This is a genomic window from Actinoallomurus sp. NBC_01490, assembly GCF_036227085.1.
Lineage (GTDB): Bacteria > Actinomycetota > Actinomycetes > Streptosporangiales > Streptosporangiaceae > Actinoallomurus > Actinoallomurus oryzae.
Genome location: NZ_CP109433.1, coordinates 1981138 through 2092841 on the forward strand (window position 1 = coordinate 1981138; position 111704 = coordinate 2092841).

The 111704-nt window shown below is 71.3% G+C and carries 115 protein-coding genes and 1 tRNA gene (2 of these 116 only partly in view); 58 read left to right on the plus strand and 58 right to left on the minus strand.

Translation table 11 applies throughout. The features are described from left to right. A protein-coding gene (locus OG417_RS09810; protein WP_329252933.1) for an ABC transporter ATP-binding protein crosses the window boundary here: on the minus strand, window positions 1-73 show its 5' portion. 773 nt of this gene lie to the left of the window's left edge; only the first 73 of its 846 coding nucleotides appear in the window; its start codon is at window positions 71-73; its stop codon lies off the left edge, out of view. 97 nt (window positions 74-170) lie between these two features. Continuing rightward, complete coding sequence (locus OG417_RS09815; protein ID WP_329252936.1) at window positions 171-965, minus strand: site-2 protease family protein; 795 nt, start codon at window positions 963-965, stop codon at window positions 171-173. Window positions 966-1120: 155 nt separating this feature from the next. Here OG417_RS09815 and OG417_RS09820 point away from each other — a divergent pair, with 155 nt between their 5' ends. After that, on the plus strand, window positions 1121-2323 hold the full coding sequence (locus OG417_RS09820; protein WP_329252939.1) for an RNA-guided endonuclease InsQ/TnpB family protein: 1203 nt from the start codon (window positions 1121-1123) through the stop codon (window positions 2321-2323). Window positions 2324-2336: 13 nt separating this feature from the next. Here the strand turns inward: OG417_RS09820 and OG417_RS09825 are convergent, their stop codons facing one another. The 3 genes from OG417_RS09825 to OG417_RS09835 are packed head-to-tail and all read right to left on the minus strand — an operon-like array spanning window position 2337 to window position 4251. Then, a complete protein-coding gene (locus OG417_RS09825; RefSeq protein ID WP_329252942.1) occupies window positions 2337-2960 on the minus strand; it encodes a TetR/AcrR family transcriptional regulator in 624 nt (207 codons plus the stop codon). 27 nt (window positions 2961-2987) lie between these two features. Next, on the minus strand, window positions 2988-3386 hold the full coding sequence (locus tag OG417_RS09830) for a DUF3224 domain-containing protein (RefSeq protein WP_329252945.1): 399 nt from the start codon (window positions 3384-3386) through the stop codon (window positions 2988-2990). A gap of 55 nt (window positions 3387-3441) precedes the next feature. Further along, a complete protein-coding gene (locus OG417_RS09835; protein WP_329252948.1) occupies window positions 3442-4251 on the minus strand; it encodes a TetR/AcrR family transcriptional regulator in 810 nt (269 codons plus the stop codon). Between the two features lie 70 nt (window positions 4252-4321). On the opposite strand from OG417_RS09835, the gene OG417_RS09840 reads away from it, so the two are divergent. Beyond that, window positions 4322-5191 carry an NAD(P)H-binding protein gene (locus tag OG417_RS09840; RefSeq protein WP_329252950.1) on the plus strand — a complete coding sequence of 290 codons (870 nt, stop codon included), beginning with the start codon at window positions 4322-4324 and terminating at the stop codon, window positions 5189-5191. 9 nt (window positions 5192-5200) lie between these two features. Here the strand turns inward: OG417_RS09840 and nucS are convergent, their stop codons facing one another. After that, window positions 5201-5860: an endonuclease NucS gene (nucS, locus tag OG417_RS09845; RefSeq protein ID WP_329252953.1), complete on the minus strand. Its 660-nt coding sequence runs from the start codon at window positions 5858-5860 to the stop codon at window positions 5201-5203. Between the two features lie 145 nt (window positions 5861-6005). Continuing rightward, a complete protein-coding gene (locus tag OG417_RS09850) occupies window positions 6006-7556 on the minus strand; it encodes a serine hydrolase domain-containing protein (protein ID WP_329252956.1) in 1551 nt (516 codons plus the stop codon). Window positions 7557-7595: 39 nt separating this feature from the next. On the opposite strand from OG417_RS09850, the gene OG417_RS09855 reads away from it, so the two are divergent. From OG417_RS09855 to OG417_RS09885, 7 genes are all read left to right on the plus strand, one after another. Next, complete coding sequence (locus OG417_RS09855; RefSeq protein WP_329252959.1) at window positions 7596-8066, plus strand: TetR family transcriptional regulator C-terminal domain-containing protein; 471 nt, start codon at window positions 7596-7598, stop codon at window positions 8064-8066. A 101-nt stretch (window positions 8067-8167) separates the two neighbouring features. Beyond that, the gene (locus tag OG417_RS09860; protein ID WP_329252962.1) at window positions 8168-9802 is read left to right on the plus strand and encodes a 3-hydroxyacyl-CoA dehydrogenase; all 1635 of its coding nucleotides are present in this window, start codon (window positions 8168-8170) and stop codon (window positions 9800-9802) included. Window positions 9803-9885: 83 nt separating this feature from the next. Then, window positions 9886-10197: an ATP/GTP-binding protein gene (locus OG417_RS09865; protein WP_329252965.1), complete on the plus strand. Its 312-nt coding sequence runs from the start codon at window positions 9886-9888 to the stop codon at window positions 10195-10197. 10 nt (window positions 10198-10207) lie between these two features. Beyond that, the gene (locus OG417_RS09870) at window positions 10208-10918 is read left to right on the plus strand and encodes an alpha/beta hydrolase (RefSeq protein ID WP_329252968.1); all 711 of its coding nucleotides are present in this window, start codon (window positions 10208-10210) and stop codon (window positions 10916-10918) included. A gap of 72 nt (window positions 10919-10990) precedes the next feature. After that, window positions 10991-11785, plus strand: a complete 795-nt coding sequence (locus OG417_RS09875; RefSeq protein ID WP_442875744.1) for an AraC family ligand binding domain-containing protein — start codon at window positions 10991-10993, stop codon at window positions 11783-11785. A 10-nt stretch (window positions 11786-11795) separates the two neighbouring features. Beyond that, window positions 11796-12509, plus strand: coding sequence for a cysteine hydrolase family protein (locus tag OG417_RS09880; protein ID WP_329252974.1), 714 nt, complete (start codon window positions 11796-11798; stop codon window positions 12507-12509). 186 nt (window positions 12510-12695) lie between these two features. Continuing rightward, the gene (locus tag OG417_RS09885) at window positions 12696-13481 is read left to right on the plus strand and encodes an alpha/beta fold hydrolase (protein WP_329252977.1); all 786 of its coding nucleotides are present in this window, start codon (window positions 12696-12698) and stop codon (window positions 13479-13481) included. A gap of 3 nt (window positions 13482-13484) precedes the next feature. Here OG417_RS09885 and OG417_RS09890 read toward each other — a convergent pair whose 3' ends face one another. Further along, window positions 13485-14114 carry a TetR/AcrR family transcriptional regulator gene (locus OG417_RS09890; protein WP_329252981.1) on the minus strand — a complete coding sequence of 210 codons (630 nt, stop codon included), beginning with the start codon at window positions 14112-14114 and terminating at the stop codon, window positions 13485-13487. 113 nt (window positions 14115-14227) lie between these two features. Between OG417_RS09890 and OG417_RS09895 the strand changes: the two genes are divergently transcribed. After that, window positions 14228-14854, plus strand: a complete 627-nt coding sequence (locus tag OG417_RS09895; protein ID WP_329252984.1) for an FMN-dependent NADH-azoreductase — start codon at window positions 14228-14230, stop codon at window positions 14852-14854. A gap of 68 nt (window positions 14855-14922) precedes the next feature. On the opposite strand, the gene OG417_RS09900 is transcribed toward OG417_RS09895, so the two are convergent. The 3 genes from OG417_RS09900 to mce all read right to left on the minus strand — a co-directional run bounded on the left by OG417_RS09900 (window position 14923) and on the right by mce (window position 18693). Then, window positions 14923-16635, minus strand: a complete 1713-nt coding sequence (locus OG417_RS09900) for an AI-2E family transporter (protein WP_329252987.1) — start codon at window positions 16633-16635, stop codon at window positions 14923-14925. A 126-nt stretch (window positions 16636-16761) separates the two neighbouring features. Next, complete coding sequence (locus OG417_RS09905; RefSeq protein ID WP_329252990.1) at window positions 16762-18045, minus strand: DivIVA domain-containing protein; 1284 nt, start codon at window positions 18043-18045, stop codon at window positions 16762-16764. Window positions 18046-18237: 192 nt separating this feature from the next. Continuing rightward, the gene (gene mce, locus OG417_RS09910; protein WP_329252993.1) at window positions 18238-18693 is read right to left on the minus strand and encodes a methylmalonyl-CoA epimerase; all 456 of its coding nucleotides are present in this window, start codon (window positions 18691-18693) and stop codon (window positions 18238-18240) included. An 84-nt stretch (window positions 18694-18777) separates the two neighbouring features. On the opposite strand from mce, the gene OG417_RS09915 reads away from it, so the two are divergent. Continuing rightward, window positions 18778-19956, plus strand: coding sequence for an acetyl-CoA C-acetyltransferase (locus OG417_RS09915; protein WP_329252996.1), 1179 nt, complete (start codon window positions 18778-18780; stop codon window positions 19954-19956). Window positions 19957-19961: 5 nt separating this feature from the next. Next, window positions 19962-20921: a methylmalonyl Co-A mutase-associated GTPase MeaB gene (gene meaB, locus OG417_RS09920; RefSeq protein WP_329252999.1), complete on the plus strand. Its 960-nt coding sequence runs from the start codon at window positions 19962-19964 to the stop codon at window positions 20919-20921. A gap of 21 nt (window positions 20922-20942) precedes the next feature. Here meaB and OG417_RS09925 read toward each other — a convergent pair whose 3' ends face one another. The 5 genes from OG417_RS09925 to OG417_RS09945 form a co-directional block, all read right to left on the minus strand. Next, a complete protein-coding gene (locus OG417_RS09925; protein WP_329253002.1) occupies window positions 20943-22670 on the minus strand; it encodes a bifunctional lysylphosphatidylglycerol flippase/synthetase MprF in 1728 nt (575 codons plus the stop codon). A gap of 72 nt (window positions 22671-22742) precedes the next feature. After that, complete coding sequence (locus OG417_RS09930; protein WP_329253005.1) at window positions 22743-23429, minus strand: DUF4230 domain-containing protein; 687 nt, start codon at window positions 23427-23429, stop codon at window positions 22743-22745. A 56-nt stretch (window positions 23430-23485) separates the two neighbouring features. After that, a complete protein-coding gene (locus tag OG417_RS09935) occupies window positions 23486-24259 on the minus strand; it encodes a DUF2127 domain-containing protein (RefSeq protein ID WP_329253008.1) in 774 nt (257 codons plus the stop codon). 85 nt (window positions 24260-24344) lie between these two features. Beyond that, on the minus strand, window positions 24345-25592 hold the full coding sequence (locus OG417_RS09940; protein WP_329253011.1) for a hypothetical protein: 1248 nt from the start codon (window positions 25590-25592) through the stop codon (window positions 24345-24347). Continuing rightward, window positions 25585-26268, minus strand: a complete 684-nt coding sequence (locus tag OG417_RS09945; protein WP_329253014.1) for an ATP-binding cassette domain-containing protein — start codon at window positions 26266-26268, stop codon at window positions 25585-25587. The genes OG417_RS09940 and OG417_RS09945 overlap by 8 nt, the downstream gene beginning before the upstream one ends. A 276-nt stretch (window positions 26269-26544) precedes the next feature. On the opposite strand from OG417_RS09945, the gene OG417_RS09950 reads away from it, so the two are divergent. The 5 genes from OG417_RS09950 to OG417_RS09970 all read left to right on the plus strand — a co-directional run bounded on the left by OG417_RS09950 (window position 26545) and on the right by OG417_RS09970 (window position 32007). Continuing rightward, window positions 26545-27051 (plus strand): MarR family winged helix-turn-helix transcriptional regulator, encoded by a 507-nt coding sequence (locus OG417_RS09950; RefSeq protein WP_329253019.1) that lies wholly within the window; start codon window positions 26545-26547, stop codon window positions 27049-27051. 137 nt (window positions 27052-27188) lie between these two features. Further along, a complete protein-coding gene (locus tag OG417_RS09955; RefSeq protein ID WP_329253021.1) occupies window positions 27189-28856 on the plus strand; it encodes an acyl-CoA mutase large subunit family protein in 1668 nt (555 codons plus the stop codon). 90 nt (window positions 28857-28946) lie between these two features. Beyond that, the gene (locus OG417_RS09960) at window positions 28947-29864 is read left to right on the plus strand and encodes a tetratricopeptide repeat protein (RefSeq protein WP_329253024.1); all 918 of its coding nucleotides are present in this window, start codon (window positions 28947-28949) and stop codon (window positions 29862-29864) included. A gap of 27 nt (window positions 29865-29891) precedes the next feature. Then, the gene (locus OG417_RS09965; RefSeq protein ID WP_329253027.1) at window positions 29892-30524 is read left to right on the plus strand and encodes a cytidylate kinase-like family protein; all 633 of its coding nucleotides are present in this window, start codon (window positions 29892-29894) and stop codon (window positions 30522-30524) included. Between the two features lie 91 nt (window positions 30525-30615). Continuing rightward, entirely contained in the window at window positions 30616-32007 is a 1392-nt protein-coding gene (locus OG417_RS09970; protein WP_329253030.1) for an NAD-dependent malic enzyme, read from the plus strand. Here the strand turns inward: OG417_RS09970 and OG417_RS09975 are convergent. Then, window positions 32004-32858, minus strand: coding sequence for an SDR family oxidoreductase (locus OG417_RS09975; protein WP_329253032.1), 855 nt, complete (start codon window positions 32856-32858; stop codon window positions 32004-32006). The two genes, OG417_RS09970 and OG417_RS09975, sit on opposite strands and share 4 nt — an antisense overlap. Before the next feature lie 99 nt (window positions 32859-32957). Here OG417_RS09975 and OG417_RS09980 point away from each other — a divergent pair, with 99 nt between their 5' ends. Continuing rightward, the gene (locus OG417_RS09980) at window positions 32958-33377 is read left to right on the plus strand and encodes a MarR family winged helix-turn-helix transcriptional regulator (RefSeq protein WP_329253035.1); all 420 of its coding nucleotides are present in this window, start codon (window positions 32958-32960) and stop codon (window positions 33375-33377) included. A 24-nt stretch (window positions 33378-33401) separates the two neighbouring features. On the opposite strand, the gene OG417_RS09985 is transcribed toward OG417_RS09980, so the two are convergent. The 5 genes from OG417_RS09985 to OG417_RS10005 all read right to left on the minus strand — a co-directional run bounded on the left by OG417_RS09985 (window position 33402) and on the right by OG417_RS10005 (window position 37903). Next, window positions 33402-34787, minus strand: a complete 1386-nt coding sequence (locus OG417_RS09985) for a S53 family peptidase (protein WP_329253038.1) — start codon at window positions 34785-34787, stop codon at window positions 33402-33404. Continuing rightward, on the minus strand, window positions 34787-35761 hold the full coding sequence (locus OG417_RS09990) for an ABC transporter permease subunit (RefSeq protein WP_329253041.1): 975 nt from the start codon (window positions 35759-35761) through the stop codon (window positions 34787-34789). Before OG417_RS09990 ends, OG417_RS09985 begins: the two co-directional genes overlap by 1 nt. Continuing rightward, window positions 35758-36627, minus strand: a complete 870-nt coding sequence (locus tag OG417_RS09995) for an ABC transporter ATP-binding protein (RefSeq protein WP_329253044.1) — start codon at window positions 36625-36627, stop codon at window positions 35758-35760. The genes OG417_RS09990 and OG417_RS09995 overlap by 4 nt, the downstream gene beginning before the upstream one ends. Further along, window positions 36624-37022, minus strand: a complete 399-nt coding sequence (locus tag OG417_RS10000; RefSeq protein WP_329253046.1) for a GntR family transcriptional regulator — start codon at window positions 37020-37022, stop codon at window positions 36624-36626. Before OG417_RS10000 ends, OG417_RS09995 begins: the two co-directional genes overlap by 4 nt. Before the next feature lie 203 nt (window positions 37023-37225). Next, on the minus strand, window positions 37226-37903 hold the full coding sequence (locus OG417_RS10005) for a hypothetical protein (protein WP_329253049.1): 678 nt from the start codon (window positions 37901-37903) through the stop codon (window positions 37226-37228). A gap of 152 nt (window positions 37904-38055) precedes the next feature. On the opposite strand from OG417_RS10005, the gene OG417_RS10010 reads away from it, so the two are divergent. The 6 genes from OG417_RS10010 to OG417_RS10035 all read left to right on the plus strand — a co-directional run bounded on the left by OG417_RS10010 (window position 38056) and on the right by OG417_RS10035 (window position 43929). Continuing rightward, a complete protein-coding gene (locus tag OG417_RS10010) occupies window positions 38056-38631 on the plus strand; it encodes a YqgE/AlgH family protein (RefSeq protein WP_329253052.1) in 576 nt (191 codons plus the stop codon). Window positions 38632-38635: 4 nt separating this feature from the next. Then, on the plus strand, window positions 38636-38878 hold the full coding sequence (locus OG417_RS10015; protein ID WP_329253054.1) for a DUF3039 domain-containing protein: 243 nt from the start codon (window positions 38636-38638) through the stop codon (window positions 38876-38878). Window positions 38879-38960: 82 nt separating this feature from the next. Then, window positions 38961-39941: a zinc metalloprotease gene (locus OG417_RS10020; RefSeq protein ID WP_329253057.1), complete on the plus strand. Its 981-nt coding sequence runs from the start codon at window positions 38961-38963 to the stop codon at window positions 39939-39941. A 131-nt stretch (window positions 39942-40072) separates the two neighbouring features. After that, window positions 40073-41836 (plus strand): DEAD/DEAH box helicase, encoded by a 1764-nt coding sequence (locus tag OG417_RS10025; protein ID WP_329253060.1) that lies wholly within the window; start codon window positions 40073-40075, stop codon window positions 41834-41836. Window positions 41837-41906: 70 nt separating this feature from the next. Continuing rightward, entirely contained in the window at window positions 41907-42377 is a 471-nt protein-coding gene (locus OG417_RS10030) for a GNAT family N-acetyltransferase (RefSeq protein ID WP_329253063.1), read from the plus strand. A gap of 139 nt (window positions 42378-42516) precedes the next feature. Continuing rightward, complete coding sequence (locus tag OG417_RS10035) at window positions 42517-43929, plus strand: dihydrolipoyl dehydrogenase family protein (RefSeq protein WP_329253066.1); 1413 nt, start codon at window positions 42517-42519, stop codon at window positions 43927-43929. A 27-nt stretch (window positions 43930-43956) separates the two neighbouring features. Here the strand turns inward: OG417_RS10035 and OG417_RS10040 are convergent, their stop codons facing one another. The 3 genes from OG417_RS10040 to OG417_RS10050 form a co-directional block, all read right to left on the minus strand. Continuing rightward, window positions 43957-44463 (minus strand): gluconokinase, encoded by a 507-nt coding sequence (locus OG417_RS10040; RefSeq protein WP_329253069.1) that lies wholly within the window; start codon window positions 44461-44463, stop codon window positions 43957-43959. Window positions 44464-44491: 28 nt separating this feature from the next. Then, complete coding sequence (locus OG417_RS10045; protein WP_329253072.1) at window positions 44492-45070, minus strand: isochorismatase family protein; 579 nt, start codon at window positions 45068-45070, stop codon at window positions 44492-44494. A gap of 148 nt (window positions 45071-45218) precedes the next feature. Continuing rightward, a complete protein-coding gene (locus tag OG417_RS10050) occupies window positions 45219-45998 on the minus strand; it encodes a DeoR/GlpR family DNA-binding transcription regulator (protein WP_329253075.1) in 780 nt (259 codons plus the stop codon). 428 nt (window positions 45999-46426) lie between these two features. On the opposite strand from OG417_RS10050, the gene OG417_RS10055 reads away from it, so the two are divergent. From OG417_RS10055 to OG417_RS10085, 7 genes are all read left to right on the plus strand, one after another. Further along, the gene (locus tag OG417_RS10055; RefSeq protein WP_329253078.1) at window positions 46427-48007 is read left to right on the plus strand and encodes a sugar ABC transporter ATP-binding protein; all 1581 of its coding nucleotides are present in this window, start codon (window positions 46427-46429) and stop codon (window positions 48005-48007) included. After that, window positions 48004-49023 (plus strand): ABC transporter permease, encoded by a 1020-nt coding sequence (locus tag OG417_RS10060; protein WP_329253081.1) that lies wholly within the window; start codon window positions 48004-48006, stop codon window positions 49021-49023. Before OG417_RS10055 ends, OG417_RS10060 begins: the two co-directional genes overlap by 4 nt. 112 nt (window positions 49024-49135) lie before the next feature. Then, window positions 49136-50182: a substrate-binding domain-containing protein gene (locus OG417_RS10065; RefSeq protein ID WP_329253083.1), complete on the plus strand. Its 1047-nt coding sequence runs from the start codon at window positions 49136-49138 to the stop codon at window positions 50180-50182. Window positions 50183-50264: 82 nt separating this feature from the next. After that, complete coding sequence (locus OG417_RS10070) at window positions 50265-51287, plus strand: NAD(P)-dependent alcohol dehydrogenase (RefSeq protein WP_329253085.1); 1023 nt, start codon at window positions 50265-50267, stop codon at window positions 51285-51287. A gap of 100 nt (window positions 51288-51387) precedes the next feature. Further along, on the plus strand, window positions 51388-53115 hold the full coding sequence (locus OG417_RS10075; RefSeq protein WP_329253087.1) for a dihydroxyacetone kinase family protein: 1728 nt from the start codon (window positions 51388-51390) through the stop codon (window positions 53113-53115). A gap of 40 nt (window positions 53116-53155) precedes the next feature. Then, complete coding sequence (locus OG417_RS10080) at window positions 53156-53731, plus strand: ribose-5-phosphate isomerase (protein WP_329253090.1); 576 nt, start codon at window positions 53156-53158, stop codon at window positions 53729-53731. A gap of 5 nt (window positions 53732-53736) precedes the next feature. Further along, window positions 53737-54507: an SDR family oxidoreductase gene (locus OG417_RS10085; RefSeq protein WP_329253093.1), complete on the plus strand. Its 771-nt coding sequence runs from the start codon at window positions 53737-53739 to the stop codon at window positions 54505-54507. Between the two features lie 138 nt (window positions 54508-54645). Here the strand turns inward: OG417_RS10085 and OG417_RS10090 are convergent, their stop codons facing one another. Further along, the gene (locus OG417_RS10090) at window positions 54646-55953 is read right to left on the minus strand and encodes a nicotinate phosphoribosyltransferase (protein ID WP_442875745.1); all 1308 of its coding nucleotides are present in this window, start codon (window positions 55951-55953) and stop codon (window positions 54646-54648) included. Window positions 55954-56010: 57 nt separating this feature from the next. Between OG417_RS10090 and clpS the strand changes: the two genes are divergently transcribed. From clpS to OG417_RS10120, 6 genes are all read left to right on the plus strand, one after another. Continuing rightward, on the plus strand, window positions 56011-56301 hold the full coding sequence (gene clpS / locus OG417_RS10095; RefSeq protein WP_329253098.1) for an ATP-dependent Clp protease adapter ClpS: 291 nt from the start codon (window positions 56011-56013) through the stop codon (window positions 56299-56301). Then, window positions 56301-56849: a DUF2017 domain-containing protein gene (locus OG417_RS10100; RefSeq protein WP_329253101.1), complete on the plus strand. Its 549-nt coding sequence runs from the start codon at window positions 56301-56303 to the stop codon at window positions 56847-56849. The genes clpS and OG417_RS10100 overlap by 1 nt, the downstream gene beginning before the upstream one ends. Window positions 56850-56884: 35 nt before the next feature. Beyond that, window positions 56885-57316, plus strand: a complete 432-nt coding sequence (locus OG417_RS10105; protein ID WP_329253104.1) for a M67 family metallopeptidase — start codon at window positions 56885-56887, stop codon at window positions 57314-57316. 204 nt (window positions 57317-57520) lie between these two features. Beyond that, window positions 57521-57793 (plus strand): MoaD/ThiS family protein, encoded by a 273-nt coding sequence (locus tag OG417_RS10110; RefSeq protein WP_329253107.1) that lies wholly within the window; start codon window positions 57521-57523, stop codon window positions 57791-57793. 1 nt (window position 57794) lies between these two features. After that, a complete protein-coding gene (locus OG417_RS10115) occupies window positions 57795-58742 on the plus strand; it encodes a PLP-dependent cysteine synthase family protein (protein ID WP_329262218.1) in 948 nt (315 codons plus the stop codon). Window positions 58743-58818: 76 nt separating this feature from the next. Beyond that, window positions 58819-59547: a Clp protease N-terminal domain-containing protein gene (locus OG417_RS10120; RefSeq protein ID WP_329253110.1), complete on the plus strand. Its 729-nt coding sequence runs from the start codon at window positions 58819-58821 to the stop codon at window positions 59545-59547. 29 nt (window positions 59548-59576) lie between these two features. Here OG417_RS10120 and OG417_RS10125 read toward each other — a convergent pair whose 3' ends face one another. Further along, window positions 59577-60275: a GAF and ANTAR domain-containing protein gene (locus OG417_RS10125; protein WP_329253113.1), complete on the minus strand. Its 699-nt coding sequence runs from the start codon at window positions 60273-60275 to the stop codon at window positions 59577-59579. A 358-nt stretch (window positions 60276-60633) separates the two neighbouring features. On the opposite strand from OG417_RS10125, the gene OG417_RS10130 reads away from it, so the two are divergent. After that, complete coding sequence (locus OG417_RS10130) at window positions 60634-61422, plus strand: thioesterase family protein (protein WP_329253115.1); 789 nt, start codon at window positions 60634-60636, stop codon at window positions 61420-61422. 7 nt (window positions 61423-61429) lie between these two features. Here the strand turns inward: OG417_RS10130 and OG417_RS10135 are convergent, their stop codons facing one another. The 4 genes from OG417_RS10135 to OG417_RS10150 all read right to left on the minus strand — a co-directional run bounded on the left by OG417_RS10135 (window position 61430) and on the right by OG417_RS10150 (window position 66236). Further along, window positions 61430-62146 carry a hypothetical protein gene (locus OG417_RS10135; protein WP_329253118.1) on the minus strand — a complete coding sequence of 239 codons (717 nt, stop codon included), beginning with the start codon at window positions 62144-62146 and terminating at the stop codon, window positions 61430-61432. A 13-nt stretch (window positions 62147-62159) separates the two neighbouring features. Then, window positions 62160-64256: a hypothetical protein gene (locus OG417_RS10140; RefSeq protein WP_329253120.1), complete on the minus strand. Its 2097-nt coding sequence runs from the start codon at window positions 64254-64256 to the stop codon at window positions 62160-62162. After that, window positions 64253-64861, minus strand: coding sequence for a toll/interleukin-1 receptor domain-containing protein (locus OG417_RS10145; protein WP_329253124.1), 609 nt, complete (start codon window positions 64859-64861; stop codon window positions 64253-64255). The genes OG417_RS10140 and OG417_RS10145 overlap by 4 nt, the downstream gene beginning before the upstream one ends. Before the next feature lie 67 nt (window positions 64862-64928). Continuing rightward, a complete protein-coding gene (locus tag OG417_RS10150; RefSeq protein WP_329253128.1) occupies window positions 64929-66236 on the minus strand; it encodes a helix-turn-helix domain-containing protein in 1308 nt (435 codons plus the stop codon). Between the two features lie 753 nt (window positions 66237-66989). Here OG417_RS10150 and murI point away from each other — a divergent pair. From murI to OG417_RS10175, 5 genes are all read left to right on the plus strand, one after another. Next, on the plus strand, window positions 66990-67862 hold the full coding sequence (murI, locus tag OG417_RS10155) for a glutamate racemase (RefSeq protein WP_442875671.1): 873 nt from the start codon (window positions 66990-66992) through the stop codon (window positions 67860-67862). Between the two features lie 111 nt (window positions 67863-67973). Next, a complete protein-coding gene (locus OG417_RS10160) occupies window positions 67974-68723 on the plus strand; it encodes an MBL fold metallo-hydrolase (RefSeq protein WP_329253132.1) in 750 nt (249 codons plus the stop codon). 114 nt (window positions 68724-68837) lie between these two features. Continuing rightward, complete coding sequence (rph, locus tag OG417_RS10165) at window positions 68838-69557, plus strand: ribonuclease PH (protein ID WP_329253135.1); 720 nt, start codon at window positions 68838-68840, stop codon at window positions 69555-69557. Further along, on the plus strand, window positions 69554-70147 hold the full coding sequence (rdgB, locus tag OG417_RS10170; RefSeq protein WP_329253139.1) for an RdgB/HAM1 family non-canonical purine NTP pyrophosphatase: 594 nt from the start codon (window positions 69554-69556) through the stop codon (window positions 70145-70147). Before rph ends, rdgB begins: the two co-directional genes overlap by 4 nt. 90 nt (window positions 70148-70237) lie before the next feature. Beyond that, on the plus strand, window positions 70238-70699 hold the full coding sequence (locus OG417_RS10175) for a hypothetical protein (protein WP_329253142.1): 462 nt from the start codon (window positions 70238-70240) through the stop codon (window positions 70697-70699). Window positions 70700-70736: 37 nt separating this feature from the next. Here the strand turns inward: OG417_RS10175 and OG417_RS10180 are convergent, their stop codons facing one another. The 9 genes from OG417_RS10180 to OG417_RS54255 form a co-directional block, all read right to left on the minus strand. Further along, the gene (locus tag OG417_RS10180; RefSeq protein WP_329253144.1) at window positions 70737-71654 is read right to left on the minus strand and encodes a sensor histidine kinase; all 918 of its coding nucleotides are present in this window, start codon (window positions 71652-71654) and stop codon (window positions 70737-70739) included. Then, window positions 71651-72532 carry an MEDS domain-containing protein gene (locus OG417_RS10185; protein WP_329253147.1) on the minus strand — a complete coding sequence of 294 codons (882 nt, stop codon included), beginning with the start codon at window positions 72530-72532 and terminating at the stop codon, window positions 71651-71653. Before OG417_RS10185 ends, OG417_RS10180 begins: the two co-directional genes overlap by 4 nt. An 81-nt stretch (window positions 72533-72613) precedes the next feature. Beyond that, on the minus strand, window positions 72614-73102 hold the full coding sequence (locus tag OG417_RS10190; RefSeq protein WP_329253150.1) for a flavin reductase family protein: 489 nt from the start codon (window positions 73100-73102) through the stop codon (window positions 72614-72616). Beyond that, window positions 73099-73620: an NADPH-dependent FMN reductase gene (locus tag OG417_RS10195; RefSeq protein WP_329253154.1), complete on the minus strand. Its 522-nt coding sequence runs from the start codon at window positions 73618-73620 to the stop codon at window positions 73099-73101. Before OG417_RS10195 ends, OG417_RS10190 begins: the two co-directional genes overlap by 4 nt. Window positions 73621-73684: 64 nt before the next feature. Then, a complete protein-coding gene (locus tag OG417_RS10200; RefSeq protein WP_329253157.1) occupies window positions 73685-74791 on the minus strand; it encodes an LLM class flavin-dependent oxidoreductase in 1107 nt (368 codons plus the stop codon). Continuing rightward, window positions 74788-75783, minus strand: coding sequence for an ABC transporter substrate-binding protein (locus tag OG417_RS10205; RefSeq protein ID WP_329253160.1), 996 nt, complete (start codon window positions 75781-75783; stop codon window positions 74788-74790). Before OG417_RS10205 ends, OG417_RS10200 begins: the two co-directional genes overlap by 4 nt. After that, entirely contained in the window at window positions 75780-76541 is a 762-nt protein-coding gene (locus OG417_RS10210) for an ABC transporter ATP-binding protein (RefSeq protein ID WP_329253163.1), read from the minus strand. The genes OG417_RS10205 and OG417_RS10210 overlap by 4 nt, the downstream gene beginning before the upstream one ends. Further along, window positions 76514-77338, minus strand: a complete 825-nt coding sequence (locus OG417_RS10215) for an ABC transporter permease (protein ID WP_329253166.1) — start codon at window positions 77336-77338, stop codon at window positions 76514-76516. The genes OG417_RS10210 and OG417_RS10215 overlap by 28 nt, the downstream gene beginning before the upstream one ends. A gap of 77 nt (window positions 77339-77415) precedes the next feature. Further along, window positions 77416-77499: a putative leader peptide gene (locus tag OG417_RS54255; RefSeq protein ID WP_425551000.1), complete on the minus strand. Its 84-nt coding sequence runs from the start codon at window positions 77497-77499 to the stop codon at window positions 77416-77418. A 78-nt stretch (window positions 77500-77577) separates the two neighbouring features. Between OG417_RS54255 and OG417_RS10220 the strand changes: the two genes are divergently transcribed. Together OG417_RS10220 and OG417_RS10225 are read left to right on the plus strand one after the other, a co-directional pair. Next, window positions 77578-78024, plus strand: a complete 447-nt coding sequence (locus OG417_RS10220) for an SDR family NAD(P)-dependent oxidoreductase (RefSeq protein WP_329253168.1) — start codon at window positions 77578-77580, stop codon at window positions 78022-78024. After that, complete coding sequence (locus tag OG417_RS10225; RefSeq protein ID WP_329262225.1) at window positions 77988-78404, plus strand: SDR family NAD(P)-dependent oxidoreductase; 417 nt, start codon at window positions 77988-77990, stop codon at window positions 78402-78404. Before OG417_RS10220 ends, OG417_RS10225 begins: the two co-directional genes overlap by 37 nt. A 50-nt stretch (window positions 78405-78454) precedes the next feature. Here OG417_RS10225 and OG417_RS10230 read toward each other — a convergent pair whose 3' ends face one another. Both OG417_RS10230 and OG417_RS10235 read right to left on the minus strand, forming a co-directional pair. After that, entirely contained in the window at window positions 78455-79573 is a 1119-nt protein-coding gene (locus tag OG417_RS10230) for a CU044_5270 family protein (protein WP_329253171.1), read from the minus strand. Then, window positions 79570-80121: an RNA polymerase sigma factor gene (locus OG417_RS10235; protein ID WP_329253174.1), complete on the minus strand. Its 552-nt coding sequence runs from the start codon at window positions 80119-80121 to the stop codon at window positions 79570-79572. The genes OG417_RS10230 and OG417_RS10235 overlap by 4 nt, the downstream gene beginning before the upstream one ends. A 267-nt stretch (window positions 80122-80388) precedes the next feature. Between OG417_RS10235 and OG417_RS10240 the strand changes: the two genes are divergently transcribed. Both OG417_RS10240 and OG417_RS10245 read left to right on the plus strand, forming a co-directional pair. After that, on the plus strand, window positions 80389-81636 hold the full coding sequence (locus tag OG417_RS10240; RefSeq protein WP_329253177.1) for a S53 family peptidase: 1248 nt from the start codon (window positions 80389-80391) through the stop codon (window positions 81634-81636). A 176-nt stretch (window positions 81637-81812) separates the two neighbouring features. After that, complete coding sequence (locus OG417_RS10245; RefSeq protein WP_329253180.1) at window positions 81813-82985, plus strand: S53 family peptidase; 1173 nt, start codon at window positions 81813-81815, stop codon at window positions 82983-82985. A gap of 46 nt (window positions 82986-83031) precedes the next feature. Here OG417_RS10245 and OG417_RS10250 read toward each other — a convergent pair whose 3' ends face one another. Continuing rightward, complete coding sequence (locus OG417_RS10250; protein ID WP_329253183.1) at window positions 83032-83643, minus strand: TetR/AcrR family transcriptional regulator; 612 nt, start codon at window positions 83641-83643, stop codon at window positions 83032-83034. After that, a complete protein-coding gene (locus OG417_RS10255) occupies window positions 83627-85159 on the minus strand; it encodes an MFS transporter (RefSeq protein ID WP_329253186.1) in 1533 nt (510 codons plus the stop codon). The genes OG417_RS10250 and OG417_RS10255 overlap by 17 nt, the downstream gene beginning before the upstream one ends. Before the next feature lie 517 nt (window positions 85160-85676). Here OG417_RS10255 and OG417_RS10260 point away from each other — a divergent pair. Next, window positions 85677-85916 (plus strand): hypothetical protein, encoded by a 240-nt coding sequence (locus OG417_RS10260; RefSeq protein WP_329253189.1) that lies wholly within the window; start codon window positions 85677-85679, stop codon window positions 85914-85916. Window positions 85917-86187: 271 nt separating this feature from the next. Here the strand turns inward: OG417_RS10260 and OG417_RS10265 are convergent, their stop codons facing one another. Further along, window positions 86188-87432: an RNA polymerase sigma factor gene (locus OG417_RS10265; RefSeq protein ID WP_329253191.1), complete on the minus strand. Its 1245-nt coding sequence runs from the start codon at window positions 87430-87432 to the stop codon at window positions 86188-86190. Between the two features lie 254 nt (window positions 87433-87686). Here OG417_RS10265 and OG417_RS10270 point away from each other — a divergent pair, with 254 nt between their 5' ends. Next, entirely contained in the window at window positions 87687-88157 is a 471-nt protein-coding gene (locus OG417_RS10270; protein WP_329253193.1) for an MSMEG_6728 family protein, read from the plus strand. Window positions 88158-88173: 16 nt separating this feature from the next. Here OG417_RS10270 and OG417_RS10275 read toward each other — a convergent pair whose 3' ends face one another. Continuing rightward, window positions 88174-88728 (minus strand): TetR/AcrR family transcriptional regulator, encoded by a 555-nt coding sequence (locus tag OG417_RS10275; RefSeq protein ID WP_329253196.1) that lies wholly within the window; start codon window positions 88726-88728, stop codon window positions 88174-88176. Window positions 88729-88803: 75 nt separating this feature from the next. Here OG417_RS10275 and OG417_RS10280 point away from each other — a divergent pair, with 75 nt between their 5' ends. Further along, window positions 88804-90015, plus strand: coding sequence for an FAD-dependent monooxygenase (locus OG417_RS10280; RefSeq protein ID WP_329253199.1), 1212 nt, complete (start codon window positions 88804-88806; stop codon window positions 90013-90015). 6 nt (window positions 90016-90021) lie between these two features. Here the strand turns inward: OG417_RS10280 and OG417_RS10285 are convergent, their stop codons facing one another. Beyond that, window positions 90022-91044, minus strand: a complete 1023-nt coding sequence (locus tag OG417_RS10285) for a LacI family DNA-binding transcriptional regulator (protein ID WP_329253202.1) — start codon at window positions 91042-91044, stop codon at window positions 90022-90024. 166 nt (window positions 91045-91210) lie between these two features. Between OG417_RS10285 and OG417_RS10290 the strand changes: the two genes are divergently transcribed. The 5 genes from OG417_RS10290 to OG417_RS10310 are packed head-to-tail and all read left to right on the plus strand — an operon-like array spanning window position 91211 to window position 95628. Beyond that, entirely contained in the window at window positions 91211-92647 is a 1437-nt protein-coding gene (locus OG417_RS10290) for an amidase (protein WP_329253205.1), read from the plus strand. Window positions 92648-92659: 12 nt separating this feature from the next. Continuing rightward, window positions 92660-93565 (plus strand): nitrilase family protein, encoded by a 906-nt coding sequence (locus OG417_RS10295; protein WP_329253208.1) that lies wholly within the window; start codon window positions 92660-92662, stop codon window positions 93563-93565. 14 nt (window positions 93566-93579) lie between these two features. Further along, window positions 93580-94434, plus strand: coding sequence for a hypothetical protein (locus OG417_RS10300; RefSeq protein WP_329253211.1), 855 nt, complete (start codon window positions 93580-93582; stop codon window positions 94432-94434). A 41-nt stretch (window positions 94435-94475) separates the two neighbouring features. Next, window positions 94476-94808, plus strand: a complete 333-nt coding sequence (locus OG417_RS10305; RefSeq protein WP_329253214.1) for a hypothetical protein — start codon at window positions 94476-94478, stop codon at window positions 94806-94808. A gap of 28 nt (window positions 94809-94836) precedes the next feature. Beyond that, window positions 94837-95628, plus strand: a complete 792-nt coding sequence (locus tag OG417_RS10310) for an alpha/beta fold hydrolase (RefSeq protein WP_329253218.1) — start codon at window positions 94837-94839, stop codon at window positions 95626-95628. Between the two features lie 165 nt (window positions 95629-95793). On the opposite strand, the gene OG417_RS10315 is transcribed toward OG417_RS10310, so the two are convergent. Together OG417_RS10315 and bcp are read right to left on the minus strand one after the other, a co-directional pair. Next, window positions 95794-95869: transfer RNA gene (locus OG417_RS10315), tRNA-Leu, on the minus strand. A gap of 15 nt (window positions 95870-95884) precedes the next feature. Then, window positions 95885-96355, minus strand: coding sequence for a thioredoxin-dependent thiol peroxidase (bcp, locus tag OG417_RS10320; protein ID WP_329253221.1), 471 nt, complete (start codon window positions 96353-96355; stop codon window positions 95885-95887). Between the two features lie 214 nt (window positions 96356-96569). On the opposite strand from bcp, the gene OG417_RS10325 reads away from it, so the two are divergent. Then, window positions 96570-96872, plus strand: coding sequence for a DUF3618 domain-containing protein (locus OG417_RS10325; RefSeq protein ID WP_329253224.1), 303 nt, complete (start codon window positions 96570-96572; stop codon window positions 96870-96872). A 46-nt stretch (window positions 96873-96918) separates the two neighbouring features. On the opposite strand, the gene OG417_RS10330 is transcribed toward OG417_RS10325, so the two are convergent. The 8 genes from OG417_RS10330 to OG417_RS10365 all read right to left on the minus strand — a co-directional run bounded on the left by OG417_RS10330 (window position 96919) and on the right by OG417_RS10365 (window position 109050). Beyond that, window positions 96919-98292, minus strand: a complete 1374-nt coding sequence (locus OG417_RS10330; protein WP_329253228.1) for an MFS transporter — start codon at window positions 98290-98292, stop codon at window positions 96919-96921. Window positions 98293-98423: 131 nt separating this feature from the next. Then, a complete protein-coding gene (locus OG417_RS10335) occupies window positions 98424-101213 on the minus strand; it encodes a sugar-binding protein (protein WP_329253231.1) in 2790 nt (929 codons plus the stop codon). 56 nt (window positions 101214-101269) lie between these two features. Beyond that, entirely contained in the window at window positions 101270-102061 is a 792-nt protein-coding gene (locus tag OG417_RS10340) for a carbohydrate ABC transporter permease (RefSeq protein ID WP_329253234.1), read from the minus strand. Continuing rightward, complete coding sequence (locus tag OG417_RS10345) at window positions 102058-103002, minus strand: carbohydrate ABC transporter permease (RefSeq protein WP_329253237.1); 945 nt, start codon at window positions 103000-103002, stop codon at window positions 102058-102060. Before OG417_RS10345 ends, OG417_RS10340 begins: the two co-directional genes overlap by 4 nt. Continuing rightward, complete coding sequence (locus OG417_RS10350) at window positions 102999-104342, minus strand: ABC transporter substrate-binding protein (RefSeq protein WP_329253240.1); 1344 nt, start codon at window positions 104340-104342, stop codon at window positions 102999-103001. The genes OG417_RS10345 and OG417_RS10350 overlap by 4 nt, the downstream gene beginning before the upstream one ends. 98 nt (window positions 104343-104440) lie before the next feature. Continuing rightward, window positions 104441-105562 (minus strand): carbohydrate kinase family protein, encoded by a 1122-nt coding sequence (locus OG417_RS10355; RefSeq protein WP_329253243.1) that lies wholly within the window; start codon window positions 105560-105562, stop codon window positions 104441-104443. A 168-nt stretch (window positions 105563-105730) separates the two neighbouring features. After that, window positions 105731-106927, minus strand: coding sequence for an amino acid deaminase/aldolase (locus tag OG417_RS10360; protein WP_329253246.1), 1197 nt, complete (start codon window positions 106925-106927; stop codon window positions 105731-105733). Further along, complete coding sequence (locus tag OG417_RS10365; RefSeq protein ID WP_329253249.1) at window positions 106924-109050, minus strand: hypothetical protein; 2127 nt, start codon at window positions 109048-109050, stop codon at window positions 106924-106926. Before OG417_RS10365 ends, OG417_RS10360 begins: the two co-directional genes overlap by 4 nt. 306 nt (window positions 109051-109356) lie before the next feature. Between OG417_RS10365 and OG417_RS10370 the strand changes: the two genes are divergently transcribed. After that, on the plus strand, window positions 109357-110127 hold the full coding sequence (locus OG417_RS10370; RefSeq protein WP_329253252.1) for a class I SAM-dependent methyltransferase: 771 nt from the start codon (window positions 109357-109359) through the stop codon (window positions 110125-110127). An 18-nt stretch (window positions 110128-110145) separates the two neighbouring features. Here OG417_RS10370 and OG417_RS10375 read toward each other — a convergent pair whose 3' ends face one another. Beyond that, window positions 110146-110997 (minus strand): helix-turn-helix transcriptional regulator, encoded by an 852-nt coding sequence (locus tag OG417_RS10375; RefSeq protein WP_329253255.1) that lies wholly within the window; start codon window positions 110995-110997, stop codon window positions 110146-110148. A gap of 102 nt (window positions 110998-111099) precedes the next feature. Here OG417_RS10375 and OG417_RS10380 point away from each other — a divergent pair, with 102 nt between their 5' ends. Beyond that, on the plus strand, window positions 111100-111704 hold the 5' portion of the coding sequence (locus tag OG417_RS10380; protein WP_329253258.1) for an SDR family oxidoreductase. The gene runs 139 nt beyond the window's last position; 605 of the gene's 744 nt are visible here — the first part of the coding sequence; its start codon is at window positions 111100-111102; its stop codon lies beyond the right edge, outside the window.

Here is a 111704-nt window from a genome sequence, read left to right on the forward strand (position 1 = left end):
CGACGCCGTTCACCGCGTCGACGTCGCCGTAGCGCTTGCGCAGGCCGCGTACGCGCACCGCCGTTTCGTTCATACCGACAGCGTCGCGGCGGCCGGCGCCTCACGCGATCGGCGATCCGGTCATTCCCGTGTCCACCGAACGACGGACACGCGCGGCCCGGCTCACATGATCAGCCCAGGCCGACCTTCTGCCAGAACTGGAACAGGGCGTGGCCGACCGTGGTGAGGTCGGTGTTGATGCCGAACAGGTCGGTCAGGTGGTAGATGATCGAGAAGAACCCGCGGTTGATCGGGCCGATCCACAGCAGCGCCATCAGGGCGATGAACGCGTAGCCCCCGACCCGGTTGGCCTGGGCCACCCACGAGCGCGGCAGGTACGGCTCGACGATGCCGAAGCCGTCCAGCCCCGGCACCGGCAGGAGGTTGAGCACCGCGGCGGTGACCTGCAAGAAAGCCAGGAACGCCAGGGCGCTCCAGAACAGGGCGTGGTCCAGGCTCGTCGCGAGCTGCGTCAGCACGACGCCCAGGACGATCGCGAAGGCGAGGTTGGCGAGCGGGCCGGCCGCCGAGATCAGGCTGTGCCGCAGCCGGCCGCGGATCGCGCCCCGGTTGATGTAGACCGCGCCGCCGGGCAGGCCGATGCCGCCGAGCAGCAGGAACAGCACCGGCAGCAGGAAGCTCAGCGCCATGTCCGTGTACTTCAGCGGGTTGAGCGTGAGGTACCCCTTGGCGGCCATGCTGCGGTCGCCCGAACGCCAGGCGAAGAACGCGTGCCCGAACTCGTGCAGGCACAGGGACACGATCCAGCCGGAGACCACGAACACGAACAGCAGGATCCGGGCCGACTGCCCCACATCCGTGCCGTAGCGCCACACGGCCAGCCCGGACAGGGCGAACAGGCCGAGGACGAACAGGAAGACGGGGCTGGGCCGCACGGAGGACCGCAGGGCGGTGACGTTGCTCATTTGAATCCTCCGAGGAGACCCCGCCGTTTGGGGCGGGGAGGAATCGGCGCCTTGCGGAGCAGTGCATGGGTAGCCGGATCGCCGTCACGGCGATCCGGCATCCAGTGCCGGAAAACCCACAGACGGTCACACACTGACACGGTAGTTTGCGGACTGTGACCACCCCCCGTGTGAAGCGTGCTTTCAAGTACCGCTTCTATCCCACCGATGCGCAGGCAGCGGAGCTGTCGCGCACGTTCGGGTGCGTGAGGAAGGTCTACAACCTGGCGCTGGCGGCCCGCACCGACGCCTGGAAGTCGCGGCGGGAACACGTCGGCTACAACACCACCTCCGCGATGCTGACGGTGTGGAAGAAGACCGAGGAACTCGCGTTCCTCAATGAGGTGTCCAGCGTTCCGCTTCAGCAGGTGCTGCGGCATCTGCAGACCGCGTTCACGCACTTCTTCGCCGGACGGGCCAGGTACCCACGGTTCAAGGCGAAGAAGAAATCCCGTAAGTCCGCGGAGTACACCGCCAGCGGGTTCCGGTTCGGTGAGGGAAGACTCACCCTCGCCAAGATGACCGAACCGTTGAACATCGTCTGGTCCCGGCCTCTCCCGCACGGCGTGAAGCCGTCGACGGTGACGGTGTCTCAGGATGCGGCGGGGCGCTGGTTCGTGTCCCTGCTGTGCGAAGACCCCGACGTGCAGCCACTCCCGGCCGGTGGTGACGCGGTCGGGGTCGATGCCGGGCTGGTACATCTGCTGACCCTGTCCACCGGCGAGAAGATCACCAACCCCCGGCACGAACGCCGGGACCGCAAGCGCCTGGCCAAGGCACAGCGGGAACTGTCCCGCAAAGCCAAAGGGGATGGTTCCAACCGGGCCAAGGCCCGGCGTAAGGTCGCCCGGATCCACGCACGGATCACCGACCGGCGTCATGACACGCTGCACAAGCTCACCACTCGACTCGTCCGCGATAACCAAGTGGTCGTGATCGAGGATCTGACCGTTGAGAACATGCTGAAGAATCACGCACTGGCCCGCGCCATCGCCGATGCCGCGTGGAGCGAGTTCCGGCAAATGTTGGAGTACAAGGCGACCTGGTATGGCCGCGAGGTGATCGTGGTCGACCGTTGGTTCCCCTCCTCCAAACTGTGCTCGGCCTGCGGAACCGTGGCCGAGGCGATGGCCCTCAACGTCCGTTCCTGGACGTGCGGCTGCGGCACGACCCATGACCGGGACGTGAACGCGGCGAAGAACCTTCTGGCCGCCGGGCTGGCGGTGTCGGCCTGTGGAGCCGGTGTAAGACCTCAACGGGGCTCCTCCCGGTCGGGACTGTCGGCACTGAAACAGGAAACCCTGCGGCGCGAGCCGTAGGAATCCCCCTCGTTCACGAGGGGGAGGAAGTCAACGGTGAACTCTTCAGCTTTGCTGCTCTTGCTTGCTCTCTCTCTGCGAGGGCGGGGACGACGTAGGTGCGGAGGAACTCGCGGGGCTCATCCTCGCGCGGCATGACGATCATCGAGGAGATGATGCGGAAAAGGAACTCCACCGCTCCTTCAACGGTGATGTCCGCCCGGAGGGTTCCCGCCCGCTGAGCGGCGCCGAAGTACGGCCGTACGTAGTCGGAGCACAGGTGTAGCAGGCGCTCGGCGCCGCCGACGACCGCGGCCTGGGTGTGCCCGGCCGCGTCGGGCGCCAGCAGCGCGGCGACGTGCGGCTCACCGCGGACGAACGCGACGGCGTCCACGACCCCTTCGACGATCGCGTCCGGCACCGACCGCTCATGGCGCAGCCGCCCCGACAGCCGGTCGAGGAAACGCCGCAGGTCGCGCAGGACGACGGCCAGGATCACCTCGTCCCGCCCGCCCGCGAAGCTGCGGTAGACGGTGGCGCGCGAGAGCCCGGCGGACGCCGCGATGTCCTCGACCGTGGTCTTGGCGACGCCGTAACGCGCGAAGCACTCTTCGGCGGCGTTCACGATCCTCGTCCGGACCTCGGTAGCCTGCGGCATGCCCCGCAGGCTACCCGCCGGGCCGGGTCAGGCGATCGTGTAGTCGAGAGTGTAGGAGTGGCCGCCGTCGGGGCCGATGATGATCTGGCCCTCGCCGGTGATGCCCGCCAGGTCGCCGGTGCCCGTGCCTTCGGTGATCTTCCAGGAGAGCCAGGGTTCGCCGTTTTCCCCGCCGGCGTTGTGCTGGAGTACGAATCCTCCGCTGCGGCCGTCCAGAGATCCCTCGAACCGCTCGATCGCCACGTACGCGCGGGGCGTCTCGCCGGTGGCCACCGTGAGCAGTTCGGCCGTGCTGGTGCCGGTGAGATCGCCGCTGAAGGTCTTCTCGACGTGCACCCGTGCGATCTTGGTCTCCTGGTGGACGTCGTACGGCTCGTCGGCGTCGAAGACGTCGAGGACGAAGGTCCCGGTTGCGTGCTTTGTCATGGTGGCGATCCTGCCGGGGGTACCTGACACGTCGTGACAGCTTTGCCGCGCGGCGTCAGACGGTGCCCCAAGGCGTGGATCGGGCCCGCTCCACGGCCGTCTGGATGCCGGCCAGCAGCCGCTGGAGGCCGAACTCGTACGCCTCGGCGTTCGCGCCCGAGGTGCCGGCGTCGAAGCCGCCCTCGCGCCAGAGCCTCGCGATGGTCGGATGCCGGGTCATGTCGAAGTAGTCCTCCCAGAACGACCCGCGCGCCGCCCACCAGGCGTCCGCCGACTCTCCGGTCGCCCGCTCCGCCTGCTCGTACTCCGCCTCGGTCGCCGCGGCCGCGTGGACGAAGGTGACGACCGTCCCCGCCGCCGCCGTGATCTGCCGGGGCGACAGGCCGATCCCGGACAGCGCGGACAGCAGGTACTCCTGCTGTGCCATCAGGCCGGGGCCGAGCGGTGGCCGCACGGTGGAGATCTCCCGTAGCCAGGGGTGGCGCCGGTACGCCGCGCGCGTGCGCTCCGCGTACAGCTCGATCTGCTCCCGCCAGCCCCCCGGCCGTGGGTCGTCCGGGCCGGGGAGGTCGCGTTCGGCGAGCACCGCGTCGACCATCAGGTCGATCAGCTCGGCCTTGCCCGGCACGTACGTGTAGAGCGACATGGTGCCGGCGCCGGCCTCTTCCGCGACCCGGACCATCGACATCGCCGCCAGGCCCTCGCGGTCCGCCACCGTCAGGGCGGCGCGGACGATCCGGTCGACGGTGAGCTTGGGGCGGCGTCCGCGGGCCGGCCTGCCGTCCGCCCGCCCGGCGGCATGGTCGCGCCACAGCAGCGCCAGCGTCCGCTCCGGGTCGCCACCGCCGCTGCGCTCCACCGTCATGGCTTGATCCTACTTTCTCGTATGCCGTACGGTTAATATTCCCGTAGGGCATACGAGAATGGAGTGAACCGTGACGATCCTGGTGACAGGGGCGACCGGCAACGTCGGGCGGATCGTGGTCGAGCAACTCGTGGAGGCCGGTGAGCGGGTACGAGTGATCACCCGGCGGCCGGAGACGGCCGGGTTCCCCGCGGGCGTCGAGGCCGGCTACGGAGATCTCGCCGACCCCGCGACACTGGCCGGGCCGCTGACGGACGTCGAGCGCCTGTACCTGTTCCCGCACCCCGAGACCGCCGGGGAGGTGGTCGACCGGGCGAAGCGGGCGGGCGTACGGCGGATCGTGGTGCTGTCCTCGGGCGCGGTGACCGCCGGCCTGGACACGGACTTCCACCTGCCGGTGGAGCGGGCCGTGGAGGACTCCGGATTGGAGTGGACTCACGTGCGGGCCGGTGAGTTCATGCTGAACCGGCTCTGGCTGTGGGGCGAGTCGATCCGCGCGGAGGACGTCGTCCGCGATCCGTATCCCGACCAGGGCGGGATACCGGTGCACGAGCGGGACATCGCCGACGTCGCCGTGCGAGCGCTGCTCCACGACGGCCACGCCGGCGCCGCGTACACGCTCCTCGGGCCGGAGTGGATCACCCGGCGTGAGCAGGTCGCCGCGATCGCCGCCGCCGTCGGCCGGGACGTCCGTTTCGAACGGGTCGGCCGGGAGGAGGCGCGGGAGATCTACCGGAAGATGGGCGGGTTCGCCGCGGCGAACGCCGACTTCCTGCTCGGCTTCCGCGACTACGGAGGCCGGGAGATCGAACCCGAGGCGGCACCGCCGAGCGGCGCGTCCGGCTGGTCTTCGATGCCGACCGCCGAAGCGGTCACCGGACGGCCCGCCCGTACGTTCGCCCAGTGGGCCCGCGACCACGCGGCCGATCTCACGGCATAGGGCCCCGGGTCAGAACAGGGTGTCGTCGCGCTCGATGCCGCGCAGGGCGTCGTAGTCGAGGGTCACGCAGCCGATGCCGCGGTCCTCGGCCAGCACGCGCGCCTGCGGCTTGATCTCCTGGGCGGCGAACACGCCGCGGACCGGGGCCAGGAGCGGGTCGCGGTTGAGCAGTTCGAGGTAGCGGGTCAGCTGCTCGACGCCGTCGATCTCGCCGCGGCGCTTGATCTCGATGGCGACCGTGGCGTTCGCCTCGTCGCGGCACAGGATGTCGACCGGGCCGATCGCGGTGGGGTACTCCCGGCGGATCAGCTTCCATCCGTCGCCCAGCGTCGTGATGTGCTCGGCGAGCAGTTCTTGCAGGTGGGCCTCGACGCCGTCCTTCTGCAGCCCCGGGTCGATGCCCAGCTCGTGGCTGGAGTCGTGCAGGATCTCCTCGATCGTCAGGATGAGCTGCTCACCGGACTTGCCGTGCGTGACCGTCCACTTGCCCTCCTCTTCCTTGAGGGTGCAGGGAGGGTTCATCCAGTTGAGCGGCTTGTACGCCCGGTCGTCGGCGTGGACCGAGACGGACCCGTCGGCCTTGATGAGGACCAGCCGCGGGGCCATGGGCAGGTGGGCGGTGAGCTTGCCGACATAGTCGACGCTGCAACGGGCGATGACGAGACGCACGGTCGCCCACCTTAGTGGTCCGGCGCCCACCCCTCAGGCCCTCGGCCGAATCCGGATCGGACCCGCGGCCCGGCCGAGGGCGTACGCGGTGGCACAGCGGACGAAGCCGCGCAGCGCCGCCATCCGGCCGGCGACCGCGACAGGGTCAGGTCGGCGAGGAGCTGACGTCGTCGTACCGGGTCGTCGTCGATGACCTCCGGTGCGTGTGGGTGGTGCGGCGCGCCAGGATGAGGCGGAGGGTGATGGTGACGGCTCCGGCGGTGGCCGCGACGCACACGGCGATGAAGGCATCGGGTAGCCAGGTCATCAACGGGCGAAGACCGGTGCGGCTGACCAGCAGCGCGAAGGCGATCAGTGGCAAGGCGCCCGCCAGGCTCCAGGCCGTGGCCAGGGTGATCCGGCGACGCCGGGAGGCGAGGACCGCCGGCCGGCGGAGCAGCAGGGCCGAGCGTCCGGCGGCGACCATCAGCGCCAGGGCCGACGCGGTGGCGCCCCAGACGGTCAGGTAGTAGCCGGAGGTGGAGGAGTCACCGGGTGGGTGGCCGCCTGCCAGCAACTGGGCGGCGCCGAAACCGACCTGCATGACCGCTCCGTCGTTGAGAATCCCGTACAGGTTCTGCTGCAAGACCAGCGCGATGTCGCGCTCGGGCAGCAGGAACAGCATGGATGAGTAGCCGGGAGTGGCGCCGGTGTGCCAGATGGCCCTGTCCAGTGGCGCGTCCAGGCCGCCGACGCGCCAGCCCAGCCCGTAGTCCGTTGCCTCGCCGGTGGGTTGCAGCCGACCCTGCTGGCGCATCAGCCGTACGGACTCGGTGGTGAGCAGGGTACGGCCACTGGCGGTCTTGCCGGATCGGAGCTGGAGGGAGGCGAAGGCGGCCAGGTCGCCCAGGTCGCCGCCCAGGTAGCCGTAGGCGGCGCCGTGGTCGTCGACTCCGTCGGCGGTCGCGGACGGTCTGCCCCACAGCAGCTGGTGCCCTGGTGACAGGTGGTGACGGTCGGTCGAGGCCGCATCGGTGATGGCGCCGTCCATGCCCGCCGGGTCGAGCACGGCGGCGCGCAGGTAGTCGGTGAACGGCTGCCGGGTGACCGACTCGACCACCGCGGCCAGGATCAAGTAGTTGGCGCTGGTATAGGCATACCGGGTGCCGGGAGCGCCGAGCGGCTTCACGTCGTTCAAGGCGCGGAGGCGCCCCGCCGGTCGGGGGCAGCCGGAGCCGAAACAGTCGGTGACCTTGGACGTGGCCGACGAGGGCAGGCCGCTGGTGTGGCCGAGCAGATGGCGGATCGTGATCTTGGAGGCGTGCGCGGTACCGCCGAACCGCAAGTCCGGCAGATAGTCGACGACCCGGTCGTCCAGGCGCAGCCGACCGGACTGGACGAGGGTCATCACGGCCGTCGCCGTCACGGGTTTGGCGACCGAGCCCCACAGAAACGGGGTCTGGGCCGTGACGCGATCGCCCCGTCCGTCGGTGCCCCAGGACCGTTGGTGGATCGGGCCGCCGGGACCGACCACGGCGTAGGCGAGACCGGGGGCGTTCGTGGCCTTCATCTGGTGGCGGACGTAGGCGTCGATCGCGGCGTACCGGCTGGGCTGGGCGGCGGCCTCGGCGATCGGGGTGGAGACCAGCAGGCAAAGCAGGGCGAACAGCAGGGCTGTGACGCTCGTGGCGGCACGCCGCAGACGATCGGCGTTCATCGCACGGTCCTCGGCTCTCGGGCGAAGGCGGATAACCATATGGCTGTCAGCGCGCAGATCCGGGTCAGAGTCGACCAGCGGATCCAGACCGGCGTCGAACACCGGCGGCCCATCTCATGGGTCCTGGCCAAGGCGGTGGCCGAGTATCTCCCGCTGGATCGGGCCCGCCGGACCGAGTTCCGGGTCGTCCGGGCATTCGCCGGACGTGCCATCGACGTCCCGGCCCTCGCCGAGGTCGATCTCGCGACCGCGCAGGCGTTGCGTAGCGACATCGCCCAGGCCATCCACAACGGCAAGGAATGCGGGGAGGTCCTGCCGCGCCTGGACCCCGGGCCCGCTGCCGTCCGTATCGCCGCCATGATCGAAGGACTGGCGACGCAGGTCTACCGCGACCCCCATGACGTGAACGGGGTTCCCACGGCCGAACTCGCCGCCTCCGTCATCACCACCGAACTCGCCACCGTGTTCACCGGCGACTGCCGTCAGTACGACGGAAAGGGCGACGACTGAGAGACATCGGCCGGCCCCACCCCTCCGGCGGCCGGGTGCCCGGCCGCGCGCCCGGCGACCACCGCGCCGGGCCGATCGGCGGGCGTGCCAGACTGCGGAGCATGAGCGCATCGGTGAGCAGGGTGGGAGTCGTCGGGCTGGGCACGATGGGCGCGGGCATCGTCGAGGTGCTGGCACGCGGCGGCCACTCCGTCGTCGGGGTCGAGGTGAACGACGACGCGCTCCAGCGTGGCCGCGACCACCTGGAGAGGTCGACCGGCCGTGCCATACGCCGGGGCCGGCTGTCGGAGGAGGACAAGGAGGCGATCCTCGGCCGGATCGAGCTCGGCACCTCCTTCGCCGTACTCGCCGAGTGCGACCTGGTCATCGAGGCGGTGCCCGAGCGGCTGGACCTCAAGCGCCGGGTGTTCGAGGAGCTCGACAAGGTGTGCCGCCCCGACGCGGTGCTCGCCACCAACACCTCCTCGCTGTCGGTCACCGAGATCGCGGCGGCCACCGGCCGGCCCGAGCAGATCGTCGGCGTGCACTTCTTCAACCCCGCGCCGGTCATGAAGCTGGTCGAGGTGATCCACACCGTCCTCACCCGGCCCGAGGCGCTCACGGCCGTACAGGAGCTGGTCGGCGGCCTCGGCAAGGTCGCCGTCACCGTCGGCGACCGGGCCGGGTTCATCGCGAACCGGCTGCTGTTCGGCTATCTCAACCAGGCCGCCGGGATGTACGAGGCCGGGTACGCCACGCGTGAGGACATCGACGCCGCGATGACGAGCACGGGCCTGCCGATGGGACCGCTCACACTCATGGACCTCATCGGCCTCGACGTGTCGCTGGAGGTCTGCGAGGCGATCTACCGCGAGACCCGCGACCGGCGGCACGCGCCCGCGCCGATCCTGCGCCGCCTCGTCACCGCCGGGCTGCTCGGCCGCAAGACCGGCCGCGGCTTCTACACGTACGACGGGGCCGAGCAGGCCGAAGAACGGGAGACGGAGGGCGTGCCCAGCGTCGGCGTCGCCGGGTCCGGGCCGCTCGCCGTCGCCGTGATCCAGGCCGCCGTACGCGCCGGGGCGGACGTCCGCTTCGTCGCGGGCGACGAGGACAAGGCACGCGCCGTACGGGACGCCGTCGGTGAGGAGGTCACCGCCGGCACCGACCTGTCGCTGCTCGCCGACCGCGATCTGATCGTCGAGGCCGTGGCCGAGGACACCGCGGTCAAGCGGTCGCTGCTCGCCGCCGTCGACGACGTGGCGCGCGAGGGCGCGGTGCTGGCCACCACCGGCGCGACCGTACCGGTCATCGAGCTGGCCATGGCCACCGACCGGCCGCAGGACGTCGTGGGTCTGCACCTGCCGGACCCCGAGGGCGGGCTCGCCGAGCTGGTGAGCACCGTCCTGACCGACCCCGGCGTCGCCGAGCGGGCCGCCGCGTACCTCACCCGGCTCGGCAAGCGTCCCGTACGCTCCGCGGACCGGGCCGGCTTCATCGTCGACGCGCTGCGCGTGCCGTACCTCAACGACGCCGTCCGGATGCTGGAGTCCGGGTACGCCGACGCGGACGCGATCGACGCCGCGATGACCCACGGCTGCGGGTACCCGATCGGCCCGATCGCCGACCTCGACCGCATCGGGCTCGACCGGGCCGTCGAGGTGCTGCGCGCGCTGTACACGGAGTACCGCGAGCCCGCCTTCGCGCCCGCTCCGCTGCTGGACCGGCTCCGTACGGCCGGGGCGACCTTCCGCTGAGCGACCCCGGTGCCGCGCGCCGGGCGACGGACTCCGGGCGGCCTCTCACGGGCGTGTCCGGCACAGCCCGTACCCTGATCGGCATGAGTCCGCGCAAAAACCGCCGCACACGCGACATGCCACGGGAAACCGGGCGTGGCGCGTTCGGCGGTCCGCAGCGGATCGAAGAGGGGCCCGACGGCGACTGGATCGTCCGGCCCGCGGCCGGTGCCGCCAAGACCTACCGCTGCCCCGGCTGCGACCAGGAGATCCCGCCGGGCGTCGGGCACGTCGTCGCGTGGCCCGCCGAGGGCGGCGGCCCGGAGGACCGGCGCCACTGGCACCGGCCCTGCTGGGAACACCGGCTGCACCGCACACCCAAGACCCAGCGGTCCGGCCGCGGCCCGCGCTACTGAGAGGACAGTGATGCCGGACATCCGGGCGAGTACGGTGCTGCCCGCGCGCCGTACGGACATCGAACTGCAGACCGCCGACGGGCTGAAACTGGTCGGTGAGCTCGCGGTGCCGGAGGACCGGCCGCCCGTCGCGACGCTCATCTGCCTGCACCCGCTGCCGACCGCCGAGGGCATGATGGACAGCCACGTGCTGCGCAAGGCGTCGTACCGGCTGCCCGCGCTCGCCGGTCTGGCCGTCCTGCGGTTCAACACGCGCGGGACGACCAGCGACCGCGGGACGAGCGAGGGGGAGTTCGGCGAGGGCGAGGCCGAGCGGTACGACGTCGCGGCGGCCCTGGAGTGGGCGGAGTACCACGACCTGCCGCGCACCTGGCTGCTCGGCTGGTCGTTCGGCACCGAGCTGGCGCTGCGGTGGGGCCGCGACCCGCTCGTGGAGGGGGCGATCCTGCTGTCGCCGCCGCTGCACCGCGCCACCGACGCCGACCTGGACGCGTGGGCGGAGTTCGGCCGCCCGCTGGTCGCGCTGGTGCCCGAGCGTGACGACTACCTGCGGCCGCCGGAGGCGCGGGAGAGGTTCAAGCGGGTGCCCCAGGCCGAGGTGGTGGGCGTCGACGGCGCCAAACACCTGTGGGTCGGCGAGCCGTACGTCCGGATCGTGCTGAACGAGATCGTGAAACGCGTGGTGCCCGAGGCGTATCCGCTGCCCACCGAGGTCCCCTAGGCTCCGGCGGTGAGCGGTGAGCGATCCGGGGCGGACCGTGTCCGGCATCGGTACGCGCCCGGGGCCGGCGATGTGCGATTGGTGACGGCGTCCTTCCGGACGCACCATTTCGTGCCGCACGCGCACAGCGAGTACGCCATCGCGGTCATCGACCGCGGCGCGGAGGCAGTGCGCTACCGGGGTGCGGACGAGCGCGCGGGCGCCGGGAGTCTGCTGCTGCTGGACGCCGAGGTCATCCATGCCGGGCGGCCCGCCGCGCCGCAGGGATGGGATTACCGGGTCTTCTATGTGCCTCCTGGTCTGCTGGCCGAGATCGCGGGGCGCAGGCCGACGTTCCCGGCCGCGACCCCGCGGGATCCGGAGTTGGCCGCCCGTCTCGTCCGGGTGCACCGGATGCTGGGCGAGCCGGGCACCTCGCCCTTGATGGCCTGCGAGCGGCTTCATCAGGTACTGACGCTGGTGCTGGCCCGGCACGCGGCGTGCGGGCCGCCCCAGCCGTCCAAGGCCTCCTGGCCGGCCGCGATCGGCAGGATCCGGGCGTATCTGAACGCCGACATCGGGCGCACGCCCAGCCTGGCCGAACTTTCCGAGGTGGCCGGGATGCCGCGCTTCACGCTGCTTCGGGCGTTCCGCGCCGTGACCGGGGTGACCCCGCACGGATACCTGCTGGCGCTGCGGCTGCGGCATGCCCAGCAGCTGCTGACCGCCGGCCACAGCGTCGCCCGGGCCGCCGCCGACAGCGGCTTTTACGACCAGGCTCACCTGCATCGCCATTTCCGACGGACGTTCGCCGCCACCCCCGGGCAGTTCGCCCGTGCCGGACGGGCGCGCAACGACGTACAAGAGGGCCCGGCCGCCGCGCCGTAACGTCCGCAAGGTGATCGAGAAAGCTCCTTCCCACGCACCGGTTCCCGGTGATGAGCACACCCGGCCGCGGTTCGCCCGCGCCGCCCTGCTGACGATCGACATGCAGGCCGACTTCGTCTCCGGCCCGCACGCGGTGCCCGGCACCGAACAGATCGTCCCGGCGGTGGCCAGGCTCGTGCGCGCGTTCCGGGACGCCCGCCGGCCCATCGTGCACATGGTCCGGCTGTACCTGCCCGACGGCGGCAACGCCGACATCTGCCGCCGGTCGCTCATCGCCTCGGGCACCCGCCTGGTCGCCCCGCACTCGCCGGGCTCGCGCCTGGCCGACGGCCTGTCCCCGGCGAGCGCCCCATCCCTGGACCCCGGCCGGTTGCTGTCGGGCGCGGCCCAACCGCTCGCCGACGGGGAGCATGTCATCTACAAGCCGAGGTGGAGCGCCTTCTACCAGACCCCGCTGCGGCGGCATCTCGATGATCTCGGCGTGGACACGCTGGTCGTGGCCGGCTGCAACTACCCCAACTGCCCGCGGGCGACGATCTACGACGCCGGCGCCCGTGACTACCGGCTGGTGATCGCCGAGGACGCGACATCAGGGTTCGGCGAGTCCGCCCGGCCGGAGATGACCGGGATCGCGGTCCGGTGCCTGACCGTCACCGCGATCGAAAGACGCCTGACCGCAGGCACGGACGAATCCCCGACGCCATCGTCACCGGCCGTGGCCTGACCCGCCGAGCCCGGTCCGCGCGGGCGCTAAACGTCGAAGACCGATCACGGCCACGGTTATCGGCAGGACGGGAATCACGGGTGACGATGAGCGGGGTCCGGCGCGTGCCGGGCCGGGGCGGGTCGTGAGCGTCGTCCGCGGGCGGGCTCCCCTGCCCCAGGAAGTCGCCGAACGGGGAGGGGCACCGTGCAGTTGTACACCCGCGACATCGGTGGCGGGACGCCGTTGGTGCTGTTGCACGCGTTTCCGCTGTCGTCGGCCATGTGGCTGGCACAGCGGGAGGGCTTAGCGACGCGTTTCCGGGTGTTGACTCCTGACCTGCGCGGATTCGGTGGTTCGTCCCTCGGCGGCGACGCTCCCTCCATCGACGTCATGGCCGACGACGTCGCGGCCCTGCTCGACGCCAAGAACATCGATCGCGCCATCGTCGGCGGCCTGTCGATGGGCGGGTACGTCACGCTCGCGTTCTGCCGGCGCCATCCGGACCGCGTCCTCGGCGCCATCCTCGCCGACACCAAGGCCACGGAGGACACCCCGGCCGCTCGTGAGGGCCGCATCCGGACCGCCGAGCGCCTTGAGGCCGAGGGGAACGTCAGCGTGCTCCTGGAGGACCTGCTGCCGCGACTGGTCGGCCCGACGACGATGCGCAGCCGCGCCCTGGTCTACGGCCGGGTGCGGGGGCTGGTGCAGTCGACGCCCCCGCAGGCCGCCGCCTGGGCGCAGCGCGCGATGGCCGCGCGCGCGGACTCGGTCGGCGCGCTCGCCGGGTTCCGCGCGCCGACCCTGGTGCTGCACGGGGCCGAGGACGTGATCATGACCGAGGACGACGCCCGGACCATGGCCGAGGCCCTGCCCAACGCCGAACTGATCACGATCCCCGGGGCCGGCCACCTCACCGCGGTCGAGCAGCCACAGCTGTTCAACGACGCGGTCACCGAGTTCGGCGCGGCCCTGACCCGCACGGTGCGCTGAGCGTCACGGAGACGGCGGCACGGCGAGGCGCCGGGCGATCGCGTCGATCGCGTCGATCAGCGCGGGCAGCGGACGGCGCTCGTCGTGGCGCCAGTGGCGGACCTGCTCGGCGGTGAGCGCGGCGAGGAGCGTGTCGGCGCGGAGATCCGGGTCGGGAACGCCGGCGGCGGTGAGCAGCAGCCGGCAGTGCTGCCGCCAGAACCCATGAGAGCCGGTGCGCAGCCGCGCGCCCGGACTGGCGGTCTGTGACAGCGCCACGAGATCGAGGTGGGCGTCGACGTAGGCCAGGTAGGCGGAGACGAACGCGGCGAGCCGGTCCGCCGGGGGCGCTCCCGGGCCGAGTGGCGGTGGGCCGGAAAGGATCGCGGCCTGCAGTTCGGACTCGCGCGCGTCGAGCAGGGCCGCCGCCAAGCCCGACTTGTCGCCGAAGCGGCGGTACAGCGTGCCCTTGCCGACGCCGGCGGCCGCGGCGACATCGTCCATGCTCACGGCGGCCACCCCGTTGCGCCGGAACAGCTCGTCCGCGGCGGCGAGCACCTTGGTGCGGTTGCGCGCCGCGTCGGCTCGCTCCCGCGGTGCGCCGCCCGTCAGCAGTGGCAGGTCTCTGCGGTCGGCCGCGGTGACACGGTGCATGGAACCGGACTCTAGTACAGATGATCGCGGGGGTTTGACGTATCCGGACTAAAGTCCGTATATTCGCGCAACGTAACCGGACTACAGTCCGGAAGGTTGATCGGAGCGAACACATGGGAAAGCTGCTGCACATCTCCGCCTCGCCGCGCGACGATGCCTCGGAGTCACTGCGGATCGCACAGGTGTTCACGGACGCGTACCGGGAGACGCACCCCGGCGACGAGGTGGAGCACTGGGACCTGTGGGACGGGACGCTGCCGGACTTCGCCGTCGGCGCGAAGGCGAAGATGACGGTGTTCGGCGGCGGCGAGCCGCAAGATTCCGAGGCCGCGGCGTGGGCCGCGGCACGACGCACGTTCGAGCGGTTCGACGCCGCCGACCGGCTGCTGTTCAGCGTGCCGATGTGGAACGCGTCAGTGCCGTACGTGCTGAAGCAGTTCGTCGACGTGGTGAGCCAGCCCGGCTGGATCTTCAGTGTCGACCCGGCGACCGGGTACGGCCACCTGCTGGCGGGGCGCGGTAAGCGGGTCGCCGTCGTCTACACCAGCGCCGTGTGGGGCCCGGCGCTCGGCCCGGAATTCGGCAGCGACTTCCAGTCGACGTTCTTCAACGACTGGCTGCGCTGGACAGGGCTGACCGACATCAGCGAGATCCCGTTCCACCCCACGCTCGCCGGCGACTACGAGGAGGCGCGGCGGGCGGCCGACGCCCGGGCACGCGACATCGCGAAGGGCTTCTGACACCCCGGGGGCGATGTCGCTTCCGTCCGCCCACGCCGGCCTGCTGTGCGGGTCGGCGCGGGCGTGCCCTACGACTCCTCCTGGCGTGGCATCACGACCTCGCGCAGGATCAGCGCCACCGCCGCGGCGGCCGGGATCGCGAGGAGCGCGCCGATCACGCCGAGCAGCGCGCCGCCGATCAGCGCGGCGATGATCGTCACCGCGGGCTGTACGTCGACGGACCGCTTCATGACCCTCGGTTGGACGACGTAGTTCTCGACCTGCTGGTAGATCACGAAGAAGATCGCGGTGGCGATGCCGACCCACAGGCCGGAGAAGAACGATATGGCGGTCACGAAGACCGCCCCGATCGTCGCTCCGACCAGCGGGATCAGATCGGTGATCGCCACGAGCAGCGCGAGCGCGAGCGCGTACGGCACCCCGACGATCAACAGGAAGATGTACGTCGTCACGCCGGCGATCAGCGAGATGAGCAGGTTGCCCGCGACGTACCCGCCGATCCGGGCGAGGATCTCGTCGCCGAGCAGCGCCACCCGCGCCCGTCGCGACCGCGGCGCCAGCCGGTACATGAAGCCGGTGATGTTCGGCAGCGAGGTCAGGAAGTAGAGCGTGAGGATCAGCACGGTCAGCGTGCTGAAGACGCCACTGACCACGACCTGGCCGACGCCGACGACGCCGTTCGCGGCCCGGGTGCCCAGGTCCTTGCTCTCCAGGGCCGTCCGCGCCTTGTCCAGGAGATGGTAGCGCTGGTCCAGGTCCCGCAGCTTGGGGTTGTTCTGCAGCTGTTCGAGGTAGCCGTGGCCGCTGGTCAGGTTGTGGATGATCGCGGTCGTCTGCTCCGACAGGGGCGGCACGATGGCGAACCCGAACGCCACGAAGAACCCGACCAGCGCCAGGAACACCAGCAGCACCGACCACCGGCGTGCGACGCCGATGCGTTCGAGCGCCTCCACGCCCGGGTTGAGGCCGACGGCCAGGAACAGCGCGACGACGATCAGGATGATGACCGAACGGGCGTTGGTGAGCGCCTGGACCAGGATGTACGCGGCGAGCACGCCGAGCGCGCCGTAGAAGCCGAAGACGAACGGATGGTTCCGGGTGAGCGGCCGTCCGGGCCGCCCGAACGGGAACCGCTCGTCCACGCCCGCCTCGCGCTGACGGGCCTTCATGTCGGTGATCGGATCCGCCTCGCCGTCCCGGCTACGCCGCCGCGCGAGCCCCCCGTCCTGTTCGGGGATCGCGGCCGTGCCTTCAGCGAGTGTCGCGATGGTCTGGTCCGCCGCCGCGGTCGAGGCCGGGCCGTCAGCGGCCGTGGTGGTCGCGGCGGCCGTGCCGTCGGCGACCGTGGTGGTGCTCGCGGCGCCGGGCGCCGCGGACCGGCCTGTGGCGGCCAGGCCGCCGGGCTGCGCGCCTCCCGTCGTGGCGCCGGTGGTGCCCGTGCCGGTGGTGCCGGAGATCCTCTGGCGCTGGTCCCACATGCGGCGGCCCCACAGCACCAGGCGCTTCACGTGGTCCGTCGCCGCGGTGCCCGGCTTGCTCCGGCCGTCTCCCGTGTCATCGGACGCACCGGAACCGTTTTCGCGCGGCGTGCCGGTGCCGGACGAGGCCTCATGGGCTTCTCCGGCCGCGCCGGTTTCGGGCGCGTCCGTCTCCGGCGTTTCGGCATCAGCCGTATCGGAGCCGGCCCCGTCCTGGCCGGCCGGCCCCTTCGTACGGCGGCGGGCCCGGGCCAGCAGGCCCCGGTCCGCGCGCCGATCGCTCTCCGGGAGTTCCTCAGGCACCCTTCACCTCCCGTGAAGTGCCCCAAATTACGGCAAAAAGCCTAGAGGAAAAACTCCTCTAGGCTTTCCGCCCGTCTCGCGTTCTGTTGCGGGATTCGCCGTGTTATTCGGCGCGACCGCTGCTGGTCACTCCTGCCACCAGTCGTCCTCGTCGTCCTTCTTGCGCGGCTGGGACGACTGCTGCGCCTTCGGCGCCGGGGCCGGCTTGGGCTCGGCAGCGGCGATCGCGGGCTTCTCCGGCGGCGCGGAGATGGCCTCGTCGCCACCCGGGGTGGCGACGCCGCCGATGAGCTGGCGCAGCTGGTTGAGGTGGCTGGTGATGCTGTCGCGCTGGCGGGTGAGCTCGTCGACCTGGCGCTGCGCGGTGCTGCGCATCTTCTCGGCCTCGGCCTTGGTGTCCGACAGGAGCTGTTCGGCCTGGGCCTTCGCCTCGGCGATGACCGAGTCGGAGTTCTTGCGGGCGTTCGCGACGAGCTGCTTGGCGTGGTTGTCGGCCTCGCGGCGGGTCTGCTCGGCCTGCTGGGTCGCCTTGGTGGCGCGCTGCTCGGCGGAGGCGGCGCGCTGCTCGGCCTCGGCGACGAGCTTCTGCGTCGCGCTCTGCGCGGCGGCGTGACGCTCGGCGTCCTGGCGCTCGGCCTCCTCGCGGCGGGCCGCGAGCTGGATCTCGAACTCGCCCTCGGCCTGGGCGCGCTGGGCCTCGCTCTCCTCGAGGATGCGCTGGGCCTGGGCCCGCATCTCATCGGCCTGGCGCTTGGCCGTGGTGAGGATCTCGTCGCGCTCGCGCTTGGTGGACGCCCGCAGCTGGGCGACCTCGCGCTCGGTCGTGGTGCGGAGCTTGGCGATCTCGCGCTCGGCGGCGGCGCGCTTCTCGGCGACCTCGTGGTCGGCGGTGGCGCGCAGCTTGGCCACCTCACGCTCGGTCGTGGAGGTCAGCTCGTCGGCCCCGCGGCGGGCGGACGTGCGCACCTCCTCGGCCTCGCGCTCGGCCATGTTGCGCATGTCCTCGCCCTCGCGCTGGGCGGTGGCGCGGAGCTCGGCGGCCTCGTTCTCGGCGGTGGCGCGGAGCTCGGCCGCGTCGACCTTGGCCGCGGCCTTGATCTCGTTGGCCTCGGACCGTGCCGCCTGCACGAGCTCGGTGGCCTGCTCCTCGGCGAGGCGGAGTAGTTGCTCGATGCGCGCGCCGAGCCCGGAGTAGGTGGGCCGCTCCTGCTCCTGCAGCTGGCGATGCGCGTCGGACAGCTCGCGCTGCATCGCCTGGGCCTGCTCGCGGCTCTGGCGGACCTCGTTGTCAAGCTGCTTGATGTGCTCTTCGACCTGGTGCCGGTCGTAGCCGCGAAGCACCACGTCGAACTCGCGTGGGGGCGTGTCTTCGAAGAAGTTACTGAGCTGGGCGTCGATGTCGGACTGCATGAGGCTCAATCCTGCTGTGACGAGACGGCTACCGGTGGGTGGAGATGTCGGATCATGGCCGCGCGAATACTGCGTGTTACGGGGTATTGCACGCGCTGGACCACTTCCGGCGACAGCAGCGTACTCCGGACACTGCCGTGTTGGGGGCTCAACTTGACGCCCTGGGTGAAATGTCTTGGTTGTTACGAGAAGTCAGGCGTTGTGTCGACCCTTACGGGGATCTTCCGCTGCCTGGACCAGCTCGGTCAGCACCCCTCCGACATCCTTCGGATGCAGGAACGCGATGGAGGCTCCCATCGACCCGTGGCGGGGACGCTCATCGAGCAGGCGCACGTGCTTCGCCCCGATCGCCTCGAGCGCGGCCGCGACGTCGTCCACACCGTAGCCGACATGGTGCACGCCCTCGCCCCGCTTGGCGAGGAACCTGCCCACCGGCGTGTCCGGGCCCAGCGGCTCCAGCAGCTGGACGTAGGAGGAGCCGGACGGGCCGTCGGCGACGTGCAGCATCGCCTCCTTCACCCCCTGCGCCTCGTTGACCTCGCGCGAGGCCACGACCAGGCCGAACGTCGACTCGTAGAAAGCGATCTTCTCCTCGAGGTCGTGACAGGCGATCCCGACGTGATCGATGCGCGTGAGTCCGGTGAACATGGCGTTGGCCTCCCAGGAAGTGCACTGTCCCCGGGTGGGTATGTTGGCAAACGTCGTACCGATCGGGTGCTGGAGGTCTCGTTCATGGCCGGATCCGTCATCGTCGCCGGGGCACGTACGCCCATCGGCCGTCTGCTCGGCTCACTGAAGGGCTTCGCCGCCGTCGATCTCGGCGCGCTCGCGATCAAGGCGGCGCTCGAACGCGCGGGCGTCACCGGCGACCAGGTCGAGTACGTGATCATGGGACACGTGCTCCAGGCCGGAGCCGGCCAGATCCCTTCCCGTCAGGCCGCGGTCAAGGCCGGAATTCCGATGAATGTCCCGTCGCTGACGATCAACAAGGTCTGCCTGTCGGGCCTCGACGCGATCGCCCTCGCCGACCAGCTCATCCGGGCGGGCGAGTTCGACGTCGTCGTGGCGGGCGGCATGGAGTCGATGACCAACGCGCCGCACCTGCTCCCCAAGGCGCGGCACGGCTACAAGTACGGCTCGATCGAGGTGCTCGACGCGACCGCGCACGACGGGCTGACCGACCCCTTCGACGGCGTCTCGATGGGCGAGTCGACCGAGGGCTACAACGCCAAGCTGGGCATCACCCGCGAGGAGCAGGACGAGTTCTCCGCCCGCTCGCACCAGCGCGCCGCCGCGGCGGCCAAGAACGGCCTGTTCGACGACGAGATCGTCCCCGTCGAGATCCCGCAGCGCAAGGGCGAGCCGATCGTCTTCAAGCAGGACGAGGGAGTGCGCGCCGACACGACCGCCGAGTCGCTCGGACGGCTGCGGCCCGCCTTCAGCAAGGACGGCACGATCACCGCCGGGTCCTCCTCGCAGATCTCCGACGGCGCGTGCGCGGTCGTCGTCATGTCCAAGGCCAAGGCCGAGGAGCTCGGCCTCACCTGGCTCGCCGAGATCGGCGCGCACGGCAACGTCGCGGGCCCGGACAACTCCCTGCAGTCCCAGCCGAGCAACGCGATCAAGCACGCGCTCGGCAAGGAGGGCCTCGACGTCGGCGACCTGGACCTCATCGAGATCAACGAGGCGTTCGCCTCGGTCGGCGTCCAGTCGATGCGCGACCTCGGCGTGGACGAGACCAAGGTCAACGTCAACGGCGGCGCGATCGCGCTCGGCCACCCGATCGGCATGTCCGGCGCCCGCATCGTGCTGCACCTGGCGCACGAGCTGCGCCGTCGCGGCGGCGGCGTGGGCGCGGCCGGGCTGTGCGGCGGCGGCGGCCAGGGTGACGCTCTCATCCTGAAGGTCTGACCCCGGTGGCGCGTACGGCCGACGTCGACGATCTGGTCGCGCGGGCGCGTAAGGGCGAGCCTCGCGCGGTCGCGCGGCTCATCACCCTGATCGAGAACGCCTCGCCGCAGCTCCGCGAGGTCATGGCGGCGCTCAACCCGCTCGCGGGCCGGGCACGCGTCATCGGCCTGACCGGTTCACCGGGGGTCGGCAAGTCGACCTCGACCAACGCGCTGGTACGCGCGTTCCGCCGCCAGGACCTGCGGGTCGGCGTGCTCGCCGTCGACCCGTCCTCGCCGTTCACCGGGGGCGCGCTGCTCGGCGACCGCGTGCGCATGCAGGACCACGCCTCCGACGCGGGCGTCTTCATCCGTTCGATGGCCAGCCGTGGCCATCTCGGCGGGCTGGCGTGGGCGGCGCCCCAGGCGATCCGGGTGCTCGACGCGGCCGGCTGCGACGTGGTGCTGGTCGAGACGGTCGGCGTCGGCCAGGCGGAGGTGGAGATCGCCTCGCTCGCCGACTCGACCATCGTGCTGGTCTCGCCCGGAATGGGCGACTCCATCCAGGCGGCCAAGGCCGGCATCCTGGAGATCGCGGACGTCTTCGTGGTCAACAAGGCCGACCGCGACGGTGCGCAGCAGACCGTACGCGACCTGCGCAACATGATCGCGCTGGCCGCGCCGGAGGGCTGGAAGCCGCCGATCGTGCCGACGGTGGCGGTCAAGGACGAGGGCGTCGCCGACGTCGTACGCAAGCTGGACGACCACCTCGCGTGGATGGAGGAGTCCGGTGAGCTGGGCCGGCGGCGCCACGCCCGCGCCCGCGACGAGATCGAGGCGATCGCCGTCACCGCGCTCCGCGAGCGCATGGGCGACCTGCACGGCCACCAGCGCCTCGACGTACTGGCCGAGAAGGTGCTGGACGGCTCCTGCGACCCGTACGCCGCCGCCGACGAGTTGGTCGAAGGCCTCACCGAGTCCGGCTGAGCGGCCGTCGGGGGAGGGCCGTCACCAGCCCGTGGTGATCGGCAGTGCGTAGGAGTCGTCGGGCGCGGTCTCGGCGTGCCGCCGGCCGCCCTCGGCTGCCGTGCGCGAGTGCCCGAACTCCAGCGTGAGCAGCGCGACCGCGATCGGCAGCAGGCTCGCCCACGAGGGGAACACCACCGTGCGCCCGACGTAGCGAGGCTTGAACTTGCGGTTGAACAGGTACAGCGACTCGACCTTCACGAACCGGTCGAGCAGGTGGATCACGTGGTACGTGCCCTGCTCCAGCGCGCCGCGGTCCTCGGTCTCGAACAGCTCGCGGAACGCGGCGAAGTTGAGCGACACCTCTTCCACGCCGTGCTCGGCGGCGTACTCCATGATGTCGGCGATCATGCGTTCGTTGAGGCCGTTCGGCGAGCCCGGCGCGCGGCGCATCACGTCGAGCGACAGGCGGCGGGCCGACGCGCTCGGCAGGTAGCGCTGGAAGCCCACCGGCGTGCCGTCGGCGTCGCGGGCCACCACGAGCACCGGGAAGGCGTGCCGCCCGGTGAGCAGCGCGTCCATGTTCATCGAGAAGCCGCGCTCCTCCACGCCGCCGAGCGCGTCGGTGGCGAGTGCCCGCAGTCGTTCGCGGTCGTCCTCGGCCAGCGCGCCCTCGGGCAGCACCTCGGTGGTCACGCCGGCGTTGTGCGTACGGCGCACCGCCTGGCGCACGTTGCGCATGCTCCGGCCGCTCAGCCCGAACTCGTCGGGCGTGAGCAGCACCTCGTCGCCGATGCCGATCGCGCGCATGCCGTACGGGGTCCACAGGTCCAGCAGGTCCTCGCGGGCGCCGAGCACGGCCATCCGCCAGCCGGACCGGCGGGCCAGCGCGACGAACTCGGCCACGGCGTCAGGGTAGGAGTGCGGGTCGCCCACCGGGTCGGCGCCCGCGGCGGCGACGCCGAACAGGACGCGGTAGCCGATCACCGCGCGGCGGTCGGGGCTGAAGACGTAGGACTTGTCGCCGCGCAGCAGGAACGGCGCCAGGGTGTCGGAGCCGTCGGCGTCGACCAGGCGCGCCGCCTCGGCGCGCTCCTCGTCGGTGCCGGGCGGCGGCGCGGGCGCGGGCGAGAGCAGCGTGAGGAACATCGCGAGCAGGCCGCCGCCGCCCAGAACGCCGAGGCTGGCCAGGAACCAGTGGTCGGCCGAGCCGTCGAAGTGCAGCGGCCCGGAACCGGAGGCGCTCAGCCCGGCGAGGATCTCGCGCCCGGCCTCGCTCGCGGAGGGGCCCGGCGAGATGTGGTGCCGCTGGACGATCAGGATGACCAGCCCGTACGCGACGGCCACCCCGTACGTGACCAGGCCGGCGCGCACCGCGGCGCGGAACCGGCTCGGCGTGGTGTCGAACTCGCCGCGGTAGCGGACGAAGCCCGCCGCCGCCACGCCGAGGATGAGCAGCCGGCCGAAGTCGCGCACGTTGACCGCGTCGAGCATGGACAGGATGGTGAGCGCGAGGACGACGTAGTACGCCACGCGGCGGCGGAGCAGCAGACCGCGGGCGGCGGCCAGCAGGATCAGCGCGAGGAGCAGCTCCTGCCCGCCGGGGAACGGGTCGCCCACGAGAAGCTCCGCGGGCCGCGGGGAGAAGGAGGGGACGAGCGCGGGGAGACCCACTGCGACCGCGGCGGCCGCGACGGGTACGGCGAATGGCCAGGTCGGCCGGCGCACCGGGTCATGCGCGAGCGTTGCCGCTTCTGCTGCGATGGACACAGCGAATCACCCCGACTCGTCACCAACCACGCCTCATGAGGAGGTATTCCCCCGGCAATCCTTCGCCCTCATTCAGGAGGCTGTGGCAAAAGTCACCGTAACGGTTTTGAAGCCCAAAGCCTTCAACATGTTCGTGAGCATCAGCTTCGTGTTCGCGTCGGCACGCTGCGCGAGTCCGCTGGAGTTCGCCGCGTCCTGGATCTTCTGTGCCGCCAGGACGTAAAGCTGCTGCTGCTGGTTGGGGTTGGAGCCGAAGAAGTCGCCGAAACGGTCGAACAGGCCGCGCTGGGTGGCGAAGACGTAGCTGTGCTTGGGGTCGAGGTTGGTCTTCTCCAACTGGGCGTGGGGCATGCGGACGGTCACCGTCTCGCGCGCCTTGTCGACGGTGAGGGCGCCGTTGCCGACGTGGGAGAAGTCGACATAGGCGTCGACGGTGCCGTTCCCGACGAAGAGCGTGCGCTTTCCGCGCAGCGCGCTGGGCAGGAACTTCGCGTCTTTCTCCAGGTCGACGACGACCTGGAAGTTACCGCTCGCGGCCTCGTAACGGGAAAGGTTCTGGATGGAGTTCAGCACGACGGGCGCGCTGCGGTCCTTGGTCGTCTCGCCGAACGGATTGAGCCAGTGCGGCAGCTTGTGCGCCGCCTGCAGGCCCGCGTAGACCAGCGCGACGAGTACGACGACGACGGCGACCGCACGCAGGACCGGCCTGCGGGGACGCTCGGATATCTGGGTGTCCTCGGTGGTGTCCGAGTGCGCCATTTCGCATCACCTCTGGGGTCAGCTCAACCCGGCTATTCCCCAGATAGACGCGAAAGTCACCCAGTCGGCTCCGCATGTGACGTGACGGCGGCCTGTTCGACCTCGATCAGCGACTCACCACGCCGCCGGGCCTCGTACGCCTCCTTGCCACCGCGGATTCCGAACAGTCGCTTGGACACCAGCAGGTACACGACGAGGCCGGCGTTGATCACCAGCGCGCCGGCGCGGACGGCGGTGATCCGTTCGGTCAGCTCGTAGATCTCCAGCGGCAGCCCGCAGGCGGTGGCGACGACGGCGAAGTATTCGCCCCAGCGCTGGAGCAGCCACAGGCCGACCGCCTCGATCAGCTCGATGAGGCCGTAGGCGAGCAGGCCGAGGGCGAACCAGGTCAGCGTGCTGGACTTGAGCACGAAGACGTGGCGGATGCTCTCCACGACGTGGGAGTTGTCCAGGTCCCACCCGACCTGACGGGCGATGGGCTTGAGAAGCGGGATCTCCTTCTCGAAGACCTTCTCGATGGATCCGCGGTGGGCGGAGAACCGCCACACGCCGTACGCCGCCGCGGCGATCACCAGGCCGCGGATCACCCGCTCCAGCGCGAAGAACCGCATGACGAGCGCGTCGCGCAGCTCACGCCCGCGCATGACGAGCGGCGCCCGGTCGGCCGGACCCTTGCCGTGCGGCTCCCCGTGGACGTATGTGCCGCAGCGCAGGCACCGCCACGCCTCGCCGGCCGGCGTCTCGACGTGCAGCCGGTCGCGCAGGGCGGTCTCGTCCGGCGCGTACGTGATGTGGCCCTTGCGGGCGCAGGTCAGCAAACTCCAGTCCACGCCGCAGACGATAGTCAACATCACGGACGAGCGTGGGGTCTTGAGATCACCGGCCGTATCCGGAGGCGTGCGTTCGGCCGCCGGCTCAGAGGACGCGGAAGTCGAGGCCGCGCAGCGTGCAGGAGCGGTAGCGCGCGTAGTGCAGGCGCAGCCAGTGCCGGCGGCGCGACTCGGCCCAGCGGCCGAAGGCGCGGGCGGCCGCCGTGTCGGGCATGCGGGGCGGGGTCTCGTCGAGCAGCCAGGCCGACACCAGCGCGGTGTAGCGCACGCCGGCGGCGTGCGCGGGGTTGGCGCAGGTGCGGGCGTCGAGGAGGCTGATCTGGATCTCCTGCTCCGCGCGGTGTTCGTACCCGGGGGACAGGTCCTTGAGGTGGATGTAGACCACGCCGTGCCCGGGGCGCGGGAAGTCGTTGTCGGGCCGGTGTTCGACCCGGGTGAAGCCGCCCGGCGTGCCGCTCAGGCGTGTGGCCAGGGGGGTCAGGGCGGCCTCCAGCGACGGGAGTGCCGAGCGCAACGCCGGGTGCACGCACACGGTCAGCGGCCACTGGCGGCAGGAGTACTCGAACGCGCGGGGCGCGAGGGGCGCGCGCTGCTGGGCGTGGATCCACAGGGTGGTGACCGTGATCAGGACCGCCGCCGCCACGAGAGGCAGGGCGAGCCGCGCCCGCCGCGTGAGCACCCACAGGTAGCCGCTGACCAGGAGCCCGCCGATGCCGAGCGACCACAGGGCCTGCCCGGCGAGCAGCTCGGTGCGCAGGCCGGCGAACGGATGGATGTGCTCGACCCCCGGGGGCGGCAGCAGGTACGTCCACGTGCCCGGACGGGCGATCCCCCACAGGCAGGTGACGGCCGCCGCGGCGGCGACCGTCGGCAGCCGGGGGACCGCGCGGCCCGCGAGGTAGCCGATCACGGTGTAGTCGAGCAGCGTGAGCGCGCCCGCCAGCAGCCCGACCACCTGGGGATGCCCGCTCTCGACGTGCAGCAGGGTCTTCACCACGACGATCGCGGCCACGACCGCGTACGCGCTCAGCGAGACGACGCCGAGCAGCGTCAGGTCCAGCAGCGGCCCGAGCGCGGGCGACCGGGCGCTCAGCCCCCGCAGGTAGCCGAGCCGGTGTTCGCGCAGCGCCACCCAGGCGGCGAGGGCCGCGGAGGCCGGACCGAGCACGCGCACCGAGGCGAACAGCGCCGCGACGGCGTCGTCCCAGTACGCGACGCCGGGCAGCAGCGCATGCCAGGCCGCGACCCCGCCGAGCAGCGCCAGGGCGGGGACGGCCAGGAACGGGGCGGTGCGGCGGGCGTCGATCCGCAGCACCCGCCCCAGGTCAGACACCGGCCGGCACCCGGGACCACGTTCGGGAGACCTCCAAGGACTCGATGAGGCGCGCGCGGGCGATGGTGAAGACCCGGTCGCACCACCCCGTCAGCTCCGCCGGATCGGGCGCGGTCACGACCACGGCCGGCGCGAGCCCGCGCAGCAGACCGATCAGCTCGTCGCGCTCCGGATCGGTGACCGACCCGAGTGGTTCGTCCAGGAACACCAGATCCGGCCGGTGCACACAGGTCGCCGCGAGGCCCGCCCGCAACCGCAGATCGGCGGGCAGCATGTCCATCTCCAATTCCGCGGCATCGGTCAATTCAAATCGCTCCAAAATCGCCTCGACCGCGTCCTTCGGCGTGGCTTTGAAATAGGCGGCGTAGGCGACGTACTCGCGGGCGGTGACCCCGGCCGCCCAGCCGAACCGGTGCGGCAGCAGGCCGAGGCGCGGGCGCACGGCGCGCTGCCCGGCCGGCCCGGTCACGTCGTGGCCCAGCAGCTCCAGCCCGCCCACGCTGGGTCGGCGCAGCGTGGCCAGCGTCGTCAGCAGGGCGGACCTGCCCGAGCAGGGCGGACCCGCGAGCCCCACCACCCCCGAGGTGATGCCGAACGTGGTGGGACGAAGGATCCACCGCCCCCCGCGGCGGATTCCCATGTCCCGTGCCACGATCGTGGAGAAATCCGCGATCATTTACTACCCCCCGAAATCTCGGTGCGCGCTCGAGGCTTGAGGCGGATCAGCCCGATGAACGGCCGCGTCGACGCCCCCCTTTGCCGTCGCCGCACGCACCGACAACGGAACTATAACTTGCCTTGGTGATGACTGTCAGCGTTGTTGTGTCCGCCGGTGTGGGCGGCAATGATTCGAGGAGTATGCGGGAAACAATTGTTGTCATAGTTCAGTAAATGTCGGATGTCTGCTCCGATCCGCCGGGGGCCGCCGTTCCCCAGGCGCTACCGTGTCCGGGTGCCCAAGCCGCTCAACCTCCCCTTCGACCCCATCGCCCGCGCCGGTGACCTCTGGGAACGCCGCTGGGGGCGCTCGCCCGCCATGCTCGCCGTAACGTCGATCATGCGCGCCCAGGCGATCCTCATCGCCGAACTCGACGCCCTTCTCAAGCCGTACGACCTGACCTTCGCGCGCTACGAGGCCCTGGTGCTGCTGACGTTCAGCGGCAAAGGCGCCCTGCCGCTATCCAAGATCGGCGAACGGCTGATGGTGCACCCGACGAGCGTGACCAACACGATCGACCGGCTGGAGAGACAGGGGTACGTCCTCCGCCGCCCGAATCCGCGTGACGGCCGCGGCGTGCTCGCCGAGATCACCCCGAGCGGCCGCGACACCGTCGAGCGTGCCACTCGCGACCTCATGGCCGCCGACTTCGGCCTCGGCGCGTACGACGAGGAGGAGCAGGGAAGGATCTTCGATGTGCTGCGGTCGCTGCGGGTGACCGCGGGCGACTTCCAGGACTGATCGGGCTCCACCCGCCCCCGGCGAACACACTCGCGCGGGCCCGGGCAAGCCTCCGGACCGGCTCGCACCGAATCCGCGGCCCAAATTACTAGGACGTCCTAGTACCTTGGAGTGAGGAGCAACCCGGAGGAACGCTCATGGACATGCAGGACATCGAGGAGGGCCGCCGGCGCTGGCAGGAGCGGTTCGACGCGTCGCGCAGGCGGGACGCCGACTTCACGACCCTGTCCGGCGTCGAGGTCGAGCCGGTCTACGGCCCGCCGGCCGCCGACCCCAGGTTCGAGCGCATCGGCTGGCCGGGGGAGTTCCCCTACACCCGCGGCCTGTACGCCACCGGCTACCGCGGGCGGGCCTGGACGATCCGGCAGTTCGCCGGCTTCGGCAACGCGCGCCAGACCAACGAGCGCTACAAGATGATCCTCGCCGCCGGCGGCGGCGGGCTGTCGGTCGCCTTCGACATGCCCACCCTCATGGGCCGCGACTCCGACGACGCCCGCTCCCTCGGCGAGGTCGGCCACTGCGGCGTCGCGATCGACTCGGCCGCCGACATGGACGTGCTGTTCGACGGCATACCGCTCGGTGAGACCACGACCTCCATGACGATCTCCGGCCCGGCCGTGCCGATCTTCTGCATGTACCTCGTGGCGGCCGAGCGGCAGGGAGCCGACATCCACGGCCTGGACGGCACACTGCAGACCGACATCTTCAAGGAGTACATCGCGCAGAAGGAGTGGCTGTTCGCGCCCGAGCCGCACCTGCGCCTCATCGGCGACCTGATGGAGTACTGCGCCGCCGAGATCCCGGCGTACAAGCCGTTGAGCGTCTCGGGGTACCACATCCGCGAGGCCGGGGCCACGGCCGCGCAGGAGCTCGCCTTCACGCTCGCCGACGGCTTCGGGTACGTCGAGCTGGGCCTGTCGCGGGGGCTCGACGTCAACGTCTTCGCCCCCGGCCTGTCGTTCTTCTTCGACTCCCACATCGACTTCTTCGAGGAGATCGCCAAGTTCCGCGCCGCACGCCGCATCTGGGCGCGCTGGATGCGCGACGTGTACGGCGCGACGTCGGAGAAGGCCCAGTGGCTGCGGTTCCACACCCAGACCGCCGGAGTGTCGCTGACCGCGCAGCAGCCCGACAACAACGTCGTGCGCACCGCGCTGGAGGCGCTCGCCGCCGTCCTCGGCGGCACCAACTCCCTGCACACCAACGCCCTGGACGAGGTGCTGGCGCTGCCGAGCGAGAAGGCCGCCGAGATCGCCCTGCGCACCCAGCAGGTGATCATGGAGGAGACCGGCGTCGTCAACGTCGTCGACCCGCTGGGCGGCTCCTGGTACGTCGAGGCGCTCACCGACCGGATCGAGGCCGACGCGGAGAAGATCTTCGCCCGCATCAAGGACATGAGCCCGGACGGCTCGATGACCGGCGGCATCCTGCACGGCATCGAGGAGGGCTGGTTCATGGCCGAGATCGCCGACGCCGCCTTCACCTACCAGCGGCAGCTGGAGAAGGGCGAGAAGCACATCGTCGGCGTCAACCGCCACACGCAGAGCATCGAGGAGCCGCTGGAGATATTGCGGGTCAGCCACGAGGTCGAGCGCGAGCAGAACCGCCTCCTCGCCGCCCGGCGGTCCGAGCGGGACCAGGCCGCCGTGGACGCCGCGCTGGCCCGGATGGTCGAGGTCGCCCGTACGAAGGACAACCTCATCCCGGCCATGCTCGACGCCGCCCGCGCCGAGGCCACCCTTGGCGAGATCTGCGGTGCCCTGCGCGACGAGTGGGGGAGCTACTCCGAGCCCGCCCGCTTCTGAGCCGCCGGACGGGCCCCGCGCCCGGCCGGGGGGAGACGACCGGCAGGCCGCTCGTACGCATTCGCCGGTGTATGCGGCAGGATGGATGTCATGACGTCATCGGACTTCTCGTTGCACGGCGCCGTCGACCTGGGCGCCCGGCAGGCCGCGGCGAAGCGGGCGCAGCAGCGTCCGGCCTCCGCGGGTGGCTCCGCCTCCGTCATCGACGTGACCGATGCGACGTTCAACGCCGAGGTCATCGACAGGTCGCGTACGGTTCCGGTGCTCGTCGACTTCTGGGCCGACTGGTGCCAGCCCTGCAAGCAGCTCGGCCCGATCCTGGAGAAGCTCGCGAACGAGGCGGCCGGGAGCTGGGTGCTGGCCAAGGTCGACATCGACGCGAACCCGGGCCTGGCCCAGCAGCTCAGCCGCATGGGCGTGCAGGGCATCCCGTTCGTCGCCGCGGTGGTCGCCGGCCAGATGCTGCCCGTGCTCAACGGCGCGGCGTCCGAGCCGCAGGTGCGTCAGGTCCTCGACCAGCTGTTCGACGCGCTGCGCGAGCAGGGCCTGATGCCCGACGGCGCCGGCGGCGCCCAGGCGCCCCAGGAGCCGGCCGCCGACCCCCTCCAGGCCGAGGCCGAGGCCGCGCTGCAGCGCGGTGACCTCGACGCGGCGGCGAGCGCGTTCGGCAAGATCCTCGAGTCGCAGCCCGCCGACGCGTACGCCAAGAGCGGCCTGGCCCTGGTCGAGCTGCAGCGCCGGGTGTCCGGCCTCGACCCGCAGCAGGCGCGCAAGGACGCCGCCGACCGCCCGGACGACGCCGAGGCCCAGACCCGCGTCGCCGACCTCGAGCTCGTCGAGGGGCGCGTGGACGAGGCGTTCGACCGGCTGATCGGCACCGTGCGCCGCACCTCCGGCGACGACCGTGACCTCGCGCGCAAGCACCTGCTGTCGCTGTTCGAGGTGCTGCCGTCCGACGATCCCCGCGTGGGACAGGCACGGCGCCGGCTCGCGTCGGCGCTGTTCTGACCGCGCGCGGACGGGAATCATCCGGTCATGGCCGGCGTCGTGACGATCTCCGCGGCGTTCGGCGCGGGGGGTAGCGTCATCGGCCCCGCGGTCGCCGAGCGTCTCGGCGCGCCCTTCGTCGACCGTGCCATCCCCTACACCGTCGCCGCGGAGATCGGCTGCTCGCTCGAAGAGGCCCTCGACCACGACGACCGTACCGAGCACGGCCTCGGCCGCCTCCTGTCCAGCGCCGCGCGGCTGCCCAACGTCACCCTCGGCGGGATGGACACCACCCTGCCGGAGCGCGGCTTCGTGCCGGAGGAGGAGTTCCTCGTCCGCACCGAGAACGTGATCAAACAGATCGCCGAGCACGGGGGCGGGGTCATCCTCGGCCGCGCCTCCCAGCTCGTGCTCGCCGGCTTCCCGGGCGCCCTGCACGTACGCCTCGACGGGCCGCGGAGGCGGCGGCTGGCGAGCGTCCAGGAGTCGCTGGAGGTGTCCGAGCGGGAGGCCGAGCGGCTCCTGGACGACAACGACCGGGCGCGGACCGCGTACGTCAAGCACTTCTACCGGGCCGACCCGGCCGACCCGGCGCTCTATGATCTGGTCATCGACAGTACGCGGCTGGCGGCGCCGGCCTGTGCCGACATCATCGTGACGGCCGCGCTCGCCATCCTCTGAACAACAAAGCCGACGCCCGAGGCCCGGACCCCGCCGGACGCGTGTAATCATCGCGAGGCGAAGCCCTGACCAGGCAAAAGGAGCAGTTGACGTGGCGACCGTGCCCAGCGTGTCCTACTCGATCACCGTCCGCCTCGAGGTGGCGGCCGGCGGCAAAGCGGTGAGCCAGCTCACCGGTGCGGTGGAGCAGGCCGGTGGCATCGTCACCGCCCTCGACCTCACCCCGGCCGGCCACGACCGGCTCCGCATCGACGTCACCTGCGCCACCCGGGACACCGAGCACGCCCAGGAGATCGTCGACGCGCTGGAGCAGGTCGACGGCGTCACCATCCACAAGGTCAGCGACCGTACGTTCCTCATGCACCTCGGCGGCAAGATCGAGATGCAGTCGAAGGTCCCGTTGCGCAACCGCGACGAGCTGTCGATGGCCTACACCCCGGGTGTCGCGCGGGTCTCGCTGGCGATCGCCCGCAACCCCGACGACGTGCGGCGCCTGACCGTCAAGCGCAACAGCGTCGCCGTGGTCACCGACGGCTCGGCCGTGCTCGGCCTCGGCAACATCGGCCCGGAGGCCGCCCTCCCGGTCATGGAGGGCAAGGCGGCGCTGTTCAAGCGGTTCGCCGGCATCGACGCCTGGCCGATCTGCCTCGACACCCAGGACACCGACGAGCTGGTCCGTACGGTGCAGATCCTCGCGCCGGCGTTCGGCGGCATCAACCTGGAGGACATCTCCGCGCCGCGCTGCTTCGAGGTGGAGCGCCGGCTGCGCGACCTGCTCGACATCCCGGTCTTCCACGACGACCAGCACGGCACCGCGATCGTCGTGCTGTCCGCGCTCATGAACGCCATGCGCGTGGTGGGCAAGGACCTCGCCGACGTGCGCGTGGCGATGGCGGGCGCGGGCGCCGCCGGCACGGCCGTGCTCAAGCTGCTGATGCACGCGGGAGCCAAGAACATCGTCGTCTGCGACTACCGCGGCGCGGTGCACACCGGCCGCGACGACCTGGACGAGTCGCTGCGCTGGATCGCCGAGAACACCAACCACGACGGCTACTCCGGCGACCTGCGCGGCGCGGTGCGGGGCGCCGACGTGTTCATCGGCGTCTCGGCGCCCGGCATCCTCACCGGTGAGGACATCGCCACGATGAACGAGGGCTCGGTGGTGTTCGCCCTGGCCAACCCCGACCCCGAGGTCGACCCGGCGGAGGCGCGCGAGCACGCGGCCGTGGTCGCCACCGGCCGCAGCGACTACCCGAACCAGATCAACAACGTGCTGGCGTTCCCGGGCGTCTTCCGCGGCCTGCTCGACGCCCAGAGCCGTACGGTCACCCAGGACATGCTGCTCGCCGCGGCCCGCGCTCTCGCCGAGGTCGTCACCGACAAGGAGCTCGGTCCGAACTACATCGTGCCGAGCGTGTTCCACGCGGACGTGGCGCACGCGGTGGCCGCGGCCGTGCAGAAGGCCGCCACCGCCGGGCGTTAGGAGCGCAGCAGGGCGTCTCGGTTCCGCGCGCACCAGTCGGCGAAGGTGCGGGGGCGGCGGCCGAGCAGGCGTTCCACGGTGTCGGTCCGGACTCCGGTGGTGTCGGCGCGCATGACCGCCGCGGCCTCGAGGACGGCGTCGGCGAGCGGCTTCGGAGCGCCGCCGGGATAGCGGGACCGGACGATCTCTTCCGGGGTGGTCGCCGCGCGGACTTCGATGTCGCGGCCGATCGTGCCGGCGATGATCTGAACCTGCTCGGCCGTGGTGAGAGCCTCGTCGCCGGTGAGGACGTAGGTCCGGCCCTCGTGCCCGTCCTGGGTGAGGACGGCGGCGGCCACGGCGGCGATGTCGGCCGGGTCGATGGCCGCGGCCCGGCCGGGGCCGATCGCGTCGACGACGTACCCGTTCTCGTGGATGGAGGGCACCCATTCGAGGGCGTTGGTGGCGAAGCCGCCGGGGCGCAGGATCGTCGCGGGCACGCCGGACGCCTCCAGGAGGCGCTCGCGTTCGCGGTGCCAGCGGCCCATCGCGGGCACCGGGTCTCCGTCGGCCCAGATGGATGACAGCAGCACGATGTGCCGCACGCCCGCGTCGCGGGCCGCGGTGATGGCGTTCGCGGCCTGGTCGACGCCGATGCCCGGGGTGAGCAGGAAGAGCCGGTCGACGCCGTCGAGGGCGGGGGCGAGCGTCGCGGGGTCGTCCAGGTCGCCGACCACGCGCTCGGCGCTCGCGGGCAGGCCGGCCGCGCGGGCCGGCTCGCGGACGAGGATGCGGACGTCGGCCTTCGCCGCGTCGAGCTCTCGCACCAGCTCACGGCCGATTCTGCCGGTGGCTCCTGTGATCAGTATCATCGATGCTCCTAGTCATTTGCCGTCTAACGACTGACCCCACCGAGAACGTTAACCGGCAAATGATTAGCCGTCAATCGATCTGCTCGTACGGAGGCGGCGATGGCCGAGTTCCTCGACCTGCACGGCAAGACGACGAAGGTGCTGCGGGCGCTGGCCGAGACCGCCATGCGCCGGCACGGTCTGCACCAGGGGCAGAATCACCTCCTGGCCGCGCTGTGGGAGCGCGACGGCCGCACGCCCGGCGAGATCGCCGCCGCGCTGCACGTCACCACACCCACGGTCGTCAAGATGGCCACGCGGATGAGCGCCGTCGGCCTGCTCACCCGCCGCCGCGACGAACGCGACAGCAGGCTGGTCAGGCTCTGGCTGACCGACGCGGGCCGGGCGCTTCAGGAGCCGGTGGAGGCCGAGCGCCGCAGCCTGGAGGAGAAGGTCACCGCCGACCTCACCGAGGCAGAGCGCCGCTGTCTGATGACCGCGCTGGCGAAGGTCCACAAGTCGGCGACCGACCTGCTGTGACCGGAGCGCGGAGCGTCGGCTTGCTCAGCCTCCGGCGTAGCGCGTGAGCAGGGGGACCAGCACACGCGCGTCAGGGCCGCCCCAGCCGGTGACGGGGTCGTAACCGGGTCTCGCCCCGTAGCCGCTGATCGTTTCTCCGGAGACCGTCACGGTGTTGTTCCCCGTGGTCACGTCGTGGAAGGCGGTGTACCGGCCGCCGCTGTGGCCGACGCGGTAGATCGCGGGGTTGACGAAGCCCAGGTCGTGTCCGGCGGCCTGGTCGGCCAGGGCGATCAGCGCGGCCCACAGCGGGGCACTGGCGCTGGTGCCGCTCGCTCCGAAGATGGTGTCTTCGCTGCCGCTGCCGCTGCCGCTGCCGCTGCCGCTGCCGCTGCCGCTGAAGACCATCGCCATGCCGGTGCCGGGAGCGGCGTCCGCGGCCACGTCGGGCACGGCCCGTGCGGCGTCGGCGACGCCGTCCTGGTAGCCGGGCCGGGAGAACAGGTGACTGAACCCTCCACCCGTGCCCTGGGAGTGCGAGGGGACGCTCCAGGTGGTCTCGCCGACGTAGGCGCCCGTCCTGCGGTCGCCGGTGAGGATGGTGCCGCCGACTGCGAGGACGAGCGGGTCCGAGGCCGGGGCACTGACCTCCTTGACCGGGGTCCAGGCGTCCTGGGACGTCGATCCCGGGCAGGGCCTGCTCACGGCGCCGGTGTCACCGGAGCCGGCGACGACCGTGACATGACGATCCCGCGCCGACCGCAGCACCGCGTGCTGCCGGGCGACCTGGGCGCGGGTGAGGCAGTGTTCGCCCCAGCCGGCGCTGATCGAGATCACGTCGGCGTGGGAGAGGCCGCGTCGCAGCGCACCGGTCAGGGCGGCCATGGCGTTCGCCGGACTGCTCAGGGCGGTCGGCTCGACCAGGACGACACGGATGGTCGCGGCGGGGGCGACCGCGTGCAGGATCTCGACGTCCTGTACCTCTTCCTGGTTGGCGAGCCAGGGCGAGACCTCCCCGGCCAGTGCCGTGTCGACCTTCAACCGCGCGGCGGGCAGTCCGAACAGGCCGTCGAACCGCTTCAGCTCCTGGCGGATGTCGCCGACCTTCGGCGGCGCCGGCCACTGGGCGGCGAGCGCGGGCACCACGATGGTCTCGCCGCGGCCGTCGATCCCGCGGTCCAGTAGCGGCTGGATGCCGTAGGCCACTCGGATCTGGCGCGGGGTGTAGCAGGTGGTCAGGGAGTCGCAGTCCTTTGCCGCGCTTTCGGGCGGAGTGGCGGATACCGCTCGGACGGTCTGGGCGCCGGTGGGCGCGCATCCGGCCGCCGCGAAGAGTATCCCCGCCGCGCCGAGACCCGTCGCGATCCGTGGCCGAGGGTTCGGCGAGCCGGGACGGGCACTCGTTCGAAACTTGATCAGGCTGCTCCTCATCAGGCGCTCCGGCGGTGTAGGAGCCCGATGCCGACGCCGATGAGGGCTGCGGCGAGGCCGACGAACAGCGACGCCTCGATGATCTGGAACGTCCAGAACCGGTTCGCGGGCTGGTAGACGACCTTGAGGTGGAGTCCGAGTCCGCGGAGGTAGGCGTCGGCGGCCGAGCCTCGCTGGGAGATCTGGGTCTGGAGGACCGCGGAGATGGGGTGGCCGGTCTTGTCGACCAGTCCCTGGTCGAGGATCCAGCTCGGCGTGCCGGGCGTGGTGGGTACGGCCATTGGGCCGATGCCGCCCCAGTGGCCGGCGGGGGAGAGCAGGCGGGTCACCGGCGTCTGGTACCGCTGCCGCAGCCAGTACTCCACCGGAAGACGCACCGCCATGAAGGCGGCGAACGCCGCGACGATCGCCGGCACGGTGCGGCGGATCAGCAGCCCGGCCAGGACGCCCGCCGCGAAGGCGAAGAGCGTGTACCCGGTGAGGGAGAGCCCTTCGAGGTCGAACGCCCCGGGGGAGAACCTGCCGGACACGTGGTCCACCGGGCTGCGGAACCAGCCGAAGACGGCGCTGAGGCTCCCGGTGATCACCACGATCCCGAAACCGACCAGCAGGACCTTGGCCGTCAGCCATCGGGTACGAGGCACGGACTGGGTCCAGGCCAGGCGCCAGGTGCCGTGCTCGTACTCGCGGCCGAGCAGGCTCGCGCCGACGATCGCGCCGATCAGGCCGGGGATCGGAGTGAACCAGGTCAGCAGGTGGTTCGCGACGCCGTTGAACTGTTCCATGAATGTGGTCATGGCCGACTGGCAGCCGTCGCCGCCGGTGCCCCGGACCAGGCACGGTCCGACGCCGTGCTGGGCGTAGGCGTCGCGGATCGCCCGGCCGTAGGGCAGGAAGACCAGGGCGGCGAGGGCGATCAACGCCAGGCCGGCGAACGCCTGACCGCGGTGCTGCCGCCAGGTGACCCAGATCATCGGGCGATCTCCGTCGGTGCTTCGAGGTAGGCGAGGATGAGTTCTTCCAGACCGACCGGGTGAGAGCGCCAGGCCGGATGCAGGTCGGGCCGCTCGGTCCCGGTGTGGACCAGCAGGTCGGTATGACGGTCGCTGTGGGCGGCGCGTACGAGCCCGGGAACCGCTGGTTCGGCGCCGGTGCGCGGTCCGGTCAGCCTCCGGTGACCGGCCAGGACGTCGTCGATCGCGCCGGCGAGCCGAACCCTGCCGCCCCTGAGGAGCACCAGCCGGTCACAGACGTTCTCCAGATCGGCGATCACATGGGAGGACAGCAGGACGGTGATCTCGTCCTCGGCGACGGCGGTCATCACCGTGCGCATGAAGTCGCGGCGAGCGATCGGGTCCAGGTTGGCCAGCGGCTCGTCCAGCACCAGGAGCGCGGGACGTTTGGCCAGGGCCAGCGCCAGGGCGACCTGGGCCTGCTGGCCTCCGGACAGTGCTCCGGCGCGTGCGGTCAGGGGGATGCCGAGGTCGGCCAGCCGCCGTTCGGCCATCGGCTGGTCCCAGCGCGGGTTGAGTGAGCGTCCCATCCGCAGCAGGTCCGCCACCGACATGCCCCGGTAGAGCGGGTGCTCCTGGGCGACGAAGCCGACCCGGGCCAGTGCCTCGGCCGAGCCGGTGTGGGCGTCCCGGCCGAGGACCTCGACCGTTCCCTCCACCGGGCGCAGCAGACCGGTGATCAGCTGCAGCAGCGTGGTCTTCCCGGCGCCGTTCGGGCCGACCAGTGCGATCACCGAGCCGGCGGGCAGCCGCAGGGAGCAGTCCCGCAACGCCCAGGTCCTGCCGTAGCGCATGCCGAGGCCCTTGGTCTCCAGCGCCGTGCTCATGCCACCCCTTCCGCCCGCAGGTCGTTGTGGATGGTGGCGAACATGGCGGTGACCGTCTCGTCGTCCAGCCCGGCGGCGTAGGCGTCGCGGACCCACTGTTCGAGCGAGCGACGCAACCGGGCGTACGGTCCCGGGGCGACCGGCTCGACCGATGCGGTGATGAAGGTGCCCTGTCCCGGCCGGGCGCTCACCATCCCCTCGTGCTCCAACTGGCGATAGGCCTTCACCACGGTGTTCGGATTGATCGCCAGGGAGGCGACCACCTCCTTCACGGTGGGCAGTTGGTCCCCGGAGCGCAGATATCCCAGCAGCAGTGCCTGCCGTACCTGCTGCACGAGCTGGAGATAGGGCGGGACGCCGCTCGAGCCGTCCAATCGGAACTGGAACACGCTCATCCCCTTTCACTATGATGTTAGTAGTAAGGTAATTATCTCCTGGAGGTCGCGTCAAGGCGGGGGAGCTCATCTGCGGCCACCGGTCCGGCGGCAAGGCCGACGGACCGGTGGCGCCGGCAGGCGGAAGACACATGAGGAACCCCCCGGACCCGTACGGCTCCGGGGGGGAGGAGGAATCCCGGCCCACCAGGGCCGGGATGAGGTCACTTGTCGCCGAACATCTTCTCCTTGCGGCCCGGCCACTGGCGGCCGTACCAGAAGACGATCAGGCCGGTCAGCATCGCGGCGATGCCCGTGGCCACCCTGGCGACGATCATCCCGCTGTTCGGGCCCGTGTGCGGCAGCGTGTGGCCCGGCGCCTTGCGGGCGCAGTGCGCCGTACGGTCGAGGCTCTTGACCGGGACGTTGTGCCAGGTCACGGCGATCGTGGTCGCGTGGTCCTCCTTGATGGTCAAGGTGGACTTGCGGGTGGCGCCCGCCGGGATGCGGTCGGCCACCGAGATCGAACCGTCCGTGGTGATGGTGTAGTCCTCGGTCGACCTGCCGCGGTTGGTGACCGACACCAGCACGCTGCGGCCGGGGCACCGCACGGTGCCGATGGCGACCTTCAGCGGCGCGTTCGGCGTCACCGACGGCGCCGGGGGCGTGACCGGGTTCTTGCTCGGGGTCCGGCTCGACCGCGTCGGCGAGGGCCGGTGTGTGGGCGTGTGGGACGGCTTGGCGGACCTGGAGTGAGAGGCCGAAGGCGACGCCGAGACGTTGGGTGAGGGCGTGGCGCTCGTCAGCTGTGAGGGGGAGGAGCCGTTGAACAGCATCGGGATGACGATGAGCGCCCCGACGACAAAGAACACGGCCGCGATGACGACCCGGGAAACCTGCATCGGGGTCCTCCGTAGGTGGGGGGCACACCTTCGTGATCTAGTTCGTGATCTAGGCCCGTATTCTGCCGATTACCCAAGGGCCGAGGGCGCGTAACCGACGTACTCGGCCGTGCACTGTTCGCATGCGGGCCCCGGCACAGGATGATTGAGTCATGGACGACGGGATAATCGCGGGCCGGCTGCTCGTCGCTACCCCACGGCTGGCCGACCCGAACTTCCGGCGCAGCGTGGTCCTTCTCGTGGAGCACGAGGAGGAGGGCGGCACGCTCGGAGTCGTGCTCAACAGGCCCACCGAGGTGCCCGTCGAACAGGTGCTCCCTCCCTGGTCGGAGATGGTGACGGGCCCGTCCGTGGTGTTCCAGGGCGGTCCCGTCGCGCTCGACAGCGCGCTGGCGCTCGCGCACGTGCCCGGTACCGACGAGCCCCTGGGCTGGCGGGCGCTGAACGGCAGCCCCGCGGTGGCCCGCATCGGCCTCGTCGATCTCGACGCGCCGCCGGAGCTGCTCGCCACCGAGGTCGCGAAGCTGCGGGTTTTCGCCGGGTATGCCGGATGGGGGGTTGGCCAGCTCCGGTCAGAGGTCGAAGACGGCGCCTGGTACGTCGTGCCGGCCGAATCCGATGACGCCTTCCGCGACGATCCGGGGCGCCTGTGGCAGGACGTCCTGCGGCGTCAGGGCGGCGATCTGGCGTTCGTCGCGACGTTTCCCGAGGATCCGTCACTAAACTGAGCCCGTGAGTACGAAGATCCTTCCTGAGAGCGACACCCGGCCGGACCTCTCCCACGGCGACGGCGGTCACGAGCGTTTCGCGCACTATGTGCAGAAGGACAAGATCATGGAGAGTGCCGTCAGCGGCACGCCCGTGATCGCGCTCTGCGGCAAGGTGTGGGTGCCGAACCGCGACCCCAAGAAGTACCCGGTCTGCCCGGAATGCAAGGAGATCTACGAGTCGATGTCCGGTGGCGACGACGAGTGAGCGTCAAATCGGCTTGACGGACCCGCGCGTCGGGCGCTCCGCGCGGCGCTGAGGTCTAACCTCTCCGTCCCGGGGGGAATCCATGAGACGGAGAGTCCTGTGGGGCCTGTTCGGAGTCGTTCTCGCGTCGTGCGCCACGGTGCCGTCGAGCACCTGCGCGCCGGCGCCTCGCGGAGTGGCCTGCCTGCGGCGCGCCTCCGCCGCCGCGGTCCGCACCGGCCGTCCGCGTGACTCCGACGGCCTGTCGCCGGCGCAGGTCAAAGCGATGCTGCGCGACTTCACCCAGACCCTGCGCCGCCGCTACGGGGTCGCCGACGAGCGGCAGCTGGAGTCGAGCCGGCGGCTCGCGGGCCGCATCGTCGTCCCGGTCCGCTTCCACGTCATCACCGACGGGCGGAGCGGCCGGCTGACCACGGCGACCATCGACCAGCAGATCCGCAGCCTCAACGCCGCCTACGGAGGCACCACGGGCGGCGCCGACACGGGGGTGTCGTTCCGGCTCGTCAGCGCCGACGTCGTCCGCAACACCGACTGGTTCGAGCGCCCGCACGAGCTGCAGGGCCCGATGCTCGGCGCCCTCGTCAGGGGCGGTCCCGGCACGCTGAACCTCTTCACCGCCGCGGTCGGCTCGCAGGTGCTCGGCTTCTCCGCGTTTCCTCAGGCGTACCGCCTGCACCCTGCGCTGGACGCGGTGGTCGTCGATTACCGCAGCGTCCCCGGCGGATCGTTCGCCCACTTCAACCGGGGTTACACGGCGGTGCACGAGACCGGGCACTGGCTCGGCCTGTTCCACCCGTTCGAGAACGGCTGCGTCCCGCCCGGCGACGGCGTGGACGACACCCCGTACGAGAGCACGCCGACCACCAACTGCCCCTCGGTGAAGGACTCCTGTCCGCAGCCGGGCACGGATCCGGTGCACAACTTCATGGACTACGCCTGGGACCCGTGCATGACCTCGTTCACGCCGGGCCAGGGCCTGCGCATCCGCGCGATGTGGGCGGCCTACCGCGCGGGCGGGAGCGGCGCCCGCCTCTCGCTCGGCCAGGTCCGCCGGCAGCGGTAGGAGATGGGTTCCGGGCCCGTCGCCGGGCCGCGGAAACCCCGGGGAACCCCTAACACGAGCCGCCGGGGTTGCCGTGGATCACATCACGCTCGGCATGTCCTGTCGGTGCTTACGGGTAGCCTCTCTTCACCGTGAGCACGTTCGCCGCATCCGACACCCCTCCCGCGCTGCCCGGGCGGGCGCCCTGGGGCACCGCCCCGGCGCTTCGGGCCTGGCAGCAGGCCGCGCTGGAGGAATACTTCCGGACCGAGCCCCGTGACTACCTCGCCGTCGCGACGCCCGGCGCGGGCAAGACGACCTTCGCGCTGCGGCTGGCGGCCGAGCTCATGGGGCGCCGGGTGGTCGACCGGATCACCGTCGTCTGCCCGACCGAGCACCTGAAGCGCCAGTGGGCCGAGTCCGCCGGGCGCGTCGGCATCAAGATCGACCCGGAGTTCAAGAACGCGCACGGCCGTACGGCCAAGGACTTCGTCGGCGTCGCCGTCACCTACGCCCAGGTCGCCGCCCACCCGGCGCTGCACCGCAACCGCACGGAGGACCGCCGCACCCTCGTGATCATGGACGAGGTCCACCACGCGGGCGACGGCAAGTCCTGGGGCGACGCGATCCGCGAGTCGTTCGACCCGGCCACGCGGCGGCTGGCGCTCAGCGGCACGCCGTTCCGCACCGACATCAACCCGATCCCCTTCGTGACGTACGAGGAGGTCGCCGGCGTCCGCCGCAGCCGCGCCGACTACACCTACGGCTACGGCCCGGCGCTGGCCGACGGGGTGGTCCGGCCGGTGATCTTCCTGGCGTACGCGGGGGAGATGCGCTGGCGCACCCGCGCCGGCGACGAGATCACCGCGACGCTCGGCGAGCCGCTCACGCAGGACCAGATGTCCCAGGCGTGGCGCGCCGCGCTCGACCCCAAGGGCGAGTGGATCCAGCAGGTGATCGCCGCCGCCGACCGGCGGCTGACCGAGGTGCGCCGCGGCGTGCCCGACGCGGGCGGCCTGGTCATCGCGAGCGACCACGAGGCCGCGCGGGCGTACGCCAAGATGATCCGCAACGTGACCGGCGCCGGGGCGACCGTCGTCCTGTCCGACGACCCGTCGGCGAGCCGGAAGATCAAGCAGTTCAGCGAGTCCGAGGACCGCTGGATGGTCGCCGTGCGCATGGTCTCCGAGGGCGTCGACATCCCGCGGCTCGCCGTCGGCGTCTACGCCACCTCGACCTCGACCCCGCTGTTCTTCGCCCAGGCGGTCGGCCGCTTCGTCCGTGCGCGGCGGCGCGGTGAGACCGCCTCGGTGTTCCTGCCGTCGGTGCCGACCCTCATGGGCCACGCCGCGGAGATGGAGACCGAGCGCGACCACGTCCTCGACCGCCCCAAGCGCGAGGACGGCCTGGACGACGACCTGCTCGCCGAGGCCAACCGCAGGCGCGACAACCCTGACGTCGGCGAAGAGCTCCCCTTCGAGACCGTTGAGGCGTCGGCCCACTTCGACCGGGTCGTCTTCGACGGCGGCGAGTTCGGCATGGGGGGTGCGCCGGGCTCGGCCGAAGAAGAAGACTTCCTGGGCATCCCGGGCCTGCTGGAGCCCGAACAGGTCGCGAGCCTGCTGAAGCAGCGGCAGGCCGAGCAACTGGCCGCCCAGCGCAAGAAGGGCGGGAAGGCGGCGAAACAGGACGACCGTACGGCCGCCGAGGACCTCCACGCGCTGCGCAAGGAGCTGAACAACCTGGTCGGCGCCTGGCACCACCGCACCGGCCAGCCCCACGGCGTGATCCACGCCGAGCTCCGCCGCACCTGCGGCGGCCCCCCGTCGGCCCAGGCGAGCACCGAGGACGTCCGCAAGCGCATCGCCAAGATCCGCGAATGGGCCGCCCGGCCGACACCCCGCACGAAGGACTAGGCGTGCTGTCCGGGGACGTCGGTGACAGGCCCTGGCGGCCCGCGCAGTTCTCCCCGGTTACGGTGACCGCATGCTGTCACTCCGGCCCACCACCATGGACGATCTCGTTGACCTCGCCGCGTGGGAGGCCGAGCCGGAGACCGCCCCATGGTTGGGCGAGACCGGACCGGCCTGGCACGCCCGCGCCCTGCACGACCCCGGCCAGGAGCACCTGGTCGCCGTGCGAGCCGAAGCCGCCGTGGGGTTCGCGGTGCTGGCGGGCCTGCGCGACGGTGACGCCGTCGAACTGCGCAGGATGGTGATCTCCCCGCCACATCGCCGTACGGGCCTGGGCCGCTCGCTGCTGACGAGCGTTCTCGCGCGCGCCTACGGGCATCACCGCGCGCGAAGAGTCTGGCTGGACGTGAAGGCGCACAACCACCGCGCCCGCGCGCTGTACGAGTCCGAGGGCTTCACCGTCACCGAGACGCTGACCGGGGCGGTCACCGAGGCCGACGGCGCTCTCACGGACCTCGTCATCATGGCGCACCAGGTCCGGTAGGCGGGCGCGAGCGCTCACCTCGCGGGGCGACGCGGGGATCGTCGGGCGGGCGTCGGCCGCATCCCGCCCGACCCGGCGGGGGACACTGAAGTGTGTGCCCGGTCACAGAGGGTGACCTGGGACGACTCCGAGGGATGCGATGGCGGGCGAGGACGTCTTCGACGTGGTGGTGATCGGTGCGGGGCCGGTGGGGGAGAACGTCGCCGGACGTGTCGTGCGGGGCGGGCTGACGGCGGCCGTCGTCGAGGAACGCCTGGCGGGCGGTGAGTGCGCGTACTACGCCTGCGTTCCGAGCAAGGCCCTGCTGCGGCCCGTGGAGCTGGCGGCCGACGTGGGCCGGATGCCGGGGCTGGAGCTGCGCGGGACGATCGACGCCCCCGCGGTGCTGGCCCGTCGCGACAAGACCGTGTCGCACCTCGACGATCGCGGCCAGGTGAGCTGGATCGAGGGGCTGCCGGCGACGTTCGTCCGGGGCCGGGGTCGGCTGGCCGGGCCGCTGCACGTCGAGGTGACCGCGCCGGACGGCACCCGTTCACTGCGGGCGCGGCACGCCGTGGTGATCGCGACCGGCAGCGATCCGCTGGTCCCGGACGTGCCCGGCCTGCCGGAGGCGCGCCCGTGGACGAACCGCGAGGCGACCAGCGTCCAGCAGGTGCCGAAGCGGCTGGTGGTGATCGGAGGCGGGCCGGTCGCCTGCGAGATGTCCCAGGCCCTGCATTCTCTCGGCGCCCACGAGACGACCGTGCTCGTACGCGGTGACCGGCTGCTGACCCGTACCGAGCCGTTCGCCGGCGGGCTGCTGGCGGCCTCGCTCCAGGAGTCGGGGATCGACGTGCGTTTCGGCCGCTCGGCCACCGAGGTCCGGCGGCCGGTGCCGGACGGCCCGGTGACCGTCCGCACCGACGACGGCGCGACGGTCGAGGCCGACGAGATCCTCGTCGCCACCGGGCGGCGGCCGGCCGTACGCGAGCTCGGCCTGGACACGGCCGGCCTGCCGGCGGACCGTCCGATCGAGGTGGACGCCGACATGCGGGCGCCGGGAGTGCCGTGGCTGTACGCCGTCGGTGACGTCAACGGGCGCAGCCTGCTCACCCACATGGGCAAGTACCAGGCACGGGTGTGCGGCGATGTGATCGTCGCCCGCGCCACCGGCACCCCCGACGACCGGCCGGACCTCCGCGACACCGCGGACGACCGGGGCGCGCCCCAAGTGATCTTCACCGACCCGCAGATCTGCGCGGTCGGGCGGACGGAGTCGCAGGCACGCGCCGACGGCTTCGACGTACGGGCCGTCGAGTACGACATGGGCGAGGTCACGGGCGCGTACCTGCGGGGCGAGCGCTACACCGGCCGGGCGAAGATGGTCGTCGACGAGGACCGGCGGGTGCTCGTCGGGGTCACGTTCGCCGGTCCGGGAGTGGTCGACCTCCTGCACAGCGCGACGATCGCGGTCGTCGGGGAGGTCCCCCTCGACCGGCTGTGGCACGCCGTTCCGGCGTTCCCGACGGTGAGCGAGATCTGGCTCCGCCTGCTGGAGGAGTACGGCCTGTGAGGCCGTGACGTACGGCACCGCCGGACGTCAGGCGCGCGGAACCAGGCCCGTGCGGTCGATGATCCGCTGGACGACCTGGTCCGGCGGGCCGTCGATGGACACGACGACCGGGTCCTCTTCGGGGCCCGGGGGTTCGAGGTCGGCGAACTGGCTGTCCAGCAGCTCCTTGGGGAAGAAGTGCCCGTGCCGGGCGGCCATGCGTTCTCCGATCAGGTTCTTGCTGCCTTCGAGATAGATCAGGCGCAGGTCCGGCCGGCCCTCCCGCAGCAGGTCGCGGTACTTGCGCTTGAGGGCGGAGGAGGTCACGACGGCGGGCGCGGTCTGCTCCCTCATCCACTTCGCGGTGGCCTGCAACCAGGGCCGGCGGTCGTCGTCGTTCAGCGGAATCCCGGCGTGCATCTTCTCGACGTTCGCCCGCGGGTGAAAGTCGTCGGCCTCGGCGTAGGTCCAGCCGAGGCGGCCGGCCAGCAGTGCGCCGATCGTGGTCTTTCCGCTGCCGGAAACACCCATCAGCAGCAAAATCGGATTAGGCATGGACTGCAACGTATCGGGCGGCATGTGATCAGCGTGCGATGACCGGCTCTCCGGTGAGCCGGACCCCGGCGTCGCTCATCTCCTGCAGCGCGCGCTCGGTGGTCGGCAGGGCCACGCCGGCGGTCATCCGGAGCAGGACACGGGTGGACAGCCCCGCGCCCCGGGCGTCCAGCGCGGTCGCCCGTACGCAGTGGTCGGTGGCGATCCCGACGACGTCGACGCTGTCGACCTCATGCTTGCGCAGCCACTCGGCGAGCGGCGTGCCGTCGTCGGCGACGCCCTCGAAGCCGCTGTAGGCCGCCTCGTGCTCCCCCTTGCTGAACACGGCCTCGATCGGCGCCAGGTCCAGGTTCGGGTGAAAGTCGGCCCCGGGCGTGCCGATCACGCAGTGCGGCGGCCAGGAGTCGGCGTAGTCGGGGTGTTCGTCGAAGTGATCGCCGGGATCGAGATGGAAGTCCCGGGTCGCGACGACGTGGTCGTACTCGCCGCGGTGCGCGGAGACGAACGAGGAGATCGCCGCGGCCACGTCCGCGCCGCCCGCGACCGCCAGCGAACCCCCCTCGCAGAAGTCGTTCTGCACATCAACGATGATCAACGCTCGACTCATGACTGCCCTCCCCAGAGTGATCCCCCACGAGAAAGCTACCCCGGCAGAGGCCGGAACATCAGTGCGTGCCCGCCGAGCCTTCGGCGACCTTCGCAACCTCAAGGCGGCTGGTCTCTTGGCAGACCGGGGTGCCCCCGATCGCTACTCGTCAGAGGAGCTCGACATGGTCGCGGTAGGGGTCCAAACGGGCGTCCATGACGTCGAGTTCGGTCACCATCAGATCGATTCCGTCCCACGGCAGGCAGCGGGCGGCCGCTCCCGTCCCGAGCTTCTGTGAGTCCACGGCCATGACGACATGGTCCGACAGCTCTGCCATGAGCCTCTTGATCTCACACTCTTCGGCGCTGAACTCGCTGGTCCCGAAGTGAGGGTCGACCGCCGCGGCGGACAGGAAGGCGCGTGCGAACGAGAACTGCTTCAGTGCGGCGGAGGCGATCGGGCCGATGAGGCTGCCGGCGTTGGGGTCCTTCTGGCCGCCGGTCAGGTAGGCGTGGACCCGCGAGTCCCGGCTCAGCGTCAGGAAGGTCTCGATGCCGTCCGTGATCACCGACAGATTCTCGGCGGGAGGCATCGAGCCGGCGAGGACGCACAGCGTGGAGGAGGCGTCCATGCAGATCCCCACCCCGCCGGAGGGCACCAGGCCGGACAGCTTCCGTGCGATCTGCTCCTTCGCCTGCAACGCGTGACTCTTGCGCGTCTCGAAGGGTTGTGCGTCGCTGACCGCCCCGCCGCGTACACGGCGGACCAGGCCCTCGTCCTCCAGTGCCTGCAGATCCCGGCGGATCGTCATGGTGCTGACCTTGAAGCGGGCAGCCAGGTCCTCGATGCGCAGACTGCCGCTGGACGACAGCAGGTCGGCCAGCGCCTGCCTTCTGCTCTCGAGGTCCACGCTGCTCTTGACGACCATGCCGTCTCCGTCCTCCGCCACTGTTACATCTTGTCAAGTTCACACATTCGGTCTCGGCTGGAGGTGCTGTCCGCCGTCGCCGTGATACGACGATAGAGGACCCGGTCAGGCTGCTCAAGTCCCTGTTACATCGGGGTTTTAGTCGACACCGCGAACCTTGTCACGCGGCTGCCCAGGCAAGATTGATGTAACGAATAGGTTACGAACTCTTGACGTCACAATGTCGGTACGTGTGAAGTTCACACGAACAAACAAACACCGGTTCCGATCCGGGAGTTCGGGTCGCGGTCGGCCCACCTGACCGCACATCGTCGCGGGGGCATCCCGGATCGGCTCTCTTCTCGCTGTCCCCTTCGCGTGTTCGGAACCGCTCAGGCACCCAGAGCCACCGACCTCGAAGCGGCCGTATCGCACACCGAGCCGGCAGGGTCCGGGTCTGGAGATCAGTCGTGGCAGATGTTGCTTTGGAGTGCCGGGACCTCGCCAAGGCGTTCGGTGGAGTGCCGGTACTGAAGGGCGTGTCTCTCACTCTCAAAGCCGGCACCGTGACCGCGCTGGCCGGGGAGAACGGCGCGGGCAAGTCGACGATGATGAAGATCGCCTCGGGCCAGGTGAAGCCCGACCGCGGTCAGGTCCTGATCGGCGGCGAGCCGCTCTCACACGGGGACCCGCAGGCAGCGCACCGCCAGGGGATCGCGATCGTCCCCCAGGAACTCGCTCCCATCATGGACATGAAGGTGTACGAGAACCTCTTCATCGGACGGGAGCTGCGCAGCAGGGCCGGCCTGCTCGACCGGCGCGCGATGGCACGCAAGGCCCGCGAGATCCTCGACGTCTTCGGGGTCGAGATCGATCCGCAGTCGACGATGCGCAAACTGCCGGTCGGGCTCCGCCAGCTGGTCGAGATCGCCAAGAACACCAGCGGCGGAGCGAAGGTCCTGCTGTTGGACGAGCCCAGTTCGGCCATCTCCGACCGCGAGGTCGAACGGCTGTACGCCGTCGTGAACAAACTTCGCGAGCAGGGCGTCGCCATGCTCTACACGACGCACAAGATGGAAGAGATCCGCGCCCTGGCCGATCGGGTGGTGGTGCTGCGCGACGGTGGGCTGGTCATGGACCGTCCGCTCACCGAGGTCAGCGATGACGACATCGTCCACGCGATGATCGGCCGTGAGCTCGAAGACCTCTTCCCGACGTTGCATCCGCCCGGTGACGAGGTCGCTCTGCAGGTCAGAGGACTCCACGTCAGCGGTTATGAGCGACCGGTGGACCTGACCGTCCGCCGTGGGGAGATTCTCGGGCTGGCCGGACTCGTGGGAGCCGGCCGAACCGAGCTCCTGGAGGCGATCTTCGGGGTTCGCAAGAGCATCGCGGGCACCGTCACCGTCGCCGGCAAGGCCACCCGGCGCAATTCACCGGCCGACGCGATCACCCACGGGATGGCCCTCGTCCCCGAGGACCGCAAAGGGGCCGGCGCCGTGCTGTCCATGGACGTGCTGGACAACGGTTCGCTGCCGCGGCTGCCGAGTTTCACCGTGGGCGGGTGGCTGCGGCAACGCAGCCGTACCCGGACGGTCGACACGGCGATGAAGTCGGTCGCGCTGCGCAGCCGGGGACTGTCACAGCAGGTCGGCACGCTCTCCGGCGGTAACCAGCAGAAGGTGGTCCTCGCACGCTGGCTGACGGGGAGCGTGAACGTCCTCCTGCTCGACGAGCCCACCCGGGGCGTCGACGTCGGTGCCCGCAGCGAGATCTACCGCATCATCACCGAGCTCGCGGCCTCCGGAATGGCCGTGGTCATGGCCTCGTCCGACATGCCCGAGATCCTGAGCCTCGCCCACCGCGCGCTGGTCATGCGTGGAGGAGGCGTCGCGGGTGAGCTGAGCCGCGCCGACCTGTCGGCTCCCGACGTTCAGAACACCATCTTCCGCCTCGCCGCCGGCCTGGACCCCCGGTCCGACCACGGCTCCGTCGACCATTCGCCCGACCACACCCCCACCTCGACCGACCACAAGGAGAACGGCCGATGACCACGCGACAGCCAACCCGGGAGCGCACGTCACCGGGCGAGACGGCCGAGCAGGCCCAGACCTGGCGGCTGTCGGGACCGTGGGTACGCGACCAGCTGATCCGCCACTCCATGGTCGTGGTGATGCTGTTGATCATCGCTTACTTCAGTTACCGGAGTGCCCGTTTCGGAACCCTCGACAACGCGCAGACGATCGGCATCGCCGCGGCTCCGTTCGCGCTCATTGCGCTGGGTCAGACGCTGGTCATTCTCACCGGCGGAATCGACCTCTCGGTGGGGAGCGTCATCGCTCTCAGCGCGATGTCCGCGGCCGCGACCGTCAAGGGCCATCCCGACCGGCTCTGGCTGTCGGTTCTGGTCGCCCTGCTCGTCGGGCTCGTCGCGGGAACCGTCAACGGCTTCCTGGTCTCCAGGGTGAACGTGCCACCGTTCATCGCCACTCTCGGCATGTTGACCACCGCATCCGGCCTCGCGTACGTCGTGGGCCACGGTGCGCCGATCAACGGACTCCCGGGGAATTTCGGCAAGATCGCGAACAACGAGATCCTCGGCCTGCAGATCCCCGTGGTCGTCATGATCGTCGGCATCGTCGCGCTCGCCCTGATCATGAAGCGGACGTCGTACGGCATGCGCGTCTACGCGGTGGGCGGTAACCCGGTCGCCGCCCAGATCGCGGGCGTCAAGACCACCCGGATCCTGTTCAGCGTCTACGCCCTCAGTGGCGTGCTCGCCGGGCTTTCCGGCGTGATGCTGGCGTCGCGGGTCATCTCCGGACCCCCCAACCTCGGTGAGGGATACGAGCTGGACGCCATCGCCGCCGTCGTCATCGGCGGCGCGAGCCTGCTGGGCGGCCGGGGCAGCATCTGGGGCACGGCGCTCGGACTGTTCCTGATCCAGACTCTCAACAACGGCCTGGACATCCTCGTGGTGCCCGCGTACTGGCAGAACGTCATCAAAGGAATGCTGATAGTCGCCGCCGTCGCCGTCGACGTCTGGTCCGCCAAACGTAGGACCTGAGACCTCTCCTGTCCGATCCCGTCCGATCCTGCCCGATCGAGACGAGGCCTCGCTTCCGAACCACCCCCCGGTCGATCCAACGAACAAGCGCGCCCAATCAATGGAGTTCCCCATGCGCAACAAGATTTTCCGTACTCTCGCCCTCGCCACGGCGGGTACGGCCCTGCTGGCCAGCGCCGCGTGCGGTGCCGGAGACCCCAACAAGGACTCCGGCGGCTCAGGCAAGGGCAAGCTCCGCATCGGCGTCAGCGTCTATGACATGTCCTCGTTCATCACCGCGGGGAAGGCGGGCATCGACGCGTACGCCAAGGCCAACAACATCGACGTGCTGTGGAACTCCGCCAACCTGGACGTCAGCACGCAGGCGAACCAGGTCGACCAGTTCATCAACGCCGGCGTCGACGCCATCGTGGTCGTCCCGGTCCAGGCCGACTCCCTGGCCCCCCAGGTCGCGTCGGCCAAGGCCAAGAAGATCCCGTTCCTCGCCGTCAACGCCGGTCTCAACAGCTCGGACCTGGCCGGCACCGTGCTGCCCGACGACGTCAAGGCCGGCGAGCAGGAAATGCAGATGATGGTCGACAAACTCGGCGGCAAGGGCAACATCGTCGTCCTGCAGGGCCCGCTCGGTCAGTCCGGTGAGCTGGACCGCACCAAGGGCATCCAGAACGTGCTCGCCAAGCACCCCGATATGAAGATCATCGCCAAGGACACGGCCAACTGGAAGCGCGACGAGGCCGTCAACAAGATGAAGAACTGGCTCTCGAGCTTCGGCGGCAAGATCAACGGCATCGTCGCCGAGAACGACGACATGGGCCTCGGGGCTCTGCAGGCCACCCGCGAAGCCAAGGTCAAGCTTCCGATCGTCGGGGTCGATGGCATCCAGGACGGCCTCAACGCGGTGAAGAGCGGGGACTTCATCGGCACCAACCTGCAGGACGGGACCGTCGAGCTGGCGACGGGCCTCGCCGTGGCCGCCAAGATCGCCAAGGGCGAGAACGTCAACAAGAAGCCCGTCTACCTGATGCCCCAGATCACCAAGGACAACGTGGACACCTACATGGAGCACGTCGTCACCAAGAAGGACGCGTTCCTCAGCACGCTCCCCGCGCTGATCGAGGCGAACCTCAAGACCGGCGACATCGCCAACGAGAAGAGCTGACCGGACCGGGCCCGGTGCGGCCGGCCACGAAACGGCCGGCCGCACCCGACACCCCCGAGCCCTGCGAGCTGAGGAGACCCTCATGACCACGATGCAGGCAGCGGTCCTGCGCGGAATCAAGGACCTCGCGATCGAAGAGCGTCCCGTACCGGCGCCCGAACCCGGCGAGGTCCTGGTCCAGATCAACGCGGTGGGCGTCTGCGGTTCCGACGTCCACTACTACGAGCACGGTCGCATCGGAGACTTCGTCCTGGAGCGGCCGATGGTGCTCGGACACGAGTCCGGAGGCGTCATCGTCGGCGTCGGACGCGGCGTGGACGCCGCCCGGATCGGGCAGCGCGTCTCCGTCGAGCCCGGCGTGCCCGACCTGACCTGCCCCGAGTGCCTCGCCGGACGATACAACCTGTGCCCCGCCATGAGGTTCTTCGCGACCCCTCCGATCGACGGATCTCTCGCGGAGTTCGTGACCGTCCACGAGTCCTTCGCCCACCCGGTGCCGGAGTCGCTGTCGGACGACGCGGCGGCACTGCTCGAGCCGCTGTCCGTGGGCGTCTGGGCGAACCGCAAGGGACAGGTGAGCGCGGGCAGCCGAGTCCTGATCACCGGAGCCGGACCGATCGGGCTGGTCGCGACGCAGTGCGCTCGCGCCTTCGGCGCCGCCGAGATCGTGGTCGCCGACCTCAACCCCCACCGCCTGAAGCTGGCCGCGGACCTGGGCGCGACCGCGACCCTCAACGTCGCGGAGACCTCGCTGGGCGACGCGGGATTCGAGCCCACCGTGCTGCTGGAGTGTTCCGGTCATCCCGGTGCCACCGGTGACGCACTGCGCACCCTGACCAGGGCGGGCCGGGCGGTGCTCGTGGGAATGGGCGACGATGGTCTGCCCCTGCCACTCGGCTACATTCAGAGCCGGGAGATCGAGGTCACAGGCACCTTCCGGTATGCGAACACCTGGCCCACGGCGATCGCGCTCGCGGCCTCGGGCCGGGTCGACCTGGACGCCCTTGTCACCGGTCATTTCCCCCTGGCGGACTCCGAGGCGGCTCTGCTCGTCGGCGAGCGCGACCCCCATGCGGTCAAGTCCGTCATCAATCCACAGCACTGATCGCCCACAGCACTGACGACCAGGTCCGCCACCCGTCGAAATCCGTCCGGAGGCAGGCAGTGGGGGAGGGCAGCCGCCCTCGACTGGAAGGACAACAATCATGACTCGTCTGTACGACGACCCGGGCACCTTCACCGAGGACATGCTCGCCGGCTTCCTGGACGTGCATCAAGACACCGTCGCGGGTGTACCGGGCGGCGTCGTCCGCGCGACCGAGACGCGGCCGGGCAAGGTCGCAGTCGTCGTCGGTGGTGGTTCCGGGCACTATCCGGCCTTCTGCGGAGTGGTCGGGCACGGGTTCGCCGACGGCGCCGTCGTCGGGAACATCTTCACCTCGCCGTCGACACAGGACGCGTACTCGGTGGGAAGCGCGGCGGCGGGCACCGCCGGTCTGCTGTTCTCCACCGGCAACTACGCCGGCGATGTGATGAACTTCACGCTTGCCCAAGAGCAGCTATGCCAGGATGGCATCGACACCCGCGTCGTCTTCGTCACCGACGACATCGCCAGCGCGCCGGAGTCGGAGATCCACAAGCGTCGTGGGATCGCCGGGGACTTCGTCGTGTTCAAGGTCGCGGGTGCCGCCGCCGAGGAGGGATACGACCTCGACGCGGTCGAACGGGTCGCCCGTCACGCCAACGACCGGACCCGCACGCTCGGGGTGGCGTTCGCCGGTTGCACCATGCCCGGCGGGACCGCGCCGCTTTTCACCGTGCCCGCCGGGCGAATGGGGGTCGGCCTCGGGATCCATGGTGAACCCGGCGTCGGTGAGGACGCGTTGCCGCGGGCCGCGGAGCTGGCCGACCGGCTGGTATCCGGTGTGCTGGCGGAGAAGCCCGCCGGATCCGGCAACCGGGTGACGGCGATTCTCAACGGGCTGGGGACGACGAAGTACGAGGAGCTCTTCGTCGTGTGGCGGAGCGTGGCCGGGCTCCTCGCGGACCAGGGTCTCGAAGTCGTCGAACCCGAGGTGGGTGAGCTCGTCACCAGCCTGGACATGGCCGGATGCTCTCTGACACTGGTCTTTCTCGATGATGAGCTGGAGCGGCTGTGGCGCGCCCCGGCGGACACGCCGGCCTACCGCAAGGGCCGGGCGGAGCCCGCGAGTGCGACTCCGGCGCGGCGTAGCACGACCTCCGGCGTACCGGCCGCGACGGCGACGCGACCCGGCTCGGAGGGGTCCCGCGCCTGTGGGCGCACCATCGTCTCGGCGCTCGAGGCCATGGCCTCCGCCATGGTCGAGGCCGAGCACGAACTCGGCCGGATAGACGCCGTCGCCGGCGACGGCGACCACGGCAGGGGAATGGTCAAGGGCGCCATGGCGGCCGCCGCCGCGGCGCGCGACGCCGCCGATGCGGGCGCCGGCGCGCGGTCGGTCCTGGTCGCGGCGGGCGACGCGTGGGCCGGGAAGGCGGGCGGTACGTCCGGATTTCTCTGGGGCGCGATGCTGCGCGAGATCGGCGAACACCTCGGTGACGACGTCGAGAAGACCTCCGCCGCGGACGTCGCGGACGCCATGCGAGCCGGGCTCCAGGCGCTCCAACGGCTGGGCAAGGCGCAGCTCGGGGACAAGACGATGGTCGACGCGTTCGTGCCGTTCGTCGACGCGCTCGCCGGGCGGGTCCGCTCGGGTGCGGCACTGCCGGCGGCATGGCAGGAGGCGACGCGGGCCTGCGAGACCGCGGCACTGGCCACAGCGGATCTGCGACCCAGGGTCGGCCGGGCACGACCGCTCGCCGAGCGGAGTGTCGGTACCCCGGACGCGGGGGCGACGTCGCTGTCTCTGTGCGCCGGCGCGGTCGGCGGGGTACTGGGGCCGGCGCGCTGAGCCGCTGCCGCAATGAAAGAACACGAAAGGGGTGGGCGCCATGCCTGACAAATGGCGGATCGTCGTCGGTTGCGACGACGCGGGGCTGGACTACAAGAACGTCCTGAAGGCGGACCTGGAAGCCGATGACCGGGTCGCCGAAGTGATCGACGTCGGAGTCGGGGCCGGGGACACGACACCGTATCCGCACATCGCCGTCATGGCGGCACGCAAGGTCGCCGCCGGCGAGGCGGACCGTGCGCTCATGGTGTGCGGCACCGGGCTGGGAGTCGCGATCAGCGCCAACAAGGTGCACGGCATCCGTGCGGTGACGGCGCACGACAGCTTCTCCGTCGAGCGGTCCGTGCTGAGCAACGACGCCCAGATCCTGTGCTTCGGGCAGCGCGTCGTGGGACTGGAGCTGGCCCGCCGCCTGGCGAGCGAGTGGCTCGACTACCGCTTCGACGAGAACTCCAGATCCGCGGCCAAGGTCCGGACCCTGACGAACTACGAGTCGGGCCACGACCTGGCCGACCAGGCCGACACGCTCCGGGAGAGCGAGGAACTGGCGCGCTCATCGGCCGTCCTGACGATCGAACCGGAATCGAAGCAGACCAAAGCGATCGACGAGGAGTAGAGGACATGGCGGCAGCAGAGAAGGCCCTTGACATGACCTTCGGGCTCGACGGCAAGGTCGCACTGGTGACCGGTGGCGCGTCGGGGATCGGCGCGGCGATCGCCGACACCTACGCGTTGAAGGGAGCCAAGGTCGCCGTGGTCGACGTCAACGGCGAGGCGGCCGATGCCAAGGCACGGGAGCTCGGGGACGGGAGCGCCGGATTCACGTGCGACGTCTCCGATCCCGCCGCGGTCGGCTCGGCGGTCACCGCCGTTCTGGAGACCTACGGCCGGATCGACATCCTGGTGAACAGCGCCGGTGTCGCGATCCTGGCCCCGGCCGAAGACCTGGAGCCCGGTGCGTTCGACACGACGATCAACATCAACCTGAAGGGTACCTTCCTCGTGTGCCAGGAGGTCGGACGGCATATGCTCGCCGCCGGCTCGGGGAAGATCATCAACCTGGCGTCGCAGGCCGCCAGCGTCGCCTTGGACCAGCACGTCGCCTACTGCGCCTCCAAGTTCGGTGTGGTCGGCCTGTCCAAGGTGCTCGCCTCCGAATGGGCCGGCCGCGGAGTGACCGTCAACACGATCTCCCCCACCGTCGTTCTCACCGATCTGGGCCGCAAGGCCTGGGCCGGGCCGAAAGGTGAGGCGCTGAAGGCCCAGATTCCGACGGGACGCTTCGCCTACCCGGAGGAGATCGCGGCGACGGCGCTGTTCCTCGCCTCGAACGGCTCAGACATGATCAACGGTGCGGACATCGTCGTCGACGGCGGCTACACGATCCGCTGATCCAACGACGGTCATCCCTCACACCCGCACCGGCCGGCACAGCTTCTGGATCGACTTTCCGGGGCGGCCCCACTGCGGTTCGTCCCCGTTACACGGTTGGCATCGCCCCTGCCCTGGGGTGAGGCGCTGCGGCGTCCGTCAGGCGTCGCGGAACTCCGTGGGAATGGCCGGGTCGCCGCGGGAGAGCTGGAAGGCGCGGGGTGGGAGTTCGGACAGGGCGCGCTCGTGGCGGGCGCGGGCTTCGGCCAGGGGCTCGCGGCCGACGATCTCCCCGTCCCGTACGAGCTCGGTCAGCAGCGGCCGGTCGTACGGGCCCGGCGCGGGTTCGGCGGTCGCGACCATCTCCGCGATGGCCTTCCCGTCGTCGCCGATGTGGCGGACCGCCCACTTGCGGCCGCCCCGGCTCGGCTTGCCGACCGAGCGCTTGGCCACCGGGCGCAGCGGGCCCTCTTCGGACTCCGCCCGTGCCACCAGCTTGTACACCAGGGCCGCCGTCGGCGCGCCCGAGCCCGTCACCAGCGACGTCCCGACCCCGTACCCGTCGACGGGCGCGGCGGACAGGCCCGCGATCGCGTACTCGTCCAGGTCGCCGGTCACGATGATCCGCGTCTTCGAGGCGCCCAGGGAGTCGAGCTGGGCGCGTACCTCGTGCGCGGTCTCGGCCAGGTCGCCGCTGTCGAGCCGTACGGCGCCCAGCTCCGGTCCGGCCAGGTCGACCGCCACGGCGACGGCTCGGGCCACGTCGTACGTGTCGACCAGCAGGGTGGTGTCGCGGCCGAGCGCGTCGAGCTGGGCGCGGAAGGCGTGCCGTTCGCTGTCGTGCAGGAGGGTGAACGCGTGGGCGCTGGTGCCGGCCGTCGGCACGCCGTAGGACCGGCCGGCCTCCAGGTTCGAGGTCGAGGTGAACCCGGCGAGGTAGGCGGCACGCGCCGAGGCGACGCCGGCCATCTCGTGCGTACGGCGGGAGCCCATCTCGATGATGGGCCGGCCGCCCGCGGCGTGCACCATGCGGGAGGCGGCCGAGGCGATCGCGGCGTCGTGGTTGAGGATCGACAGCGCGAGCGTCTCGAGGATGACCGCCTCGGCGAAGTCCGCCTCGACGACGAGGATCGGCGACCCGGGGAAGTACAGGTCGCCCTCGGAGTAACCCCAGATGTTCCCGGAGAACCGGTAGGAGGACAGCCACGCGGCCGTCGGCTCGTCCACGATGCCCTGGGAGGTGAGGAAGTCCAGCGCGGGCCCGTCGAACCGGAAGGCCTCCAGGGCGTCCAGGAAGCGGCCGATCCCGGCCACGACGCCGTAGCGCCGGCCGGCCGGCAGGTGGCGCGCGAAAACTTCGAACACCGCCCGGCGTGCCGCGGTGCCGCCGGCGAGCGCACCCCGCAGCATGGTGAGTTCGTAGCGGTCGGTCAGCAGAGCCGTCGTCGAAAGATCCACGAATGGCAGATTACGGTGAAGGTGTGCACGATGATTGAGGGGAGCTCCCGTTAAGGAGGCACCAAAGTGACCACGGCTCCCGTCGAGCTCGATCGACCGGACGCCGCCGAGGACGTGCGACCGGACCGTCCGTGGGTGGCGATCGTGTGGAACGATCCCATCAACCTCATGTCCTACGTGACCTACGTGTTCCAGGCCGTGTTCGGCTACTCCAAGCGGAAGGCCGAGAAGCTCATGCTCGACGTGCACCACAAGGGACGCGCGGTCGTCTCGAGCGGCACCCGCGAGGAGATGGAGCGCGACTGCGAGATCCTGCACTCCTACGGGCTGTGGGCGACCGTCAAGCAGGACATCTGATGAACGGCGGCTTCACCGGCGCCCGCGGCGGACGTGTGCGCCTGCGCATCGGGTCGGAGGAGGCGGCCGTCGTGCGCCTGCTCATGGGCCAGCTGCTCGACCTTCTCGGCGAGGGCGACCAGCCGGAGTCCGGGTCCGGGGCCGACGCCGGCATGCCCGACCTGCAGCTGTCGGAGAACACCGCCGTCTCCGACGATCCGGTGCTGGCCCGGCTCTTCCCGGACGCCTACCGCGAGGACCAGAACGCCTCCGCGGAGTTCCGGCGCTACACCGAGGCCGGGCTGCGCGAGGGTAAGCGCGCCGCGGCCAAGACGGTGCTCGCGACGCTCGGCGAGGGCGGCGAGGTCGTCCTCGACCCCGACGAGGCGCAGGCGTGGCTGCGGGCCCTCAACGATCTTCGCCTGGCGCTCGGCGTACGCCTCGACATCACCGAGGAGACGCTTGACCAGATGCGGACGTTCGACTGGGACGATCCGCGCAATGCCGGGTACGCCGCGTACGACTGGCTGACCTACCTCCAGGAGAGCCTCGTACGCGCCCTATGGTGAACCGGCCGCCGAGGGACCGTCGCTACGCTGTGCCCATGCTGACGATCGAGCGCGCCATCGTTGACCAGATCATCGCGCACGCGCGTGCCGACCACCCTGACGAGGCGTGCGGCGTCGTGGCCGGCCCGATCGGCTCCGACCGGCCCACGCGCTTCGTCCGGATGGCGAACGCCGAGCGCTCGCCGACCTTCTACCGGTTCGACTCGATGGAGCAGTTCCAGGTGTGGAAGGAGATGGACGACCGCGACGAGGAACCGGTCGTGATCTACCACTCCCACACCGCCACCGAGGCGTACCCCTCCCGCACCGACATCTCCTACGCCTCCGAACCGAACGCCCACTACGTGCTGGTCTCCACGCGCGAGGCCGACGAGACCGAGTTCCGCTCGTACCGGATCATCGACGGCGAGGTCACCGAGGAGGAGGTCTCCGTCGTGGAGGCCGGCGAATCCGACTCGGTAAACTGACCAACGTGATGACGACGACGATGGTGAAGCGCCGCGGACGCGGGCGTGTCGTCGCACCCGTGCAGAACTTCCTGTTCGGCCACAGCCGGGCCGAGATCGTCTACGACTGTCACTGAGGCATTTCCCCCGAGGCCTGGAATCCCCGGGCGATGCCATGTGTTGGCGTGCGTTGCCGGGGACCGTACGACGAAGGAGCACATCGCCATGGCGATCGAGGTTCGCATCCCGACGATTCTTCGCAACTACACCGACGGCGCGAAGGCCGTCGAGGGTGGTGGGTCCACGCTCGACGAGCTGTTCACCGACCTGGAAGGGCGGCACCCGGGCCTGCGCGACCGGCTGGTCGACGACAAGGGCCTGCGCCGGTTCGTCAACGTCTACCTGAACGACGAGGACGTGCGCTTCCTGGGCGGACTGGAGACCAAGGTGTCCGACGGTGACACCGTCACCGTGCTGCCCGCCGTCGCGGGCGGCTGACGTGCGCTACGACTCGCTGCTCGACTCGCTGGGCCACACGCCTCTGGTCGGCCTGCCGAGTCTGTCGCCGTCGCCCGACGTACGCCTGTGGGCCAAGCTGGAGGACCGGAACCCCACCGGCTCCATCAAGGACCGGCCGGCGCATTGGATGATCAACAAGGCCGAGAAGGAAGGCCTGCTGACGCCGGGCTGCACGATCCTGGAGCCCACGTCCGGCAACACCGGCATCTCCCTGGCCATGGTCGCCCGCCTGCGCGGCTACCGCATGGTGTGCGTCATGCCGGAGAACACCTCCGCCGAGCGCACCCAGCTGCTGAAGATGTGGGGCGCCGAGATCATCCCCTCACCGGCGGCGGGCGGTTCCAACGAGGCCGTACGCGTCGCCAAGGGGCTCGCCGCCGAGCACCCCGACTGGGTGATGCTCTACCAGTACGGCAACGAGGCGAACGCGCGGTCCCACTACGAGTCCACCGGGCCCGAGCTGCTGGAGGACCTCCCGACGATCACTCACTTCGTCGCCGGTCTCGGCACGACGGGCACGCTGATGGGCGTGGGTCGGTTCCTGCGCGAGCGGGTGCCCGGCGTCGCGATCGTCGCGGCCGAGCCGCGCTACGGCGAGCTGGTGTACGGCCTGCGCAACATCGACGAGGGGTTCGTGCCAGAGCTGTACGACGAGTCGGTGCTGACCACGCGCTACTCCGTGACGTCGGAGGACGCCCTGCGGCGCACGCGCGAGCTGCTGGCGGCGGAGGGCATCTTCGCGGGCATCTCGACGGGCTGCGCGCTCCACGCGGCGCTGGGCATGGCGGCCAAGGCGGTCAAGGCGGGCGAGCGCGCGGACATCGCCTTCGTGGTCGCCGACGCCGGCTGGAAGTACCTGTCCACGGGTGCGTACGACGGCACGCTGGACGAGGCGGAGAAACGCCTGGAAGGTCAGCTCTGGGCATAGGCGCCCATAGGTTGCCTTTGAACGGGATAGGCAACCTGTGGTTGCACTCGCTCATGAGGCAACCTATGGTTGCCTTATGAGCGACTCCGTGGTGACCCTGGACACCTTGATCGATCAGGTCCGCACCGGGTTCGAGACGGCGCCCGTTCTCGATCGGCTCACCCGCGCCGTCGACGTCGCGGCGCGAGTCAGCGAGCTCGGTGAGAACCTCATCGGGTACTACGTCGACGAGGCCCGTCGGGAGGGCGTCTCCTGGGCCGACATCGGCACCCGGCTCGGCGTGAGCCGGCAGGCCGTGCAGAAGAGGTTCATCCCGGCCGGCGACGCACGCGAGGGTGACCGGGAGGGATTCTGGAGCCGGACCACCGAGGGGCTGCGCGCGGTCGTCGGCGAGGCCCGCGAGGAGGCGCGCCGCCGTCGCAAGACCTACCTCGGCACCGAACACCTCCTGCTCGCCCTGATCTCCCGCGAAGACGACCCCGCCACCCGGGCGCTGGCCGCCTGCGGCGCCGGTCCGGCCGCGCTGCGCGCGGCGGTCGACGGCCGCGTCGGCATACCCACCGGTGATCCGCTGCTCGACGAGACGCCCTTCACCCGGCTGTCGCTGACCGTCCTGCGCCACGCGCTGCGCGAGGCGCTGCGCGCCGGCACCGAAAGCGTCGACACCGGACATCTCGCCCTGGGTCTGCTCACCGTCGGCGACGGGCTGGCCCACGACGTCATGGTCAACCTCGGTCTCGGCTATGACTCCCTGCGGGCCGCCCTGGCGGAGGCCGGTGGCACGGCCGACGGCGAGCGGCCGTAGAGAGGGCGCGCGTCCGGGCCGTCCGTGGGTCAGTCGCGGTCGGTCGGCGGGGGTGTGAACTCGCCGGTCTTGGCCAGCCGTTCGGCGACGTCGCGCAGTTTGACGTTCGTGTGCTGGGACGAGGCGCTGAGCATCGCGAACGCCTCCTGGGCGTCGATCCGGTAGCGCTCCATCAAGATGCCCTTCGCCTGTCCGATGACATCCCGGCTCTCCAGTGCGTTCCGCAACTGGCTCCGCTCGCCGACGGTGGCCATCGCGATGGCGGCGCACGCCGCGACCGAGCGGCCCACCCGCTCGGCGCCCGGGGTGAAGGCGTACGGCTTCGGCGAGTACAGGCTCAGGGCGCCCACCGTGCCGATCCGTACGGACAGGCGGAACGCCAGGACCGAACGCACGCCCCGGGCGACCGCGACCGGGGCGAACCGCGGCCACCGAGGCTCGTAGGCCAGGTCGTCGGCGCGTACGGTGTCGGCGAGCAGCGCATCCAGGCAGGGGCCCTGGCCGACGTCGTACTGCAGGGCGTCCAGCCGCGCCGCCAGATCGCCGGTGTACACGGGCGTCGACGCACCGTCCTGGCCCAGCATGGTCGCGCCCGCGTGGGCGGCGCCGGGGACCTCGTTCTCGGCCAACCGCAGGATCTGCTGGACGACGAGGGCAGCGTCGTCCTCAGCCTCCAAGAGCCGCGCCAGCCCCGCCAGGTGATGGCTCACTCCATCAACCGGCGTCATCTCGTCAGACGGCATCGCCTCGCGGTTCTGATCCGGGCCGGGCACACCGCCCGGACATTCTCCAAACAAACGATCCCAACGGGGCGGCCGACCGGAAAGCCAGGACGCGAACGGACCGCCTCGTACTATCCGGAGAGCGAAGGGCCCTCGCACGAGTGACCGCTCTGGAGCATGCCGGTATGGTTCATGCCGAATGTCGTTCTAATTTTGGTGGGGGCTGGCATGAGCGAACGGAGTGAGCGACTCAAAGAACACGCGCGCATGCTCTCTCTTCCGGCGAAGGAGGGCGCATGAGCGAGCGGAGCGAGCGAATCAATCAACACGCGCGCCCGGTCACTCCCCCGACGAAGGAGGGCCCATGAGCGGGTTCGGCGAGGCCACGGCGGTACGGCGTACGGGCGAGGGGCGTTACGCCGTCGCGCTCGACGGCGACTTCGGGTTCGAGCAGGCGCTCAACGGCGGTTACCTGATGGCCGTCCTCGCGCGGGCCGCCCTGGACGCCTCCGGCCGTCCGTACCCGATCTCCACCGCCGCGAGCTTCCTGCGGGTCGCCAAGCCCGGCCCCGCCGAGGTGCTGGTCGAGACGCGCAAGTCCGGGCGTACGGCCGAGGTCGCCCGCGTCTCCCTCGTCCAGGACGAGGCCCCGATCGTCGACGCCCTGATCACCACCGGAGCCCTCGACGGCGACGCCGAGCCTCTCTTCTCCGAGGTCCCCGGTCGCCTCCCGGCGATCGAGGAGTGCGTCACCTTCGGCGGCGACAAGGAGGACGGGTTCACCGCCCGGATCGACATGCGGTACGACCCGGCCACCATGGGCTGGCTCGACGGCCGCCCGGGCGGCCGGCCGGAGATGCGCTCCTACTTCCGGCTCCGGGAGGCGTACGAGCCCGACGGCGTCCTGCTGGCGCTCGCCGTCGACGCGCTCCCGCCGGTCGTGCTCAACACCGGACGGTACGGCTGGTCGCCCACGGTCGAGCTGACCTGGCACATGCGGGCGGTACCGGCGCCCGGACCGCTCGCCCTGTACGGCAGCGGCCGCCTCGTCAGCGACGGCTGGTTCGACGAGGACGTCGAGGTCTGGGACGCGGCCGGCCGTCTGGTCGCCCAGAGCCGCCAGATCGCCCGCGCGGGCCGCCGCCCCTCCTGAACCTCCGCTAGAAGTCGTTCCACTCGTAGGTCGGCTGGCCGTACCTGGAGGCGTCGGCGTTCCACAGCCGGACGAAGGCGCGTTTGGCGTCGGCGGCCGTCTGGTTGGCCTTGTTGATCGCGTCGTTCCCGCCGGCGTCACTGCACACGCTGCTCGACGCGGCGCGGCGGGCCCAGGTGAGGTACCTCTTGTCCGCGGTCAGCGTCGCGACGATCATCGAGATCAGTGCCTGCCGGAGCCCGCCTCCGTCGACGATGTCATCGACCCGCAGGGCGGTCGCCTCGCTCACCTGCTGGGTGCGCTCCTGGACGACCTCGGCGAGCAGCTCGACGTTCGAGGCGGCGTACTCGCACGCGCCGAGAGTGTCGGGCATCTCCGTCCGGGTCGACTGCACGGTCTGCAGGAAGGTGTTCATCGCCGTCAGTTCTTCGGCCGGGTCGGGCAGCGGCGCGGAGTCCTGGACGGCCTGCGCCGCAGCGGGCTTCACGGGCCAGTGATGGTAGGAGGTCACGCCGCCGAGGCCGAGTCCCGCGGCCGTGCACAGCGACACGGCGAGGCTCTTCCACTGCGCCGCGCCGGCCCCGGTGCGTTCGCCGTCGTCCGGTGGCTTCTTGTGCCGTGCGGTCTGCTCGTCGGTCACCGGCTTGGGGAAGAGCTCCTCGTTGCAGTGCGCGCAGAGGACGCGAGGCAGGAAGTTCGTGTTGGAGCACCAGGGGCACTGCATATGATCGGGCTCCTTACGCAGTGGCCGGAAAGTCCGGTTCGGTGTCGAGCGGCTTGTAGCCGCGCCGGATCCTCGTCTGTTCGAGCCACTTCCGGCCGTCAGCGGCGACCGTCTCCAGCAGGCTCAGCGCGCCGGTGAGGTCGGCCAGGTCGGGCGACGGCGGCGCCTGCTGCTCCTCCAGCAACTGTTCGAGCAGCACCGCGTTGAACGTGTCCACCGTGATGCCGATGGTGTGCCGGTTGACGAGCTCCAGCCGGAACTCCTGGTAGATGGGCACGGCGGACTGCCTGATCCGGTCCTTCTCCTCGTCGGTACGTGGCAGGACGACCTCGCGGTGGCCGTCGTCGAACCGGATGCCGACCTCCTCCACCTGGGCCGAGGCGATGGCGTCATAGCGGAAGGCCGTGCGCTGCTGGTCGCTCGCGACGCCGGTCGGGAAGTCCAGGTGCATCTTCACCTGGCGTACGCCGGACACGGTGAGCAGGAACACCCAGACGACGTACGCGGAGAAGCGCGGCTGCCCGCCCTTGACGCGGGAGCGGCGCGCGGTCTCGGTGCCCTCGGGCAGGACGGCGTGGGTGATCAGGTCGCGGTTCGTCAGCCCGTACTGGTTCATGGCCAGCGTCTTGAGATAGATCTTGTCGTAGTCCAGCCACTGGGCCATCTCGTCGTCGTCCGGGCGGTCGGCGAGGAGCTCGACCCGCTCCTCGTGGGCGAACGTCTCCTCCTCCAGGATCCGGTCGGCCTCGGCCTGGTCGGCGGCGACGCTGTGCCGCCGCGCGACGTACACGTCGGCCCGGCTCCGCGCCAGGAGAACGGCACCGGCCACCAGCCACAGCACCGCCACGGTCGCGACCGTCTTCTGGACCTTGGTCATCTCGTCCAGCGCGTAGTACCAGCCGCCGACGAACGTGCCGAGCCCCACGGCCAGCATCGAGAGCCTCAGCAGGCGGTCGGGGTCCTCCGGCTCGCGGGCGGTCCACCGGCGTGCGGTGTTCTCGGCGTACCAGGCGATCAGCCAGTCGACCGCGCCGGGCGACACCTCCGGGTCGGCGTACCGGTCGACGATGTCCTGCGCCAGCAGCGTACGGGCCCTCATGGTCGCGACCGCCCATCGCGATCGCTGCGCGGCCGACGTCGGCGCGTGCTTGTCGAACTGCTGCCGGACGGTCCGCTCCACGTGGGCGCTGAAGTCGGTCGGCGCGGGCCGTGGCCGCCGGGGATACAGCGCCGAGTACCGGCCGGGCAGCTGGCCGGGCCCCCAGAGCAGCAGGATCCAGGTGCCGGCGAGGACGACGCCTCCGGTGATCACGGCCGTGTCGGCGCTGCCGAGGGTGACGAGCGTGAACGCCAGGGCGAGCCCGCCCGCGACCAGCGCGGCTCCGCAGACGGCCGCCGCCTGCTCGAACGGCCCGAAATCGGGCCGTCGTAACGGCTTCGGCCGCGGTGGTTCGGGATCCGGCTCGAAGAACTTCCACACCCGTTCCTCGCGGTCGTCCGCCGTGCGCTGCCTGCGGGCGATGTCGAGAAGGTCGGCCTCCCGCCGGTCCCGCAGCACGTTGGACAGGATGGGGTCCAGGTGGCGGTAGATCTCACGGCGGCGGTCGTCCGGGAGCCGGTCGAAGGCGGACAGGAAGGCGTCGAGCGCGCCCGAGTCGAACGTGCCGGTCTGCTCCTGACCCTGGAGGCACGCGATGAGTCCGGTGACCGCGCGGTGCGCGTCGCGCCACGAGTCGGCGGGGCCCTTCTGGCAGAGCCACCGTGCCCGGTCGAGCGCGGCGAACTCCTCCCGCTCGAGCACCTCGAAGGGCTGGTCGCTCAGCACCGCGATCGTCCAGTAGTAGGCGACCTCGTTCACCAGGGAGCGGGTCGACTCCGGGGTGACGAGCGCCTCCTGGACGGCCTCCTCGATGAGCCGTCTCGCCTGGGGCGGCATCTTGCCGGCGAGACAGCGCTTGGCCACCGCGAACTTCTTCTCGGGCGGGTCGCCGTCCTTGATCTCGTACCGGACGTCGCCGATGACCGTGCCCTGGATGCCGATGCGCGCGTTGTCCGACGCGGTGTTGACCGTGGACGGCCGGGGCCGTCGCCGTTCCCGAGCCGGGCTCATCGGCCGTCCCGTTCGTCCCGCGTGAGGAAGTCGCCGAAGTTGATGTCGCCGACGATGGTGCCCGCCTGCATGCCGACCCGTGCGTTGCCGTAGGCGTTGTTCACCGTGCTCCCCGCCGGCGGGACCACGTTCGCGTCGCGGAGCTCGGGCACCAGCTCGATGAGCGTGGTGGCGAGCCGGTCGAGGTCGGCCTCCATGTCGCGGCTGCGGAGCCGGACGTACTGGCACGTGGCGAGGCGTTCGAGCCCGGCGGGGAGGGCGTCCTTCCGCAGGGGTTCCGCCTCGCCGATCAGCACGGGCACCACGCGGATGCCGAGGTCGAAGGCCTCGACGATCTCCCGCCGCACCCAGTCGGACGCTTTGTCGATCTTGCGGACGTCGTGCTCGTCGCGGACCTCGAGCCAGCGGGGACCGATGACGGCGAGGAGAGCGGAGCTTCTGCGCACGCCCCTCAGCAGCGCTTCTTCGAAGTCGTCGCCCGGCTTGATCGACTTGGCGGCGCGGAAGAAGACGTCGGAGGCGAACCGCTCGGACAGCGCGTGCTCGAGCAGTGCGGCGACGTTCTCCTCGTCGCTCGTACGGTAGTTGACGAAGACGGTGGTCATGGCTCTCTCCCTTGATCGCCGGCCTGGCCGAAGTCATGTCTTTGGTGGGTCGTCCGGAGGGCGGTGTTCACACCGCCGAGGTCTCCAGCGCCGCGGTGAGCGCGGGATAGAGCTCGCGCACCGTGGGATTCGAGTGCCGGCGCGACAGCGTCCGGGCCAGGCGGCGCAGGTCGGAGGTGATCGTCGCCGAGCTGACGACCGAGGTGATGCCGAGGAGGCGCGTCGTCAGCGCGCACGCGTGCTCGATCTCGCCCGCGGCGGCGTGCGCCAGTGCCTGGCGCACGCCGTACCTGGCGCGGGAGCGGAGCGCCTCGGGCCGGATGCGGGCGACCTGGGCGTCGAGGATCTCGCTCGCCTCCTTCGGCCGGCCCAGCTCGTAGAGGCACCAGCCGGTGACCGTCGTGACGGTGTCGGGCAGGTTCGTCGACCCGAGCACCGGCGCTTCCGTGCTCCCGGCGGGCGCGGAGAGGAGCTCGCGGGCCCGGTCGAGGCTGCGCATGCAGGTGTCGTAGTCACCGGCCAGCGCGTGGCCCTGGGCCTCGCGCTGCGCGGCCAGCCCGCGGATGCGGGGCGGCGTTTCCGAGTGGGCCTGCGCCTGGCGCGCCAGCGCGACGGTCTGCCTGGCGTCGCCGCGGTAGAGCGTCACGAGGGCGCGGCGGATCAGCGCGTAGACGGCCAGGTCGTGGTCGTCGCCCGCCTCCGCCATGCTGACCGCGCGGGCGGTCAGCCAGAGAGCGGCCTTCTCCTCTCCGGACTCCTGGGCCATCCAGCCGGCGTACTCGGCGAAGCGCGCCCCGAGTGTCAGCAGGTCGTCGCGGTGGCCCGCAGGTGCCTCGGACGCGAGGACGCTCAGGATGCGGGTCTGCGCGATGACCGGCGGCAGCACGATGCCCGGGCTGGCCGTCTGGCCGAGGGTCCGGTAGTGGTCGAACAGTGATCGGAACGCCGTGAGCGCCGTCGGCTCCTTGGCGGTCGCGGAGATGCCGTGCGCGCTGAGGGTGAGACCGGCCATCGATGACGCGCTCACCGCGAGCGCGTCCCGTCGGCTGATCGGGCGGAACCAGCCCGCCCCGTCCGGCCCGAGATTCATCAGCCATACCTCGCCATCGTCGGTGACCATTTCGAGCGACGGCATTTCGGAAGACGTGACCTCGGTCGGCCGTTCGGCGACAAGAGAAAGGAGCGCCCCGTCGGCGTGGAGTTCGGTGTCGCACATTCGTGCCAACTCCGCCGAAGGTGATTTGCGTCCGGTCTCGATCTTGCTGAGATAGCCCTTGCTGTAATGCAGGCGCTTACCGAACTGTGCCAGTGAGAGGCCGGCCTCCATTCGCATTCGCCGAAGCTCGGAACCGAATAATTTCAGCGATTCCGTCATAATGGCCTCCGTTTCCCGTTGCCGAATCAACGGGGCGTACTGGAAAGTTCGTTCGGGGATCGGACCGGAGGGCCGGGCCGGACGCCGGTGGGGCTGGGCGCGGCGTCGTCGCGGCCGGGACGGTGATCCACGGCGGGGAGGGGCGGCTGCGGCCGGCGAGCCGGAGTCCACGGCGACGGAATCCCTCGGGGCGTTTCGGCGCTCCCGGCGGGGCGCATCCCTGTGGTGGATTCGTGGCAAGAACTCCGGACCCCCGTGCAGTGTCAATGATGGTAACACTGCGACAAATCATGTCGAAGGACTCGCTGAAAAGTGAGTCGACGGGGTGGGTTTCCCGTTTCCTTCTGTAGGAGGTGACCGGAAACCCCCTCGCCGTGGGCGTGTCGGCTGGACCCGGACAAGGCGCCTTGGCGGTACGAGCCGGCGGTGTTCGCCGTGCGATATTTCCGCTATGTGCAATATGGCGCATTCGGACAAGTGATTTCCGTGGAGGGTCCATTATTGATCATGGAATTATCGATCATGGAATGCCCGGGCCCGAGCGGCGCTCCGCTCGCCGCGGCCCTCCCGGCCGCCGGACGGGACCGCTGCTGGACGGGAGCGCTGCTGGACGGGCCGTGCCCGACCGCTGGACGGGGCCATGCCCGGCCGTCCTCCCGTACGGGCCGTGGTCTGATCCCGTCAGACCGCCCGGGCGGGTCGTAACCGCCACCGACCGGGCGCGCGCCGCCGTGAGGTCGTCGAAATACCCGTGTGACATGCAGCGCATTGATGCCGTGTTCCTCACGGCGTTCTCTAGCCTGTGGGGTCATGTCTGACGCTTCGATCGGAATCTTCGACAGCGGCGTCGGCGGGCTGACCGTCGCCCGCGCGATCCTCGACCAGCTCCCGGACGAGCCGCTCCTGTACGTCGCGGACACGGCGCGTTTCCCGTACGGGCCGAAGCCGATCGCCGAGGTGCGCGCGAACGCCCTCGAGGTGCTGGACCACCTTGTCGAACAAGGCGTGAAAATGCTCGTGATCGCCTGCAACAGCGCGAGCTCCGCGGTGCTTCGCGACGCGCGGGAGCGTTATCAGGTGCCGGTGATCGAGGTCATCCAGCCCGCGGTGCGGGCGGCGGTCAGCGCGACGAGTACGGGAAACGTGGGATTGGTCGCTACTCATGCGACGGTGACCAGTCGCGCTTATGACGATGCGTTCGCCGCTGCGCCTCATGTGACACTGACAAGTGTCGCCTGCCCGCGTTTTGTGGAGTTCGTGGAGCGGGGCATCACCATGGGCGACGAACTACTCGACGTCGCACGAGAGTATTTGGCACCGATTGTCGAAGCGGGCTGTGACACGCTCATCCTCGGTTGCACGCATTATCCCTTGCTGACCGGAGTGATCTCCTACGTCGCCGGAGACGGAGTGACCCTCGTCTCCAGCGCCGAGGAGACCGCCAAAGACGTCTACCGGGTACTCCACGACCGCCGCCTGGCCAGAGCGGAGGGCTCCCCGGAACCGAGCCACCGGTTCCTCGCGACGGGGGATCCCGCGCCGTTCGGCGCACTCGGCCGCCGCTTCCTCGGCCCGGAGATCGGGCTTGTCGAATCCGCACCGGTGGGCATCACGTTCTCGGCGTGAGAACGGCCCGCGGGACACTGGAGAGGGGAGCGTCGATCCAGGTGGATGACGCACGAAGGCGACAGCGGAACCGATCGTCCTGCTTCCGGGCGACGTGAGGAGGCCGGCAACGTGCGGATTACGGTGATCGGCTGTTCGGGGAGCTTTCCGGGGCCGGACAGCCCTGCCTCGTGTTATCTGGTCCAGGCCGGCGGCTTCGCGCTGCTGCTCGACCTCGGCAGCGGTGCCCTCGGCGCCCTGCAGAACCACATCGGCCTCTATGACATCGATGCGATTCTGTTCACTCATCTGCACGCGGACCACTGCCTGGACCTCTGCGGTTACTGGGTGGCGCGCAAGTACGCACCGGACGGCCTGAAACCACGCATCCCGGTCTACGGGCCGGACGGAGTGGCCGAGCGGATGGCGCGCGCGTACGACCTGGACCCCGAGCCGGGCATGTCGGAGGCGTTCGACTTCCGCACCCTGGCACCGGGGACGTTCGAGGTCGGGCCGTTCACCGTGACGGCCGCGACGATGAACCATCCGGTCGAGGCGTACGGCTTCCGCGTGGAGCACGGGGGCGCGGCCCTCGCCTACACCGGCGACACCGGCGAGTGCGAGGCGCTCGTGGACCTGGCGAGCGGCGTCGACCTGCTGCTCGCCGAGGCGTCCTTCGTCGAGCGGGAGGGGCTGCCGGACGACCTGCACCTCACCGCCCGGCAGGCGGGTGTGTACGCCACGCGGGCGGACGCCGGGCGGCTCGTCCTCACCCACCTCGTCCCGTGGAACGACCCCGGCCACACCCTGGCCGAGGCGAAGTCCAGCGGATATCGAGGTCACATCGAACTGGCCAGCCAAGGAGCCGTTTACGAGCTTTAGACTCCGGCTCGACGCCCCTGCCGTCCCACCGCGCGGAGGGAGGCTCCGAGACGGGTCCCGGAGATCGCGCCGGGCCGCCGCGACCGGCGGTCCGGTCTCGATAGGGTGAACGACATGGCTCGTCCCGACGATCGTTCAGCCGACCAGCTCCGCCCCGTCACCATCCGCCGCGGATGGCTTACCCACGCGGAGGGCTCGGTCCTCGTGGAGTTCGGCGGCACCCGCGTCCTGTGCGCCGCCACGGTGCAGGGCTCGGTGCCCCGCTGGCGCCGCGACTCCGGACTCGGCTGGGTCACCGCCGAGTACGCCATGCTGCCGCGCGCCACCACGACGCGCAACGACCGCGAGTCGGTCAAGGGGAAGATCGGCGGCCGTACGCACGAGATCTCCCGGCTCGTCGGCCGGTCGCTGCGGGCCTGCGTCGACTTCAAGGCGCTCGGCGAGAACACCATCCTGCTCGACTGCGACGTGCTGGAGGCCGACGGCGGCACCCGCACGGCCGCGATCACCGGGGCGTACGTCGCCCTGGCCGACGCGGTCGCCTGGATGCGCGACCGCAAGATGCTCAAGTCCAGCCCGCTCGTCGGTTCCGTCGCCGCGGTGAGCGTCGGCATCATCGACGGCGAACCCCGCCTCGACCTGTGCTACGAAGAGGACGTCAGGGCCGAGACCGACATGAACGTCGTCTGCACCGGCGACGGCCGCTTCGTCGAGGTCCAGGGCACGGCCGAGGGCCAGCCCTTCGACCGTACGGAGCTCGACACGCTGCTCGACCTGGCGGCCGGCGGCTGCGCCGAGCTCACCCGCATCCAGCAGGAGGTCCTGGCCTCGTGAAGGTCGTTCTCGCCACCCGCAACCAGGGCAAGATCGTCGAGCTGCGCCGGATCCTCGACGGCGTCGACGTGGTCGGCCTGGACGAGTACCCGGACGCGCCCGACGTCCCGGAGACCGAGCTGACGTTCCAGGGCAACGCCCTGCTCAAGGCGCGGGCGATCGCCGCGCACACCGGCCTGCCCGCCGTCGCCGACGACTCCGGCCTGTGCGTCGACGCGCTGAACGGCATGCCGGGGGTCTTCTCCGCCCGCTGGTCGGGCCGGCACGGCGACGACGAGGCCAACATCGATCTGCTCCTGGGGCAGCTGTCGGACGTCGCGCCGGAGCTGCGGGGCGCCCGCTTCGTCTGTGTGGCCGCCGTCGCCTGGCCGTCGGGCGAGGAGGACACGGTCGAAGGCCAGCTGTCCGGCCACCTCATCGGCGAACGCCGCGGCACGCACGGCTTCGGCTACGACCCGATCTTCGTCCCGGACGACGAGACCCGTACGACCGCGGAGCTCTCCCCGGAGGAGAAGGACGCCATCAGCCACCGCGGCAAGGCGTTCCGCGCCCTGGCCGAACGCCTGGCACAGCGGCCGACGACCTCATAGCTGCCGCTACCAAGTCGCCACAATTAGGACGTCGAGGCATGACAACGACAAAGGCGCCTCAGACGTCAATCAACCGTGTCTAGACTGATCATGCGCCGGACGGCGTTCCTTCTCGCCCTGCCGATCCTCGCTGCGGGCTGCGGTGGCTCGTCCTCCGGCGACCCGCACGGCGGTGGCTCCGGCGCCCCGGCGCAACCGGCCGAGACCCGGTCCGCCGCGGCCGGTGCCGCGAAGACCGGCTACACGACGCCCATGCAGATCGCCCAGAAGATCAAGAATGCCGGTCTGGGCTGTGCGAAGCCCCGCCCGGCCGAAGTGGCGGGAGGCAAGAAGGTGACCTGCACGGTCAACGGCGAGCAGGTCAACATCGAGGTCTATCCGTCGGAGCAGGTCTTCAAGCAGGTGATGAAGGCCGTCTGCGGCACGGGCGTCAAGCTCGCGTCCGTCTCCGACAACCGGCGGTGGGACGTCACGCCGGACACCGCGCGTACCGCCAAGCGCCTGCAGAAGGTGGTCGGGGGACGGGCGGAGATGCTCTGCGCCCACATCTAGACGCCTCCGCGCGCACGGCTGCTCGCCGGGCCGGCACTCAGCGGGTGCGGACGCGCAGGCGGACGTCGGTGCCGTCCGGGCCCGTACGCAGTTGGACCAGCGGGCACAGCATGCGGACGCCCCACAGGCCGAAGCCCGCGCGGACCAACGGGTCCGGCGGCAGAAAACCCGGCAGGCCCTCCGGCTGCCAGTGGCCGCCGTCCGTCACGTCGACCACCACGTCGCCGTCGTCCGCCCACGTGCGGCAGGTGACCGGGGGCAGGCCGTGCCGGATCGCGTTGGTGGCGACCTCCGTCGTCGCCACGAGCAGGTCGTGCAGGCGGGCGGAGGAGATACCGTGGCGCTCGGCGTGGTCACCGACGAAGGCGCGCAGGCGCCGCAGGTCGATGTCGTCGACCGGCATCTCCTGCGCGTCCGGGGGGACGGGCGGCAGCGGCCGCCGGTCGATCTCGGCGTAGATCGTGGCGGGATCGGCGTAGGCCTCGTTGGCGTGCGGGCCGGACTCGCCGAGCACCTCCGGGTGGGTGCGCAGCGCGCCGTCGAGCACCGCGGCGGCTGTGGTGCGTGCGTCGTACAGGCACAGCACGGACGCGTCGATCTGCGCGAACGCCTGGTTGACGATCGACTCGTAGCGGACCCACTCGGCGATCTCGGCCGATGAGCCGCCCCCCCAGCCGGGCTCGGCGAGGACGCGGATGCGCCGGCCGGGGTTCTGGTCGATGACGGCGCTGTACGCCGCGATGGTGCGCGTCGGCTGGGAGTACCAGTGCACGGCGTCGCGGAACTCCACGCCCGAGGCGCCGAGGGCCTCGCGCAGAAGGTCGAGGGAGGAGCCGGGCGCGACGGCGAGCACCACCTCGTCGGCGGCCAGCCCGTCGCGGAGAAACGGGGCCGCGGCGTCGAGGAAGGTCCGCTCGTCGGCGTAGACCATGGCGCGGTGAGTGAACTTCGTCATGGCCGCTCACCCGTGCCGATCTTCAGCCAGGGAAGCATCGGTCCGCCCACGAGCCGGACGACCTCGGTGAGGTCGGGCGGCGGCTCGTCGAGGGTCAGGCTGCCGCGGCTGGCCATGCGGATCGCCGCGCCGGCCATCATGTTCAGCGCGCCCAGGTCGATGAAGCGCAGGTCGCGAAGGTTGAGGTGGATGTCGCCGCCCTGGGCCGTCACGGCGTGCAGGGCCTCGGCGAACACCGTGTGCCGCGCGCCGTCGAGCTCACCCTTCAGGCGGAGCCCGCGCGGCGCGAACATGCGGGTGATGGTGAGGACTCCATCGTCGAATTCCGGATCGGCGCCCACGAGAACCTCGTGTGTCTCTTTGAGTGCGGTGAGCTCGTCACGCGTGCAGGAGCGCCGGTCGACCTGGCAGATCGCCATCGCGGTGGTGCTGGGGGCGATGGCCGCGTCGACGCCGGCCTCGCAGTCGAGCACGCGCATGCGGCCGCTGCGCTGCCGGATCGCCCAGGTCATGTCGGCGGTGATGCGGACGCCGCGGAACCGGTCGCGCGCCGCACGGGCCAGCGCGTCTTCGAACGAGGCGGCCATCCGGCCGGGGTCGAGGACCCCGGCCGTCAGGCAGGTCTCCGCGCGGGGGAGGACGGCGAGCTGTCCGGTGCGGACGTAGCCGTCGAGGTCGAGGCCGTCACCGCGGCGCAGGCCGGGAAGCTCGTGCGGGTCGGCGTCGGCCACGTAGATGACCTTGTCCGCCGTCAGGAGCCCGTCGCGCAGGAAGGTGCCGATGACGTGGTCCTGCTCCTCCTGGCTGGAGTAGGAGAACCAGGCGTGATCTCCGGGCAGCAGCTGCCCAACGGATCGTTCGGCGAACCAGGTCTCCATGGGCTCCACCCCGGCGGGCTCCGGTAGTGACCATAGCTTAGAGCCAACGACTCACCGTGACGACTCTTTCACTCGTACTGCTTACGTATGCGGATCGAAGCGCCCGTACCGGCCATGGTGGTACAGGAGCGGCTCGCCCGAATCGCCGAGTTCGGAGCCCACGGCGAGGCCGACGACGAGCCAGTGGTCACCCAGCGCGATGGTGTCGTACGGCTCGCAGACGAGGTGGGCCGTCACTCCGGACAGGATCGGCACGTCGTACGGGCCCGCGCGCCAGCGGGTCGGGGCCGCGAACCGGTCGATGCCACGCACGGCGAACCGCGCCGCGAGCGCGGCCTGGCCGCTCCCGAGCACGTTGACCGCGAAGTACGGCGCCTGGCGCAGGTCCGGCCAGGTGGCCGAGTCGCGGTTCACACAGAACGACACCAGCGGCGGGTCGAGGCTGACCGAGGTCAGCGAGGTGGCCGTCATCCCGACCGGGCCCGGGCCCGTCACCACGACCACCCCCGCGGCGTGCCGGCCCAGCGCCCGGCGGAACCGCGCCGCGTCCACGATCGGGGTCTGACTCAATCGCGAGCCCATACCGCCTCCGGTATCCGCAGCGCGGCCGCCCATTCCGCCAGGATTTCGTCGATGCGTCCCAGGTCCGACTCGACGACCGCGAGGCCGGGAGTCGGCACGGTCGCGCCGAGCTCGACCAGGAGCGGGCGCAGGTGCACCTCGACGGCGAGCGCGTGGCGCGGGGAGCCCATCACGAGCAGCGGAACCGCGGTGACCCCGGCGAGCGAGCGCACCCGGTCGAGGAACGCCTTGAGCAGGCCGGTGTACGTGCCCTTGTACGTCGGGCTCGCCACGACCAGGAGCCCGGCCGAACCGGCGCGCTCGACCGCGTCCTCGACCGCGGCCGAGGGCGCGGGGCCCAGCAGGACCGGGGCGAGCGCGGTCAGGTCGATGACCTCGGGCGTCGTGCCCGGCGCGAGGGCGCGCGCCGCACGTACGGCGACCTCGTGCGTACGCGACGCCGGGCGCGGGTTCCCGACCAGCGCGACGACGCCTCCGCCGTGCCGGGTCGGCGCCGGGGCGCTCACGCGGTCCCGCCTTCCCGGCCGGAGCCGGTACGGCCTGACGCGGCGGGTGTGAGCAGGAACGATCTCACGCGGCCTCCTTCAGCAGGCCGAGGCGGCCCAGCTCCGGCAGCACGCCCTCGCCGAACCAGTACGCCTCCTCCAGGTGCGGGTAGCCGGACAGGATGAACTCCTCCAGCCCGAGCGAGGCGTACTCCGCGATGCGCTCGGCGACCTGGGCGTGGCTGCCGACGAGCGCGGTGCCCGCGCCGCCGCGCACCAGGCCGACGCCGGCCCACAGGTTCGGGTAGATCTCCAGGTCGTGGGCGGACCCGCCGGTCCGATACTCCTCGTGCAGCGCGCGCATCCGCGCCTGGCCGACCGACTCGCTGCGCGCCAGGCCCTCCTGGGCGGCGGCGATCTCGGCCGGGTCGAGCTCGTCCAGCAGCCGCTCCGCGGCCCGCCACGCCTCCTTGGCCGAGTCGCGGGTCACGACGTGCAGCCGGATGCCGAACCTGATCTCACGGCCCTCGCGGGCGGCGAGCTCGCGGATCCACTCGATCTTGCGTTTCACCTGGACGGGCGGCTCGCCCCAGGTCAGGTAGACGTCCACGTGCCGGGCGGCGACCGGCCCGGCCGCCGCCGAGGATCCGCCGAAGTAGAGCCGGGGGAGCGGGTCCGGCGGCGTGGAGACCGTCGCGCCCTCCACGTCGTAGTAGTCGCCGTTGAAGTCGTACGGCCGTCCCCTCCACGCGCCGCGCAGGATGGCCAGGAACTCATCCGTACGGGCGTACCGCTCGTCGTGGGAGAGGTGGTCGCCGAAGCGCGCCTGCTCGGCCGTCTCGCCGCCGGTGACGATGTTGAGCAGCAGCCGCCCGCGCGACAGGCGCTGGTAGGTCGCCGCCATCTGCGCGGCGAGCGTGGGCGACAGCACGCCGGGGCGGAAGGCCACGAGGAACTTCAGGCGTTCGGTCTCGCGGGTGAGCGCGGCGGTGGTGAGCCAGGCGTCCTCGCACTGGGTGCCGGTGGGCGTGAGCACGCCCTCGAAGCCGAGCTGCTCGGCCGAGCGGGCGATCTGCGCGAGGTACTCGATGTCCGGGGGCCGCTGCACCCCGCGCCGCGCGGCGCCGTGCCCCCCGCCGACGAGGTTGCGGCCGTCACCGCCCGTAGGAAGGAACCAGTGAAAAGTCGTCATGACGAGCCTCCGGGAACGATGTCGTTGAAGCGCCGGTCGACGAAGTCGGCGATCTTCAAGCGGCCGGGGATGAGCTTGGCGTCGGCGAAGGCGTCGGCGAGCGGCTGCTCGCCGGCGATCATGGTGTCGTCGACCGGCACGGGCTTGGTGATCCGCCGGTGCGCGGCGACCTTGGCGACCGCCAGGGGCAGGCCGATCTGCGCCGACCACGTCTTGGCCCACTCGTCCGGGTGGGTGGAGGCCCACAGGGTGGCGCGTTCGAGGCGGCTCAGATAGTCGTGGATCGCCGCGACCCTGGCCTTGTCCTTCAGCGCCTTGGCGGCCGCGACGTTGAAGTTGTAGTTGGTGCCGAACCCGTTGCCCCACACCAGGATGCGGGCGCCGGTCTGGGCCTGGGCCTGCGCGGTGTAGGGGTCCCAGATGGACCAGGCGTCGACCTTGCCGCCGCTGAACGCCGAGAGTGCGTCGGCGGGCTGGAGGTACTCCGGCCGGACGTCGCCGAAGGCGATGCCGGCCTTCTTCAGCACGCCGAGCAGGAGCGCGTGCGCGGAGCTGCCCTTGGCCAGCGCGATCTTCTTGCCCCGGAGGTCCGCGATGGTACGGATCGGGGAGTTCTTCGGCACCAGGATCGCCTGCGCCGCGAGGTTCTGGGCGCCCGCCGCGACGATCTTGATCTTGGATCCGGCGGCGGCGGCGAAGATCGGCGGGGTGTTGCCGACGGCGCCGATGTCGATGGCGCCGGCGTTCGCGGCCTCGAGCAGCGGCGGTCCGGACGTGAACTGCGACCAGGCGATCCGGTACTTGACGCCGGTGAGCCCGCCGGCGGCCTGGAGCAGCGCCTGCGACCCCGCCTTCTGGTCGCCGACGTGCAGCGTCACCTTGCTCAGGTCGACCGAGCCGTCCTTGCGGATCGCCGCGTTCTCGGCGCCGTCCGTACCGCCGCAGCCCGCGAGGACGAGGAGCGCGCCGAGCAGGGGAAGCAACCGTCTCATCGGGTCCCCTCCTCGACGCCGAGCTGCCCGAGCAGCCGGGCGCGCAGAGCGGTCAGGTCGGTGATCCGGCGCGGCCGCTCGGCCTCGATCCGTGACTCGTGCGCGATGCGTCCCTCGCCGAGTACGAGGACCCGGTCGGCCAGGAGCAGCGCCTCGTCCACGTCGTGGGTGACGAGCAGCACGCTGGTGTCGCGCGCGTGGCGGTCCCACAGGTCGAGGACGAGCCGGTGCATGGTGATGCGGGTCAGGGCGTCGAGCGCGCTGAACGGCTCGTCGAGCAGCAGCAGGCCGGGTTCGCGTACGAGGGCGCGGGCCAGGGAGGCGCGCTGCGCCTCGCCGCCGGACAGGGTGAGCGGCCAGGCGTCGGCGCGGGCGGTGAGGCCGACCTCGTCCAACGCGTCGCGGGCCCGTGCCCGGCCGCCGGGCGGCAGGCCGAGGGCGACGTTGTCGATCACCCGTTTCCACGGCAGGAGGCGCGGCTCCTGGAAGGCGACCGCCACGGTGCCGTCGACGGTGAGTTCGCCGGTGGTGTCCCGGTCGAGGCCGGCCAGCGCGCGCAGGAGGGTCGACTTGCCCGAGCCGCTGCGGCCGAGCAGCGCGACGAACTCCCCGCGCTCGATGTCCAGGTCGAGCCGGTCGAGGACGGTGCGTCCGCCGAAGGCGCGGCTGAGCCCGCGAACCCGCGCGGTGTGTCCGGGTGCTTCGTGCTCGGTCGCTGCGCGGGTTGGAACTACGCGGGTTGGAAGGCGCGTCGCCATGCCAGTGCCCTTCTCTCGATGAGGCGTACGAGGGCGTCGGTGAGCAGCCCGAGGGCGCTGTAGACGATCAGCCCCACGACGATCACGTCCGTGCGCATGAACTCGCGGGCGTCGTTGATCATGTAGCCGAGGCCTGCGTCGGCGTTGACCTGCTCGGCGACGATCAGCGCGAGCCAGGCGACGCCGAGGCTCTGCCGCAGCCCGACCAGCGTCTGGGGGAGCGCGCCCGGCAGGATCACGTGCCGGATGAGCGCGGTGCGGCCGAGCCGCAGCGTCCGTCCCGCCTCGATGAGCCTGCCGTCGGCGCCCCTGATGCCGGCGTAGGTGTTGAGGTAGAGCGGGAACGCGACGCCGAGCGCGACGAGCGCGACCTTGGGCGTCTCGCCGATCCCGAACCAGAGGATGAACAGCGGGATGAGCCCGTAGAACGGCAGCGCACGCAGCATCTGCATGGGCGGGTCGATGGCGTTCTCGCCGACGCGGCTGAGGCCGGCGGCCAGGGCCAGCGCGACCGCGGCCACCGCCCCGATCACGAAGCCTTCGACGACTCGCTGGAGCGACACCCCGATCGCGTTCGGGAGGGTGCCGTCGGTGGTCAGGTCGACCGCCGTACGGGCGATCTTCACGGGCGCGGCGATGAGGCGTTGGGGCAGCAGGCCGGAGGAACTGGCGGCCTGCCAGAGGAGGAGAAGGACGATCGGGCTGATGAGCCGTTGGAGGCCGGGCGACCGCGGAACGCGGACACGTTCTCGGACGGCCCGCCGGGCCGGCCCGAGGCCGAGGGCAGGTGAGGACATGAGAGACAGAACCCTTTGAGCGTGAGTTGTGCGGAGCGGAAGGCGCTCCGGAAGCCGAGGATCGTTGGCTGCGGGGATCAGGAGGACGGCGCACAGAGTGCGCTGGCCTGCCGCCGGAGATCGACGTGCGGGCGCGTCACGAGGAGCTGACCTGTACTCACGCGCCCATCGTGAGCGAGTCATCCGATAAAGTCAACCGGTAATATAGGGAATATCGCCCGCTCGGTACGATCGACGGCATGGCAGTCGTGGCGGTCGTCACCGGGGCGGCGAGCGGTATCGGACGGGCGACGGCGCTGGCCCTGGGCGCCCGCGGGCTCACCGTGATCTGCGCCGACGTGGATGAGGAGCGCGCCGCCGAGGTGGGCGTTTCGTACCGGGTCGACGTGAGCGACGCGGCGGCGATGGAGCGGTTCGCGGCATGGGTGCGCGAGGAGCACGGCGCGCCGGCCGTCCTCGTCAACAACGCGGGCATCGGTATCGGCGGGTCGTTCTTCGACCACACGGTCGCGGACTGGCGGCGGATCGTCGACGTCAACCTCTTGGGCGTCGTGCACGGCTGCCTGTTCTTCGGCCCGCAACTGCTCGAACGCGGGCGCGGGCACATCGTCAACGCGCCTCCGCGGCGGCGTACACCCCGACGCGGGTCCTGCCGGCGTACGGCGCGACAAAGGCCGGCGTGCTGATGCTCAGCGAGAGCCTGCGGGCCGAGCTGTCCGGCACGGGCGTGGGCGTCAGCGCGGTGTGCCCCGGATTCATCGCGACCGGCATCTACCGCGCGGCCCGGTACGCGGGCGTCGACCCGGCGGAGGGGACGCGCCGGGGAGAGCTGGCCGGGCGCCTCGCGGGCCGCTGGGCGCCGGGCCCGGAGACCGTCGCGAGGGCGATCGTACGGGCCATCGAACGCGACCGTCCGCTGGTGCCGGTCACCGCGGGAGCGTGGGGCGCGTACGCCCTGTCCCGCCTGTCACCCGCGGCGATGCGGCGGCTGGCCCGCCTCGGCGGCGACGATCCCTTCCGCCTGGCGGAGCGCTTCGCCGGGCGGTTCTTCCGGGCGAACCCGTAGACGGCGGGCGCGCCATCGAGTCGCGGTGCGCGCCCGCCGCCATCGCTTCCTCAGGAGGAGGGAACGGTGCCGATCCGGTCCACCCAGCCCTGGCGTTCGAAGGCCAGGTACTCGCCGGCGGCCCCCCGGGCGAGGTCGGGCAGCTGCTCGTAGTCGAGGAGCCGGCCGGTCGCCGGATCCACCACGAGCCGTACGTCCGTTCCCTGGGCGGTGATTCCCACGCCGGACCTGCCCTCACGGTCGCGGATCCGGCCGGTGAGGTGGACGGAGGAGGAGTCCGCGAGGATCCGGTAGAGCGCCGCGCGCGTGCCGGGGGTGGTCGGGGCCATGAACAGGTCCCAGGCGCTGACGAAGACGTACTGGCCGAAGTCGGCGGGGGCCGTGTAGCCGTGCGCGCCGCCCTTGCGGTCCTGCTGCCACAGCCTCCGCAGGTACGCCTCCAGGCCGCTCTTGGTCGCCGGCAGCTTCGGCACGGTCCGCCACTCGATCTCGTGGGAGCCGATCTCGGGGTTCACCAGGTGGGAGCCCTTGTCGTACGTGACCGTGTGCGGCTTGGTGGCCGTCGTGCCGCCGTTGACGTCGAGCGGCGGAGAGCCCGCCGCCTTCCAGGCCGCCTCGTCCTTCTTGGTGGGGAAGGTGACCCGGACGTCCAGCGGCAGGTGCGTACGGAACCGCATGCCGGTCCCGCCCGGCAGGGTGCACCTCCAGTCCTCGGTGCTGCTCGCGGTCCGTGCCTGGAACGTACGGCGGCGCTCCACCTTGGGAGTCGGGACGCCGGGGCCGAGCTTGAAGGGCACCAGGTCCTGCCACATGCGGGTGCGGGAGTACCAGCAGGTCCCGTGGGTGGCGGGCTGCCTGGCGGCCGTCTCCGCGCTGGCCAGCAGGAACGTACGGGCACCGCTGGTTCCGCTCGGTCCGTTGCGGCGACCACCGTGACCGCCGGACAGCGAGCCGGCGACCAGTACCGCCGCCGCCACCACCCCCGCGGTCGCGCCGAGGGCAAGGGCAGGCCACGGTGTCCGGGCCGGACGCGGGCTCGGGGCGGACGTGCCGGCGCGCGCGCGGACCAGCGCCGCGTCGGGACGCCGTTCGTAGGCGGCGTCGGCGAGTTCGTCGACCGTCGCGGGCCGCAGGGCGTTGACCACCCGGTCGAGTTCGTCGTGCTTCACGGCTTCTCCTGAATGACTCGGGAACGCGGAGCGGGTGCCTCCGTGGCGGGGTCGGGGGATGCGTCGAGTGCCCTGGCCAGCCGGCGGCGGCCACGGTGCAGCCGGACGGTGAAGGCGGTGCGTGAGCAGCCGGCGACCTTGGCCGCCTCGGCGGGCTCGAGCCCGTACCAGGCGGTCAGCGTCACCGCCTCGACCTCCTTGGGGGACAGCGCGCGCAGGGCGGCGAGCGCCTGGTCGCGGGCCACGACGTGGTCCGCGGCGTCCCAGGCGTGCCGGTCGGCGTCAGTGGTCAGGCCGGCCAGCCGGTCGACCAGGCCGCGCTCGTGGCCGGTCGCGCCGTGCGACCGGCGGGCGAGGTTCTTCGCCACGCCCAGCAACCACGGCAGGGCACGCTCGGGAACCTCATCGATCTTTCGCCACGCGATCGTGAACACCTCGCCGGTCACGTCTTCGGCGGCCTGGGGCGCGACCCGCAGGACGACGTAGCCGAAGACGTTGCGGTAGTACGTCTCATAGAGGCGGGTGAATCGGGCCTCTCGCTCGTCCACGCCACCTCCTCTCTTCTCGGGGCCATACCTCGAGAAGTCGCGATACGCCCTACCGGATTACGTGAGCGACCGAGGATTCCTCGCGAGTGGACCGTACGGGGGCGTCGCCGCCCGTGTCCGTGCCGGAACTTTCCGCTTCCGGCCAAGCCGTAGGACCTTTCGGATGTATGGGTTAGTTTCGGCTTGCTCAAGGGCTTTACGGCTATTGACCGTGACGCGGTATTCCGCGTTCGGGATAGAGATCAGTCCCTGTCCAGGAGGTCGGATTTGCACCCCCGAAGACTCGCCGTCGTCCTCACGGTCATGATCACAATGGTCCTTACTCTGTCCTCCGTCTCCTCCGCCGACGCCGCCACGAGCACGTCGAAGCTCAGCGTCGGGTTCGGGTGTGCCTCGGCGACGGGCGCCGGGCGACTGCACTGCTTCGGGCGCATCCGGGCGCACCGCGCGAGCAACGGAAGGATCGCGCCGCTGACCGTCACCAGCCCGACCGGGCTGCTCCCGGCCGACCTGCAGTCGGCGTACAAGGTGGCCGGCCTGAGCGGCGCCGGCCGTACGGTCGCGATCGTGGACGCGCAGGACGACCCCAACGCCGAGGCCGACCTCGCCCACTACCGGTCCCAGCTCGGGCTGCCCGCCTGCACGACCGCCAACGGCTGCTTCAAGAAGGTCAACCAGAACGGCCAGGCCTCGCCCCTGCCCGCCGCCGACTACGGCTGGGCGGAGGAGATCAGCCTCGACCTGGACATGGTCTCGGCGATCTGCCCCGGCTGCCACATCCTGCTGGTCGAGGCCGACGAGCCGACCGACGCGTCGCTCGGCGCCGCGGTGGACACCGCCGCCGCCACGAGCGGCGTCGTGGCCATCTCCAACAGCTACGGCGGCGCGGAGGACTCGACGATCCTCGCCGCGGACGCCCACTTCAACCACCCCGGCATCGCGGTCACGGCGAGCTCCGGTGACTCCGGCTACGGCGTCAGCTGGCCCGCCTCGTCGCAGTACGTCACCGCGGTGGGCGGCACGACGCTGAAGAAGGCGAGCAACAGCCGCGGCTGGACCGAGACGGCCTGGTCGGGGGCGGGGTCGGGCTGCTCGGCGTACGAGCCCAAGCCGTCGTGGCAGCACGACACCGCCTGCGCCAAGCGCACGGTCGCCGACGTCTCGGCGGTGGCCGACCCGTCCACCGGCGTGGGCGTCTACGACACCTACAACAGCTGCGGGACCAGCTCCTTCTGCGACCTGCTGATCTCGCTCGGGCTCGCCCAGGGCCTGGACGGCTGGGCCGCCGTCGGCGGCACGAGCGCGTCCTCGCCGATCATCGCGAGCGTGTACGCGCTGGCGGGCAACACCGGCTCGACGACGTACGGGTCGTATCCCTACGCGCACACCTCGTCGCTGTTCGACGTCACCTCCGGCTCGAACGGAAGCTGCGGCGGCACTTACCTGTGCACGGCCGGAACCGGTTACGACGGGCCCACCGGGCTCGGCACGCCCAATGGGACCGGAGGCTTCTGACAGGCGGCTTGACCAGGCCGTACGTGGCTCTCTCCGGAGAGCCGCGTACGGCCGTCGTCTTTCGGTCGGGGAGATGTTGACAGCACTAATCAGTAATTAGTCCCTGTTGTCCTTGGTAAGGATCGTGTAAAGATCGTCGCGTCGTACCCCCCGCTCGCTCTTGAGAAGGAGAGCACATGCGACGACGCATCACCGGGACCGTGCTGGGCGGACTGATCCTCGCCCTGGTCCCCTTCCTCACCGCACCGGCCCAGGCGGCGGTGCCCTACCACCACGCGTGCGCCACCGTGCACAAGGGACGGGCGAGCTGCACGGCGCTCGTCCGCAGCGACATCGCCATGAGCGCCAGGTCGCTGCGGGAGAAGGCCGCGGCCCCGTCCGGGCTCGCCCCGGCCGACCTGCAGGGCGCGTACAAGTTGCCGTCCTCCAGCGCCGGCTCGGGCCAGACGGTCGCGATCGTGGACGCGTACGACGCCCCGACCGCAGAGGCCGACCTCGGCGTCTACCGCAGCCAGTACGGGCTGCCGGCGTGCACGACCGCGAACGGCTGCTTCAAGAAGGTCGACCAGAAGGGCGGCACGTCCTACCCGAAGACGGATGGCGGCTGGGCGCAGGAGATCTCCCTGGACCTGGACATGGTCTCCGCGGTCTGCCCGAACTGCAAGATCGTCCTGGTCGAGGCGGACTCCGCGTCCTTCGCCGACCTCGGCGCGGCGGTGAACACGGCCGCCGGGCTCGCGAACGTCGTCAGCAACAGCTACGGCGGCTCGGACGCCTCCGACGACGACTACGGCTCGTACTACAACCACCCCGGCGTCGCGATGACGGTCAGCTCCGGTGACTCGGGCTACGGCGTGGAGTACCCGGCCTCCTCGCAGTACGTCACGGCGGTCGGCGGCACCTCGCTGAAGAAGGCGAGCAACAGCCGCGGCTGGGACGAGACCGTCTGGGACGGCGCGGGCAGCGGCTGCTCGGACCAGAACCCGGCGCTGTCGGGCCAGGCGGACGCCGACACCGGCTGCTCCGGGCGCGCCGTCGCCGACGTCTCCGCCGTGGCCGACCCGGCCACCGGCGTCGCCGTCTACGACAGCACCGCCTACCAGGGCCAGAGCGGCTGGATGGTCTTCGGCGGCACCAGCGTCGCCGCGCCGATCATCGGCGGCGTGTACGGTCTCGCCGGCAACGCCTCCGACGTCGACAACAACACGCCGTACGCCCACAAGGACGCCCTGTTCGACGTGACGTCCGGGTCCAACGGCTCCTGCTCGACCGCGCAGCTCTGCACGGCGCGGGCCGGCTGGGACGGCCCGACCGGCCTCGGCACGCCGAACGGCACCGGAGCCTTCTGAGACGGGCACGCGGTAACGGGCCCGGCGTCACAGCGCCGGGCCCGTTTCAACCGTTCTTCGGCGGAAACGGCAGGCCGGCCTCGACGTGGGCGAGCGCGCGGTCGATCGTGGCGCCGAGATCCATGTCCGGATCCCGCGGCCAGCGGAGCATGATGTCGATGAACACGCCCAGCACCGCGCCGCTGAACGTACGGACCGCCGGGTCGTCCACCGGGAGCTCCTCCCGCGCGGCCACCATCTCGGTCAGCATCCGCAGAGAGTCGGTGAGGTTGCGGAGGCCGGCGCCCCAGAGCGCCGGTACGGAGATCGTGAGCATCATGCGTTCGCGGTGGAAGGCGAGCTCGGTGGCCGGCATGTCGTCCAACGTCATCCGCATGGCGTTCCGCAGCACCTGGATCGGGCTCAGCCCGGCGGGCTGGGCGGCGAAGGCGGCGATCAGCACCGGGTCGTAGTCGTCGGTGATGACCAGGTCTTCCTTGGTCGGGAAGTAGCGGAAGACCGTGCTGGGGGAGACCTCGGCCGCCTCGGCGATCTGCTCCACGGTGGTGGCGTCATAGCCCTGCGCGAGGAACAGGCGCAGGGCGTGCTCCTGGATCGTGGCCCGGGTCCGTGCCTTCTTGCGTTCCCGTAGCCCCGTGGACTCAGACGGCTGCCTCATGGTCCGATTGTGGCCGTTCGGAGCCGGCCGGCCCAACCCGACCGGCACGCCGGGACGGCAGGAGCAGGGCGCCCAGCGCGCAGAGCAGGCCGAGGACGGCGGAGACGACGAGCAACAGGTCCATGCCGTGGGTGTACGCCGCGCGTACCTGCCCGGCGAGCGCCTCCCGCCCGGTGCGGTGCGCCACCTCCAGGCCGCCGTAGACGCCCTCGCGTACGGCCCGCGCCGCGGGCGGGGCGAGCCCGGTGAGGTCCAGGCGCCCGCGGTAACCGGCGTTGAGGACCGAACCCAGGATCGCCGCGCCGAGGCTGCCGCCGACCATGCGCACGGCCTGGATGAGCGCCGACCCCACACCGCTCCGCTCCTCGTCCAGCGTGCCGATGGCGGCGTCCATGGCGACCGGCATCACGAAGCCGAGCCCGAGCCCCGCGACGGTCGTCCAGGCGGCGGCCAGGCCGAATCCGCTGTCCGCGGCCGTCGTGGCTCCGCCGAACATGGCGCCGGCCAGCAGCGCGAACCCGAGGCAGACCGCGCCCCGCGCGCCCGCCCGCGCCGCGAACCGGTCGGCCACCACCGCGCTCGCCAGCATCCCGCCGATCAGCGGGAGGAGCCGTACGCCGCCGCCCATCGCGTCGGTGCCGAGGACCGCCTGGAAGTACTGCGGCACCGCGAACAGGACCCCGAACATGACGAAGTTCACCGCCGTGCTGAGCAGCGTGCCCACCGTGAACCCCGTCTCGCGGAACAGGCGGAGGTCGACCAGCGGTTCGCCGGTCCGGCGCTCGCACAGCACGAAGACGGCGATCAGCACGACGCCTCCGGCGAGCGGCGCGACGGACGTCACGTCGCCCCAGCCGTACTGCCCGGCCTGGATCACGCCGTACGTGAGAGCGGCGAGGGCGGCGCTGGAGGTCGCGATGCCGGGCAGGTCGAGCCGCCGCGCCCGCGCCGCACGCGACTCGGGCAGCCACGCGAGGACGGCGGCCACCGCCAGCACGACGACGGGCACGTTGATGAGGAAGACCGCCCCCCACCAGAAGTGGCCGAGCAGCCAGCCGCCGAGGATCGGCCCGACCGGATAGCCGACCATGGCCGCCGCCATGACCATGGCGATCGCCCGCCGCCGCTCGCGAGCGTCGAACAGCGTCGGCACGACACCGAGCACCATCGGCAGGATCACCGCGCCGCCGAGCCCCAGCACGGCCCGCGCGGCGATGAACGCTCCGGCCGACGGGGCGTACGCCGCCGCCAGGGAACTGACGCCGAACACGACCAGCGCGGCGACCAGCATCTTCTTGCGGCCGAACCGGTCGCCGAGCATGCCTCCGGGGATCATCGCGGCGGCGAACACCAGGGTGTACGCGGCGACGAACCACTGGAGCTCGGAGGTGGAGGCATCGAGTCCGGTCGCGAGCGCGGGCAGCGCCAGGCTGAGGATCGTCACGTCGAACCCGACCGCCAGCACCGCGAGCACCATCGCCCCGACCGCCCACCAACGCCGCATCCCTGAGGCCATCGTGACACCTCGCCATCTTTTGAGAGTCGACTACTAAAATATAGGCTACTCCCAAATGAGGTCCGGACGAGGCGAAGTCAGCGCCGTGGGCTTTCCTGGTCGTCTCGCCCGACACCGGGCGCAGACGTAACGGGGCGAACGCTGCGACTCCGCCGTACAGCGTCGTGCCGCATTCCACGATCGGTGCCGGGTGGACGAGTCGTGCACGGCTAGTGTCGGAGCGATGGCGTGGATTCCGCGAAGTGCAATGCCGAAGAGTGGAAATGCCCCGGATATCTCCTGGCGTTCCGGTCACCGGCATGCCGTCCGCCATCGCGGTCACCGTGTCTTCCGATGCCGGCCGTCGCCGCCCCGCCGCTTCTCGCGTCCGTACGGCCTTAACGGCCTGCGTGCCGGCTCTGGTCGTCGCGGGCTGCGGTGGCACGACCGGGCCTGCGTGTCCGGTGATCGTGCCGCGAAGCGGCGTCCAGGTCGACGTCTCCGCGTACGTGGCCGCTCATCCCCGGGCGCAGCGCTGGTGTGTGAATCGCGTCTGCGCGCCGACGCGGCCTGCGGCGTCGCGTCTGGTTCCATCGCACGACGGCTCCGGCGCGTCGCCGTGACGGTCACCGTGACCGGGCCGGGCGGCGTGACGTCGCTCTCGGTGTTCCGTACGGTCGCCCTTCGCCATCCGCATATCGGCGGCCCGCACTGTGAAGGCAACGCGCTGGTCGGCAGGCTGTCCGTGGCGGCGGACGGATCGGTCGCGACCTCCTGACGTATCCCCGGCGCCCGGCATCGGCCCCGATCGAGCCGGGGCGAAGACGTGACGCCGACGCCGACGAGCATCGCGACCTCCCCGCGCCGCAGCCCCGGCGTGCGGCGGCGAGGTGCCCGGCGGCGGGCCGGTCCTCTGCGGGCTCGATGAGCCTCGAGGAAGCCGGCCGGCGCGGCCCGGCGCGGTCGGATGGCGGCGTCGGGCGTCACGGCCGACCCCTCATCCTGATTCCCCGCCTGCGACGGTACGGAGAGGGTCTGACATTTTCCGGTCAGCCGCCCACGAGGGCCTCCGCGCGGTCCTGGAGGTAACGCTTCTCCGGCGCGCTCTCCGCGTACCGCGCCGCCGTACGGTAGCTCTCGCGGGCCTCGTCCGGCCGTCCGGCCCGTTCCAGCAGGTGGCCGCGTACGGCGTGGAGGCGGTGGTGCCGGGCCATCCGCTCGTCCGCCTCCAGCGGGTCCACGATCTTCAACCCGGCCTCCGGCCCGTCCACCATCGCGACGGCGACGGCCCGGTTCAGCGTCACCATCGGCCCCGGTGCGATGCCCTCCAGCAGGCGGAACAGCGCGACGATCTGCGGCCAGTCCGTCTCCTCTGCGCTCGGGGCCTCGTCGTGCACCGCGGCGATCGCCGCCTGGATCTGGTACGGCCCGAGCCGGTCGCCGCCCGACAGCGCCGCGGTGACGATCGCGACGCCCTCCTCGATGAGCGCGCGGTCCCACCGGCCGCGGTCCTGCTCGGCCAGCGGGATCAGCGAACCGTCCTCGCGGGTACGCGCGTCGCGGCGCGCCTCGGTGAGCAGGATCAGCGCCAGCAGCCCCGCCACCTCGCCGTGGTCCGGCAGCAGCCGGTGCAGCAGGCGGGTCAGGCGCAGGGCGTCGCCGGTGAGGTCGTGCCGTTGCAACACCGGCCCGGCGGTCGTGGTGTGCCCCTCGGTGAGCATGAGGTAGAGCGCGTGCAGCACCGCCCGCAGCCGCTCCTCGCGCTCGTCCGGCGGCGGCAGGGAGAAGGTCGCCCCGGCCTTGCGGATGGTCTGCTTGGCGCGGCTGATGCGCTGCGCCATCGTCGCCTCGGGTACGAGGAACGCCCGGGCGATCTCGGCCGTGGTCAGACCGCCGACCGCGCGCAGGGTGAGCGCGATCTGCGAGGGCGGGGAGAGCGCCGGATGGCAGCACAGGAACAGCAGCGTGAGCGAGTCGTCCCGGCCCTCTGGCGGCTCGTCGGCGGGCGGGGCGACGCGCATCGACGGCGGCGTGGTGAACAGGTCGGCGTCCTCCCGCCGGCGCCGGGCGCTGTCGCTGCGCACCCAGTCGACGAGCCGCCGCGTGGCGACGGTGACCAGCCAGCCGTACGGATTGTCCGGAACACCGTCCTGCGGCCACTGGGTGGCGGCGGCGAGCAGCGCCTCCTGCACGGCGTCCTCACAGGGATCCAGCGCCCCGTGCCGCCGCATGAGCGCCCCGAGCACCTGCGGCGCGAGGCGACGCAGCAGGCCCTCCAGAGACTCCCCACTCACCGCCCCGCCCTACCTGAGATCGCGCTCACCGGCGCTCCCTTCCGACGGCTTGGGTCGTCCGGCCGGATGACCTGGGCGGTTTCGTATACGTCGGACGATAGCCTGGCCAGAGGACAGGATCGGTCCGCCGGCCGGGGGCGGGTAGGTTCCGTCGGGGCGCGTGGTCGGTGCCGGAGTCGCCTGCGCGGCGTACGTCTTCTCCGCGTCTTCTGCGTCGCCGAGCGGGTCCGGCGCCATGGGGGACAGGAGGCGCCGTGCAGACATTCCTGCCGTATGCCGGCTTCGCCGCCAGCGCTCGGGTGCTCGACCAGCGGCGGCTGGGCAAGCAGCGGGTCGAGGCGTTGCAGGTGCTGCGCGGTCTGACCGTGCCGGGCTACGGCTGGCGGCATCATCCGGCGGTGCGGATGTGGGCGGGTTGTGAAGAGGCGCTGACCCGCTACGGCCTGGAGATCTGCCGCCAGTGGTGCCGCGCGGGCCGGCGTGACACGTGTGCCGCCGCGCTGGTGGCGGAGCTGCGCGCGACGTTCGATCTCGAGGCGCCCCGGAGCCAGGCCGCGCTCGGCCGGGCCGGCGCTCTGCCCCGCTGGCTGGGCGATCCGGAGTTCCATCGCAGCCACCAGTCGGCCCTGGTGCGCAAGGACCCGGCCTACTACGGCCCTCTCTTTCCCGGGGTCCCCGCCGACCTGCCCTACGTGTGGCCCGGCCCGGCCGGCGCGTCGTCCTGACCAGGCGGGTCGGCGGTCAGCCGGCCAGGCCGTCCTCGCAGAGCCCGAGCGCGGCGCAGGCGGCGTCGACGGTGGCCTTGCGCAGTGGTCCGGTCGGCACGTGCGGGAACTGGATCGTGCAGTCCTGGAGCCCGCCCAGGGCCAGCGCGGCCCGGGTCGCCTGGTCGAGCGTGGGCTCGGGGCCGAACAGCAGGGTCGCGAGCCGTTCGCGCCAGGTCAGCACCGTCTCGATCAGGCCGAGCTCGGTCAGCGTGGTCAGCTCCGTCAGGACGAACACGATGCCGTCGCGGTGCCGGTGGTGGAAGTCGAAGTAGCCCTCGAGCAGAGCCCGGGGCTCCACCTCGTCCAGCGCCTCCTGCTGCGAGACGAACGCCTCGCCGTCGTCGATCAGCGGTTGCACGATGCTGCGCACCAGGTCCTCGCGTGAGGCGAAGTGGTAGTACAGCGCCGGTTTGGTGATGCCGAGCCGGTTCGCGATCTCCTGCAGGCTGGTCTTCTGCACGCCCTTCTCGGCGAACAGCTCCCGCGCGACCATCTGGATGCGCTGCTTGGTGTCGGACGGCTTGGACACGGATCTCACCCTAGCTGACTTAACGATAGGTAAGCTACGATGCCGCTACTTACCTATCGTTAAGTAAGGAGCCTCATGCGCATCCTCGTCTCCGGCGCCAGCATCACCGGGCCGGTGCTGGCCTACTGGCTGACCAGGTACGGCTTCACCGTCACGGTGGTCGAGCGCGCGCCCCGCCTGCGCAAGGCGGGCGGCCACGCCGTCGACCTGTTCAGACCCGCCATGGACATCTCCGAGAAGATGGGCGTGATATCCCGCATCGAGAAGATGAAGACCGGCACGGACCGGATGACCGTCCACCGGCCGGGCGTCCGGCGGCCGGTGACCGTGGACCTCACCAAGGTGTTCCACGCCACCTCCGACCGGCACGTCGAGATCATGCGGGACGACCTGAGCGAGATCTACTACGACGCCACCCGCGACGACGCCGAGTACGTCTTCGGCGACTCCATCACCTCCATCTCGGCCGACGGCGAGGTGACCTTCGAGAACGGCGCGCCGCGGCGCTTCGACCTGGTGATCGGCGCGGACGGGCTCCATTCCAACGTGCGGCGCCTGGTCTTCGGCGAGGAGTCCCGGTTCAGCAGGTTCATCGGTGCCTACCTGGCCGTGATGTCGGCGCCCAACGACCGGGACCTCGACGGAGAGTCGATCGTGCACATCGACGTCGGCCGGATGGCCGGCATGTACGGCGCGCGGCAGCTGGACGACGCGCGGGTGAGCTTCCTGTTCCGGAGCGTCCGCGAACTGGACTACCACCATCGCGACGTACGGCGGCAGAAGGAGATCCTGCGCGAGGCGTTCGCCGGGATGCACGCCGACGTGGACGGCTGGCTCGCCCTGCTCGACGACACACCGGCGTTCTACTTCGACTCGATCACCCAGCTCCGCATGGACACCTGGTCGCGGGGGCGGGTGACGCTCGCGGGCGACGCCGGCTACTGCCCGGGGCCCGCCGTCGGCGGCAGCACGAGCCTGGCCGTCCTCGGCGCGTACGTGCTCGCGGGCGAACTGGCCGAGGCGCGAGGTGACCACGAACGCGCCTTCCCCGCGTACGAGCGCGCGATCATGGATCTCGTCCAGGGCAGCCGCAGGTTCGCCCTGACCGCGGCCAAGAGCCTCATCCCGGGCTCCCGCGCCGGCCTCTGGGCCCTGACGCAGGGCGTACGGCTGGTATCCGCCCTGCCCGCCGGAGTCAGCCGCGCGGCGGCGCACCTCAACTCCAAGGGCGTGCGCCTGCACGACTCGATGACCGTCAAGGACTACGCGGCCACGAAAGGCATCTGACCCCCGTCATCCGGGATCGGTGGAGGCGCGGATGACCAGTTCCGGGGTGAGGCGTTTGGAGGGGGCGGGTTGGCCGGCGAGTACTTGGAGGAGGAGTTCGAGGGAGTGGGCGCCCATGGTGTGCATGGGGGAGCGGACGCTGGTGAGGGGGATGGGGAGTTGGGCGGCGAGTGGGGTGTCGTTGTAGCCGGCGATGGCGATGTCGTGGCCGGGGCGCAGGTTCTGGTCGCGGAGGGCGCCGAGTGCGCCGATGGCGGCGAAGTCGTTGACGGCGAAGATCGCGGTGGGGCGGGTGTGGGTGTGGAGGAGGTGGTCGGTGGCGGTGCGTCCGCCGGTGGCGTCGAAGTGGGAGTGGATGATGTGTGAGGGGGGGACGTTGATGCCGGCTTGGTGGTAGCGGTCGCAGAAGCCGGTGGTGCGGTCGATGCCGGTGCTGGCGAAGGGTTCGCCGGCGATGACGGCGACTCGGGTGTGGCCGAGTTGGAGGAAGTGTTCGGCGACCAGTCGGCCGCCTTGGTAGTCGTCGCAGGTGATGGCGGGGTGGTCGCCGGCGTGGCGGTTGACCAGGACGAAGGGGATTTGCTGGGCGGCGAGTTCGTCGAGGAAGGCGGCGTCGGTGTGGGCGTCGCCGAAGATGAGTCCGTCGACGCGGCGGGACAGTGCCAGTTCGGTGCGTTCGCGTTGTTTGGTGGGCTGGTCGTGGCTGTTCATCACGAAGGTGGTCTTGCCGTGGCGGGCGGCGGCGTCCTCGATGCCTTCGTAGACGGTGGCCAGGACGAAGTCGGTGAGGTGGGGGACCAGTACGCCGATCTGGTCGCTGCGGCGGGTGCGCAGGCTGGTGGCGTGGGGGTTGGGGCGGTAGTTCAGCCGGGCGGCCCACTGGCGGATGTGTTCGGCGGTCTGCCGGGACGCGGCCCGCTGGGCCTGTTCGGGTGATCCGTTGAGTACCCGGGACACCGTCGAGACATCGACCCCGGCCGACTGCGCGATCGCACGCAGCGTCGCATGCCGTTGCCCGGTTCGAGCCACCCTGGTCCCGCCTCTCGTGGTGCCGCGCCGGCAGCGATCTTTTCATCCCGGCCCTTGACAGTTCAGCGACCTGCGCCTTTCATACTACCCAAACGTTTGCGCCAAACGTTTGGGTAGCGACTCTCCTGCGCCCAAACGTTTGGGTGAAAGGAGGTGAAGCGGTGCGATGCCGCCAGAACGCCCCCGGCGCCGGACGCAGCGCGCCTCCGGTCCGGTGCCACGTGCGGTGGGCCCGGTGAGCCGGTTGCCGTCTCCGGCCGGAGCGGGCTACTTCGCCCGGCACACCGTGACCGCGCTGGCCGCCGAACTGCGCGCCGGCCGCGTGTCCCCGCAGGACCTCACGGAACAGGCGCTCGCCGAGGCCGCCCGCCTCGAACCGGAGCTCAACGCGTTCGTCACCCTCGACGAGGCCGGGGCGCGGGCGGCCGCCCGCCGCGCCGCCGAGGAGCTGGCGGCGGGCGTGGACCGCGGCCCGCTGCACGGAATTCCGGTGGCGGTCAAGGACGTGGTCGACACCGCCGGGCTGCGCACCACGATGGGCTCACGGCACTTCGCCGACCGGGTGCCGGACCGGGACGCGACCTGCGTACGGCGGCTGCGTACGGCGGGCGCGGTCATCATCGGCAAGACCGCGACGCACGAGTTCGCGTACGGGCCCACGGGCGACCGCGCGGCGAACGGAGCGACGCGCAACCCGTACCGGCCCGACCGCATGACGGGCGGGTCGAGCAGCGGGTCGGCGGCCGTGGTGGCCGCCGGCGTCGTCCCGGTGAGCGTCGGGACGGACACCGGTGGATCGGTGCGCATCCCGGCGGCCCTGTGCGGTGTCGTCGGGCTGAAACCCTCCCACGGCGGCGTGCCGCTCGACGGCGTGTACCCGGTGGCGCCGTCACTGGACACGGTGGGGCCGCTGGCGCGTACCGCCGCGGACTGCCGCCTGCTCTGGCACGTGCTCTCCGGCCGTACGGCGACCGAGCCCGGCGGTGCGCGGCGGGTCGGCTGGATACCGCCGGACGTGATCCACCACGCCTGGCCCCAGGTGGCCGACACGGCCCTGCGGTTCCTGGCCGGCGGCGGATTCGCGGTGGAGGAGGTGACCGTTCCCGGCGTCGCCGCGCTGGCGCGGGCGTACCACACGATTCAGAGCAGCGAGGTCTACGCCGTGCACGCCGACCGGATGGCCACCGCCGCCGATCTGTACGACGAGGAGGTCGCCGAACGGCTCCGCGGGGCCGCCCGCGTGCGCGGCTGGGAGTATGTACGGGCACGCGACCTGCGCGAACGCTCCCGCGACGCGATCACCGCGCTGCTGCGCGACCATGACCTGCTGGCCCTGCCCACCGCGCCGATCACCGCACCGCCGCTGGGCGCCCGGCGAGCGGACGGCGTCCCCGACGTCCGTACGGCCCTGCTGGCGCTGACCAGCCCCTGGAGCGTGCTCGGGCTGCCCGCCGTCAGCGTGCCCGCCGGGCTGGTCGACGGGCTGCCCGTCGGCCTGCAACTGGTCGGGCCGGCCGGAGGCGAGGACCTGCTGCTGGCCGTGGCGCAGGAGCTGTACGACGCGACCCCCGAGACCGACCTTTCCGTACCGTCCCCGCACTGAAGGGAACCCGCCATGTCCACCCCTCCTCTGGACGCCACCAGCCCGGTGATGGCCGCCGCCATCCAGTTCGACCCCCAGGTCGGCCTGGAGAACAAGGACCGCAACCTGCAGCGGACACTGGACCTGGTCAACGAGGCCGCCGACCGGGGAGCGACCCTGGTCGTGCTGCCCGAACTGGCCAACACCGGTTACGCGTTCGCCACCCGCGAGGAGGCGTACGCCCACGCCGAGCACGTGCCGGGCGGCCCGACCACGCAGGCGTGGACCGAGCTCGCCCGGGAGCGCGGCCTCTACCTGGTCGGCGGCCTGACCGAGCAGGACGGCGACGGGGTACGGCTGTTCGACACCACCGTGCTCATCGGCCCCGAGGGGCTGATCGGCAAGTACCGCAAGACCCACCTGTGGGACCGCGAGAAGCTGATCTTCACCCCGGGCGATCTGGGCTTTCCCGTCTTCGACACCAGAATCGGCCGGATCGGCCTGCTCATCTGCTGGGACATCTGGTTCCCCGAGGCGGCGCGGCTGCTGGCCGTCCAGGGCGCCGACGTCATCTGCAGCGCGAACAACTGGGTGTGGACGCCGCCGCCGCTGTTCGACGAGGCCGGCCGGTGCATGGCCTCCTACCTGACGATGACCGCCTCGCACGTCAACAACGTCGCGTTCGTGGCCGCCAACCGGGTGGGGGAGGAGCGGGGCGGCAAGTTCCTCGGCTGCTCGCTCATCACCGGCACGAACGGGTGGCCGATCGGCCCGGTCGCGCCGGCCGAGGACGAAACGATCGTGTACGCGGACCTCGACCTGGTCGCCGCGCGTTCGGCGCTCATCTGGAACGACCTCAACGACCTCGCCCGCGATCGCCGTACCGACCTGTACGACCCGCTCCTGGGCTACCGCCGCGGCGACGCCTTCCCTCGCTGAAGGAAGGAAGGCTCATGTCCACCGAACGCGCCACCCGCCCGGCCCCCACGACCGCGTCCGCGACGGCCGGACAGTGGCTCGCCGGACTCGTCCTGATCGGGGTCACCGCCGCGGCGGCCGTCGCGCTCACCCGCGTGACCGGCCGGCTGCCCCACCTCCTGCCCGGCTACGCCCACTGGCAGCGGCAGGCGTACACCCGGATCCCGCAGTTCCTGCGGTGGTGGATCGGCGACACCACCGAGGCGGAGTTCTTCAAGACCGCCCTGGGCGGGCTGGGCATGCTCGCCGGCGGCTGGGTCGCCCACGTCGCCTGGAGGCGCGGCCGTCGCCGGGCGGGGTTCCCCGTCGCGTACGGCACCGGCCTGTGGCCGTGGCTGGCCGGTTCCGCCCTCCTCGGCCTGCTGCTGTCCGACGCCGCCTGGGGCTGGACCCTGCCCGCGTCCGGTGCCTGGCAGCCCACGTTCGTGCCGTTCGTCTCGGTCCCGCCGGCCATCGTCCTGATCTACGGGGCGGGCTGGACGGTCGCGGCGACCGGCGCCGCGCTCGGCGCCACCCTGACCACCCCGGTCGCGCTGCTGGTGGTCAACTGCTTCTGCCTGCCGCTGCACCTGCCCACGGTGATCGGCAACGTCACCGGCATGTGGGTCGGCGCCCTGATCGCCTTCGCGCTGTGCCGCCACCTGCCGTGGATGCCGCCGACCCTGGCCGCGCGGTCCACGCCGGCACCCGACTCGCCGGACGTCCCCGCCGCGTCGCCGCCGGACCAGGGACCGGGCTGGGTGGTCCGACGTGTCCTGGCCGACTTCACCGAGGCCCAGTTCTACGCAACGAACTCGCCTCGATCGGCCTGGTCGGCGGCACCGTACTGACCTTCCTGCTCAACCCGCTGACGCCGGTGTACGGCGGCGGCATGCTGCCCGCCCTGCTGACCGCGCAGGTCATCGCCGCCACGGTCGGGGTCCTGGTCTACCGGCGGCGCTGGGCCGAAGACGGCTGGTACCCCACCTTCGTGCCGGTCGTCTCCGTCGCCCCGGCGACCGTGCTGACGTACGGATCCACCGTCCAGGCCGTCGTCGCCGGGGCCGTGCTCGGCGCACTCGCCGGCCCACCGCTGGCCGCGTGGATCTCCCGACGACTGCCCGCGGACTTCCACCCGTTCATCGGCAACGTCGTGTCCATGACGGTCTGCACGCTCGTCGCCATACCGCTGCTGGGCGCGCTGCCCGGCTTCACGGCGATCTGACCCGTCCACCGAGTCGAGAGGCCTCGGCATGCGAACGCTCACGTTCGACCACAAAGGCACGGCCATCAGCGCCCGGACACGCGACGGCGACGGCCCGCCCCTCGTCATCCTGCCCGGCGTCATGGCCGACGCCGCCACCTGGCAGCCCGTCGTCGACGGGATCACCCTCCCCAACCCGGTCATCGTGATCAACCGGCGAGGCCGCACGCCCAGCGGCCCGCTCGGCGCCGGCTACACCGTGCGAACCGAGATCGACGACCTCCACCAGGTGCTCGACGCCCTCGGCGAACCCGCGCACCTGTTCGGCTGGAGCTACGGCGCCCTGATCGCCGCCGACGCCGCCACCGAGCGCGGGGGCCTGCGGACACTCACCCTGTACGAGCCGGTCGCGCACCCGTTCGCCCCGGAGGCGGTGCCCTTGTTGCGCGAGGCCATCGGCCGCGGCGACCTCGACCGTGCGGTGGAGATCGTCAACACCACCGTGTCGGGCTTCAGCGCGGAGTACGTGGCCGCGCTGCGTCAGGACCCCGTCTGGCAGGTCCTGCGCCCGCTGGCCGCCCCGCTGGCCGACGAACTCGCCGCCATCGACGACCACCGCCCCGCCTACGAGAAGTACCGCGACATCGCCCCACCGGTCACCCTGCTCCTGGGCGAACTCAATGAAGACGCAGTTCCGTACGGCATCGCCTTCGCCCCGTTTGCCCAAGCGCTGCCCCAGGCGCAGGTCGTACGACTCCCGAGCCAGGGTCACCTGGCCCACGCCCAAGCTCCACGACTACTCGCCGAGACCATCACCGAAGTGCTCGCGACCGCCGAATGAGGGAGACATGCCAGACCGCGCTGAGCGTGGGAACCCTCCTCCGACAGCAGCCCGCTGGGGGGCGTGGGGGCGGAGCCCCTCACATCGGGGGTTCCAGGGGGTCGCCCCCTGGGCGGTGGAAACGCGACGACCCGGCCCGCAAGGGCATAGGTCGCCTGAGTCGCGTGGGGCCGGTGGGATTCGAACCCACACTGGCGCGATCCTAAGTCGCGTGTCTCCTGCCTGATTGGACTACGACCCCTGGTGCGAGCGCCGGTCAGACGCCGAGCTCGCGCAGAATGCGTTCGACGTGGCCCGTGGCCTTCACGTTGTAGAAGGCCTTCTCGATCCTGCCGTCCGCGTCCACGATGAAGGTCGACCGGATCACGCCGACGACCGTCCTGCCGTACAGCTTCTTCTCCCCGTACGCGCCGTAGGCCTGCATGACCTTCGTGTCGGGGTCGGCGAGCAGCGGGAACGTCAGGCTCTCGCGTTCGCGGAACTTGACGAGCTTGGCGGGCTCGTCCGGGGAGATGCCGAGGACGGCCACGTCGGATCCGGTGAGGTCTTCCAGGTGCTCCTGGAAGCCGACCGCCTCTTTCGTGCAGCCGGGGGTCATGGCGGCCGGGTAGAAGTACACGACCACGCGCCGGCCGCGGAACGACGACAGGGAGACGGGGTTGCCGTCGGCGTCGGGGAGAGTGAACTCCGGGGCGGCGTCCCCGGGCTCCAGCCGCTGTTCCGTCACGAGAGTACCTTTCCGTTCGAGCCAGGGTCTGTTCCGCGAGCCTCACTGTGCGGCACGGGACCGGGAAACAGAACCTTGCCCAACCCTACTCGTCAGGGTCCCCCGGCAACGGGATCGGGTACAGAGTGGGCAGGACGCGGTGTCGCGGGTCCGTTCCTGAGAGACTGATCATTGCTTCGCCCGGTGGACAGCGCCGCAGGAGGTACGAAACGAGATGGCCGACAAGACCCGCGACCCCGCGGTGATAGAGCGCGAGATCGAGCTGACGCGTCAGGAGCTGGCGCGCAGCGTCGACCTGCTCGCCGAGCGCCTGAGCCCCAAGCGCTTCGCGCAGCGAGGTGTCGCCAGGGCCAAGGAGGAGGCCGGGCACGTCGCCACGGACATCCGAACGATGGTCCGGCGCGAGTCGGCCGAGCGGCTGAGCCCGCTGACCGGCCCGGTGCTGATCGGCGCCGGCCTCCTGGCCGCCGGCGTCGCCCTGCGCCTGCTCCTGCGCCGGGGCCGGCAGGACTGCTGACCGGCGACCGCCGGGGCACCCGGGTCCCCGGCGGTCCAGGGGGCGTTCAGTCCGACGCGGTGGCGAAGCGGCCCGAGCCCGAGCGGCGGGGCGTCGCGACGTTCCTGATCGACACGCCCGCCGTCTCCGGGATCGAAAGGATCGGCACCAGGGCGATGAGACCGGCGACGACCAGGTAGAACGCCGGGATGTAGTTGGTGTGGAAGACGCTGATCAACGAGTCGATCACCAGCGCCGACGTGCCGCCGAACACCGACGTCGAGATGTTGTAGCCGATGGCGAACGCCCCGTACCGCACCTGCGTGGGGAACATCGCCGGGAACGTCGACCCGATCACGGCGAGCATCAGCACGAGCAGCGCACCCATGATCGCGAAGCCGGCGGTCACCGTCACCGGGTTGTGGAGCTGCATCAGCTTGATCGCGGGGAAGCTCAGCACGATGTAGCCGGTGGCGGCGGTGGCCAGCAGCGGTTTGCGGCCGATCCGGTCGGACAGGCGGCCGAGCGGCGCGATCACCAGGAGCATGCCGAACTCCACGCCGATGGTGGTGAGCTGGGCGGCGACGTCGCCGACGCCGAGGTTCTCGGTCAGGTACGACGGCATGAACGTCAGCAGCGTGTAGTCGGCGACGTTGAGCAGGATGACGATGCCGATCAGGTTGAGGATCATCCGCCAGTGGTGGAGCAGGGTCTCCTTCAGCGGCGAGGACGCCTTGTGTCCCGTCTCGTCGATCTCCTTGAACGCCGGGGTGTCCTCCAGCCGGATGCGCACGTACAGGCCGACGAGGCCGAGCGGCAGGGCGAGCAGGAACGGGATGCGCCAGCCCCAGGCGTGCATCCGGTCCTCGCCGAGGCTCAGGTTGGCCAGCAGAACGAGGCCGGAGCCGAGGATGTAGCCCCACAGGGTGCCGAACTCCAGGAAGCTGCCGAGCACCCCTCGTCGTCGCGTCGGCGCGTACTCGGCGATGAACGTGGCGGCTCCGCCGTACTCGCCGCCGGTGGAGAAGCCCTGGATGAGGCGGACGAGCAGGAGCAGGATCGGCGCCGCGAGGCCGATGGTGTCATAGCCGGGCAGGATGCCGATGACGAAGGTCGACCCGGACATCAGGATGATCGTGGTGGCGAGGACGCGCTGCCGGCCGAGCCGGTCGCCGAGCGGGCCGAAGAACATGCCGCCGAACGGCCGGATCACGAACGCCGCCGCGATCAGCGCGAACGACTTGAGGGTCGCGCTGCCGGTGCTGTCGTGCGGGAAGAAGACGGTGCCGATGATGGTCGTCATCACGCCGGCGCTGAACACCCCGAAGTCGAACCACTCGATGCAGTTGCCCATCGCCGAGGCGACGACGGCTCGGCGGACGGTCGCCTGGTCGGGTGGCTCCTGATCTCCGGAAGCGGTCGGCTCGACGTGCTCCACCATGGAGTGTCCTTCCTCCTCGACGGACGAGGGCGGCGGGACCCGAAAGACCGTAAACGGACGGTCTTGAACCCGTCACCGAATGCCAGACCGAGGTTGCCCGGACAGACGACTCCCAAACTTCGAGCGGCCGCTCAGCTCAGTTCGGCGGCGACGCTCGCGGTGCCACCGGCCGTCGCCTCGAAGGCGACCGCGAGCGTTCCGGTGGCGCCCGGTACGGTCACCGTGGTGGTGCCGGCGCGGCCGATCTCGACCTTCTTCTGGCCGAGGATCCCGCCGTCCCAGACATAGGCGTACGCGACGCCCGGACCGCCCGTGCGCAGCCGGAAGGTGACCGAGCCGTCCCCGACCTCGGGCCGCCCGGCCAGGCGTACGGCGAACGGCGCGGCCGGCCCGGCGGCGAGCGGGACGCGCGTCGACGCCGCCTGGATGATCGACTGCGGTGAGTTGACCGACAGCGCCGCGGTCTGCGGCATCACCGGCGGCGGGGCCGTCGTGGGCCGGCCGGGCGGCGGCGTGTAGCCGGGCAGGGTGGCCAGGCCCCAGCGGTACGGGTCGCCCTGGACGCCGCCCCACGTCGACCAGCCGATGCGCGTCTGGCCCGTCTTGTCGGTCGTGTCGGAGTCGTAGACGAAGATATCGAGCGCGAACCGTGACGGGTCGACGGCCGCGGGCAGGTCGGCGAGCGGGATCTTGGCCTCCACCGTGTAGCCCGTGTACGGCGAGGACACGGCCGAGGCGACCTGCATGCCCGGAGCGGTCTCCGCGCCCGGCCCCTGGTGGTTGTCTGCGTCGCGTTCGAAGCACGGCCCGTCGCCGGAGGTGAACGGCAGGATGCCGGTCTTGAAGGTCGTCGAGGTGTTCTCCGCGTCACCGCGCGGGTCGAGCGCGATCTCCACCGAGTCGGTACGCCAGTGCCGCTTGCAGTCGGCGGCGTCCAGCGCGCTGCCCTGCTTGTCGTCCTTCACCTGGACCAGCACGTAGAGCGCGTCGTCGTACCAGGTCACCTTGCCGGTGGCCGAGCAGTCGGCGGCCGACGAGCACGCCGTGCCCTCCCACAGCCGCGAGAGGTTCAGCGACGGCCCGGAGTACTCCCCGGCCGCCTCCTTGCCGTCCACGTCCGGTGCCGCGCTCGCCTGGGGGATCGTCGTCTGCGGCACGAGCTCCAGCGCGGCCTTGGCGACGTCGGTGGTCGCGCCGTCGGCCGTCGTGCTGATCGTGTAGTCGTAGTCGCCCGCGTCGCCGCCCTGGTTGGAGGTCGGCAGGGAGGCGTCCGTGTTGCGCACGGTGAAGGTCACCGAGCCGGTCTTGCCGGCCTCCAGCGAGTACGGCAGGCTCGCGGGCTCGGCGGTGAAGCCCTGCGGCAGGTTCAGCGTGACGGTGCCCTGGTGCGGGTGGTCCGTGGTGTCGGTCAGGTCGACGCGCACCGTACGCGACCCGCCGGAGCCGAGCGTGAGCACGCGCTCGACCCGCCCGGACAGCTGCGGGACGCCGGTGGACGCGGCCCACGCGTCGAAGTCGGACACCCGCGGCAGCGGCTGCTGCACGCCGGTGACGGCGTCGCGCACCTCCACGGCCCGGTCGGTGGTGCCGGTGCCGTGCGCGGTGGTCACGGTCGCGCCCAGCCGTACGCGCCCGGCCTTCGCGTCCGCGGCGGGGGTGACGGTGAACTCGGCCGTGCCGTCGCGCACCGTACCGGAGCCGGCGGACGTCCAACCGGCGGGCAGGGAGAGCGCGACCCGGCCGGCGGGGGCGTGCGCGGTGACGGTGAACGGCTCACCGGCGGCCACGCCGAACGCGCTGGTGGTCAGGGAGAACTCCGTGCCCTGCGGCAGGCCGCCCCGGGCCGGGTAGACCGCGCCCTCCAGCGCCGCGTCCGGAGCGTGGTTCCCCGGGGTGAAGGGCACGCGGCTGTCGACCTGGGTGAAGTAGTCGCAGCCGATCTGGTTCGGGTCGGACGGCGGGTCCGGGGTGCCGGCCCAGCCCTGGCTCGCGTAGAAGCGATCGGCCTCGGCCTCCACCTGCGCCCAGGTCGCGCCGCTCCGCGACCGGCGCCCGGCCCAGACGCCGTACACGTCGGCGGACGGGTCGGTGGGGGTGAACGTCGTCTCGCACGCCGGGCCGGCGTCGCTCTTGACGAGGTGTTCCTGGTGGAGGAGGCGGCCCGCCCGCCAGGTGTGCAGGTGCTCCTTGGTGAGCTGCCCGGGGAAGGCCTTGGGGTCGGCGGCCAGGTAGTACGCCTCGACCGCGAGCCGTCCGGCCTCCTGGTGGTTGCCGTGCTGGCCCGGGATCGGCGACGGCGTCATCGTGACGATCACCTTGGGCCGCGTCTCGCGGACGAGGCGGACGACCTTGGCGATCGTGGAGTCGTGGTCCCACGCCTTGCGGGTGAGTTCGTCGCTGACGGTGTAGTAGAAGTCGACCTTGTCGAGGTAGTCGATGTCGGTGATGCCCGCCTTCGCGACCGCCTTGCGCTCCTCGGCCTCACGCAGCAGGCCGAGCGCCGGCCCCTCCTCGGTGCCGACCGCGTTGCCGCCGCCCTCGCCCCGGGTGATGGTCAGCACGCCCGTACGGAGGTGGCGCTGTTCGTTCCACTGGCCGAACGTGGACAGGTCGCCCGACTCGTCGTCGGGGTGGGCGCCGACGAACAACACGTCGAGTCCGCCGGCGCGGGCGGCCGCGGGCGTGCTCGCCGTGGACGTGGGAACGTTCCGGCCGGGCACCGCCCGGCGGAGGGCCGGCGCGGCGGGAAAGACGGCGGGCCGGGCGTGCGACGCCTCGGTGTACGCGCTCGCCGCGGCGTTGACCTGCCTTGACTCGGGCGCCGAAGGCTGCCGCGGCGACGTCGGCGGGACGGCCGAGGGCAGCAGCGAGACGACCAGACCGGCGGCGAGCGCCATGGGCGCCCCGAACCCTCCGCGCATGGAGGCCAACTCCTCTTAAACGATCACTCCCGATCGACTGAGAGTACGTTGCGAACTCATTCTTTGACAGCCCCGGAAAGCATGCCCGCGATGAAATGCCGTTGGAGGAAAACGTAGACGACGACGACCGGCGTGGCCACGATCAGGGCCCCGGCCATGAGCAGCTGGTACTCGGTCTGGTGCTGGCCCTGGAAGATCGACAGGCCGAGCGGCGCCGTGCGCCGGCCCTCGTCGGAGTTCACGATCACCAGGGCGAGCAGGAACTCGTTCCAGGTCCACATGGCGATGAGCAGCACCATCGTGAGGATGGCGGGCCGGCCGACCGGCACCAGCACCCGGCGCAGCGTGGTCCAGCTCGAAGCCCCGTCGATGCGCGCCGCCTCGATCAGCGAGCGCGGCGCGGAGCGGAAGTAGGCGCGCATCCAGAAGACGCCGAACGACACCGACTGGGCGATCTGCGGGAGCATGAGGCCGGGCAGCGTGTTGTCCAGGCCGGCCGAGCGCAGGTCGAAATACAGCGGGATGACAATGGCCTCAGAAGGCACCATCAGTCCCAATAGGAACACATAGAACAAAGCGGTCGAACCGCGAAATTCCATGGTGCCCAGGGCGTACCCGGCCAGGATCGACAGCACCGACGCGACCACGACCACCACCGTGACGACGATGACGCTGTTGGTCAGGTAGCGGGCGAAGTGCCCTTGCCGCCAGGCCTCGGTGAACGCGCCGAACGACAGGTGTGGCAGGCCCAGCGCCTGCGCCGCGACCGCGAGCAGCGGGAAGACGGCCACGACCGCGAACAGGCTCAGGACCCCGTACGTGGCGAGGCGCTCGTTACGAGAGGTCATGCACGTCCTTCGACAACACGCGTTATCCCGGCGGTGAGGACGAAGACGATGATCGCGATCGTGATGCCGATCGCGCAGGCCAGCCCCACCTCGCCGGTGTTGAACGCGCGGTTGTACACCTCGTAGGCGGGCACCTTGGTCGCGTCGCCGGGCCCGCCGCTCGTCGTCAGGTAGATCAGGTCGAAGTTGCGCAGCGCGGCCACCGTCGTGAGCGTCAGCGCGACCGCCAGCTCCCGCCGCAGGCCCGGCAGCGTGACGGCGAAGAACTCCCGTACGGCACCGGCGCCGTCGATGCGCGCCGCCTCGTACAGCTCGACCGGGATCTTCTGCACGCCGGCGAGGAACAGCACCATGGCCAGCCCGATCTCCACCCAGGTGCCGATCAGGCCGACCGACGGCAGCGCCCAGCCGAAGTCGCCGAGCCAGCCGCGCGTCAGGCCGCCCAGCCCGAAGAACCGGAGCGTGCCGTTGACCGGGCCGTGGTCGGAGTAGATCCACTGCCAGGCCACCGCGACGGCCACCATCGCCACGACCTGCGGCAGGAACAGGACCGTACGGAAGAACGTCATGCCGCGCGGGCGCGAGCGCGACATCACCGACACCAGCACGAACGCGATGCAGCAGGGCAGCACGGCGTAGAAGAACAGCAGGACGAAGGCGTGCCAGAACGACCCGCGCAGGCTCGGGTCGGCGAACGCATGGGTGTAGTTGCCCAGCCCCGCCCACGTGCCGAGGGTGAGGCCGTCCCAGTGGAACAGCGACAGGTACGCCCCGTGCACCAGCGGCCACAGCAGGAACAGCGCATAGACCACGAACGCCGGCAGGACGTACAGGTAACCGATCCGGCGGGGCTCGCCCGGCGGACGGGCGCGCTCTTTCCGGCCGGAAGCCGAGCGGCCGCTCTTCTCCCGGCCGGGTAGGGAGTACTGCCGCGCGCTCACTTCTTCGCCAGGAAGCCGCTGTAGTCCTTCTGGGCGACGGCCATGCCCTGCTGTGGCGTCTTACGGCCCGCGATGACCTCCTGCAGCGCGCCGCCGAGGGTGTCCAGGAACGTCGTCGTGGCGTAGTCGAGGTACGGGACGAGGAGGTCCTTGTCGCTGGCGGTCCGGTAGGCCTGGAACACGTCGCGCCCGACCGGCGTGGACGGCGTGGCGCTCGCCGGCTTGGCCGAGGGCAGCCCGCCGGTCTGGACGACGACGTCCATCGCCTGCGGGCTGGTCATGAAGTTCAGGTACGCCGCGGCGACGTCGGGGTGCTTGGACTTGGCGGTGATCGCCAGCGGCAGGCCGGGGCCGCCCAGCGTGGACGGCTGGGCCTGTCCGGCCTGCGGAGGTGGCGGGAGCATGAAGCGGACCTTGTCCCCCATCTTCTTCTGCAGGTCCGCGGCGAACCACGGCCCGCCGATGAGGAACACCCCGTCGCCCTTCGCGAACGCCGACGGCGAGTCGTTGTACTTGCCGGCGTTGGCGGTGCGGGGCAGGTAGCCGTTCTTCGCCCAGTCGGCGAGCTTCTGCACGGCCTGGACCACCGGCGGGTCGGTCCACGCGCCGCCCTGGCCGAAGACCAGGTTGCGCAGCGCGCCCTTGTCGGCGGTCTGGCCGAGCAGCACGCCGAGTTCGTGGATGGCCGGGAACTTCTCCAGGTTGGCGAAGTAGATCGGGGTCTCGCCCTTGCTCTTGGCGAGCGCCAGGTCCTGCTCGAACTGGCTGAAGCTCGTCGGCGGCTGGATGCCGAGCTTGGCGAGCTTGTCGGTGTTGTAGTAGATGCCGACCGCCTCGCCGGTCATCGAGACGCCGTACAGGTTGCCGGAGCCGATCGTCTTGCCGTCGCCGGTGACGCTGTTGAGCTGGGAGACGCCCGCGGGGAACCGCTTGCGGAAGCCGTAGACCTTGTCGTACGGGTCGAGGGGGATCAGCGCTCCCGCCTTGACCAGCGCCGCCATGATGCCGTAGCCCTGGTTCGCCTCGACGACGTCGGGCGGGTTGTCGCCGGACAGCGCGAGGCGCAGGGTCTTCTCCAGGTCGCTGAACGACCGCGACACCCGCTTGATCGTGACGTTGGGGTACTTGGCGTGGAAGGCGGCGTTGAGCTTCTGCATCTGCTCGTTCTGGCCGCCGAGGACCTCCTGGTCCCAGACGGTCAGCGTGACCGGCCCGGCCTTGGCGACGTCGGTCTGCACCGCGCTCGGCGGCTTCTGCGTCGGTTTCGGATTGTTCGAACCGGGGGCGCAGGCGGACACGGCGATCAGCATGGCGGCGATGGTCACGATCGGTTTCCGCATGGCGGGGGCTCCTTCGTCAACCGAACCGAGGCTTCGGTGCCTTTTTACAAGATCTTCATCTCACGCGCACCGGTTCTGGGGAACGGTCCATCAGGCATTCACCACGCTCCGCGTACGGTGGGCTCGGCGCGCGTGACGTTGATCGGGGCCGCGTCGGGGATGTACGGCACGAGGAACGAGTAGTCGCGGAGGATCTCCTCGGGCAGCTCACCGGACTCGCCGAACGCGGCGATATCGCCCCAGCAGGGCGAACCCAGCGAGCCGCTGTGGTGGCGCACGGACAGGCCGGCGCACAGGTTGGCGAAGCGCAGGCGTTCGAGCAGCGGCCACTGCGCGAGCGTGCCGTAGACGAACCCGGCCCCGAACACGTCGCCGGCCCCGGTCGGGTCGAGGGCCTCGACCGGCAGCGCCGCGGCCTCGGCCCGCTCGCCGGTGGTGCCGTCGATCGCGATCGCGCCGTCGCCTCCGCGCTTGACCACGACGACCGGCACCCGCTCGCTGAGCGCCGCGAGGGCCAGCTCGGGCGTCGCGGTGCGGGTGTAGGCCATGGCCTCGATGGCGTTGGGCAGGAACACGTCGACCTGGTCGAGCCGGTCGAGCACGTCGCTGGACCAGGTCTCGGTGGAGTCCCAGCCGACGTCGGCCACCACGGTCGTGCCCTGGCCGCGCATGTCCCGCGCCCAGTCGGGCACGGGGTGGTCGATGTCGAGGAAGCAGGTGCGCGCGGCGGGCGGGGCCGTGATCAGCTCCTCGGGCATCACCGGCATCGGCCGGTGGTAGGTGACCATGCTGCGGTCGGCGTCGTACGCCAGCGACACCGTGACGGGCGTGGGCCAGCCGGGCAGCCGGCGTGAGAGCTCCAGCCCGACCCCCTCCTGCTCGGAGAGGGTGCGCCACAGGTAGGCGCCGAACATGTCGTCCCCGAAGGCGGCGGCGAGGCCCACGTTGAGGCCGAGCCGGCTCATCGCGACCGCGATGTTGGCGATGCCGCCGGGGGCCGACCCGAGTCCGTCGGTGATCAGCTCGGTGCCGGGCGGGGGCAGGCCGGGCAGCCCGGTGAAGATCATGTCCATGAAGACGGTGCCGGCGAGGAACACGTCGAGCCCGCCGTGTCCGGGATGCAGCAGCTCACCGGCCGCGCCGCGCTCGGCGCAGGGGTCGTGCAGCCGGGGCTCGGGCGCGCGGCCGGGCGGGGCCGCGATGTTCTCCACCTGACCCATGGGGCGCCTCCCTCACCGGATCTCCGGGCCTGAGGTAACGACCATACGCGCCCGCGCAAGCCGCTCATCGGCCGCTCAGACCGAGCAGGCCGATCAGACCGATCAGGCCGGCCGGGCGGGCGGCCACAACCCCATGCTCCGCTGCGAGGAGGATTCCCAGGCGGGCTCTCAGAGGAACGTCTTGCCCTCGCCGCGGTAGGTGGGGACGGTGTCGACGACCCGGTCGCCGTCGATCAGCTGGAGCTCGGCGAAGCGCTCGCACAGCTCGCCGGCCTTCGCATGCCGGAAGTAGACCCGGTCGCCGATCTCCAGCCCGTCGGCGGCGCTGCCCACCAGCGGTGTCTGCACCTCGCCCGCGCCCTCGTTGGAGTCGAACCGCAGCCCGGTCGGCAGGAAGGGCTGCGGCAACCGGTTGCGGTCGGCGACGCCCGACGCGGGATAGCCGCCGCCGAGGACGGTGACCACGCCGGGGCCCGGACGGCGTACGACGGGCAGGGCGAACAGCGCCGCCGGACGGCCGGTGAAGTTGGTGTAGTGGTCGAACAGGACCGACTGGTAGAGGCCGGAGCCCGCCGCGACCTCGGTGACGGCCACTTCCGCCGCGGTCTTCTCCACGCTGCCGGTGCCGCCGCCGTTGACGAACTCCAGGTCCGCCTCGGCCCGGACCGCCTTGACGATCGAGGCGCGGCGGCGGGCCAGTTCGACCCGCGACTGCGCCTGGACGAACCGGACCGCCCGGGAGAACAACGGCTTGCCGGGCGGGTTGTCGCCGACCCCGGCGATCTGCGACTCGTAGGCCATCAGCCCCACGAGCCTCAGCGTGGGCCGGCGGGCGATGTCGCGGGCCAGCGCGGCGGCCTCCTCGGCGGTACGGATGGGGGAGCGCAGCGCGCCGATCCGCACCCGGCCCCCGGCGGGGCGCCACGCGGCGTCGATGTCGATGCAGACGCGGATCGGCCGGTCGCCGCCGGCGGACCGGGCGATGCCCTCGATCAGGTCGAGGTGCTCGGCGCAGTCGACCATGACGGTGACCGTCGCCGCCGCTCTCTCGTCGCGGGCCAGCTCGGTCAGCACGCTGCGGTCGACGGTCGGGTAGGCCACCAGGATGTCGTCGCTGAGCCCCTCGGACGCCAGCCAGAGCGCCTCGGGCAGCGTGAACGCCATGATCCCGGCGAACCCCTCGGTGGCGAGGACCTGCGCGAGCAGCGCGCGGCAGCGCACCGACTTGCTCGCCACCCGGATCGGCTTGCCCCTCGCGCGGCGTACCAGGCCGGCCGCGTTCGCGTGGAAGGCGTCGAGGTCGACGATCGCGAACGGTGGTTCCAGGTGGGCCGTCGCGGCGTCGTACCGCTCACGCAACGTCATAGGCGCAGCGTGCCATAAACCCGGCGAATATGAAAAGCCTTCACCTTCGGCCGTGGCGGGGTGGCATCCTGGAGGGCGACCACGGCGGCGGCCAGCGCCAGGGGTACGGCGACGGCCAGCGCCAGCGCGGGCACCGCGATGCCCGAGTCGTTCACCGCCCCGCCCACCACGGCGGTGACGAAGGCCCCGGAGAGCCCGGCCCGCAGCATCGGCGCACGCTCGTACGCGCGCCGCAGGCCGCCGGCGCCGGCCCGCCCCGGCCGGTGGAGCACCAGCAGGACGAACAGGAACCCCACCACCACGACCGGCAGGAGCGTCAGGTTGCCGAACGTGTGCGCCATCGCGGTGAACTTGCGTTCCAGCCAGGGCAGCGAGTCACCGTCGACGAGCTGCCCGAAGAACCGGCCCATGTGCGTCTGCCGCGACGGCGGGCGCAGGTAGTCGATCCAGGCGACGCCGAGGACGAGCGCCATCCCGGTCGCGCGCAGGAGCTGGAGCCGCAGGAACGACACCCGCCGCCCGGCCACCAGCAGCGCGGTCGTCGCCAGGCCCGGCACGAACGCGACCAGGCCGCCGAAGTCGCTGCCCCACGCGGTCCAGCTGTCCAGCAGCGCCGCGGTCAGGGTCATGGCGAGCACGGCCGCGACGGCGGCCCGGCGGCCGGCGCGGGGTTCGAGCCACTGGGCGACCCCGGCCGCCGCGAGCAGGGTCGAGGTGGCCAGCACCGCGAACGCGATGTTGCCCATCCCGTAGTACCGCCCGCCCACCAGCGGCGAGTACCCCATCATGCTGTTGAGCTGCAGGTGGTTGCCGGTCAGCAGGTCGCCCGCCAGCACGGCGGCGGTCAGGGCCGCGATGACCGTCCCGGGGCCGAGGAGGTGACGGCGCCACGGCCCGCACATCGCCAGCGCGGTCACGAGCACGTCGGCGGCCACGATCCCGGCGACCAGCCAGAACGTCGGCCGCGACGTATGCCACCACGGCACGAGGTTGACCAGGTAGGTCGAGACCGGCACCGCGGCGGCGACGAGGGCGGTCAGGCGCGTGGCCGACAGGATCCGGCGGCGCCGGCGAAGGGATCCGTGCCGCAGGGCCAGCGCCGCCGCCGCGTACAGGAGGACCTGGCTGATCACGAATCCGGCGAAGAACCGGGGGAGCAGCCGCCGGTGGGTCTGCGCCGCGAGGTCCTCCGAGGACAGGTCGGCCACCGAGTCGGCGAGCGCGGGCCGTACGGTGTCCGGCAGCAGCGGCGTGCCGATCAGCCCGGCCGGCGCCGGGATTCCCGCCGAGGCGAGCAGCGTCGAGGTCAGGTCGGGCAGGATCACCATGTTCGCGCGCCGGGTGGAGTCCGAGCCGAGGTACCGGCCCGCGGCCCCCGGGCCGGTCGCGAGGACGAGCCGCAGGTGCGGCGTACGGCCCTCGTCGGCCACGCCCGCCACCACAACGCCGGTGCCGGCGGCCAGACGCGTGAGCACCGACCCGACCGTCGCGTCCGCCCGGCGGACCGCGGAGGCACGGTCGCCGCCGCCGACCGTGCCCGCGTCGACGATCGAGACCGCGCAGCGGGCCCACGCGCCCGGCGGCAGCGCGGCGGGCGCCGGGGCGTACGTGTCGACGCGCCCCCGGCCGTCGGCGGCGGCCAGCGCGGCTCCGGGGCCGACGGCGTTCACGCAGCCGCCCGTCCGGTGCACCGCGTCGGCCAGCAGCCCCACCGGCCCGAAGCCCGCGTTGATGTGCCGGATCCACGCCGTCTCACCGACCACCGCGCCCGCAGCGCTCCGGGTGATGTGGACCGGCCGGTGGCAGTACGGCCCGGCGGCCGACCGGGCCCCCGCCGAGACCGTGACCCAGCCGTCCGCCGGACAGGTCAGGGTGCCGACGGCCCGTACGGACAGCAGGCCCGTCGCGGCGCTGCCGGCGAGACGCCACAGGTTGGGCGTGACCGAGGGCCCGACGTCGCTCCACCGGAGACCGGGAACGCCGATGAGGACGACGTGCCGCGCCGGGGATGTGTGGGCGGGCGGCGTGTGGGGCGTGTGCGACGGGGCCGCGCCCGCGCCCGGGGAATGGGAGATGAGAGCCGCGACGGCCAGTGCCAGCGCGGCGGCGACGCGTTTCGGCAACGATCGGCTCCCCGTCGAGTTCGCGACATGGCGGGGGGATCATGCCCGCCGCTCGAGGCGCCCCCGCGCCGCGCGAGTTACGCGCCCCCGTCCGCTCGGTGAAGTATGGACGGCACCCCTACGGCGGGCGACGCCGTTCACCGGCATGTCGCCGGTCTTTGCCTGTTGCTGGCCCGGGCCGCCCGAACATACCGGGCCCAAGCGGCACGAGCGGGCCGGTGGTGCCTGCTACCGGCACGATCGGCCCGGCCGCCGGTACGCGCGGCGGTGACGCGGTCACCCTGCGGCGTGGTTACCGTGGGGGCCATGGCTCACCCCTCCGATGTCACGCCGGAGACACTCGCGCGCCGGGCCTCGTCGTTCGGGGCTCAGGCCGCCGCGTACGCGGCCGAGCGGCCCGGCTATCCCGAGGCCGCCGTCCGCTGGGTGCTGGAACCGGTCGCCGGGCGTTCGCCGCTGCGGGTGCTCGACCTCGCGGCGGGCACCGGCAAGCTGACCGCGAGCCTGCTGCGGACCGGCGCCGAGGTCGTCGCGGTCGAGCCGGACACCGGCATGCTCACCGAGCTGCGCCGCACGTTGCCCGGCGTGCGGGCGCTGGCCGGTTCGGCGGAGCGGATCCCGCTGGCCGACGGCTCGGTGGACGCCGTCGTGGTCGGGCAGGCGATGCACTGGTTCGACCTCGACCGCGCCGTGCCCGAGATGTCGCGCGTGCTCACGCCGGGCGGGGTCGTCGGCGGCCTGTGGAACCGCGAGGACGACGACGTGCCCTGGGTCCGCGGGTTCCAGGAGATCGCCCGGGGTGGGCCGGCCGTCCGCCGGCGGGAAAGGGTCGCCGGGCTCGACCTGGGTCCTCACTTCTCCGCGCTGGAGCGGGAGGACTTCCGCCACTCCCAACGGCGTACACCGGACTCGCTCGCGGCCACGCTCGGCACCCACTCGCACGTGCTGGTGATGCCGGAGGAGGAGCGGGCCGCGCTGCTGGATCGCGTCCGGGAGTATCTGCGCGCGACGCCCGAGGCGGCCGGGGAGTTCGACCTGCCCCTGGTGACCATGACGGTCCGGGCCGTCCGCGCCTGAAGGCGCAAAGGACCTGTCTCAGGAGGCGGTGAGGTTCTGCGTGCCGACGACCTTGAGCAGGCGGAGCGCCTCGTGTGACGGGGTGCCGGGGGCGGCGGTGTAGAGCACGATCCACTGGTCCTGGTACGGGTCGTGCAGCGCCTCGCAGTCCAGGTCGAGCCAGCCGACCAGCGGGTGACGCAGCCGTTTGGTCGCCGACCGGCGGACCTGCACGTCCTGTTCGGCCCACAGCTCACCGAACTCCGCGCTCGCGGCCAGGAGCCGGTCGACCAGCCGGCGGATGCCCGCGTCCCGGGGGTACCGCGCGGCGGCGGCGCGCAGATCGGCCACGGACTCGCGGGCGAACCGGCGCCCGCCCTCGGCGTCGTGCCGGTCCCGCGCGGACTCGTCCGTGAAGAACCGCCAGATGATGTTGCGCTCGCCGGGCGGCAGCGCCGAGAAGTCGACGATCAGGGCGGTGGCCATGGCGTTCCACGCGAGGACGTCGTACTTGGCGTCGCAGACGAGCGCGGGAGTGTCGTCGAGCCGGTCGAGCAGGTGCGCGATACCGGGCCGGACGTCGCGCCTCGGGCCGGGCGGGGGTCCGGGCACCTCGCCGACGAGATGGTGCAGGTGGGCCCGTTCGTCGTCGGACAGGCGCAGCGCGCGGGCGATCGCGCCGATCATCTGCCGCGACGGACGCGGCCCGCGGCCCTGCTCGAGACGGATGTAGTAGTCCACCGACATGCCGGCCAGCTGGGCGACCTCCTGGCGGCGCAGGCCGGGGGTGCGCCGGCGGTGGCCGGCCTCCAGGCCGACGTCGGCGGGCTGCACCCGCGCACGCCATCTCCGCAGGAAGGCGGCCAGTTCCGCCCGGTCGAAGTCGTTCACTCATCCAGAGTGCCGCGCCGGCGCCGCCGCCACCATGGGACCGCCGATACCAGCCTCAGGCGTGCTCTCCCGGCCGCGCCGGGCGGAGGTCAGGGTGAGGGCATGACCACCGCAACGGACAACAAGATCGTCCTGATCACCGGTGCCAACAAGGGCATCGGATTCGCCGCCGCACGTGAGATCGCCCGCGCCGGGCACACGGTCCTGCTCGGCGCCCGGGACCCCGGCCGGGGTACGGAGGCCGCCGCCGACCTGGCCGCCCAGGGCCTCGACGTACGGTTCGTCCGTCTGGACGTGACCGACCCCGAAACGATCAAGGCGGCGACCGACCTGATCGACACCGAGTACGGCCGCCTGGACATCCTCGTCAACAACGCCGGAATCTCCCGCGACCGGCCGCACCCGCCGACCGAGCTGCCGGTGACGGCGCTGCGCGAGACCTACGAGACGAACGTGTTCGGCGTCGTCGCGGTGACCAACGCCATGCTGCCGCTCCTGCGCAGGTCGCCGGCCGGCCACATCGGCAACGTCTCCAGCGGGCTGGGCACCGTCGACTTTCTCAGCACCCCGGACTCGCCGCTGTGGCGGTACGCCAACCTGCTCGGCTACAACTCCTCCAAGGCCGCGCTCAACGCGATCACCCTCATCTACGCCAACTCGCTCCGCGACGCCGGGATCAGGGTCAACGCGCTGTCTCCCGGCTTCTG

Bases quoted from the DNA above. Each gene is read 5' to 3' on its own strand.
- OG417_RS10290 (WP_329253205.1), top strand. From the start codon at position 91,211: ATGCCGCCAGAACGCCCCCGGCGCCGGACGCAGCGCGCCTCCGGTCCG.
- OG417_RS10125 (WP_329253113.1), bottom strand. From the start codon at position 60,275: ATGACGCCGGTTGATGGAGTGAGCCATCACCTGGCGGGGCTGGCGCGG.
- OG417_RS09835 (WP_329252948.1), bottom strand. From the start codon at position 4,251: ATGACGGTGGAGCGCAGCGGCGGTGGCGACCCGGAGCGGACGCTGGCG.
- OG417_RS10105 (WP_329253104.1), top strand. From the start codon at position 56,885: ATGCTGACGATCGAGCGCGCCATCGTTGACCAGATCATCGCGCACGCG.
- OG417_RS10200 (WP_329253157.1), bottom strand. From the start codon at position 74,791: ATGACGACTTTTCACTGGTTCCTTCCTACGGGCGGTGACGGCCGCAAC.
- OG417_RS10130 (WP_329253115.1), top strand. From the start codon at position 60,634: ATGAGCGGGTTCGGCGAGGCCACGGCGGTACGGCGTACGGGCGAGGGG.
- OG417_RS10010 (WP_329253052.1), top strand. From the start codon at position 38,056: ATGGACGACGGGATAATCGCGGGCCGGCTGCTCGTCGCTACCCCACGG.
- OG417_RS10120 (WP_329253110.1), top strand. From the start codon at position 58,819: ATGAGCGACTCCGTGGTGACCCTGGACACCTTGATCGATCAGGTCCGC.
- mce (WP_329252993.1), bottom strand. From the start codon at position 18,693: ATGTTCACCGGACTCACGCGCATCGATCACGTCGGGATCGCCTGTCAC.
- OG417_RS10030 (WP_329253063.1), top strand. From the start codon at position 41,907: ATGCTGTCACTCCGGCCCACCACCATGGACGATCTCGTTGACCTCGCC.
- OG417_RS10335 (WP_329253231.1), bottom strand. From the start codon at position 101,213: ATGCGCGGAGGGTTCGGGGCGCCCATGGCGCTCGCCGCCGGTCTGGTC.
- OG417_RS09930 (WP_329253005.1), bottom strand. From the start codon at position 23,429: ATGGCGCACTCGGACACCACCGAGGACACCCAGATATCCGAGCGTCCC.
- OG417_RS10020 (WP_329253057.1), top strand. From the start codon at position 38,961: ATGAGACGGAGAGTCCTGTGGGGCCTGTTCGGAGTCGTTCTCGCGTCG.
- OG417_RS10330 (WP_329253228.1), bottom strand. From the start codon at position 98,292: ATGGTGGAGCACGTCGAGCCGACCGCTTCCGGAGATCAGGAGCCACCC.
- OG417_RS10210 (WP_329253163.1), bottom strand. From the start codon at position 76,541: ATGGCGACGCGCCTTCCAACCCGCGTAGTTCCAACCCGCGCAGCGACC.
- OG417_RS10075 (WP_329253087.1), top strand. From the start codon at position 51,388: ATGACTCGTCTGTACGACGACCCGGGCACCTTCACCGAGGACATGCTC.
- OG417_RS09830 (WP_329252945.1), bottom strand. From the start codon at position 3,386: ATGACAAAGCACGCAACCGGGACCTTCGTCCTCGACGTCTTCGACGCC.
- OG417_RS10370 (WP_329253252.1), top strand. From the start codon at position 109,357: ATGGCTCACCCCTCCGATGTCACGCCGGAGACACTCGCGCGCCGGGCC.
- OG417_RS10180 (WP_329253144.1), bottom strand. From the start codon at position 71,654: ATGACGAAGTTCACTCACCGCGCCATGGTCTACGCCGACGAGCGGACC.
- rph (WP_329253135.1), top strand. From the start codon at position 68,838: ATGGCTCGTCCCGACGATCGTTCAGCCGACCAGCTCCGCCCCGTCACC.
- OG417_RS10060 (WP_329253081.1), top strand. From the start codon at position 48,004: ATGACCACGCGACAGCCAACCCGGGAGCGCACGTCACCGGGCGAGACG.
- OG417_RS10040 (WP_329253069.1), bottom strand. From the start codon at position 44,463: ATGCCTAATCCGATTTTGCTGCTGATGGGTGTTTCCGGCAGCGGAAAG.
- OG417_RS10215 (WP_329253166.1), bottom strand. From the start codon at position 77,338: ATGTCCTCACCTGCCCTCGGCCTCGGGCCGGCCCGGCGGGCCGTCCGA.
- OG417_RS10250 (WP_329253183.1), bottom strand. From the start codon at position 83,643: ATGAGGCAGCCGTCTGAGTCCACGGGGCTACGGGAACGCAAGAAGGCA.
- OG417_RS10005 (WP_329253049.1), bottom strand. From the start codon at position 37,903: ATGCAGGTTTCCCGGGTCGTCATCGCGGCCGTGTTCTTTGTCGTCGGG.
- OG417_RS09955 (WP_329253021.1), top strand. From the start codon at position 27,189: ATGGACATGCAGGACATCGAGGAGGGCCGCCGGCGCTGGCAGGAGCGG.
- OG417_RS09895 (WP_329252984.1), top strand. From the start codon at position 14,228: ATGGGAAAGCTGCTGCACATCTCCGCCTCGCCGCGCGACGATGCCTCG.
- OG417_RS10325 (WP_329253224.1), top strand. From the start codon at position 96,570: ATGGCCGACAAGACCCGCGACCCCGCGGTGATAGAGCGCGAGATCGAG.
- OG417_RS10135 (WP_329253118.1), bottom strand. From the start codon at position 62,146: ATGCAGTGCCCCTGGTGCTCCAACACGAACTTCCTGCCTCGCGTCCTC.
- OG417_RS10295 (WP_329253208.1), top strand. From the start codon at position 92,660: ATGTCCACCCCTCCTCTGGACGCCACCAGCCCGGTGATGGCCGCCGCC.
- OG417_RS09850 (WP_329252956.1), bottom strand. From the start codon at position 7,556: ATGAACGCCGATCGTCTGCGGCGTGCCGCCACGAGCGTCACAGCCCTG.
- OG417_RS09855 (WP_329252959.1), top strand. From the start codon at position 7,596: ATGGCTGTCAGCGCGCAGATCCGGGTCAGAGTCGACCAGCGGATCCAG.
- OG417_RS09975 (WP_329253032.1), bottom strand. From the start codon at position 32,858: ATGATACTGATCACAGGAGCCACCGGCAGAATCGGCCGTGAGCTGGTG.
- OG417_RS10145 (WP_329253124.1), bottom strand. From the start codon at position 64,861: ATGACCACCGTCTTCGTCAACTACCGTACGAGCGACGAGGAGAACGTC.
- OG417_RS10070 (WP_329253085.1), top strand. From the start codon at position 50,265: ATGACCACGATGCAGGCAGCGGTCCTGCGCGGAATCAAGGACCTCGCG.
- OG417_RS09945 (WP_329253014.1), bottom strand. From the start codon at position 26,268: ATGATCGCGGATTTCTCCACGATCGTGGCACGGGACATGGGAATCCGC.
- OG417_RS09825 (WP_329252942.1), bottom strand. From the start codon at position 2,960: ATGCCGCAGGCTACCGAGGTCCGGACGAGGATCGTGAACGCCGCCGAA.
- OG417_RS10280 (WP_329253199.1), top strand. From the start codon at position 88,804: ATGCGCATCCTCGTCTCCGGCGCCAGCATCACCGGGCCGGTGCTGGCC.
- OG417_RS10340 (WP_329253234.1), bottom strand. From the start codon at position 102,061: ATGACCTCTCGTAACGAGCGCCTCGCCACGTACGGGGTCCTGAGCCTG.
- OG417_RS09905 (WP_329252990.1), bottom strand. From the start codon at position 18,045: ATGCAGTCCGACATCGACGCCCAGCTCAGTAACTTCTTCGAAGACACG.
- OG417_RS10185 (WP_329253147.1), bottom strand. From the start codon at position 72,532: ATGGAGACCTGGTTCGCCGAACGATCCGTTGGGCAGCTGCTGCCCGGA.
- OG417_RS10350 (WP_329253240.1), bottom strand. From the start codon at position 104,342: ATGCGGAAACCGATCGTGACCATCGCCGCCATGCTGATCGCCGTGTCC.
- OG417_RS10110 (WP_329253107.1), top strand. From the start codon at position 57,521: ATGGCGATCGAGGTTCGCATCCCGACGATTCTTCGCAACTACACCGAC.
- OG417_RS10205 (WP_329253160.1), bottom strand. From the start codon at position 75,783: ATGAGACGGTTGCTTCCCCTGCTCGGCGCGCTCCTCGTCCTCGCGGGC.
- OG417_RS10100 (WP_329253101.1), top strand. From the start codon at position 56,301: ATGAACGGCGGCTTCACCGGCGCCCGCGGCGGACGTGTGCGCCTGCGC.
- OG417_RS10305 (WP_329253214.1), top strand. From the start codon at position 94,476: ATGCTGCCCGCCCTGCTGACCGCGCAGGTCATCGCCGCCACGGTCGGG.
- OG417_RS09965 (WP_329253027.1), top strand. From the start codon at position 29,892: ATGGCCGGCGTCGTGACGATCTCCGCGGCGTTCGGCGCGGGGGGTAGC.
- OG417_RS10255 (WP_329253186.1), bottom strand. From the start codon at position 85,159: ATGGCCTCAGGGATGCGGCGTTGGTGGGCGGTCGGGGCGATGGTGCTC.
- OG417_RS10175 (WP_329253142.1), top strand. From the start codon at position 70,238: ATGCGCCGGACGGCGTTCCTTCTCGCCCTGCCGATCCTCGCTGCGGGC.
- OG417_RS09890 (WP_329252981.1), bottom strand. From the start codon at position 14,114: ATGCACCGTGTCACCGCGGCCGACCGCAGAGACCTGCCACTGCTGACG.
- OG417_RS09990 (WP_329253041.1), bottom strand. From the start codon at position 35,761: ATGATCTGGGTCACCTGGCGGCAGCACCGCGGTCAGGCGTTCGCCGGC.
- OG417_RS09960 (WP_329253024.1), top strand. From the start codon at position 28,947: ATGACGTCATCGGACTTCTCGTTGCACGGCGCCGTCGACCTGGGCGCC.
- OG417_RS10065 (WP_329253083.1), top strand. From the start codon at position 49,136: ATGCGCAACAAGATTTTCCGTACTCTCGCCCTCGCCACGGCGGGTACG.
- OG417_RS09860 (WP_329252962.1), top strand. From the start codon at position 8,168: ATGAGCGCATCGGTGAGCAGGGTGGGAGTCGTCGGGCTGGGCACGATG.
- OG417_RS10220 (WP_329253168.1), top strand. From the start codon at position 77,578: ATGGCAGTCGTGGCGGTCGTCACCGGGGCGGCGAGCGGTATCGGACGG.
- OG417_RS10000 (WP_329253046.1), bottom strand. From the start codon at position 37,022: ATGAGCGTGTTCCAGTTCCGATTGGACGGCTCGAGCGGCGTCCCGCCC.
- OG417_RS10310 (WP_329253218.1), top strand. From the start codon at position 94,837: ATGCGAACGCTCACGTTCGACCACAAAGGCACGGCCATCAGCGCCCGG.
- OG417_RS09815 (WP_329252936.1), bottom strand. From the start codon at position 965: ATGAGCAACGTCACCGCCCTGCGGTCCTCCGTGCGGCCCAGCCCCGTC.
- OG417_RS10080 (WP_329253090.1), top strand. From the start codon at position 53,156: ATGCCTGACAAATGGCGGATCGTCGTCGGTTGCGACGACGCGGGGCTG.
- OG417_RS10085 (WP_329253093.1), top strand. From the start codon at position 53,737: ATGGCGGCAGCAGAGAAGGCCCTTGACATGACCTTCGGGCTCGACGGC.
- OG417_RS10150 (WP_329253128.1), bottom strand. From the start codon at position 66,236: ATGACGGAATCGCTGAAATTATTCGGTTCCGAGCTTCGGCGAATGCGA.
- OG417_RS10140 (WP_329253120.1), bottom strand. From the start codon at position 64,256: ATGAGCCCGGCTCGGGAACGGCGACGGCCCCGGCCGTCCACGGTCAAC.
- OG417_RS10360 (WP_329253246.1), bottom strand. From the start codon at position 106,927: ATGACGTTGCGTGAGCGGTACGACGCCGCGACGGCCCACCTGGAACCA.
- OG417_RS10300 (WP_329253211.1), top strand. From the start codon at position 93,580: ATGTCCACCGAACGCGCCACCCGCCCGGCCCCCACGACCGCGTCCGCG.
- OG417_RS09985 (WP_329253038.1), bottom strand. From the start codon at position 34,787: ATGAGGAGCAGCCTGATCAAGTTTCGAACGAGTGCCCGTCCCGGCTCG.
- OG417_RS09870 (WP_329252968.1), top strand. From the start codon at position 10,208: ATGCCGGACATCCGGGCGAGTACGGTGCTGCCCGCGCGCCGTACGGAC.
- OG417_RS09865 (WP_329252965.1), top strand. From the start codon at position 9,886: ATGAGTCCGCGCAAAAACCGCCGCACACGCGACATGCCACGGGAAACC.
- OG417_RS09915 (WP_329252996.1), top strand. From the start codon at position 18,778: ATGGCCGGATCCGTCATCGTCGCCGGGGCACGTACGCCCATCGGCCGT.
- OG417_RS09980 (WP_329253035.1), top strand. From the start codon at position 32,958: ATGGCCGAGTTCCTCGACCTGCACGGCAAGACGACGAAGGTGCTGCGG.
- OG417_RS10355 (WP_329253243.1), bottom strand. From the start codon at position 105,562: ATGGGTCAGGTGGAGAACATCGCGGCCCCGCCCGGCCGCGCGCCCGAG.
- OG417_RS10045 (WP_329253072.1), bottom strand. From the start codon at position 45,070: ATGAGTCGAGCGTTGATCATCGTTGATGTGCAGAACGACTTCTGCGAG.
- OG417_RS09995 (WP_329253044.1), bottom strand. From the start codon at position 36,627: ATGAGCACGGCGCTGGAGACCAAGGGCCTCGGCATGCGCTACGGCAGG.
- OG417_RS10035 (WP_329253066.1), top strand. From the start codon at position 42,517: ATGGCGGGCGAGGACGTCTTCGACGTGGTGGTGATCGGTGCGGGGCCG.
- OG417_RS10245 (WP_329253180.1), top strand. From the start codon at position 81,813: ATGCGACGACGCATCACCGGGACCGTGCTGGGCGGACTGATCCTCGCC.